Genomic DNA, 85,910 nt, shown 5'->3' on the forward strand with positions numbered 1-85,910 from the left:
AGCAGGGATAACAGGTTGACCATCCACGCTGAATACAGGCTGTTTTTTCTCTGTGAGTGGTGAGGGTGTTCCGCCAAGATGCAGAAATGATCCTTCTTCAACTTCTATTTTTAGTGGTAAGACAAAGATGCCCTGGTTACCCATCTTTTCTAGCTTAGGCATTTGCGTCAAGGATTGGATATATGTTGTCATTTTAAGACCTCCACAAATTCACTTAATGAATTAATTTTGCGAACAAAAAAAGCAATTTCGAGCGGCTCTACCCTCTGGTTATAGAGGTTCCTTACAATTTCAAGTAGTGCCACCAATGCTTGTCGCCTCCGAGCATCCTTTTCCTTCTGTATCTTGGATAAGAAAAAATGTTCCGCTACTGATTGACTATGTCCTTCAATAATCTTACCGAAATCCTCCATGTTTGGAAGATTGCAAATTACTGGGCCAAAACTTTCCAATTGATCTAGAAGGCTTCGAACGAAAGATGAATCTTGCACTATGCGATTTTCAAGGCCGCTTAAGAGCCTTCGGGCATCCTCAAGATGACGTTTCCTATTGGGATCGCGTTCCCTGGCAATTTTTTCTCTAACAACGTCTTGTGATTGGCGCACTAACTGTAGTGCTTGGCTCGTATCATTCTTGGATAAAGCATCCTTCAGTCTGCAAAAATCTGCCTCATCGATCAATTCCTGCGGCATCCAGAATATACGCCGATCATTTAGAGCATCATGTATAGCTTCTTCAATAGGATTAGCGATCATATTGATATTCCTCTCCAATCAAAAAATCTGGTCCCTCCAAAATGGTCCCCGGAAGAATTGCCCTCTCATAGTGTCCACTTATCCTATGCATGTCTGGTCGGAATAGGTAACCATAATTAGGGCTGATTATATCTCTTTTTGGATCGATTCCGAATGCCAAAGCATCATTTTCTCGGAGACGACCTCTTAGGTAGCCAATCTTAGTCATCGGCTGTACCTCTTGCTTCAAGCGCAATCGCAATTGTCCGAAGCCCTTCGACCTCATTGCACCGATCGAAACCAGATAATCGCTATTATCATTAAAGATACAACGTGTTTCATCAGAGGCTGCTACATAGATGTCACCCGTTATTTCCTTAATCCCATCTTTTGGTGCAAGATATTCGATGACCAAGGGAAGCTTTGCAGTCCCAATGGCGGAATCGAATGGAGCATAAGTATGAAGTTTCTTTTGATAGCTATCTTCGTCAAAGAAGCCAATAGCAACAAAATCTCTGAATCCAAAATGCTCAAAGAAGCATCCCATTAGGGTTGATGTCGGAATGGTCTCAACACATGGACGAAAGGTTCCTTTTTTTACTCTTTCACCAATGGCGACTGCTAATGTGGTCAAATGCAATCTTAGAAAGCTTGGCAATCTTGATCTGTTATTTGACATGTGCAGTCATCTCCTTTGATCTGGTACCAACAAGACTATAAAAGTCAAGGATTTGTCGAAGACTTAGCTTGTTTTGCCACATCAATTCAAATATTTCAGGAAAACGTTTTCGCTGATTCAATGCCTGAATCATCGCTGTCAAATCGCCCGCATCTGTCTCAACAACGGCCAATTGATGTAATGCATGGCTGAGCTTATCGCCCCTCAATTTGTTCCTTAGAGCCAGGAATTGACTTGATTTAAGTTCAACAATATGAGTTCCGGGTTGTTGTAGACGAAAAACGGATCCTGATAATTGCGGTTTCTCAAAGAATCGCCAATGCTCTTGATATGGATATTTTATGTTTCCAAGGCTGGCGGCAAGCCTGATGGGACAATCTTCTAAACATTCTGGGAACCATCTCTGCAAAAGAGAGTAGAATGCATCTAGGATTTGTCCAAGTATCTCATTTTTATCAAGGCGGATAACAGTTAACTCATTATAATTTTTTATTGGATACGTAATTGCATCGGTTTGGATATCAATAGTCATTTGTGAGAAATGTTCGTTCTCTTTACATAGTATATCCCTAAATTCTTTTAGAAATGTGCGATACTGATCAATAAATTCCATCTGAGCTGCCAATGGTCTGAAATTTTTCTTAAACTCTTCACGTGCTTCAAGAGGTACTTCTGCCATTCCTGGGCCATTATCGATATATTTATCAAAAAGCAGTTGCAAGTATCGCGCTAATTGCTCCTGATCCAATGACACTTTAAGCCAAAGGACTTGTTTTTCGGCATCCTCCCACTCAGATATTATTTTAGCTGGTTCCCCCATTTTTCTAATCCCATAACAAATAGGACAAAGCCACTCAGTGATTTGATCTTTGATATATCTCTCACCTCGTCTTTGCTGACAAAGATCACATAGTGGTGGTTCAATTATTTCACTTATATTTGGCCATAAATATCCACGACGAAGTTCTAGATAGCGTTTTTTCCTGGCTGCGGATCGATCCCCGTTATTGATGGCAATCAACTGCTCACGCGCTTTTGCTCCATTACTCGTTATCAGATTTAGTTCCGCTTCCAATTCTTCATATTCTATCCAGAATCCCTTTTGTAGAAGTGGATTTACTATATCTGCTATATCTAAAATATTCTCTCTAGGTAGAATCAAGCAAAGAAAATCATCTGTGTTAAAGAGGACTGCGTAAGGCTGACATTCTGGATCACCATTTAGTTTTTGATCATCAACAATCTTTCTTATCATTTCCCCACGCAACTCAAGTACATTCAAATCCTGTAAACGAGCAATAGATTGTGGAAATCGCACATAACACTTTATCAAACGGAATATCCACTTACCTTTATTATTTTCATTGATTCTTCCACCTGCGGCTTGAGGAAAGCTTGTTATTTCTTGATTATCATATTTTAACTTTAACATACCGTTTTCGTTGTTGATTTGAGTCCAATACAAAAGAACCCTGAAAATTTTGCCAGTTAAATCTAAATGAGTTCTTAATGGAATAATATTTCTTGGAACCGATTTATCTTCAGGCGTAAGCGAAAGGCTAATTTTATACTTGGTAAAAAAATCTTCTGGGCTTTCGCAGTCGTCTATGAAATTGAACATTTCTTTTAGCTCATTTGGTGTACGAAATGCCGCCCAATGATTGCCTTTCATCTGTTCCTCTTTATAATAGTTAGGTCGCCAAAGCAGGTTCACTCCCTCAAGAATCCTATCAAAGCCAGGTTTTTCTTCGCCAGCAACGCGAGTACGGCTAATTGTTGAAGCAAGTCTATCCGATATTACTGTTAATAATAGGCATGCTCTTCCTTTGTCATCAATGTTAGCTGGCAAACCTGATTTTTTTTCTAAACTTTTAAATTCATCATGCCATTGTCCCAACCAACTGGGAGATGCTGGTGCTTCAATTCCCAATTGAGATAAGTCAAATTTATGATATGTATGGCCTTTGACTTTATCTAATCCTGATCTTTTTAGAGCGGATACGTCAACGAGTTTTCCAATATCATGGAGTTCAGCAATAAAGGGCTTTGATCTAGGCGTTCTAAAAGCATCATGCATCATAGAAAAAGGCGAACTTAATCTTTATAAAGATTCTGGTTGTTGTGTTTGACTCAGTTGATAATTCATTTATATAATATATATCGATGGTTTTTCTCACTATCTTACATTGACAAAGTTCCTGTCGATTATATCAAAAATCCACAACGGCTCGCTGATGATCATGAAGGGCAAAGCACCCATCTTGTACTTGGAACGGCACTGCACAAATTTCGCTTCCCCTGCGGCAGACATCGCTTTTTACGATCTCCGACTGGGGGTAGTGGCAGTGGCCACCCAAAGCCAGGAGTGACAGGTGGCCAGGTGGTGGATGTGACGCTGCCGGTGGAGAAATAGGGCTAAGGGCTCGAACTGCAGTGAAAGCTCACAGTTCAACCGGGCCCGGCTGGAGAATATTAGCTCAGATATATCAGAAACGATCAACGGATCGCCCCGATTGTATCCAAGCCACCCCGGCGCTGAGGGGGCCAGGGCACTACCGCGGGAGGCCCGAAGGGCCGACTCGCGTTGCCCAAAAAAAACAGCTCGTATCATAAATATAAATCGACTTTCTTGAAATAGCGCCATCCGACAGAGGGGGCAGATGAGAGAACCCTGGCCCAGCGAGAGAATAATATTCATTTTATAGCCCTCTGGGGCCAGGCTGCAATTCCGCTGCTATCTCAACCAGTCAATACTGCTAGATCCAAGCCACCCCGGCGCTGAGGGGGCGCCGGGCATTACCATGCGTTTCACCACGGGCGGCGTCCAAAAAAGCAGCTTGCACGAATAGATCGAACTCTCTTTGAATCAGGCCTGAAAAAATGAACGCACCCACAGTCCACTCCATCACCCCCTCCTCTCCCATCACCCCCGCCGAACCGCTCCCGCCTTTGCCCGCCATCCCCCGCGGCTCGCTCGTCATCGTGGAGGGCCGGGCCCCCATCTGGCGCTACGGTATGGCGCTGCATGAATTGCACGCTTCGCCTGCGGCAGCGATTCCGTCGATCCGCGCCTCGGAGCAGTCATCGTGGCCAGCCACAACCCACAGTGGACAATGGGCCAGGTGGTGGATGTGACGCTGCCGGTGGAGAAATAGGGCTAAGGGCTCGGACTGCAGTGAAAGCTCACAGTTCAACCAGGCCCGGCTGGAGAATATTAGCTCAGATATATCAGAAACGATCAACGGATCGCCTCGATTGTATCCAAGCCACCCCGGCGTTGAGGGGGCTCAGGGAATTATCGCGCGTTTCACCGCGCGCGGCGTCCAAAAAAAAAGCAGCTTGCACGGATAGATCGAACTCCCTCTGAATCAGGCCTGAAAAAATGAACGCACCCACAGTCCACTCCATCACCCCCTCCTCTCCCATCACCCCCTCAGAGCCGCTCCCGCCTTTGCCCGCCATCCCCTGCGGCTCGCTGGTGATCGTGGAAATATAATATAATTGCGTTGATACAAAAGTCCCTGAGTTTTTTCAGATCCTTCAGATGTATTTTAATATTATTTATTATATATATTTATTTTATTAACATTATTTCTCATCGGCGTGCTTGATCCAAAGAATATTAACTGGTCAACTGATTACGATATACAATCATTCTGCACCGGATCGATGGAAGGCCGATGAACCAGAAGATAGCTAAGCCGGAATGGCTGGGATGCAGGGATGACAGGCTGAGGGGCCAGCTGAATCAGCTGCTCTAGACGATGCCAAGTGAACTCCCTTGAATGCAATGACCCCCAGAGGGCTACTTGGTGAGGTTGAACTGAACGTCAATGGCGGCACTATTTTGAGGCCAGCTCAATCCACTCTGACCTTCAAGCCTGTATTATCCACTTTGGTCTCCACAGCGATCTCGAGGCCCAGAGGTTCGATTATCTTCGCCACCTCATCCCGGCTGCGTTCAGTGACAATAGCGATGGAAGGGCCAACAGAACTCATTCCCACGAACTCCAGGCCTGCATCTCGAAGGATGCTCATATAGCGGTAGATCTCAAAGCCGTGGTGCTCCACCTCTGCTCTCTTTGAGCCCCGGAACTCTATCTCCCAGATGATATCGCCGATCTTTTTCAGGTCGTCCTTCTCCAGAGCGGGGATGAGATCCATGAGCAACAGATAAGCTTTCAGCTCCCGGTCCTGATAGTCGAGATTTCTGGCCCGGTTCATGAGCAGATCGAACTCAGAGCGGCCGGCGGAGGAGACGATGGTGGGGGGGATGGTGACAAAGACATTCTTGCCTTCGGCAAATCGTTGCTGGTAGACGAGGGCCAGCTCATCGCCGGTTATGACCATGCCTCCATAGGTGGCTGCTGCCGGGCCCACGCCGGTCTCAAAGCCATTGGCAACCCGGCCATCCTCTGTCTCTTCCACGTAGTTGTGACCGATGAGCAGGCGGATCTGCTCTCTGTTCAGGGGGGAGCCCAAAGCAGTGTTCATGGCATGCCCCAAAGCCAAGAGGACCGATCCAGTGGAGCCGAGGCCGACATGCTTTCTCTGGTGGTCGCGGACTGTTATCTTGAATCCGCCCTCATAGCCGACTGTCTTTTTAAATACCTCTACAAAATGGCGCACTATTGGCTCGCGGGAATAGTCGATCTCCAGGCCAGAGGGGGTGCATTCCACCTGGGCAGAGCAGTAGATCTGCAGGGCAAAGCCCGTTCCTCCACCCCCTGGCCGGTTGGGGGCAAAGCGGTTCATATCCAGTACCGTCAGATGGATGCGGCCTGGAGCGGTAACAGTGACCGTACCTGATACTGGCGTGAGCTTGTAGTCTCTCTCCAATCCCAGGGTCTTTATGTGCTGGCCCGGGAGAAAGGGCTGGAACTCATACTCCACCAGATCCAGATCCCCACCTCTAATCAATATCTTTGCCAAGATCTCACCTTCGCGTCTGCCGCTACAAGCAGATGCTCTTTCCAGAGGCCTTCAGGGAAGTGACACAGACAGCCAGGCAGCCAGGCAGCCTCATATCCAGCCCGGAGATCGGGCCCGTCAAAAAGCAGTTGCTCATCAGGCTGTGGCTCAACTCCATCTAATGAAGCCCTAGCCTATGCCTTTGGGGGGTGGTGCGTCCAGAGGAGGCACAAACTCTGCCGCCGTTTCTACTGTCTTTTTGGGTCATGGAAATGAGGATGATCTGCTCATTTTACATTCACTGTCTCTTTCTATTGCCTTTTTCTATTGCCTTTTTCTATCTGTCCTCGTCGACCACATCAAATTCATCCATGTCAATTACCCGGACCCCCTTCCAGCTCTCTCCTCTGCTGCTTTGATCCCCCAGGCCGCCCTGTCTCTTTTGGAGCATACCCCATAAAAGGGCACCAAGGCCTGAGAATGCAAGCAATTCTGCAATCCAGCGGATCTTTTTATATCTCAATAGGAAGAGGCCGGCTGCTGCCTCGAAGATGGTGAGAAGCGGGCTGGCCCTCGCTCCGGGATTCGCCTTCGCGGCACCGGACATAAAGGTCTCTGCCTTGGCCCTGGTTGAGGGGCGAGTCAACCATCTAATGGCCCCGGCCAGGCTGCTCGTCAGCGCTCCTCGGATCGTCTTGTTTGCCAGAACTGCACCCAATGCCAATTTCATCAATCTGGTCAGCGTTCCCATTGGGCAATATTCTCTTGCTGCCTTGATATATCATTATCTGCAAACTTCTCCGGCCAGAGGGTCCTCTCCCGGCTGCGCTGCTTGATCATCTCCTCTGCCTCAGCAAATGTGATGTCGAAGACCTCAGCCAGGATCTCCTTGGCGGCAATCAGCTCCAGATCTATCATATCTTTGCCTCCCGTTCGCGAGCCATGACTGGCAGGGATGGAATTCTTATCGGCTCTTTCCGAGCTATCAATGGCCAGTGGCATTGCAGGACAGTTGATCACTAAAATTTAAGTAATTTGCTCTTGGACGGGCTTGATGGAAATGGACTTGACGGGATTTGAACCCGTGGCCTCCGCCTTGCGAAGGCGGCGATCTACCACTGATCTACAAGCCCTAGATTCCAGATCCCATATCTCCCAAAACGAGAGAGGTGGTGTGAACCACCGCGTCCTGAAGGGCGCGGCTTCCCACTTAAATGAGACCGACCTCTTCCACTTCCACGGACTCCACGCCGGGAAGGTTTCTCACTGCTTCCTCGATCTCATCCGGACTGCGGCCGCCCTTGTCATCCATGATAGTCACGACGATCAAGGCTTTGAGGCCGAATGCGATGGGCTTTTGTTCTATGGCATGCATTCTGGCAAAGCTGGGCACGGCCTTCTTTATATCCTCGGCCAGCTTCTCCAGGTCGACATCTGTGCTCTCAGGCATTACCCTCATTCTTACTGCTGCATCTCCCATTAACTTCACCTCATGGTCCTGTGAAGCCACAGGCCTTGCAGGTATAAATGTTGCTCTGCTTTTTACATCTATTGCATCTGGCAATCACGGTTCCACAGCTTGGACAGGGAAACCTGGATCCGCCCACGCCGGTCAGCGTTATGCCACATGATATGCATCTCTCTGGCTGTTCGTTCTTCATACTATCTCCTCCCTCGTAGTCCTATTTCACTGTATAAACCTTCCCATTGGTTGATCGGATGGGGAAAGCTTCTGTCCGTTGATAAATGTGCCCCCTTTCCCGCTCCTAAAAGCCTGTGCAAATGCCGCCGGGTCGGAGCCGTTCAGCACCCAGACCCTCATTCCCGAGAGCTCTCCTAAAAGCAGTCTTATGGTGCCTTGATCGATGCAGCTCTCCTTATCCAGGAGCTGGCAGGCAGCAAGCTCCTCCGCCACCTCTCCGCCAATCAATACTCCATCCACATCTGTAACCTTGATCAGGGGTATGCCAAGCCTTGCTGCCACCAGCAGGGCTATGGAGTCAGATGTATAGTCCCAGGAGTGCTCCGGGCAGAGGTCCTCCTCAGTCAGAGCTCGATAAGGGAGCAAGAGGGTCACCTCTCCCTTTTCCGGAAGGCGGAGACTGCAGGTCAGCTGAGCTCCAGTCCCATCAGCCAGGAAATAGGCATACTGCTCCATAGCCAGCACTGCCATCCAGTGGGCGGCCTCCTCGCTCAGCCCCTCTTGGGCCACAATATCCCTGATCAGATCGGCAAACGGGCCCCCCCCGGGCAGCACGAGGAAGCCAGCCTCCTCCTCCTCCGCGAGGGTGATCAGGGCGCACATAAATTCCCGAGCAGTGTCGATGAGGCTCCCACCCAGCTTAAGGACATAAGACGGCATGAGAATAAGTTAGGTTGAGGCTGGTATTTCAGCCTCTTCCCCGGCAAGAGCATCGAAGATGGGGGATAAAGAGGGAGGATAGAGAGGAAGGATAGAGAGAGGATAGAGAGAGGATAGAGAGGAAGGATAGAGAAGGAGGATAGAGAGGAAGGATAAAAGGATAGAGGATAAAAAGATGGACGAAGGTCGACTGGATGTAGGGTAGGGAGGGATCTTTATTATAATCGACCTTTGCCGTAAGCACCTCCGTCCCCAGACGTAGATAAGCCTTTTGGTTGTAATATATCTGATTGATGATAAGAATGATCTGGAGGATATGGTCAGGAATATGATCAGGGATATGCTCGATGGATATGCTCAAATGATATGATCGATGGATATGCTCAAGTGATATGATCGGGAATATAATCAGGAATATGCTCAAGTGATATGATAGGGGAAATGAGATGAAAAGAGATATCAAGACCCCGCTTCTGGCTGTGGATGCCGTCATCCTCTTCCAGGGAGGCATTGTGCTCATAAGAAGGGCCAATCCTCCTCACCAGGGCTGCTATGCTCTTCCTGGGGGTTTTGTGGAGATTGGAGAGACGGTTGAGGAGGCCATGAAGAGGGAAGCCAGGGAGGAGACCGGCCTGGACATCGATCTGCTGGGATTGGTGGGCATCTACTCCGATCCCGCCCGCGATCCGAGGGGGCATGTGGTCTCTGCCGCCTTTCTTGCCCGGGGTAAGGGGCAGCTCCAGTCCGGCTCGGACGCCCGGTCAGCGGAGGTCTTCCCCTGGGAGGAGCTGCCCCGTCTGGCCTTCGACCATGATCAGATCATCAGCGATTCACTCCATCTGGCAGAGAAGCTGGGGTCACTGAAGTGAGGATGGTGGATGGGGGATGGTTGATTTATGCATCAAATTAATGTAGAGAGAAAAAGATCTGCCAATCAATGGAAGAGATAAGAGAGCTCATAGAGAAATATGCACTGCAGAACGCAGTGAAGTACAATGCCGCACCCAATGCCGGGGCGGTTATGGGCAAGCTCATGGGCGAGCGTCCGGAGCTTCGCAGCCGGGCAAAGGAGGTCTCGCCCCTGATATCTGAGGTCTTAGCCAGTGTGGAGAAGACCAGCCCCGAGGAGTGGAAGAGGAGGCTGGAGGAGATAGCCCCCGAGCTACTGCTGCAGCTTTCAGCTAAAAAAGAGCCGGATAAGGGACTGCCCAGCCTTGAGGGTGCAGAGAATGGGGTGGTGATGCGCTTTGCCCCCAATCCCAACGGTCCGCCCACTCTGGGCAGCGCCCGGGGGATCATCGTCAACTCGGAGTATGTGAGAGAGTATGGCGGCAAGTTCATCATTCGTTTTGATGATACCGATCCTGTGAAAAAGAGGCCCATGCCCGAGGCTTATGGCTGGTATTTGGAGGACTGTGAGTGGCTTGGTGCCAAACCGGATCAGGTGATAACCGCCAGTGAGAGAATCAATCAATATTATCCTATTGCTGAGGAGTTGATCCGCCAGGGGGGAGCATACGTCTGCCGCTGCCCCCAGGCGGCCTTCAAGGAGCATAAGGAGAAGGGGATAGAGTGCAGGGATAGGGGCCAGAGCATCGAGGAGAACCTGGAGCTGTGGGAAGGCATGCTGGATGGAAGCCTCAAAGAGGGAGAGGCAGTCCTGCGGCTGAAGACCGACATGGGCCACAGAGATCCAGCAATTCGGGACTGGCCAGCCTTCAGGATCGTCACCACCCCCCATCCGTTGGTGGGCGACAGATACCGGGTCTGGCCTCTGCTCGACTTTGAGTCGGCGGTGGAGGACCATCTGCTCGGCACAACTCACATCATCCGGGGAAAGGATCTGGCGGACAGTGGAAACAGGCAGAGGTATCTGTACTCCTATCTGGGCTGGGAGTATCCCAGGGTGATTCATTGGGGCAGGGTCAAGATTCATCAGTTCGGCTCCTTTTCCACCAGCAAGCTGAGACGGGCGATTGAGGAGGGCATCTACACCGGCTGGGATGATCCTCGCATTCCGACTGTCCGGGCGATGCGCTGCCGGGGCATCCGGCCTGAGGCCCTGCGGAGGTTCATGATCGATCTGGGCGTGGGGGAGACGGACATCAGCCTGAGCATGGACTCGATCTATGCCGAGAACAGGAAGCTGGTCGATCCCGAGGCCAACCGCCGCTTCTTCGTCTGGGATCCAGTGCACCTTGATATCGAGGGCGATGTCCCCCGGCTCGCCCGTGCCCCTCTTCATCCCACAGATGACCGGGGCTTCAGGGAGATTCCCGCCGGAAATAAGCTCTATATCTGCAGGAGTGATCTTGAGAGCTCCCGGGTGGGGGATGTGATCCGGCTGAAGGATCTATGCAATATGGAGATCACAGCCCTTGAGCCGGCGAAGGCCAGGTTCCTGGATAGGGATGTGGGAAAGAGGATCAGGATCATCCACTGGGCACCTTTCAACGGCCTCAAGGTCAGAGTGTTGAGGCCTGATGGGGTGGATGAGGGGCTGGGAGAGGCGGGGATTGCCGAGGAGCTGGGGAAGGTCGTGCAGTTCGAAAGATACGGATTTGTGCAGGTCAACAGAATTGGCGAGCGAATTGACGAGCCTATAGTGGCATATTTTGCCCACAGATAGCCATTGGAATGAAAGAAGCAAGGAGGCTGCGGGCAATGAAGCAAAGGGACGAGGCAGCAAAGGGACGAGAAAGCAAAGAGGCGAGGAAGCTAGGGGAACGAGGGCCCCCCTTGCCCATTGCCGTAATACTTGGCTCATGTGCCGGCAGCAGGATTCAAGCAACCTCTCTTCATGCTCTCCAGAGCCCTTCTCGTATGCTCCTGGAGCAATGCTACAACTCCATCCATCTCGCCCAAAGCCTTCAGGCGGACATCCACCTCAAATCCCTCTCTTTCCAGAGTGCTCTTCCATGAATCCCGGCCAGGGCCTGCGATATCGTTTTTGGCATGCCCTCCGGCCACAAGCAAAAAAGGGCGCAGCCTGATCTTCTCCGCCCCGCAGGCCTTCAGCTCTTCTATCATCTCCTCGATTCCAGGAAACCCCTCTATGGCGCCCAGCAATACCCGGCCATGATCCCTCCTCAGGACTTGAGCCATCTGAGAGTAGAGGGCATCAGCGGGGTGGCCGGTGCCGTGGCCGGCCAGAAGCACTGCATCCTCCTCTTCCCCTCTGGGGGGCTCATTCCACAGAGGGGGCAGGGCCCCGGATAACCTCAGACAGTCCTCCAGGCCGGAGAGGAGGGGAAGACCGATGCTGATCCTCAGCCTCTCTTCTCTATCCGCCTCTTTCAACTCATACCCTCTGGCCTGAGATGCCAGACGGTGAAACTCTCCCCCAGGAACGATATGCAACGATTGGGCCACCGCCTGGATGCATCCCAGGCCTGAGAGCTGCTCCAGGCCCTCCCCGATGCTCAGAACAGCAATCCCCTCCCTCTCCTCCAGCCTCTTTATCATAAGGCCGGAGGTGAAGGCCAGGAGAATGGGCATGCCAGGAAAGCTCCTCCTGTATGAGGCCAGGATCCTCTCATATGTGGCCATGGCTCGGGGAGAGGCGGAGCCATAGGGTGCCAAGAGAATGCCTGCCTCACCTGGAGAGTCCAACCACATCACATCAACAGCATGTTACTCCGGGCTCTGATCGGCCTCGAACTGCCGGAAGGTGCGAAGGGAGGAGGCCAGGATCTTGGTCTGGCCGATGAGAGCGGCGATGAAGACTGCATCCAGGATCTCATCCTCGCTCGCCCCTGCCCGGGCGGCAGCGTTCATGTGCACCTTCAGACACTGGTCTGCACCGGAGGCAGCAGCGGCAGCAACGGCCAGCAGTTCTGCGGTCTTGGGCTCGAGGCTCTTGGGCCGCAGGACATAGAAGTCCTTCAGGCAGGAGAAGATCATGAACTCTGGACGGCGGGCCATCAGCTTCAGGATGAAGGGCACCATGCCCAGCATGGCCTTGCTGTCCAGGAAGATATCCTCCTGAATAGAGTCCTTGTTCTCCAGCAAGGCCCGTATAAGCTCTTTATTCTCCGGTTTCATTGTATCTGATTCAAGGCCTCAGCCCACTATTGTAGCTTTCGCTCTGCCTTCCAGGCATGAGGAGATCTTATCGACCCCCTGATGCCAGGGACGATCTGGCGCTTTCAGTCGTCTGCATTCTACTGCTCTCTCATGAAGGGCAAGGCCCATGCTCCAGAATGCATCAGCTTAGACCCCGATCTCTTCTTATCTGGCCGAACCCTCCCCAGGTCGAAGCTGCGATATCCTGCCCATCTCGGATGGCTGGACATAGAGCGGCCCGACATAGAAATCGCTATAGCCCTATCTAAAATCCTCTGCTCAGGGCAGAGAATCATCCAGCATCATCCAGGCGCTATAAATGATCTGTTAACGGATAGCATTTCTAGGACAGTTCTGCATCCCCCACATGTAGCCCCGGCCGGCCTTTCTCTCCAGCTCAATTGTATAAGTTCCGCTGTGCCTGGAGTCATCGATCATCGCATAGCCGCGGGCAGACTGCAAATCCTCCGCTGAGATGGTCATGGAGATATACCCTACGATCTCATCTTCGGCTTTTGCATTGTACATGCCGCCCGGGCCGGCCAGCTCCGCCCTCAGAGCAGATTCGTTGCCTGAGGATTGCACAGTGATGTTCACCAGCCGGTAGCTATCATTGCCGATCCTCAGGCTCCCCCTCAGAATTGCATCCCTGCTGCCGGCCCTCAACCGGAGCCTTATTTCCTCAAGGCTGAGGTTTGAGGATAGCATATCCCTGGCCACGCCCGGATCCAATGTCAAGATGGCCTCCACACTCAGCCGGGCGGGATATGATTTTTCATCCTTGCTTGCCCTTCCCCGCCAGCTCTGAACATCAACATCCTCCCCGCCAGCCTCATTGGCACTTCTATTATCATCATTATCATCCGGGCTCTGAAGGCTGCTGGGGGCATTCAATAAGGGGCAGCCCACTCCGCCCTGGTGGTCTCCCTGCCTTTCTCCACTCCTGGATTCCGGCGGACTTCTGGGCGGAGATTCTAAGCTGCCGCTGATCTGCGATCCAGAGCTGCTGCCGGCATGAGGCCCAGATCCCTCACCAGCATGAGGCCCGGGAGCAGCGAAGGCCTGGGGCGGAGAATTGCCAGCCAATTGAGCCCCCGGGGCCTCAGCCATCGATGCTGCTGCTCCTGACGCTGCTGCATTTATATGCTGAGCCGCTGAGCACAAACCGCATAATGCCAGCAGCAATACTGCCAGAAAGAAAAAAGTCGAACCCTGGCACGCTCTCAGTCTCATCTCAATCATTCCACGTCATGCCAGGTGATTCATGCCAGGTAATATATGTTATTGTGAGATGTTAGGGATATTCGTCCCTTTGACATCCTCTAGCAGACAGATGCTTATTCGATCCAATCATCTCTGGCAGCTTCCGTCGCGTTTGCGATCACAATCGCCGCCATAGATGCAATTTGCCCTTCCTTTATCCTGCCTTCCATATTGATTGCCCAGGCCATCCTGATTTCCATACGGGCAGCAGGATCTATTGCCGCCCTCGTCCCGGCTTCCATCTTGAGCTTTCAACTCCTTTTGAGCTGCCAGGCCCTTTTGAGCTGCCAGGCCCTTTTGAGCTGCCAGGCCGCTCTGGGCGGCAGGATCCTTCTCGGCTGTCTGGCCGTACTGGTTTTGGTTGCCCAGCCGGTCCTGATTCGCATAAGGACAGTTGATATTATTGCAGTTCTCGCCACAATTTCTATTCTGGCCTGCCAGGGCTGGGGCTGCCAGCAGGCATGCCAGCAGCAGAACTGACAGTACAGCTATGTGCTTCGTCTTCATCTCTAACAAACCTCCACATTGGATGGCTGCATTGCCACCCTCAGATCACTCCTGGGATTGAACGATACAAGAAATCCAGGCCGAACCAGGATTGGGATCCCGCAACTCAAAAAAGGCTTAAGATCGTTCTTTATTGTTCAAGAATCGCTCTGACAATTCGATTATGTTCGTTCTCCCATTTCCTCTTTTGGTTATCAATTTACGCCTCTCCATTGAGGTTAAAATGCCAGAAAGAGACGATCTTGATATATCCATCTCATAGCCGATCTCCCTCTGGGTCATCCTCCCTCCGCGGTGCAGCAGGCCCTTGAGGATGGCCCTCTCTTTATCAGTCAGAGTGGCCATCACCGCGGCAATATCGCTGCTCACCTCTATGCCGCCGGCCATCTCAATGCTGGTCTCAGGTCTGTCCTCCATAGGATGATCAGAACATCCCTGGCTGGATGATGGGCGGCCCGCAGCGACCCCATCCCTGGTGGAGAGGCTCCCCTGCCCATCCGATTCTGACCGGCGGCGGGAATGATGAATCTGAAGCCCCAGGGCGGTGAGAAGCAGAATGAACAGAGCTATTGTCATATATTTCATCGAATCTGCTCCCGGATTCGATCCACCCGCCACATCGCCTGTACCAGCAGCCTTTGATGTATTCTCCCTCGCGACCCTTTTGTCGGCTAACTGGAGCGCATAACCAATGTCAACTGCAGGATCGGTGATATCATGCCCGTGGAGCTCAGCGACCACTGAATTATCGGCAGCATAAACCAGATAATCAAGACCCTGCGATGGCTCAACCCCGCTCAGCTTTGCATCTGCCGGCAGATAAAAGATGGCCCTGTACTCCTCGAAGATGCCCACAGACTCCAATCTCACACTCCAATTATCAGCCGATTTAAAGGTGAGGGCATTGGTGATGGCATACAGTTGCCTGCTCTCATCCTCATAGGAGTACTCTGATGAGTTCAGAAAGGGCAAGGAAAAAAGGTCCTCAATATATCCATTGATCAGGCACCTTCCGCCCTCATCGATATAAATGCTCAGTACGAGCTGGTTTGGCACCGGGCCTTCTGCTGCCTCCTGGCTGGATGCAGCCCCAAGCGGGAGGAGAAAGAGAATGAGCATACAGACAGAACCGATCAAAAGATCAGGCCAGTGCATAGTTCACTGCTAATACCGGCTGCAACTTAAACCTGATGGAGAGCCCTGCCTTAAATACCCAGCCCTAATTCCAGGGGAAAGAAAGATAGCTGTAGCATGTCATCCATCATTTCATGCTGATGGGACGCAAAGCCAAACCCGAGTCTCCAGAGGAGATGGCCATGGTGCATCATGCACTGGAGAACCCCACCCGCCGGAGGATGCTCATCCTCATGAACGAGGGCCTGTTGACAGTAGATGAGATAGCGCAGGCGGTGGGCGATCGAATGCTCGACTACCAGTTGCATCGGATGGAGCTGGCAGGACTGCTGGAGATACATGATGGGCAAATAACCCTCACCGAAGCGGGAGTGGCCTATGGCAGGCTGGTAAAACTGGAGAAGGACAAAGGCGGAGCGGATAAAATAATGCTGGAGGATCTCCAGGCCCACTTATAGTTCAGACTGCTTGGAGGAGGACAGATGCAAAGGGAGATTCTCCCCCATGTCTCTCATATAATTGAGAGAGGGGGAGAGAGAAAGAGAAGGAGATAGAAGGAGATAAAGGGAGATAAAGGGAGATAAAGGGAGAAAGAAGGAGAGATCTTTTATAATTTATATTTATTATATTTTATTTTGCAAAACTCCTCTTCAAGCGTTCCAGAGCCGATCTCGCCCTCGCACCCAGATCGCAGAACCCGTAGGAGGGGGACGGTTTTTCTCCTTCTGAAATCTCTATAAGCTCCTTTTCATCTATTGCTCCCTCCTCCTTTAGCATATGGATTCGGGTCCTGAACGCCGCCAGGAGAAACCCATAAAGAAGGGGTCCTATTATAAATCCAAGAACCCCCACCACAAAGATGGGGGCGGCAAAGGCGAGGAGGGTGATGGAGGGATGAATCTTTGCCCCCTGGCTGGCGAGCTTGGGGCGGATAACGTTCTCAGGGATGGTATTGATGAAGATCAGGCTATAGATGAGCAGGCCAATGCCCGATACGTAGTTGCCGGTCAGTAGGAAATAGATGCATATGGGCAGAAAAATCACCGGCGGCCCGATCATGGGCAGGAGGGCGAATATGGCCGTTGTCAGCCCCCACAGGAAGGGATATGGCACTCCAAACAGGGCGAATCCGATTGCGGCGAGCAGCCCGGTTATCAGGGAGGTCAAAAGATACACATTAAAAAGATTATTATAGATCCGGTTAAGCTCCCGCACAAAATAGTTCATGATATCCCTCTCCGGAAGGATGAGCAAGAAGCCTTTTACTGCACTTGAGCCGCCAATAAGAAGATAATATGTGATCATGATGGCCACAAAGAACTGGGACATGAGCACAGGCAGCTCGCTTATGAAGCTTGTGGCCGCATAGGCGGCGATAGATGCGAATTGGGGGAGCATATTGGAGATCATCCAGTCCCTGGGGGCCTCGATGAAAGGCTTTACCAGCTCCCTCAGCCGCTCTATTGTTCTCTCTGCAGTCGGTTGGGAGACGAAGTTATTCAGCACGACATTCAGGGTTTCCAGAGATTCCTCAGTCTTCTGGGTTATATAGATGCCAGCGGACTGAGCGATATTCTCCTGGGAGGAAAAGAGGCCTGAGGTCTCAGTGGCAATGGCATTGATCGCACTGAGAAGAAAGGTCATAAAAAATAAAACCACCAGCAGCAACGATAAAACGGCCGACAGATTCTTTCGTCCAGTTAAGCAGTGAATGCGGGAGTAGACAGGGAACAGTACAAAGGCGATGAAGAAGCTCAGGAGGAGGGGGGCAACAAATGCTTTTGTGACATATATTGTGGCAGCAAAAGCAATGAGAAGCACTGCGGATGCCAAAAGATTGAATCTCTTTGAGGCTGGCATACAGGCTTTTGTTTGCTTTTCCCTAAATATAAAATCTTTGATCAACCAACTGATCTTCGATCTTTGCTTCTCTAAGTATTTCGATCTATTCTTTTAGCATTATTTCGATCTATACTTTTAGCATTATTTCGATCTATACTTTTAGCATTATTTCGATCTATACTTTTAGCATTATTTCGATCTATACTTTTAGCATTATTTCGATCTATACTTTTAGCATTATTTCGATCTATACTTTTAGCATTATTTCGATCTATACTTTTAGCATTATTTCGATCTATACTTTTAGCATTATTTCGATCTATACTTTTAGCATTGTCTCTATCTATTCAAGCATCACAATTCGACCACTGGGGCACAAAGACAAGGGGAACTGTATCCTTTTGAATCATTCTCAATTGCCACTGCCCTCTGCCTTCTTCTGCCTCCGCCCCACCATCTGGGCAACGAGATGGGCTCCAAAGAGGCAGATCAAACCGCTCAGATAGATCCACAGCATCAGAATGACGACAGTGCCTAAAGAGCCATAGACCAGCATATGATTGGAAAGGCCGCTCTCCAGATACCAGGCGAAGCCCATCTTGGAGAGCTCCCAGCATAAAGCGGCCACGAATGCCCCTAAAGCAGCATCAGCCCATCTGACGCGCACCTTTGGGGCCCACCAGTAAAGGATGGTGAAGACAGCAAATATCACAATATCGGGAAACAATCTATAAAGGAGCTTTGACCCCAACGGTCTATGATAAGCAATGGCATCCCCAAGCAGTATCTCCAGGCTGTAATCCAGCAGTCCGAGAAGGGAGACCATCACCATGGAGAGGATGATGAGGCCGATAAGGAGGCTTCCAACCATTGCCATTCCCACTAAACGCCACTCCAGGGGGTTCCGCCCTTTGGAGCTGCTCCATGCGCGATCGATGTTCTTGGAAAGGATCACAAATACCCCGGTGGCAGACCATAACAGTCCTATCACAGCCGCTATTCCCACTGGGAGCCTGAGGTGGAGGAGCTGGTTGAAGTTCTCCTGCAGTAGCTCCCTTAGGGGCTGATGCATAGCCAGCTTCTCTCCCAGATCCTGGATAACCTGAATGTTCTCTTGCCAGGCTCTCCGCCGGAGGGAGGATCTCCTTGGTAAAGCTGATCAGATGATGGTAGTTCTCCTCGGCCTCAAGAAAGGAAGCCCCCAAGATCACCAGCAGTATCAGCATGGGAAAGAGGGAGAAGAGAGAGTAGTAGGCAATGGCTGCTGCTGCATCCCAGCTCTCCGTCTCTGACATGCGCTTAAATGTAGCGGTCAGGAGCCGCAGGGCTCCGCGGCTCTGCTGATCAGAATGATCAAATCGCCTCAATGCCTCTTCTTTTATTCTCTTAAGCGATCTAGAGGCTCTATCACTCATGCTCATCTCATTCTATTCTGCTCATCCCATTCAGCTATCTCATTCTATTCCGCTCATCCCATTCGATTCCTTCCCCAGGCTTATAGCTTTTAATGGTTGCGGAAAAGAATAAAAAGATTATTTTCCATCTCGCGGCAGAGGCCACCATCTCCCCGCCGCCTCCTCTTCTGAGGATATTATTCGATCTGCCGATGATTGGGGATGAGGGCCATGACCACCTGCATGGGGGGCCCTAGCCTCATTCCTCAGCATGCACTGCATCAGCCCTGATGATCAGGAGAGAAAGGATTTTAAGAATAAAAAGTTGTTTAATGATGCGCGCCATGTGGTGGTGCGTTCGTCCCGCCTTTCACAATCAGGAAGTCCTTATCCAGGTAGGCCTGATGGGCCAGCTCCAGACACTCTTTGCAGATATTGAACATCTCATCCTTGGGGCCGTGAATGGTGGCTAAGTTGAGCTTGACAGGAACCGTCTCCTTGTCAACGAGACAGAGGGCGCACTTCATCTAATTCACCTCTTATTCGCACTGATTCACTCGGTTATAAGCATTTCCTTCATATGCCTTCCCATCTATGATAAAGATCGTTTTCCAGGCCGAGGAGATCCAGCACCCTTCCCACCAGCACATCCACCAGCCCGGCCAGGCTCTGGGGCCGGGAGTAGAAGGCGGGGCAGGCGGGGAGAATGAGAGCTCCCGCCTCGCTGGCTGCAACCATATTGCGAAGCTGAATCAGGCTCAGGGGGGTCTCCCTGGGGACCAAGATCAGCCTCCTCTTCTCCTTCAGACATACATCGGCGCAGCGGGTGATGAGGGTATCCGAGGAGCCGCAGGCAATTCCGGAGAGAGTTCCCATGCTGCAGGGGATGACCACCAGGGCATCGAAGAGGTGCGATCCGCTGGCCACCGGGGCGGAGAAGTCCTTTGGGGCATAAACATGATCAGCCAGCCTTTCCACCTCCCCGGGCAGAGAATCTGTCTCTATCTGCATGATCTTTCGAGCCGAATCGGTGATTATCAGATGGGTGACGCACCCTTTCCCCCTCAGGGCTTCCAGGAGCCGGATTCCGTACCCCACCCCCGATGCTCCGCTTATTCCTACAACGATCTCCATATCGGTTCCTCAATCGCTTTTGATTTCTTCATCCTTATCTTTGTGCCTTTATGCTCTGTGGCCTGGCCCGGGCAGGCCGACTATTTTTTCAGCCTCCCCAGCGCCGCCCCCACCATCAGGGGCAGGGTGATGGTCGCGTCCCCATAGACTGTGACATAGCTTGCACTCTGGGATATCTTGCCCCAGGATACAGCCTCGGAGAGGGTCGCCCCGGAGAGGCCTCCATTCTCAGGGGTATCCGTGGTCAGTTGAATTGCGAGATCAAAGCTATTGGGGGTGACAAGCATGGACTGCAGGGTGAAGTTCTTGGGGACCCCCCCTCCCACGATCACCACTCCCGCCCTCTCGCAGTTGTAACAGAGATCGATGATCTCTCTGATATCGGCGAAAGCGTCCACAGAGAGCTTTTTTGTCTGGCTGAACATCCAGGCCTGCAGGCCGATCATGGAATCGGGAAGAGCAGGACAGAAGACGGGCACCTCCATATCATAGGCGGATCGCAATATGGATCGCCGGTCTGCTATCCGGCTCCCCAGGATATTCAACAACTGCCTTCCGGATATGGCCTGGGAGCTCTCCGGCAGGATGCTCTGCATCAGCTCCTCGAAGGCCTCGAAGTCCTGATCCCTGATGAATACATCATAGATCCGGCTCACCCCCTGAGCCCGGAGGGATGAGTCATCCGATTCAGCACATCCCAGTGAGTGGCAGCCGAAGGACTCTATTATATCGTGCACCAGGTTTGCTCCCGTGCTCACCAGCACATCCACATGGCCACCCCGAATCAGATCTGAGACCACATGCCTCATCCCCGCCGGGACCATCGCTCCAGAGAGAGTGAAAAATTTTGTGAAATTCCCAGAGAGCATCCTCTCATATATCTCCGCTGCCTGAGCCAGCCTTCTGGCCCCAAAGCCGCAGTGGCTCCATCCCCTGACCAGAGCATCTATGCTCATCCCCGGCTGGATCTCAAGCTGGTGTACTGTGTCCATTTGATTCACCTTATTTATTCACCTTAATAATGATAATATCTGTCAAATAGTTCCGGAAAATTGTGATTGGACTTGTGCAACGCGAAATTTTTTCTCATAAACCTTTTATACCAGGCCTTATGTTTAACTTTTACGGAGGATAAACAATGGCCGGCGAACCGATGGCAGTGGTTTACTATATACCACTTATTATATTTTTGATAATAGGAGCTATAGTGCCTATTGCGGCTCTGGCTGCTATAAAAATCATAGCGCCGAATAGACCTAGCCGCCAAAAGCTATCGATATACGAAGGAGGGCTGAAACCAATCCGTGACGCCAAGATCCAGTATAGTGTTCAATATTACCTTTTCGCAATCGTTTTTGTGATATTCGATGTTGAGGTTTTATTCTTATACCCCTGGGTCTACGTCTACGCGAATGAGGCCATGCAAAAGCTCATGGCCTTCGGATCCATGAATATTGCCGTCTTCGAGATGCTTCTATTCATCATTGTATTGCTGGTTGGACTGATTTATGCAATCAAGAAGGAGGCTTTGCGTTGGGTATAAGCGATGTAATACCCGTGCCTGTATGTATCGATGAGGAGATTGAGAAGTGGACCATATTCGGCCAGCCTGTGACTGAGGTCTGGTTCACCACCACTGAGAAGATCCATGAGATCATCCAGATGGGGCCCATCAAGAATATCTTCAACTGGGGCAGAAAGAACTCTATATACTTTCTGATGCAGCCTATGGGCTGTTGTGGCGTGGAGATGTTCGTCTTCGGGGCTGCACCCTATGACAGCGATCGGTTCGGATGCATCCCCAGAAACACCCCCCGCCAGACGGATGTGATGATCATCTCCGGTTACTTGACCCGGAAGTACCTGCCGGTATTCAAGAACCTGTGGGAGAACATGCCTGAGCCCAAATGGTGTATAGCCATAGGCGAGTGTGCCATTTCCGGTGGGCCGTTCTACGATTCCTATAACATCATCCAGAACACGGGCGACTACTTCCCCATTGACGTCTACATCCCCGGCTGCCCACCCCGTCCAGAGCAGTTCATTGAGGGGCTCATCAATCTCCAGGAAAAGATCAAGCAGCGCAAGGACTTAAGAGACTACTGAGGAGGGATCTTTTCTTGACAAATGCAAGCGAGGTCTTAAGCTCTATCCAGTCCGCTTTTCCTGGAGCAGTCTCGGACCCCAGGGTGGAGTCGGATGACAGATTATGGGCTACAATAGAATCTGGGAAGATCCGGGATGTCTGCAAGTACATGACAGAGAAGCTCGACTTCGACCACTATGCTGGTTCAGCCGGGGTGGATTGGATCGCCAGAAATGAGATGGAGGTCGTCGAGATCATGACCAGCTATGGAGCCCATAATGTGGTAGCCATGCTGAAGGTCAAAACGCCACGCGACAATCCATCCGTCCCCTCCCTGGTCGATATGTACTGGAATGCCAACTGGTATGAGAGAGAGACCTGGGAGATGTTCGGCATCAACTTCGAGGGACATCCGGAGCTATATCCTCTGCTCTTGTCCGACGAGCTGGTAGGTGTCTGGCCCTGGAGAAAGGATTTCAAGGGCTATCCAGATCTGACCACTGGAGAGAGGGCAGTGCAGATCACCACCCCCGAGGGCTATACTGAGTATCACTTCCCGCCAACGCCAGCAGAGGTCGAGGCCGGAACGGTGGTGACGGAGAGGCCTAAGTATCCCACATTCCGGGAGAGAGAGGAGGCATGGATCAAATCCGACTCGGAGATGATCATGCACCTGGGGCCGCAGCATGCCATGGTTCCCGGTCCGTTTCTGCTGGACATCCTGGTTGAGGGCGAGAGGGTTAAGAAGGCCTTCCTCGATCTGGGCTACATCCACAAGGGCATTGAGAAGATCATGGAGAACAGGACCTGGCTTCAGGGCATAACCTATACCGACAGGATGTGCTATGTCGCCGCCCTGAGCAATAATGAGTGCTACTGCGGTGCAGTGGAGAGGCTCTTAGGCCTGGAAGTCCCCCTGAGGGCTCAGTACATCCGGGTTATAGTGGAGGAGCTCTCCAGAATCCAAAGCCATCTGATCGGCACAGGCGAGTTCCTGACGCTGATCGCCGGCGTGGGCTTTGCTCCCTGGCAGTACATGATCATAGACAGAGAGCATATCATCTCTCTGATCGAGAGCGTCACCGGAGCCAGGCTGACGCACTCATATGTCCGCTTCGGAGGGGTGAGAAACGACCTTCCTGCGGGATTTGAAGAGCAGTGCCGAAAGGTCCTGCCCTATATGAAATCCAGGACGGAGGAGTTTATAGAGTTCTTCGCACAGGATCCCATCTATCATGCCAGAATGGAGAATATCGGCTGCATATCCCCTGAGACTGCCAAACGCCTGGGATGTGCAGGCAGGGTGCTCAGAGCCGCTGGCGTTCCCTATGATATGAGGGTTGAGGATCCCATACTGGTCTATCCTGAGCTTGACTTCAAGGTCATCACTGGAACCCGGGGAGACTCGGCGGACAGAATCGATTGCACCATGAGGGAGATCCTGGAGAGCATTCACATCATCGAGCAATGCCTGGATAAAATCCCCTCCGGACCGATTAAGACTGAGGCCAAGATTCCCAAGAAGGTCCCCGCTGGCGAGGCCTACTACCGGGTGGAGGATCCACGCGGCGAGATGGGAATGTATGTCATCAGCGACGGAGGCGATAAACCCTACCGGGTGAAGGTAAGAGGGCCTTTCTATGCTACATTCCAGACTTTGACTCCGCTTCTGGAGGGAGTATACGTTGCAGATGCGGTGGCAATCACTGGAAGCATGGACGGCTGCCCATCTGAATCTGACAGGTAGGAGGGAGAGGATTTGGACGGAATAATAGATACAATCACTCAATTTGCCGCCCAGGAGCCGGCGATATTCGCCCTGATCATTGGCATAATAGGCGCAGCAGTGCTTGCTGCAGTGGTCAATGTGGGGGCAATGCTGGTGATCTGGGCAGACAGAAAGGTAATGAGCGATTTCTGCAACCGGTTTGGCCCTAACCGGGTGGGTGGAAGATGGGGTATACTTCAGTTGGGTGCCGATGCAATCAAGCTTTTCACCAAAGAAGATGTCATACCGGCTGGAGTTGACAAGGGGGTCTACGTCTGGGCTCCTATCATCGCCTCTGCCGGCACCATGCTGGTTGCTGCAGCCATACCATTTGGAGCGCTTCACATCGGCGGCAAAAACTACCCCCTAGTAGTCGCCAACATGGATATCAGCGCCTTTTATGTGGAGGCTGCCTTGAGCATCATGTCCATTGCCGTCTTCATGGCCGGCTACAGCTCGAACAATAAGTACTCCATCCTTGGGGCCTTCAGAGGCATTGCCAGGATGATCGCCTATGAGGTTCCCATGGGCGTTTGCATAATATCCGTGGCGGTCATGGCCCATAGCCTCAACCTGGTGGAGATCGTGGAGAGCCAGACAGTATGGTATGCATTTGCCCAGCCACTGGGATTTGTCATCTTCATGATCGCTCTGGTAACCGATCTGGGGAGGGTCCCCTTCGATCAGAGCGAGGCAGAAGAGGAGATCATCTGCGGCTACAGCACTGAATACAGCGGCATCAGATGGGGTTTGTTATACTTCCAGGAATACAATAACTTCCTCTTGGGAGCCGTTCTGGCCTCGCTCCTCTTCCTGGGCGGATGGCACGGACCGATCATACCTCTGCCCCTTCTGGACATGGTATCACCTCTGATCTGGCTGCTCATGAAGGTTATAATCGTTATCTGGTTCATAATATTGATCAGGGCGGCTCTCTTCCGTCTGAGAATAGATCAGGTTACTGATCTGGGCTGGAAGTGGATGCTGCCTTTATCCATAGTGAATCTGGGATGGGCGGTAATAATTGGCTCGTACTTCGCATGAGGTGGCTTTAAGATGTTGAAGAGAAAGATGATAAAGAACTTCACCTGGCCTTTGAAGATCGCCTCGCGGGAGATAGAATTCACCAGGCTCTATCCCGAGTTCATGATGGAGCTGCCCGATGCAGAGAGAGGGATTCATGAGCTGGATGCCACCACATGCATTGGCTGCGGCTCCTGCGCTAGAGTCTGTCCCAATAACTGCATTGAGATGGTGCACTTCAAGTTCGGAAATCCCCTCAAGAACAAGAAGATGCTTTTTCCGCAAATCGATTATGGGAGATGCATGTTCTGCGGTCTTTGTGTGGATGACTGCCCCGTTGAGTGCCTCAAGATGGGTAAGAATGTCATAATGGCTGGCTGGAATCGAGAGGATATTGTGAAAGGGCCTGATTTCCTGGCCACAAAGAGATTCTCAGCCAAAGAGGTAGCAGACCTGGAGGCCGAGGCAAAGAGAATTGCTGCCGAGAAGGCCGCTGCCAAGAAAGCAGCGGCAAAAGAGGGAGCTACTGCCGGGGAGAAGAAACCGGCCAAAGAGGGAAATGCTGCCGGAAAGAAGAAAGCAGAGGCGAAGCCTGAGGAAGGAGGTGCTTCCTGATGGCAGAAAAGCCCAAGACCAATGTAATTAGATCGATATTTGAACTGCTGGTGCTTTTGCTTGGCCTCGGAGTCATCTTCGGCGGACTGGCGGTGATGATATTCCTCTCCCCCTGGTCCAAGACGATACTGGACAAGCTGCTGGACTATGACATCCGGTTTGTGATAGAGCTTCTAGTATTCCTGACCATAGGGGCAATCGCCATCCTTTTGTCTGTACTGATGGTGCTGGTCAAGAATATTGTGCATAGCGCTCTTTACCTGCTGGGAACCTTTGCCAGTGTGGCAGCGCTTTACATATTCATGAATGCTCCATTTGTGGGCGTGGCTCAGGTCCTGGTTTACATTGGCGCAGTGGGAGTTCTGCTCCTCTTCGCTGTGATGCTCACCAGGAAGACGATTATGGAGGAGTCCCATGGCGAAATTTAAGTTGTTCATATTGACCCTGGCCTTCCTTGCTGCTCTGATGGCCTCGCTATCAATAACCGATTGGGGGCCGGTCACAGAGCATCCGCTCGGCTACTCCCCTGCAGAGGGGCTGAGGCTTCCTGAGAGCGGCGTTGGAGATATAGGGTTTGAGATCTTCACCATCTACGTCTTCTCCTTTGAGGTTTTAGCCCTGGTCCTGACTGCAGCCTTGATCGGAGCGATCTGGGTGGCAAGAAAGGAGGACGCCTAGGGAGGGCGACAAAGAATGACAAGGAGGGAAATATACCGATGATACCGTTGGAGCTTTACATATTGCTGGCATCCATCATGTTCACCATCGGCTTGTACGGCCTCGTCACACAGAAGAACGGAGTCAAGCTGATGATGTGCATCGAGCTGCTGCTCAATAGCGCCAACATCAATCTTGTTGCCTTCTCAGCCTACCAGCCTAATATGAATGGACAGGTATTTGCTCTGTTCTCCATCGCATTGGCTGCAGCTGAGGCAGGCGTTGGATTCGCAATATTGATCGCGCTTTACAGGCTATACGGAACAATTGACCTGGATAACATCAGCGCCATGAGGTGGTAGTCTTTGTATTCAGAATTAGCTTATCTGATCGTTGGGCTGCCTGTACTGGCATTTGTGCTATGCCTCTTCTTTGGCTGGAACCTGCCCAGAGGCGGTGGATTCATCACCGTCCTGGCGACGCTAGGCGCCTTCATCATATCCTTAGGAATATTCCAGGAGATCTATCCTGGCGAAATCGTCCATCAGTCGATGCACTGGTTTGGCGAGTTCAATGTGGGAATATTGATAGATCCACTCTCGCTGGTCATGCTGCTTATGGTCTCACTCGTGGTCACCTTAATCCACATCTACGGCAATGGATACATGAATGGTGACCCGGGAGCGGCAAGATACTTCGCCGAGGCGGCACTCTTCTCTGCCGCCATGCTGGGCCTGGTCTATGCTGACAACCTGCTTCAGCTCTTCATATTCTGGGAGCTGGTGGGATTGTGCTCCTATCTTCTGATAGGGTTCTGGTACCGGAAGCCATCTGCAGCAGCCGCTGCCAAAAAAGCATTCCTCACCACCAGGGTGGGCGATGTGATGTTCCTGGCGGCCATTATCATCCTCTACAATAACCTGGTCAATCTGAACATCACCCTCAATCCAGGAGAGTATCTGCTGCAGTTCCCGGTGATCTATGCCCATATCGGCCAGATACCGCCAGATCAGCTCACCCTCATCGCCCTGGGCCTACTGGGCGGTGCAGTGGGCAAGTCAGGTCAGTTCCCCCTGCATGTCTGGCTTCCCGATGCTATGGAGGGCCCGACCACCGTCTCCGCCATGATCCATGCGGCTACGATGGTTACTGCAGGCGTCTTCCTGGTGGCCAGGATGTTCCCCTTATTCTATGCTGCACCTCACGGCCTGACCGCCGTGGCGGCAGTGGGTGCATTCACCGCCCTGTTCGCAGCCACCATGGGCCTGACGGCATTTGATATCAAGAGGGTGCTGGCGTTCTCCACCGTCTCTCAGCTCGGCTTCATGATGGCCGGCCTTGGCGTAGGAGCAGCAGTGGGAGCACTTGCGGTGGGCGTTTCCATGTTCCACCTCATCGGCCACTCATTCTTCAAGGCCCTGCTCTTCCTCTGTGCCGGCTCAGTCATCCACGCTGTCAATACCAACGACCTGCGTGAGATGGGCGGGGTTGGCAGGTACATGAAGTGGACCATGTACACTATGCTCATAGGCTCGCTCTCCCTGGCTGGATTCCCCTTCTTCACGGGATTCTACTCCAAGGATGAGATCATCATGATCGCTTATGAGTATGGTGTGGCGATCAACTTCCTGCCCTACATCTTCTTGATACTGGCAGCAACACTGACTGCTATCTACACCTTCAGAATGTGGTTTTCCGTATTCACAGGCAAAGAGAGATCCAATTATGGAAAGCATGAGTCCCCTGGGTGATGCTCGGGCCGCTGGTGATCCTGGCGGTGTTCGCATTTGCATTCGGCATGGCCTCTCAGCATGCCTTCTACGACTATCTGGACTCCAACTTCGATCATTATGAGGTTGATTTCGGTGAACTGGGCATCATCGGCGGGCATGCACTCGTTGAAGAGCATGGCGCGGCTGCCCAGGCGGGCGAGCATACTGCTGAGGCGGAGGAAAGCCATGCGCTGCCCATCCATATTCAGATACTGCCATATATCGTGGCTATAGGCGGCATTCTCATTGCAGCCCTGTTCTACTGGGATCGGATCAAGAGGTTCGAGCCCGATCAGGTCACAGGCGACAATGATCCCATCAGAAAGATGCTTTTAAAGGGATACTATCAGCACGAGATCATGACCGGCTGGATAAGCGAGGGCATAGTCTACGGAACAGCCATTCTGGCCAATATAATCGACATCAAGATCGTTGACGGCTGGCTCAACTGGCTGAGCGCCTGGGTTATGGGCTTCGCCGGTCACGTGAGAAAGGTTCAGACGGGAGTGGTGCAAAACTACGTTGCAGCTTTGATGCTAGGAATAGTGGTGCTGGTGATTGCAATTGCTGCAATCAGGCTAGCAATGGAGGTGGGCCTGATATGATCTCAAATGCTCTCTCATTGATGATCCTCATTCCCTTATTGGGAGCGGCGGTATCCTTCTTTGCGGGAACGCGGGCCAAATTCGTGGCACTGATCGCCTCGCTTGCACCTCTGCTGTTATCCTTGCAAATGTACATGGAGTTCGATAAGAGCTCAACTATGATGCAGTTCGTGGAGAGTTATGACTGGGTTCCCTCCATCGGAGTCAAGTATACATTGGGCGTCGATGGCATAGGATTCCCTCTGGTTCTTCTCTCCACTATAGTCACCGTACTGGTGATAATATACTCCTGGGGAGAGACAAAGAAGCCCAATCAATACTTCGCCCTGCTTCTCTTGAATGAGGTGGGAGTCTTAGGAGTGTTCACAGCGCTGGACTTCTTCCTGTTCTATATCTTCTGGGAGATAGTGCTCATACCCATGTTCTTCCTGATCGGATCATGGGGCGGACCGAGAAAGGACTATGCAGCCATCAAGTTCTTCATCTACACTCACGTGGCCAGCCTGGTGATGCTCCTGGCGATATTCGCTCTGTACTTCACCTATCAGCTGCCGGATGGATCGAGGACCTTTGATATGCTGACCCTCCTGAAGGCCACCCAGAACCCGGAGATCTTCCCGAAGGCCCTGCTCAACATCATCTTCGTAGGCCTGCTGCTCGGGTTCCTGGTGAAGATGCCCGCCTTCCCCTTCCATACCTGGCTGCCGGATGCCCACGTCGAGGCGCCGACGGCAGGCTCAGTGGTGCTTGCTGCACTCCTCTTGAAGATGGGCGGATATGGTCTGTTCAGGATCATAGTTCCCATGCTCGATTACGTTGACAAGGCCTTTATCACCATAATCGCCGTAATCGCTGTCCTCTCCATCGTCTACGGGGCACTCCTGGCCCTGGCACAGAAGGACATCAAGAAACTGGTGGCCTACTCATCAGTGAGCCACATGGGATTTGTGACATTGGGAGCAGTGGCCCTGGTGCCGTTATCCATCCAGGGAGCCATGTTCCAGCAGTTCTCCCACGGCATCATAACCTGCGTGCTCTTCATGTCCGCCGGCACCATCCAGCATGTCGTCGGCACCAGGATCATTGCAGATCTGGGAGGATTGGCTGACAGAATGCCCAAGTTCGCTGTCATCATGATGGCTGGCTTTATGGCCTCATTGGGCCTGCCGGGCATGAGCGGATTTATTGCTGAGTTCATGACGCTGACAGGGGCTTATGCCACTCTTCCAACCTATGTCATGATAGTGGTCTTCCTGAGCATAGTGATCACTGCGGCCTATCATCTCTGGGCCATGCAGAAGGCCATGTTTGGACCGATTCTGAGGAAGTATATGGATGTGCACGATCCGCATGCCTATGAGCTGCTCAGTATGAGCGTGATAATTCTGCTCACCTTGCTCTTCGGCCTGCAGCCGCATCTGATGACGGATATTATGGGCACAGCAGCAAACCAGCTATTGCAGCCGGTTGCAACCTTATCTGAGATGGGGGTGATCTGAAGTGGACTTTTCTCACTACGCACCCCTCTGGGGAGAGGCGTTACTGACGGCTCTAGCATTGCTTATCCTGCTGCAAGGAGCCCTGAAGAAGAATGGTGGAAAGATTCCAGGCTACCTGAGCCTTGTCGGGCTGGTTGCAGCCCTGGGGCTGGTATCAAGCAACCTGATGATGGCCAAGCCTGCAGCCCTGTTCTTCTTTGATACCATATCAGTAGACGCCCTGTCCCAGTTCTTCAAGGCAGTCTTCCTGATCGTATCTCTGCTGGTAGTGATATCATCCCTATCCAGATACACAGGAAAGGGAGCAGACGAATACTATGCTCTGCTCCTCCTGGCCACTGTGGGCATGATGGTGGTCTCCAGTTCCATAGATCTGGTTACACTGTTCATAGGCTTCGAGCTGGCCAGTCTGGCTACATATGCCATGGCAGCATTTGATAAGACGAAGAAGAACCTGGAGGCGGCAATGAAGTACTTCATCTATGGCTCTGTCTCCTCGGCGTTCATGCTCTTCGGCTTCTCTCTGCTCTATGGCATGACTGGATCGACAAAGCTCGCTGATGTGGCTGCAGCCTCCGTTGAATCCTTCGGAGCGGCGACATTGGTGGCTCTGCTCTTCGTCGTTGCCGGGTTTGCCTTCAAGATGGCGCTGGTTCCCTTCCATATGTGGGCTCCTGATACCTACGAGGGGGCACCGGCCCTGGTCTCAGCGCTGCTTGCTGCCGGCTCCAAGAAGATGGGATTTGCAGCCGCCTTCAGGGTTCTCATGATCGCCCTGGTGGCCATGAGATTGGAGTGGTACCTCGCCTTTGCCATACTGGCTGCAGTTACCATGACCCTGGGGAACCTGGCCGCCTGCTGGCAGAACAATGTCCGGCGCATACTGGCATATTCGTCAATCGCCCAGGCGGGCTATATCGCCATGGGCTTTGCAGTGGTAGGAAAGGCCTGGGGAGATGCTCCAGTTGATGTCTTGAACCTTGGCGTGCAGCAGATGGCCCTGCTGGGCATAGCAGGGGCATTGCTCCTGGTACTGGCACATGCCCTGATGAAGACGGGCGCTTTCATCGCTACAGCTCAGGTTGCACCGATATCACCCAAAGAGAGCGAATCGGATCCGGATGACATATCAAACTATGCAGGGCTCATCAGCAGGGCGCCCATCACTGCTATCTGCATGATGGTGCTCATGTTCGCCCTGGCTGGCATACCACCAACAGCTGGATTTGTGGGCAAGTTAGTGCTCTTCGCCTCAGTCTACTACTCCGGCCTGGTCTGGCTGGTGATTCTGGCCATCCTGAACAGCGCTCTGTCCCTGGTGTACTACCTGAGGATCATCAGTTATATGATCCTGAAGGAGCCAGAAGGGCCCAAGATCTCTGAGGCTAAGGGATATGTCGCCGGTATTGTCCTGGCGACTCTCGCCGTCGTCTATATCGGCGTATTCCCCGATCAGTTCATCAACTGGGCACTGCAGGCAGCAACAGCACTGCTGCCTCAGTAAACCTTTTTTTGCTCTTCGCTGCTCCCCGCCCTAAAGGCTGGGGTATTCTTGACCCTCCGCACCTCTATATGATAAAATACCGAAGGCTAAGAGATGATGTACGAGTTCTCCATTGCCAAGAGACATATCCTGAGAAACCCCAGGATGGCCCTGTTCACAGTTGCTGCTGTGACACTAGCAGTGGCAGTGATTGTGGTCTTCATGGGTATCATGAGCGGCTTTCAGGATGAGATCATAACCACAACTGTGGAGAACAATCCCCACATCTACATTCAGCCGAAGAAGGATGAGAACTATGTCCACCTCTACAGGACAGTCTCAGATATTCTATGGGCATATCCGGAGGTAGAGGCGGTCTCAGCAAGGCTGGCAGGAAAAGGAGCGGCCAAGCACAAAGACGAGGTTCAAGCGATCAGCTTTCTGGGCGTCAATCCAGAGGACGAGGACAGGATGATGGACGTTCAGGGCGATATAATCTCAGGAGACTTCCAGGATCTGGAGCGCAGGAAGTATGCTGCTTTCATTGGAACTGGTCTGGCGGAGAAGCTGAAGCTCGATCCTGAGGAGGGCTTCACCCTGGCGAGGGGGAACAGATCGGTCCGGATAAAGGTGGCCGGCCTCTTTAAGACCGGCACAGCAGCGGACGATTCTTTGATATATATCCCTCTGATCCTGGCCCAGGATCTGATAGGGATGGGTGATGTGGTCTCCGAGGTCGATGCCAAGGTGGCTGACATCTACCGGGCCTCGCTCATCACCGCCGACCTCAATCGGCGGCTTGGGTATGACTCAAAATCCTGGCAGGACTTGAATGCCGACATCCTCACCCTTATTGAGACTCAGAGGGTCTTCGCCTGGATATTCTATTTCCTGATCATTGCCATCGCTGGATTTGGCATTGCCAACACCATGATCATGATAGTCTCCCGTCGGACGCGGGAGATCGGCATTCTCATGGCCATGGGCGCGACCCGCCGGTCAGTGCTCAAGATATTCATCCTGGAGAGCCTGATCCTGGCCCCGCCTTCTGCTCTGCTGGGAGGGATTCTGGCTTATCTGGCCGCTCAGCTCATAATGTCCTATGATATCGAGCTGCCCTCGGAGATCTATATGGTCTCAAAAATGACTGTAGCCATGAGGCCGGAGTTCTTCATCTGGGCGATGGCCATCGCCTTGGGGGTCAACTTCGCAGCCGGGCTGTATCCCGCCTGGAAGGCCTCCCGAATGGATCCTGTGGTAGCGATTGCAGGCGGATGAAGGCTATGAGGGAGAGGGCAGCCTCTTGCAGCTCATCCACCAGCTCAGAGGGGACGTAGGCTCTGGGGGTCTGGGAGCGGGCGATACAGGCCAGCACAGGAGCAGATAGGCATTCCAGCAGTCTCCTGGCCTTCCTCAGCCTCTTCTCAATCTCCTTTTCCGTCCATCCTCTATCATCAATTGCGCACAGGCCATCCAGGTCAATGCCGATGACCACAGGATATCTGCTCTCATCCATATCGCTCTCGAATCTGGCGGCATCGATGCTCTCAGGAGCAGGGATCAGTCTGCCGTTCTGCTTTCTCAGCCTTGTACGCTCCCCATCCCATTCGATAAGATCGACCCTCCTCCCGCCCTCGAATGATGACCTCGTCCTCGTCCTGGGTGCATCCACGAGCTCTCCATTGCATACTCTCCCGTAGGCATCTATCCTCTCTCCTCTGGGGTCAAAATGGTATAGAGTGCCGACGATTCCATAGTGAAAGGCAGGGCAGGTGAAGTTTCCTTCATTCAATCTCCTGCGGGTGTACTCGCAGATCACCGGCATCATCTTATCCAGATAATCGAATATCCCCCGGCCCTCCCTGGCCGGCAGTAGGGGGCAGTCTGAAAACATATCATGATGCTTGTCAATTCGAAGCACGACTAGCGGCAGCTTACGAGCGATGTACTCTCTGATCCAGTGAGGAAGGACCTCCTTATGAGAGTCGACTATCACTATCTTCATAATACATCCTCTGGTCGTCCGGGCCAGCCATGACTATAATGATTAATCATTTCATTGAACTTATATGCATATAAAATTATCTGTGAACTATCGGGATTATATATTCATATCATCTACATATAATATTCCTAAATATCATCTACATATAATATTCCTAAATATCATCTACATATAATATCACTCATATCATCTTCACATATTATCACCTATATCATAAAATTATATTGTAAAATCACATCGAATGCATGAATTGTGTACATGAATACGAGACTTAACATGGGGGAAAAATGGATCTATCAGAAGCTGAAATGAGATTCTATGAGCAATAATGATGAAGATCTATCCACCTTTCTCATGGGCTATGGATTCACAGAGGATGAGCTTTTTGCAGTAACCTATGAGCTCAATTCCTTCCGCTCTATTCCCGAGACGACTGTGAAAAGGTACCTCATCCGGGTCCTTCAGACCATAAACGAGGATGATCGAGCGGCCTTTTTAAAAGGGATCCTGGTCGGCGTGGCGATAAAAAATGCTGTAGATGCTTTGAATGATGCCTTGGATGAGGAAGATATCACCGATGAGGAGATGAGAGTGGCAAGGGAGATTGAGAGATTGCAGGGTTTAGATCGAGAGGGTCAGTAATGCAATTCTGATATCCCAGGCTCGATCATGCAATTGGCCCCGTATCTACATCCTCGCCGCACAGGCCATCCTCTTCTGCTCGCTCGGCGCATCACTGGCCGAAGGGACTGTCTCTTCCTCTATCTTCAGCCTCTCCCTCAGGAATCGGCCGGTATGGCTCCTCTTCACCCGCGCCACCTCCTCCGGGGTGCCGATGGCCACCACCCTGCCCCCGGCATCTCCTCCTTCCGGCCCCATATCGATGATGTAGTCTGCTGACTTGATCACATCCAGGTTGTGCTCGATCACCACCACTGTATTCCCTTTGGCCACCAGATCATCGAGGACCTGGATCAGCCTCTTCACATCATCGAAGTGCAGCCCGGTGGTCGGCTCATCGAGGAGGTAGACCGTCCTGCCCGTCCCCCTCTTGGCCAGCTCACGGGTCAGCTTGATCCTCTGGGCCTCGCCCCCGGAGAGGGTGGTCGAGCTCTGGCCCAGCTTGATGTAGCCCAGCCCCACTCCCAGAAGGGTGTCCAGCTTGCTCCTTATGGCCGGGATATTCTCGAAGTGCTCCCTTGCCTCCTCCACTGTCATATCCAGAACCTGGGCGATTGATTTACCCTTGTACTTGACCTCCAGTGTCTCCTGGTTGTAGCGGCTCCCTTTGCATTCCTCGCACTCGATATAGACATCGGCCAGAAAGTTCATCTCGATCTTGATCAGGCCATCTCCATGGCAGTTCTCACACCGGCCGCCCTGGACATTGAAAGAGAAGCGACCGCCCTTGTAACCCCGGACCCGCGCCTCCTTTGTCTGGGCAAAGGCCTGGCGGATGGGATCGAAGACCTTGGTGTAGGTGGCGGGATTGGAGCGGGGCGTCCTGCCGATGGGGCTCTGATCGATGACGATCACCTTGTCCACCTCAGCGTCGAAGCTGATATGGTCGTATTCTCCCGGGCTCTCACTGGAGTGATAGATCCTCTTCATCAAAGCCCGGTAGAGGGTGTCATAGATCAGGGTGGACTTGCCCGATCCCGAGACGCCAGTGACCACCGTCAGGATGCCGAGGGGAATGTCCACATCGATATTCTTGAGGTTGTTCTCCCGGCAGCCTGAAAGATGGATGAACTTATGGCTCCGCCTCCTCTTTGCCGGCACATCGATCCTCTTTTTGCCGCAGAGGTACTGGCCGGTCAGGGATTTGGGATTGGCCTCAATCTCCACCGGGGTGCCCTCGGCCACCACATAGCCGCCATGGATTCCCGCCCCCGGTCCGATGTCCAGAACATGATCGGCATTGCGGATGGTATCCTCATCATGCTCGACCACAATCAGTGTGTTTCCCAGGTCTCTGAGCTTCTTTAGGGTCTCTATCAGCCGGGAGTTGTCCCGCTGATGCAGGCCGATGGAGGGCTCATCCAGAACGTAAAGGACGCCGGTCAGGTTCGAGCCTATCTGGGTGGCCAGGCGGATGCGTTGTGCCTCCCCCCCAGAGAGGGAGCCGGCGTTTCGAGAGAGGGTCAGATATCCCAGGCCCACGTGCTCTAAGAAGCCCAGACGGGAGCGGATCTCCTTTAAGACCTGGCGGGCGATCTCCCTATCCTTGGCTGAGAGCCTCTCATCGAGATGCAGGAAGAACTGATTGCAGTCGCTCACCGATAGGTCTGATACATCTGCAATGGAACGGTCCAGGATCTTGACTGCCAGGATCTTCTCCTTCAGCCTTTTTCCCTGGCAGGAAGGGCAGGGCAGGACCCGCATGAACCTCTCCAGCTCCTCCCGGCGGTACTCGGAGCTGGTCTGGCTGTAGAGTCGGATGCTCTGCGGTATCAGCCCCTCCCACTGGGAGCGGTGCGACCAATAGACGTCACCGTTCTTCATGCTCATATTCATGCGGATCTTATCATCTGATCCGTACATCAGGGCATCATACTGCTCTGAGGTGAGATCCTTGATCGGCGTGAAGATATCGAAACCGAAGTGCTTGGCCACTGCTGCCAGGTGCTGGCCCCGCCAGCCATCGATGATATTGCGATACAGGGCTACTGCTCCGTCGGCGATACAGCGATCTTTGTCCGGTATGATCAGGTCGGGGTCGAACTCCATTCTGAAGCCCAGGCCGTTGCAGGACTCGCAGGCTCCAAAGGGGCTGTTGAAGGAGAACATGCGCGGCTGCAGCTCCTCGAAGACCAGGCCGCAGACCGGGCAGGCCATGCGGGCGGAGTAGACCCTCTCCCTTCCATTCTCATCCAGGACATAGACCAGCCCTTCAGCCTTCTTCAGGGCCTTCTCGATCGCCTCCACCAGGCGGGACTTATCCTCTCCCGGGTCCAGCCGGTCTATCACCACATCGATATTGTGTTTTCTGTACCGGTCAAGCTCTATCTCCTCGTCAGTTCTGATTATCTGGCCGTTCAGCCTCACCCGGGCGAAGCCCTCGGCGTTCAGATCTTTGAGCAACTGGCCATAGGTTCCCTTCTTCTGGCGGATGACAGGGGCGAGGATGGTGACCATTCTATCCTCTTCACTCCTCCCCTCTTCCTTTTTCCCCTCTTCCTTTTTCTTCATCTCCTCCAGGATGCTGACGGCGATTCTCTCCGGCGACTGGGACTCGATTCGTATTCCGTGCTCCGGACAGTGGGGGACGCCTATTCTGGCGTAGAGCAGGCGGAGGTAGTCGTATATCTCGGTCACCGTTCCCACAGTGCTGCGGGGGTTTTTGGAGGTGGTCTTCTGCTCGATGGATATGGCGGGGGAGAGGCCATCTATGGAGTCCACATCGGGCTTGTCCATCTGGCCCAGGAACTGGCGGGCATAGGCGGAGAGGGATTCCACATATCGGCGCTGGCCCTCAGCGTAGATGGTATCGAAGGCCAGGGTGGATTTGCCCGAGCCTGAGACGCCGGTGATGACGATCAGGCTGTCCCGGGGAAGCTTGACATCGATGTTTTTCAGGTTGTGCTCGCGGGCACCTTTTATTATGATTGATTTCATATTAAATTCTATATAGTATGACCACTCTAGCCAACTCTGCTGATGGTGGCTGTTCCGTATCCAGTAAGGGCACCATAGCGATAAGCAGTGTACTTGGCGGGCACATTCAATTTGCTGAGATCGAAGGATATGGAATAAAGCTCAGCGCCGCTCTCCGGCAGGATGTCAAGGCTCATGGTGTTGCCGGATGCAGTCCCGCTGGCCAGGGCCATCTGGGTGGTCTTGGCGGCAGTGAGGCTCCCCCGGCCAAATAGCCTGGTTCCGCTCTGATGGAGCTCCAAAGCGATGCTCTGGCCCTCAGAGAGCTGGAGGAGCCATCTTCCTGAAAAACCGGTCAGAGCGGTGTTCGTGGCGGGAGGAGCAGTCACAGCCGTCGCAGGGGGGCTGGAGAGGCTCTTTGGGACAGGGGTGTTGTATGCGCTGTATCTTCCCAATGTGGTCTTGCCGGAGGTTGATCCCAGGGGGGAGACGGGTTTGGATGAATAAGCGGCAGGTGCTGATGTTGCGCCGGCGCCGACCTTCATCATGAATATGGGGTCGGTGAAGTATTTGCCAGCGTCGCCTGTATAGCTTCCCACATATCCGCCCTCCAGATAATCGCTGGCGCTGCCGGGCAGGGCCAGGATGGAGAGAAGAGCCAGAATGCCGAGTATCTTTATCATGTCTCTCACTGATCCAGTGGCGTTCGTCAATTAACTTAAAGATAACCGTCGAATATTGAGGAGGGAATTCTGGAGGGAAATTCGGGATGTGGCCCGCGCCGCCCGGTGGCGGGGAGGGCTATCCAGGGGAGGGGTGGGGGGGCGATGGGAGGGATGGGCGGGCTCATTGCACTCTATGGCGAAAGCGGGATGCTCGGGCCTCACCATCTGGGCACAAAAGAGGATTTTCTGCAGTATATTTCCCACACAATTCAGCGAGGGGCTAATATAGGCGGGATATTATAACACGCATCCAGCAAATAGCTTTATCTACAGGCTAACTTATTATCTGGGGAGGGAAAGAAGTTGGCCATTCTGCCTGATTGGTCGAAATGCATTATCGATGTTTCTCAAATGGAGAGGGAGGGATATTTTCATCGACTTGCATGGGCTAGAGTCCAGCACCCAGTAAGCCTTCTGGCCTTGCCGGATGGGGAAGCTTTTTGGGTGGTTGGAGTGGCGCGGCCCAGCTACCGTCTTCCGGGAGCGGAGAGCGGAGGGGTGCTAGTGGAGGATGAAGCAAGGCAGCAGATGATGTTGAGAGGGAATGGGAGAATTTCAGAGTCTTGATCATCAAAGGGCAATTTGGATGAGAGCATGGCAGATGCAGATGGTACATGAGGTGACTTTGGCATCGCATATGAGTTATGAAGGGTGATAATTATGCAAATTAAGATTCAGACTCTGACGCCACTTTGGACCGGCGGTGTGGACGGCAAAATGGACCGCATCCATGAGACGGGCATCATTGGAAGCATGCGCTGGTGGTATGAGGCAATAGTGCGGGGACTGGGGGGGTGGGCATGTGATCCAACGTCTGATAATAAATGTCGTTATAATCCAAGAGATATTCGCTCCCCTAAAGAGCAGTTATGTCCTGCATGCTATGTGTTTGGCGCTACTGGTTGGAGGCGACAGTTTCGGTTGGAGGTTATAGAAAATGCTATCTCAGATGCATCAATTCAGCGTTTAATTAAAGCAAATCGGAGGTATACTTATACTAATAAAAGCGGGAAAAAACACACTCGTACTCCTAAATGGTACTTTGAAACGCCAAAAGCCGGCCAGATATCTATAGAGGCTTATAGCCTGTCTCAGGGCTTCCAACTCGGGATTATTGAGGGATTGCTTCAGTTCATGATCGAATGGACTGCACTGGGAGCAAAAGCACAGATGGGATTTGGAGTGATGCAGCCGATAAGTGATCGGCTTGATGCCAATGTTTTCTTGAATTGCATAAAAGGAATAGATAACAATCACAACTCTAATTATTTACCATCTCTGCAAAATATTTTCTTGGCTAAAATTCAACTACAAAATGCTAATGACCGAGATATATTTGATCTAAAATATGATCTTCGCCAATTGTTTGCGGTAGATGATAATTTACGTCATTTTATTATGGGCACTATCAAAGGCCAGCGGACCGCATCCAAGATTAAGGTCTCTCGTCCCTATGACAATGGCTTAATTCGTGTTTGGGGTTGGATTCCAGAGAAGGCCTCAGTCTATTCAGAGAAGTGGAATAGAGAGAGCATTCTGCAGTGTATATACGGGCATCTGGATAGTTATTACTCTTTAAAAGTATGGCGCGAGATGAGTTCGGTGAGAGATAAAGTCGATAAAAATCAAGAAGATCCGCGTATATTTCTCAAGAGCCTTCTGAAAGTTGCTGTCAGTGAGTGATGCAAATGGATAATCGGATGACTTATCAGGAGTGGCCCACTTGGATTTATGCCCAACAAAAAAAAGAGGTTAGTGACCGGATTCAGGAGGTAGTATGTAAGCCATCAAAACGTGAGATGTGGATGGTCAATCATCTAACGCCATATCTCTTCAAAAGTGATGAACCTCTTTTCAAGGGTATCGAGAGAGCTACAATTTTCTATCGAGCTTATGAATCTCTGAACAAAATCACAACAGATAGAAGTAGGAAGGTATACAAATGGAGCGATGATATAAGGAGCGTTTATCGTGCAAAATTAGTTCCTAAACAGGAAATATCTCTTAATGATCTAGAAAAATTTCAGCCAGGAATACCTCATGATTTTAGCTCAATTTTCCCTCCTAGCTCCTGGTCCCTCCACCTCTCCTTCACCCTGCGCAAGCCCTACATCAGCCGAGATGATACCGACTTCTATATCCTGGACAATCCGGTGAAGAAGGAATGGATCTTCAAGGTCCCCTACATCGCTCCCAGTCAGTGGAAGGGCGCGCTTAGATCAGCGATGATGCAGGAGCTGGTATCCGGGCTAAATTGCGGACAGATCGATGAGGGTGGTTTTAAGGAGGAGCGGCTACGACTCTGGCGGCTCTTTGGCAACGAAAAAGATGGCACATCAGATTTCCTGAACCGCTCCCTTGCCCGCCACCTCATGGGATCGATGCCCGAAGATGAGGAGGGAAAGCACGAATGGAAAAAACGTCTGGAAGCCAAGACGAAAGAAGTTGATGAGAGCTTCGAATCGGAGCTTAGCCACAGAGGCTACCACGTGGGCGACATCGAGGGCTTCCAGGGCTGCCTGCACTTCTATCCCACTTATTTCGACCGGATTGGGCTGGAGGTGATCAACCCCCATGATCGGGAGACAGGCGCAGGAAAGAATCCCATCTATTTCGAGTGCGTGCCCGCCGGCACCAAAGGCACATTCACACTGCTCTACGTGCCCCTATTTGGGCCCGAAGTGACCGAAGAGGAGGCAAAAGCGGATCTGAAGGCGGTGGCAAGAGGCGTCAAGGCGATGATGACCCGCTATGGCTTTGGAGCAAAGACTAGCAGTGGGTTTGGCGTAGTGGATGAGGAGCAGGTGAACGCAATGTTAGAGCCCAAGGGCTATCAAGATATTTGGCAAGAGGCTTGGTCGGAGGCGGCCAGATGAATGATTTGGATCGTTTGAGTCAATGTCGTCAGGGTCTTCTGCTGGCAGAATTGGCAGCATGGTTGCACGATATGGGCAAATGTTCTGATGAGCATATCATAAATCAATCCTCCAATAAACCCGCAGAATATTCCTTTAATAATAAGAGAGACTACTCGTATTTGCTCGATTCAGCGCCAACTCTCTCTATTCTTGGAGAGAGCATTACAATCAAAGAACTCGTTGAAGAAGCTAGGCCACGCGTCGTCGATGATATTAATAAATCATGGCTCTTGCGAGCATTGGGACGTTGTCACGGCGCAGCTCATGTTGAAAAAGAAGAAGCTGAAAAGACAGGAAAACAACTTCAAAATGATACCCGATTGAGCAACGTATTTGGGTTTGAGCAGACTCACTTATCCGATCTGTCCAATCGACTTAAAAGTTTGCCGTTTTCTTATCTGACAGACCGGGCCCTCTTCCTTCCAGCAGCAGAATTCGCCTTCTCCAAAGCTCCTGGAGAGACCCGACGACCCGAAAACGAGATCACTCTGTGGGATTGGTCCAGCATGGTAGCTGCGCTTTACAAGTCAGCAGTATCTGGAGCTTTGATCGGATTTAAGCCTGATCCGGCTGATCTAAATTGGCGCCTGCTCAGCATTCGCTTTGATGGCTTCTCTTTTTTTGTCCAGAACTCCCGTCTTCCTGACCTATTGTCACGTATAAAATTGCTAAGCCAAATCCTAGATGAGATACGCCAATTATTAGAGATAGGATATACTCTTGGAACAGAGGTATATCGTGATGAGAATGGTAGCATCTTTGTTGTACCTGGATGCGATAAAAGCAATTGCACTTTTGACCTGCTTACTTTGCAAGGCAGAGGCAAAAAGCTGATCGACCAGATTTTGGACAAGAGCTTCTCAGTAGTCGAGGGAGAACTAGTTCCCGAAATCAATATTGATTCGAAGCCATGGTGGGGTCAAGATCCCCTTCATATGAAAAAGAAGAGGCAAGGAGTTAGGCCTGACGATGAACTGCCACCCGTATCGAATCACTTGAAGCGGGCAATTTCATGTCCTAAACCAGATTGGGTTCGAAGCCAATGGGCTATCCAAGAAGAAATCTGCACTGTATGCGGCCTGCGACCCCAAGGACCCAGCGAGAAGTCAAAGGAAAGGTATGTCTGTGATGTATGTGAGCAGCGCCGCACGGACCGCTCTAAGGAGTGGGCTACTGAGAAGCTAAACACTACCATATGGATTGACGAGGTGGCAGACATCAATGGACGTCTCGCCCTGATCGTTGGCAACTTCGATCTAAGTAAATGGCTCAGCGGTGATCTGGTCCTCACCCTAACAGTTAGCAATCCGGCCAATGCTCAAAACAAAACCGCTGACCAGGTTTCAAAGAACCCCTCCTTCGCCCGCCTTCGCCGCATCTGGGAGACCACACAAGGATTCTGGCTGGATGTCTATCCTACAGATAAAGCAGAGAATATTCAAGAGTCGCTTGTAAATGAAACAGTCGGAATGGCTGGGGCACGCTTGGAGATAAGGGGCACGATTCGGCAAAGGAATGGAACTTATACACCAGGCCCCTATCATGCCTATGATCTAGTCTTGCCAAAAGGCATTAAATTGAGCGTTTCTTGGGATCCAGAAACAGACAGGAGTACGGAACCCAAAGGACGTTTTATTTCCATCGATAATCTGATCTACTTAGTTTCGCTGGCAGGTGACAAAGCTCCTCCTAGAGATAAGGATGAAAGAGAAGAAGATTACAGCATGCGTCTGCACAGATGGGCTGTCGAAGGGTTAAAAGAGCTGATCCAGGGGACCCTTACTATTGAAGAGGCCACTGGTTATGGTGGAAAAGCCAAGGAGTGGGGCGAGATCGAAGTCGACTGCATAAATATTATCCCTAATAGTCAGTACACTCCTGCTATCCCTATCTTAGCAGAGCCTCGCACCTTTATGGCTTTGGTTCCCGCAGACAAAGCATTAAAAACTGTCGAGGAAATCAAAGCCAAGTACGAGCGAGAGATGGGCAAGGTCCGAAACCGCCTTCCATTGCACTTATGCATTGTCTACGCCCACAGGCGCACACCCTTGCGGGCGATCCTTGACGCCGGACGGAGGATGCTAAAACAGAGCGCCAGGCCCGATGGCTGGAAGGTGGTGTGCGCTGCCCGAAAGCTGGCAGATAGAGGTGATACGCTACCAGAGAGGTTCAGCGCGGACAGAGCAGGACAGTTCAAAGAATGGCTGGAGATCCTTCTGGAGAGGGATGGCCGCAAAGCTAACTGGCTAGTCCCAGCGATGATGGGCGATGGCCAGACTCTTGATCAATGGTATCCTTATGTGTTCATCAACGGCAGCGAGCCGGTGGATAGAGATCGCCGATTCAAGGCGCCCAACCCCTGGACTGGCTCCGATGGCTGGCTGGTCCATGTCGCTGATCTGAAGACAGATGACCTGGTCTATTTCAACCCAGCCACCCTGGACTTTCAGTGGCTGGACAGCGCTGGCCGGCGCTTCGAGATATCTTATGACGGTGGCCAGCGCCGCAACCTGTCCCGCCGCCCATACCTGCTGGAAGAGCTGGAAACGCTGGAGCATATCTGGAAGACCCTGAAGGATCACTTGAGCAAGAACCAGATCTACATCCTGCGAGATCTCATTGAGGCCAAAAGGGAGGATTGGAAGGTTAAGACAGCAAACCCAGTGAGAGAAGATGTCTTCTGGCGTTTCTGCCGTAATGCTCTCGCAAATGCCCAATGGACTAAAGGCAAAAAAGATAGAAGAGAGGATAGGCTGCCCTGGGAATCCGAAGAAAAAGATCGCAAGGATTGGCTTGACCAGTGGGCGGATTATGCCGTTAGAGGCTGGATTACAGATGCTATAGAAATATATTTACAGATCATGAAAGAGGAGGTTTAAGATGAGTTTTAGCACCCACCGTTACCTGCTCATGACCACCGATCCTGTGCATATTGGTACAGGCGGGATGCGTCTGGGGCGGGTGGACAACAGCATCGTCCGGGAGCCGGGCACGCGCTTGCCCAAGATCCCAGGCACATCTCTGAGCGGGGCCATTCGGTCATATGCAGCCTATCGATATGGAAAACGCGAATGTGCCGGCCAAGGCGTTGAAAAGGAAAGAGGAAAAGGACATTGTGGACAGCTGACATGTCCGATATGCTATACCTTTGGCTCAATAAAAGGAGACAATGCAAATTCAGGGGTTGTCTCCATAGGAGATGCTCGATTATTGCTCTTTCCTGTCTATTCAATGGTCGGGCCGGTATGGGTAACAAGCCCATCAGCTCTCCAAGATTTTGGAATCGAAGATGAGAGCGTTGAAGGCAATAAAGCCAAATGGAATGGGGTGACAAATCAGGGACACCTAAATTTGGGCTGGTTGATGGTAGAAAAAAATGATGGAGATTGGGAAATACCCGAAAAACTGCCTGGTTCAGTTCGCAATCGCACCGTTTTAATCTCTGATAAGCTTTTCTCACAAGTGGTAAACAGCAACCTGGAGGTTCGTACATCAGTGTCTATAAATCCAGAAACAGGTGCAGCTGAAGACAAGGCCCTATTTACCTATGAAGCCATCCCACGGGCGGCGTTCCTGTGGATGGATGCTGTGGTAGACGACTATAGCAAGGGAGAACTTTGGAAAAATGGAGGTATAATTTGGAAAGCCCATAAAGAGGAAACGAGAGAATCATCTGACGAAATAAAAATCACTTGGCATGACAATTATATAGATGGTATGCCTTTGTATCCGGACTCAAAGGATAGTAGTAAACCTGAGCAAATCAACGGAGTGTCTAAAGGTTGGAAGTCCCCTGAAGATGTTATCCTCGCAGGTCTAGAATGGACCGAGCATCTGGGCATCGGCGGCATGGGCACGCGTGGATTTGGCCGGATGAGAGTGGTCTATCCATCTCAATCGCATTCTCAATTACAGACTGAAGCACAACGTGAGGAAGGGAGAACAAATGGCAGTTGAGAACCTCAATCTTGACAGGGTGGCTGCCGAGAGAGCACAAGCGATGGTAAGGAAAGCCAAGAATGGTGTTGATAAAGTGGAAAAGCCAGTTGATACTCTTGAGCGCCTGACCACTAAAGCGTTGGGCGTTCTTCAAGAACAGGGGATCTACGCCATGATGCTATTTCTCTTCTCACGCACCAGCGACGAGTATAATATCGCCCCCTTAATCCGTCCTCAACTATATGAAGCCTTGAAAGAACTCCCTGGCTTTGAGACTGCATCAATTGAAGATAAGTCCGATAAGGCCCTCGAATACTTCACAAGAAATATATTGAATAACATCGACACCCTTCTCCTCGTCCGCGACCTCTATGAACAGACGCTGATCTATGCCCGCTATGCGGCCAAGGCTGAGGGAAATAAGGAAACGGGAGGCTAGGGATGGCCTGGACCCATTACAAGCTCAAGTTCCGTCTACTGAGCCCAATTCACATAGGCTATCGAAAGGTAGGTAACCTTATGCAGACCCGCCAGTATGTGCCTGGCAAAAACCTCTGGGCTGCCCTCACCGCCCGATTGACCAGAGACTTTCCAGATATAGAATGGAACAATGGATACAAGGAAGTTGGAAAGAGAGTGGAAACGCAGTTCCGCTTTGGCTACCTATGGCCCAGTCTCGATGGGAATGAACCCTGCTATTCTTGGGATTGCGAAGACTTCGACTATCTCTTCTTAGATAGCTACGCCAGTACAGCACTTGATTATTCCTCCCACTCCGCTGAGGAGGGCAGTCTGCACGAGACGGAATTCATAGTCCCTGTGGCACGAAATGGAAAGCCAGTGTACCTCTTGGGAGATCTCTGGGTAAATGAAGAAGTGGAAGATAAGATCGATGACGAATCCTGGAAAGGGTCAATGGAGAACCTCCAGCTAGGTGGCGAGCGCAGTTATGGCTGGGGGCGTCTTGCCCTCAGCCCAGATTGTACAGGAAATAATAGCGGGAATGGAATAACAGCTGCCGGTCATCGTTGGCAAGAGGAGGGCGGAGAGAATGTCATCACGCTCAACAGAGGCGAAAAGATAACCGCTCATGCTCTAGCCAGTTCTGAGGCTGGCGACAGAGACCCGACCAATGATATAGAGGGACCTGTAGAGCCAATGGTAGGTCGGGAATGGGGTGCCTTTGCTGGCCAAAAAGTCTGCTACAGCGGTGTTTATTTTATGCCGGGAGGCAAAATCAGGAATGCAAATGACCAGGCCCAATTCATAATCGACCCCTTTGGGAGATGGATATCCTACAGAGATTAGATCCTGGACAAACCTCACCTGAGCGCACGAATACAGGGCGATGCTTCATGGGGCCTCCATTCCTTGCCAACTCCCGTGGCTCCCCGGTCATCATCGAGGGTCGAGCCCCCATCCGGGGATACAGCATGGCCTTGCACCTCCCGCCGAGCCCTCCCCCCCCGCCGCCATCGCTTTTTCCAATCCGCCTCTCGGGGCGGTGGTGGTGGCCACGCACAATCAGGAGTGGCCAGGTGGTGGACGTGACTCTGCCGGCGGAGGGATAGGGCGAAGCATATCGATTTGCTGGGCAATCCAGCAGTTCAGCCGGGCCCGTCGGGAGAATATTAGCGCCGATATATCACAAACCCCATAGCGGCATCCCTTGATTGTATCCAGGCCTTCCGGCATTGAGGGAGCCCAAGGCACTGCCGCAGGAGACCTGTAGAGACGACTCGCAGGCGCCCTAAAAAAAGCTCCAACACATCAATTCTAGCCATAATCCCGCCCAGCTTCAGGATGTTGATTGTGGCATATTCGAAGTCCAACCAATCTAATCAAAGTGGAGATCGTTAAGCCCCTCGGCAAAAAGATATTTATGATCATACCTATTCCTATACCTGCACAGATCAGACATAAGATTCAAGCCATGCAGAGACGATGATATGCCACCGGCGAGGAATGAGCTGAACGCCAGCCTGTATGAGCTGGCAAGGCGCTATGCTGAAAAGGCTGCAGAACTCCTAGGAGGCCAGCTCATTTCTATAGCTCTCTATGGATCCGTAGCCCGTGGACAGGCTGATCCTACCTCGGATATCGATCTGTTCGTTATGCTGCAGCAGGCTCCCTCGGGCATGCTGTCCCGCCGCCGCCTTCTCGATCCAGTGCATGAATCCCTGGCGTCTGAACTGGACGGACTCTGGAGACAAGGCACATATGCCGATTTCATAGAGGTGATCCGCACCAGAAGCGAAGCCAGACAGTTCCACCCCCTCTATCTGGACATGTCACAGGAGGCAATCCTGCTCTATGACCGGGACCGATTTCTGGAGAATTTGCTGGAGAGAGTAGGGCAGCATCTGATGAGTAGAGGAGCGAAGCGCAAGGTCATGGAAAGGTTTTGGTACTGGGATATCTCCGTATCAACACGTCTTGCCTCTATATACCGGCTGCTGAGGGCGAAAAGGGAGATCAGCTTCTAGGGGGATGAGCAGAGCGGCGTCCCTCCAGAGAACTTGTGCACCAGAGATGATGCCAGGGAAGCACTATTAAAGACGCATGAGGTCTTAAGAGAATGCCAGCTGCTCATTGAGCAAAAGAAGGAGAATCCTGATTAAAGCGAAGGGAGCCAATGTCAAATCTCGTCATCTACTCCATTGCCGTCTCCTCCCCCATCACCCCAGCCGAGCCGCTCCCGCCACTGCCTGACATCCCCCGTGGCTCTCTGGTCATTGTCGAGGGCCGAGCACCAATATGGCGATACGGCATGGCCTTGCATCTCCTCCACGGCTCTCCCGCCGCAGCCATAGCATTCTACGACCCGCGCCTGGGTGCAGTGGTTGTGGCCACTCACAGCCAGGAGTGGCAGGTAGGGCAGGTGGTGGACGTGACCCTGCCGGCGGAGAAATAAGTCGACGCAGTTCCATTTGCCGGGCAGGCCTGCAGTTCATCCGGGCCCGCCGGGAGAATACCAGCGCCGATGTGGACAATGTCGAATCTAAAATAGACCATATGGATTATATCAGGAGATGATAAATTGAAAATGATTCAAGTTATGCTAGTCGGGGGGCGTCAAACGCCTAATGTAATCGGTGTTATGAAATTTTCTCCAAATCAAATAGTCTTAATTGTATCAAAAGACGAAAGAAAACAAAAAGACATCTTATTAGATAGCTTAAGAAGTATAAAATCATTAAATCCTCCCGATGATGAAGATATAATAGAAGTAGATGCATATGATTTTCCGGCAAATCTTGTGGCTATTAGAGGCGTTTGTAATAAATATCATAATAAACAAATACAATTCAATCTCACTGGCAGTACGAAAATAATGGCCTTGGCGGGCTATGAAATAGCTCGAGAGAAAGAGATTGCATCATTTTACGTTGCGGGAAATCGAATACTTTGGCTTACGGGGCAAGAGCATCAAGCGATTGAAACAATCGATCTAAATATCAAACAATACCTCAAGATCTTTGGAAGAGACATTTCCCACAAATTTAAATTTGATAGCCTAAGCTTTGATAAGCTTTGCGCGATTAATGCGGCTAAATTATTGGCCATTAACACCACCCATTCTGCAAATATGCTTAAAAAGATCAGAAAAAATGCCAACAAAACCAAAGATGGTTTGCAGGTACCTCTTGGCGACTTCAGTGAAGATGAGAAAAGAATAGCAATGAATTTGAAAGATGAAGGAGCATTGGATGTTGACGGTGATCTTATTAGGATAAGATCGAACAATGATCTGGAATTTTTTAAAGGTAATTGGCTTGAAGTTTTTGTCTATAATGAAGCCCTCAATAAAAAAGATGGGGCTGGAGTTCCAATATTTGATTATTGCGACATAAGCCTTGAAATTAAATCAGATCAAGCTGAAAAAGAAATTGATGTAGCCTGCATACATGAAGCCCAGCTAATACATTGTTCTTGCAAGACAGATGGTGATCCATTTAAAACCGCTTACTTGGACGAACTACACTCTATAAGCAATATGATAGGTGGACGCTTCTGCTCGCGCGTGTTCGTGACAAATGCCGTTTTCCCCGATAAAACAAAACAATCTCAATTCCTTGATCAAGCTAAAGAGAGAGAAATTGTAGTTGTAACTGGAAATGAACTCGCAAATATCGGGAAAATACTTTTTAAACAAGCGAAAAAGCCAGAATTTCGGAGAGTATAAATTTTGGGTGGCATGGACGATTATGAATCAGATCGATAAATGGAAGTGACGACTCCATCGCCGTCTCCTCCCCCATCACCTCCCGCCGACCCTTCCCCCTCCCGCCGCCGCCATCGCTTTTTCCAATCCGCCTCTCGGGGCGGTGGTGGTGGCCACGCACAATCAGGAGTGGCCAGGTGGTGGACGTGACCCTGCCGGCGGAGAAATAAGTCGGTGCAGTTCCATTTGCCGGGCAATCCTGCACTTCAGCCGGGAGCTATTGGAGAGCTATTAGAGGGCTATTAGAGGGCCATTGGAAAACCATTGGGGAACAATGGCGCGAAATACATCCCAGGCTTATAAACGATATGCTTCGATTGTATCCAGCATCAATCACCTCACATACTCATAATGCCTGTACCCCTGATGGTCTATCCGGGCTAAAACGAACTCCTCTGAGGGCCGGTTCAGGCTCTCCTTCCCCTCTCCCTCATGAAGAAGCTCATACTCCTGCAGGGAGATCTCCCTTCTCCTCTCCAGCCTCTCAAATAAGCCCCTTGAGGGCACAGAGGAGATCCCCGGCATAGCCCGGGCAGAGAAGACCAGTGCAGAGCAGCCGCTTCCATAGGCCCCAAAGCAGAGCCTCTCTTTAGCCTGAACCTTTCTCAGCTCCAGGAGGCTGGCCAGCCCCAGATAGATCGATCCGGTGTAGATGTTCCCAACCTGGCGGGATAGAGCAGCAGAATCTTTGACCTTGGCATTGTAGGCCTGCTGAAAATACCTGCTGCGGGCGAAGCTGCGAGCATAGCCGGCCAGGTCGATCTGATATTTCTCCAGGTCAGCATAATTCTGAGGCTCGGGCTCCACTCCAATCTCCGCCTCAACATTCTTCCAATGGTGGCTATTCCTCCAATCCTGACGGAGTATGGCGGCTGAGGCATACTCCACCATCCTCGGATAGGGGATATGGAAGAGAAGGTGCTCGATCCAGTCGGTGGTGCACTCCCCCCTCTTCGGAGCGATCAAGCCCTTCTGAGCAGCCTGGGCGGCATAGGAGGCAAAAGCCCCCTGCATGGCGTCCAGATAACACTGATTGCTGTGCTTGCCGTTGACTGTTGCCGTTGCGCAGCCCAGGGGGCGGAAGAAGTCGTTCTCATCGCGGGTGAAGCAGCCATAGATCTGCTCCAGGGCAGCAATCCTCGGATCTCTCTTGACCAGCAAGGAGACGCTTCCCGCTCCCTGAGTGTACTCCCCTGGAGAGTGCAACGGGTATCTGGCCACATCAGTGGCGATGACCACTCCTATCCTCTCATCCTCCCCGGCTGCCACCCAGTAGCTGATGCTCTCCAAAGCCAGGGTGGTGCCGATACAGGCCGACTTGAACTCCACAGTGGAGCAGCCCTGGAAGGAACCGGAGCCATAAACCCTCTCCAGCATGCCGATGACATACGTCCCCATCGCTTTGGCCTCGTCGACTGCAGACTCAGTTCCCAGATAGATCTTGCCGATATCGCCGGGCTGGAGGTCGCAGCGGCGCATCAACTCCAGAAGAGACATGGCAGCCATGGTGGCGGCATCCTCATGGGCATCGGGAACGGCCATCCTCTCAACCCCGATCCCTCGCGTGAGCTTTTCCGGATCAATATCCCGCTGGCGGGAGAACTCTCCAGTTAAAGGCAGATAGAGCGAGGGGATATAGACAGCCATATCGTCGATCCCCACTGCCGCGCTCAATAGAGAATTGTCGGATGATATTTTTTTTGAAGAATTGCCAAGAATGCTGCTCAAAGTCGCCTCTCTCCTCTTGGTCAGAGGTTGAATGGATGCTATTTCAGGTTTTTGCTGCAATTAATCGGTAAATATCAGGAAAATATATCAACTAATAGAACCAATAAAGAGCCATAATTAAGGAGTGAAGGATATGACTGCAAGCGTATATAAAGTAATAGAGTTGGTAGGGACCTCGACCACAAGCTGGGAAGATGCCGTTAAGACAGTGGTGGACAGGGCGAATCAGACTCTCAGAGACCTGCGCATCGCCGAGGTCAAGGAGCTGGACGTCAGACTGGAGAACGGCAAGATCGCCGAGTTCAGGGCAAAGGTCCGCCTCTCATTCAAGTATGAGGGAGAAAGCGACTAGGCTGAGAAGATAGGTATGGTAAGCCACTGAGAGTTCGCCTCTCATGGCTGAGCCTGGCCTCTTCCTTCTGCAGGGCGCGACGGCTGCATCACCTCCCCTAACCCCGGAGGTGATGCAGCCGGCTGCAATCGAGCATCTCATCCTGCTCGTTGACACAGAATCGGTACCGGCATGGTTTTCCGTAGGGATGACAGGGGCCAGGTCATCGTTTTTGCCCGCACTGTCATCTCCTTGAAGGACTCTGAAGGCTCCTTGATGGGAGCATTCCTGGGGATCAGGCACTGGGGATCAGGCACTGGAGATCAGGTACTGGAGATCAGGTACTGGAGATCAGGTACTGGAGATCAGGTACTGGAGATCAGGTACTAGAGATCAGACCTGGAGATCAGGCCCTGCCGAAGACCTTCTTCAGCAATCCTCCGCTGCTCCGGCTCTTCTTGCTCTGTCCCGGCCCCTCCCTCCCAGGAGCCTGCTGGGCCCGGGGCCTTGAACGCTTCTCAGGTGCTCCTGCCGGGGTGGCGGCTTTTGCCCTCTCCTTGGAGATGATCTCTGTGCTCACTCCTCCATGCCTTGATCTCCTCGGCCGGATGTTGACAGTGACCGGCCTTTCTATCTCATTGCTGACCAGCATGGCCACACCAGCAGGCAGCCTCTTGATCTCGTCTTCAAGCTCTGAGGTCATGCCCTCCAGGCCCTTGCTCAACGCCTTGAGGTCATTGGGGTTGGTAACCCTCATGATGATCTGGGTGTTGCATTGAGATATGACGTTCTTGTCCACCCTGGCAGGCCTCTGGCTGATGATCATCAGCCCCAGGCCGAACTTTCGTCCCTCAGCGGCAATGGTGCGCAAAATATTGGTGGATGCTGCACTTCCTGTGCCCCGCTCGGGGATGTAGTTATGCGCCTCCTCCACCACCACCATCCCCGGAGAGATCAGCCTGCGTTTTCTGGCCTCGAAGATATCTGTCAGCAGATGGGCAACGATCATGGCCTGCAGTTCAGGAAGAATCCCGGTCATATCTATGATTGATGCTCTTCCCGGCCTGAGAAGTTCATCACATGGCGTTGCCGTGCCGGAGAATAGCCCCAACTCCATAAGAGATTCCAACTGCCCCACCAGATTCCACTTCACCTTGGAGTTGCTCCTCACCACCTGCTCGATGATGTCCTCCAGGGTGTAGACGTCCGTCTCCGCCCTCAGGGCATTGATGGCCTCATAGAGCAGCCCCAACTGGCCGCTGCTGCTCTCACTGGGAATCATCTTCGCCACCTCCCTGGCTGAGAGGTTCAATGAGTTGAAGCGAAAAGGCCTGTCCGCCCTGGGATTCATGGCCATCTCACCCGGAGTATAAATAGTGATATCAAATCCACGCGGCTTGACCTTATATCTGCTGAAATCGCCCACCTTATTCGGCTCCCTCATGGAGGCATACTCCCCATGGGGATCGATCACCAGCAGTGCTACCTTCTTCTCCAAAAGCTCTTCCAGGATTACTGCGGCTGTATATGATTTCCCTGAACCTGTCTTTGCCAGAACGCTGCAGTGCTTCTGCACCAGGGTGTTGGCATCCAGCTCCACCCGGATATCGTAGCCCTTCAACATACCGATGTACATGTCGCCTCTCGACAGGCCAAGGGTCGCCTTGATCAGCTTCTCATCGGCCACGAACACCGGATCGCCAGGGCGGGCGGGGCTGGTAGGGAGGCGCAGCTTGCCGTTGCTCTCCACTCCGATCACCCTGGACTCGGCGATCATCATCTCTTTGGAGTCGTAATTTCTGCTGGCATCAGTGAGCTGGCTTATGCTGTAGGCAGTATTGGAGCGCTTGATATCTTCTACCTGGGCTAATATCCATTCCCGACCATCTCCTTTGGCCTTTATGTAAGCGCCCCGTCCAACCTCTTTATTTATGAGAAATTTGAATGCAACAGGTGTGGTCTCGCCAACTATTGTGCCCACCGACCCTTTTACTATCGATCTCAAGGAGCATCACCGCAAGGATACGCTTTCATACTCCGTCCATTTTTCAAAAATTTTTCCCTTCCTCCATTGCTGTATTGCTGTATATCAGTTATTGCTGTATATCAGTATTTAATAGAGATCTGGAAGTATAAAAAGATTGGTCCGGGTCGAGGGGCCTTATGTCTTAATTACTATAATTATAAATTTGAAGGGAAAAGAGGGGCTGGGGCCAGATCCCAGCCTCGGCCTCTGTCCATCTCTTGAATGAATGGCTCGCTTGCATCAACCCTCCTCAGGGGGAAGCTATCCCCTCAACCAGGCCGCTGATCAGGGAGAAGCCAATTCCGCTGGCAGAGGACTGCTCGGGAGTGACCACTGCCGTCCAGTATCCCTTGGCCGGATCTCTCAGGAAGTAGTAGTTGTAATTGGAGCCGGTAAGGTGCAGAGCATTCTTATCGCCATCCCTCACAGAGAGGGTGATCCCATTGGGCTGGATCAGAGTGAGAGTGAACGGGATGCCACCCTCAGGCCAGGAGAGTCCCACCATCTCTGCCCGGTCAGAGATACTCTGCCCGCCCGGGAGCTGATAGATCTTGCTTGTGCCCAGCTGTCTGGCGAACCTGATGCCGGATCCGCCTGAAAAGGCAATGCCATTCTCCACCTGCAGAGCATCAAGGGCAGTGACCGTCTCGTTCCAGGGCAGGATTATGACCTTCCCTGATTCAATGGTATAGGATTTTGTTGGAGGGCTGCTGCTGGCGGCGGCAGTGCCTGGAGCTGGGCTGCTCGCAGTTGCCGCGCTGGGTGCGGCTATTACCGGTACAGGCCTATGCGGATAATAGTATTTAACAGGCAGGTAGACATAAGGATATGGATAGGAGTAACCGAATGGAGGGTAATAGCAGTACGGGAAGCAGTGAAAGCGGAATGGGCCGCATATCGGCACATGGACGCAACCCCGGGCCTTATCGCAATAATCTATGGTGCAGGGATCGCCGTCATCGCATATTAGCGGTTTGAAGACCGGCTTTCCATCCTCGCATTCGACTGTGCAGTAATCATTGTCGCGGTTTATCTCCATATTCTGGCACCCAGCAAGCTTATTGCAAGAGTCCTCAGTGCAGGGATTGCCGTCATCGCAGTTCACTGGCCTGTAGACACATGCCGTTCCATTATAGGAATCGATGGTGCATGCATCTCCATCATCACAGTTTATTGGCGAATGAATGCATTCTCCCTCATAGCAATAATCGAAGTTAGTGGGATCATTGTCATTGCATGTCTTAAGAAAATGAATGCACTTTCCATTGACAAGATGATCATCGGTGCACGGGTCGCCATCATCGCATTCTGATACATTCTTGATCAAAGCGCTCATCTCGGCCATTGCGGCGCCGGTCATGTTCTCCAGTGCATCGCCGGTCAGGTTCTCAGATGCGACACCGATCATGCCATCCAGTACGGCGCCGGTCAGATTCTCCTGTATAGTACCGGTCAGGTTCTCCTGTGCAGGACCGGTGAGGTTCTCCTGTGCAGGACCGGTGAGGTTCTCCTGTGCAGGACCGGTGAGGTTCTCCTGTGTAACGGCAGCCAGGCTATCCTCTGTGGCACCGATCAGTTCGTCCTCTGCAGGAGCGGCCTGGTTCTCTGCCATGGGAGTGCTTGAGGCTGTCTCCTGGCCGGCATCATCAACACCAGCACTCTCTGGGCTGAGGAATACGCCAAAAGCGATCCCGGTTTGAGGATCCAGAGGGCGATCCAGAGGGCTAGTATTCTTGTTGGCTCCGGCAGGCGGACAGCCACAATACTCGCGAATCTGCTCGCTGACCTCATCACAATTCACAGGATCATGGATGCATCCGGCCAGCCCGGGATAGTCGTTGGTACAGGGGTTGCCGTCGTCGCAGCTCACAGGAGACTGAAGAACGCTGCGCCCCTCGGATTGGGGCATCACAGATGCATTATATGCACTTGCATTCAGAGGCACACTACCATTAGAGCGTATCCTGGGATTGGCGTAGGTTATAAATGAGCTTCCATAGCAGCTCAGAGGAATATGCTCGCATTTGGTTCCATTGCAGATGTCCTTGGTGCAGGGATTGCCGTCGTCGCAGTCTCCGCATTGGGCTGAGACGCCGATGGGTATCAGCAGCCCGCATAGGATAAGTATTATTATACAGTGATATATCTTACCTTCCATATGATATTTGATCACACTTCACACCCCAAACCATTCTCGGTGTAAATCCTATTTATATCTAATCTTCGCTCCCTCCCGGGTCTATACCTTTCCCAGAGCCTATATAATCGCTCTATCAGCAGATTGATGGCCAAGATATAGCAGATATTTCCACTAATATCTTTAACCATTCCTTTATTGAGATGGGAAATACCGATATAGTCAAAAGAATGAATATAAATATTACATAACAGTGTTCAGAAAAGAAATACTCGAATCCTCTAAAGCAGTCTTGATGAAATCGCATCCTATACCCAAAGAAGAGCTGTTTGTGCCTTATGCAGCGCAGGATGCTTGAGCATTCTCCCCCTGGTGAGTGAATGGGCGGGTGGATGAGTGAGTGAATGAGTTTTATAATTCTTATCGACCCGCTTTAAAATTTAAGCATACAGCTACCCTATTAAGGATCTTCTTACAATATAGATCATTTCTGACAATATACATCATTATCTCTATATTTTTTGTTTATATCGCCTGCGATGAGACCCCATTTGAATCGAGCGTATTTGAATGATTTTTGTGGAGATTGCGGCCATAGCAGAGCCTATCTAAAAATTATAAATAACTGATGGAACTGAGGGATTCTGGAGACAAGAACAGAAAAAACCAGATAGAAACGTAAAAATGTTTTCAATGTTCATTATGGGGGCCATCTAAGTTAAGTGAATCGGAATTATTTAAGAAGATGATAAACAGTGTACTCCTGCAAAGATCTTGCCTGCTATATTCATTTTTTCTCTCACCTATATTATTCTACGCTATATGCCAGCCTAGCTAGGGAAATCCTCCTCCGCCACAAGAATCTTCTCCATAGCCTGGTTTGCATCAGGTACAGCCTCTTCCAATGCTATCATCCATATACTATATGAAGTTCCATCCCATGTTTCTTCGGTTTCAAACTCCAAAGGCCTATCCAACTTGTAGCGTACCTCATCTTCTAGAAACTTTGAATTATCTCGATCCCAGCTGTTTCCAACCCTGAAATATATATTGTACTTTCCATCAGTTATTCCTGATATTTTAAATGTCTCTTTAGATCTAATGAAGACCTCCATAAGCGGCTTTTGATTCAAATCAGTAATTACGATAAGAGCATCCTTCTGACTATTATCGTTTATTATCGTCAGCTCTCCCAGCCCATATCTTTGCGTATCCTTTATGAATTTGCCAGTCAATGGCCGATATCCCTGCTCCTGAGCTGCCGCTGCGCAGACAAGTGCAATTAAAATAAAAATTGATATCACATATCTTTTTGTGCAGTTCATCTTAATCCCAGCTAGAAACCTCTACTCTACCCAATTAAGATCTTTATCCACGGTTAATTTTGAGCCCGCATCAAATATCTTTCCATCTACGGTTACAGGTACGTCCAGAGTAATCTTTGTGCCATAACACTGGATGAGCATTTTACTATCTGAAATCTGAATTGATGTAACGCTTGGCCAAGGATGATGCTCATTCAGGAGCGGTTCACGTTGCATGCTTCTTGAATGACAGCCAGACAACTCTCAAAAGATAGAAATTTCAAATTACTCTTTCATCTATATACAGTAACCCACCTCCAACATTCGCAATTCTCATTTGGCCCATTCCAGCCAGCGGGGCAGACTCCACAGCGCCAGCATTCTCCTAGGGCATTTGGTCCTTTCCATCCATCTGGACAGCTCTTCCCTAAATAGCCACTAACTCTATCTATACCGCCAGATTGAGAAGGGAATATTCCAGTAGTCTCTGGCAAAGAGGCCGATTGCTGGATTGGGCTAGATAGATCAGGGCCGTTATCATTATTATCATCATTTGCTAATTTGGGCAGGGCAGGAAAATCCTCCTCAGATACTGGAACCATCCCTATGGCTTCATTTACGTTAGGTGCAGCATATTTTAAAGCAACTGCCCGCTCGCTGCAGATTTTTTCAGTAGAAATTTGTTTGGTATTGAATTCAAGCGCTCTATTTAATTTATATAATACTTCATTTTCCTGGAACATTAGATCAGTTTGAATCAGCCCCTTTCCAAGCTTGAAATATATGTCGTACTGGCCATCATTTATCTCCGTGATTCTGAATGACTCTCCAGACCTTATGAAGACTTCTATTAGTGGTTCCTTATTTAAATTAGTGAGCACTGCAAGAGCATCTCTGTTGCGGTCGTCATTAGTTATTACCAGCTCTCCACATCCATTCCTTAACATATCTTTTATAAACGTGCCAGTCGATGGTCGATATCCCTGCCCCTGAGCTGATGCTGCGCAGACAAGTGCAATTAGAATAAAAATTGATATCACATATCTTTTTGTGCAGTTCATCTTAATCCCAGCTTGAAACCTCGACCCAATTGAGATCTTTATCCACAGTTAATTTCGAACCAGCATCAAATGTCTTCCCATCTACGGTTACAGGTACGTCCAGAGTAATCTTTGTGCCATAGCCTTGGATAACTGCATCCCCATTCTTAATCTCTATTTGTGTTAGATTTAAATCCCAACCTTCATCTGTTACCTTAGTCACATTTCCTTCTGTCCGCACCCCATAAATCCCCAAGGCTCCTTCAGGATAAGTCGCCAGGATTTGGGAATATGTGGGTAATGCCTTTGCAGATATGTTTTCTTGTGGAAATTGTACTCGTCCTACTGCATTTGTGCTCTTCTCTCGCCATTCCATCCATTTTTGCTGATCCTTGTCTAAATCCACTCCAGTGATCTTCCGCAAAGCTAATGCTGAACTATCTTGGACTTTTATGTCTTCATCTTTTAGTCTATTAATCAAAGGATCAATTGCTTCAACTGATCTAATATCCCCTAATGCCCTGGCTGCCCGGTTTCGAATTTTGCTATTGCTATCGTTCAAGGCAACCAGCAGTGGATCAATTAGAGGCTCTGAACTTGATTGCAGGTTAGAGGGATCGATAGGCATTGATGAAATTGCCGCTAAACCAGTCTCGTTATAAAGGCGATAGATCGCAATATTAACCCCATGGGATGTGTTTATATTTTCTTTAACGCTGGCTGTACCGGTCGTGAATCTACAATCGGCTGTTATTTATATAACCTATTCCTATATGCTACATGGGGTGTAGCAAAATGGGCAAAAGAGGTCCAAAGCCTCGATTCTTGGATGTAGCATGCCCGAATGAGCAGTGCAATCTATTTGGAATTGCTGGGAAAGGAAACGTCACTGTGTACGGAACTTACAAGATAAGCTCCGGCAAGGTCAGGAAATATATTTGCCACACATGTGGTACCAGATTCTGTGATAGAACTAACACTGCATTCTATGACACAAGAACAAACGAAGAAAAGATCAAGCTGGCTCTAAAAATGGCCATGCGTGGAATGAGTGTCTTAGGAATAGCTGAGATCCTTGAGTCAAAACCATCTACTGTAAGCACTTGGATCTCGAAAGCAGCAAAGCATAGTGAAAAAGTCAATGAAGTTGTCTTGAAGGATGTAGAGACCCCAAAGGTAGAGATGGACGAGGCATGGACTTTTGTGGGGAAAAACACTACCCAGAGAAGGTGAATACGAAGATAAAGGAACTTGGATCTGGATAAGCATGGCTGCAAATTGCAGGTTGGTGCTTTCACATGTTATCGGTGAGCGATCTCAGGAAAATGCAGATCAGCTCGTTTCAAATACTGCCAAAAGACTCAGATCAATGCCGCTCTTTGTGACAGATGGATTAAGACTATATGCAGCAGCTCTTCGAAAGCAATATGGAAAACTACAGCCGTTCGCACCAACAGGCAAGCGAGGGCGACCTCGAAGTCCTAAATTAATCGTAGATGAACTATTACAATATGCTCAAGTCATTAAAATGAGGGTCAACGGTAGACTAAAAAAGTGGTCAAGAGAATCATATTTGGCAAAGATATAGACCACAAAATGATATCTACCAGCTACATTGAACGGCAAAACCTGACATGCAGACAAGATAATAACCGCATATCAAGGAAAACCATAGGTTTCTCTAAGGAGACTGCAGAATTGAATAACCAAATGACCCTATATTTCGCGCACTTCAACTACTGCCGAAAGCATCGTGCTCTAAAATATAGAAATGAGATGGGCATAACGAAGTTCAATAGTCCCGCGAAGCAAGCTGGCTTAATCGATCATGTCTGGAGCTTGCAGGAACTCTTGACTTTTCCATATTACAAAACTCAAACCCATTAGAGGCTCACGACCGGCTGTACCACCAGGGCGATAATTGCCATCGGCTTGTACTGCAACTGAAATAAAATCTGTATTTGTTGGGCCGATGATTTCCACATTACCGGATATGACTTCAATTCCCCATAAAGAGGACCCTTGCAATAAAATATCTCCGCCAATACACAGATTACAGCATACAATTCCAAAGAGTATGCCAGTCAAGATTAACCTTATCTTCACAGAAATACCTTCTCATCATCTGTCCCATGCTAATATAGCAGGTCAATAATGATAAATATTTCGGCTCCTCGCTGTTTTGTGTGGGTGGATTTAAGGAATCGCTAATCCTATAGCTTGGTCCTTATAGCGTCATGACGGCCGGGAATTTGGGATTATCATGAGATGTGTCGCTACCTACCGACTCTACGCCGGGATTCATGCCTGATATTATCACGATTGAGTCCGCCTGCCGCTATCCTGAAGTTACCCACATGGAATAGCGAAGAGCCAATGTTTCTGAATGACATATACGTTGGATTGAACCCCTCTCTAAGTAGACAAAAAGTCAAACCCCATGAACAAGTTGTCCCTGTAAGAAGGATGAAAAACCCGATAAATCGGTCTTTTTAAACCAATAGATTGATATGAGCATGAAGGCTGCACATTGCTTGAGACCCTGATCTTGATACTGATCCCGATAGTTAAACCCGCACCTAAGAGATAAGATGGGAGAGAAAAAATAGCAGACTCAACCATCTAATCTTTTCTCCTCCCCTTCATCGCCCCCACAAACGCCAGGAACGGCGGCGAAGGCCGGCCCGGCCGGGACTTCATCTCAGGATGGAACTGCGAAGCGAAGAAGAAGGGATGCTCAGGTATCTCGCAGATCTCCATCAGCTCACCATTCCTGCCGGAGAATATCATCCCCTTCTCCTCTATGGGCTTGATATAGGCGGGATTGACCTCATAGCGGTGCCTGTGCCTCTCCACGATATCTGTTCTGTCATAAATCCTGTGCGCCAGGCTGCCCTCCGGCAAATGAGCAGGATAATTTCCCAGCCTCATGCTCGCCCCCATCTCCCTGATCTTCTCCTGCTCGGGCAGTAGAGCAATCACCGGATGGGGAGTCTCCCCAAACTCTGTGCTCCCCGCCCCATCCAGGCCGCAGACATTGCGGGCGAACTCGATCACCGCAAGTTGCATGCCAAAGCAGATCCCCAGATACGGCACCTTCATCTCCCGCGCATACTGTATAGCCTTGATCTTCCCCTCCGTCCCCCGGGGGCCAAAGCCCCCTGGCACCAGAATGCCATCCGCCTCGCGCAGGATGAGATCGGCAGAGCCGCGCTCCAGATCCTCAGCATCGATCCACACAATCTCCGGCCTGACCCCGGCCTCGATTCCTGCATGCTTCAAGGACTCCCGTATGGAGAGGTAGGCATCCTCCATGGGCTCAGCGCACTGCTCGCCCACAGTGTACTTGCCGACGATCGCCACCTTCACCGATCCGGTGGCTGCCTCCATCTTCGCTACGAACTCATCCCAGTCCTTCCTCTCCTCCAGAGGAAAGAGCCTCATCTCCCTCATGATGTACCTGGCAACCCCCTCCGCCTCCATCTGCAGGGGCAGCTTGTAGATGTCATCGGCATCATGAGCGCTGATCACCGCCTCTGTGGGCACATCGCAGAACTGGGCGATCTTGGCCTTGGTCTCAGCCAGAAGGGGACGCGCACAGCGAACTACGATCATGTCCGGCTGCAGGCCCAGCTCCCTCATCACCTTCACACTATGCTGGGTGGGCTTGGTCTTCTGCTCTCCATCGGTGGTGGAGGGGGCGAGGGTAACATGGACGAAGAAGATGTTTCCCGACTCCTCATACTTCAGCTGACGCATGGCCTCCAGGAAGGGCATGGACTCGATATCGCCCACCGTTCCCCCCACCTCGACCAGGCATATCTCGCAGCCCCCCTCCCGGGAGACCTGGCGGATTCGTTTCTTGATCTCCTCGGTGATGTGGGGGATGATCTGGACGGTCTTGCCCAGATACTCCCCCCGCCGCTCCTTCTCTATCACTGTACTGTAGACCTTGCCGGTGGTGATATTGTGATCACGGGTCAGCTCGACATCCAAGAATCGCTCATAGTTCCCCAGGTCCAAATCCACCTCTCCCCCATCCTTGAGAACGTAGACCTCGCCATGTTGAAATGGGCTCATGAGGCCGGCATCGATATTGATGTAGGGATCGATCTTTATGGCTGTGACCTTATAACCCCGGTTCATGAGCAGCCTGCCGATGGAGGCCGCAGTTATGCCTTTCCCAAGGCCGCTCATAACCCCGCCTGTGACCACGATATATCTCATTTTTCACGCCTTCAGGAGCGTAGCCGCTCCGTATATGATAAGGGTGACGATCAGAATCGATGATACTAAAGCCCCGGGAAACTCAGGAATGCTCTCGGTGATGAATGTCAGAACCAATGTGCTGACCAGGCCCAAGAATATGATTGCAGGGATGATCTGCATCGCTCCAATTGCGCTGCCGAAGTCGTCCTCCTCGATTCCCTCCTCGATTCCCCCCTCGATCCCCCCTCGATCCCCCCCTCGATCCCCCCCTCGATTCCCTCCTCAATCATCTCTCCTGAGCTGATCGAATCGGGGTCGAATTGCTTATTGAGCTCATCATTCCCAAGCTCTGCACCGTGGACCGCCCTCCTGCCCGCCCTATGGCCGAAGAGGCTCTCAGTATTCCTGTCGCCCCTATCGATCCGCTCAGTCCAGTCGCTCTGCAACCCCTGCCCTCTCCGGAGGTGATGGGAGAAATCAGGATCATCATCTCCGCTAATGTTATCATCGGCGGCAAAATAGTCATCCTCTCCAGAGAGATCCTCGACCCGGCGGACACGCCGGGCGGACCGATACCTCTCTAAATCTGCATCCTTTGAGAATGAGATGTATCGGTCCTCTTTCTCCTCCACCTCGCTCTGGCCGCCTCCAACCGGGATGAATTCTGTATCCTGGTCATCTGTTGAGCCGTCGAGATCATGGCTCCTATCCTCCCCCCCTCATCCATTCCATTCGGATCAATTGGATCGATCATATCCAGAGCGATCCCGTTTAGATCTGGATTCTCTTCCCCTTCCCGGCGACCCTCTGCATCCTCCTCTCCTGCTGGGACGATCTCCCGGACCCGGGCTCTGGATGCAGGCCTGCCCAGTCGCCTGGATTGGGCCATGGGGAGAGAGCGACCAGGCCTCTCGAAAGGCACAGAATCCTGCAGAATGGTTATGGGCACCCGGCTCTCACCACTTCTGCTCTGCAGGATGATCTCTCCCTCCAGCCGGTCTGTATCCTCGGGCATTCGGGCAAAGATGGGAATGATCTGTCTCCCCTTCACATGGCTGTCCTGCTTTCGGAAGCGAAGCACATTGATGATGGGATCGCTGGCCAGCAAAGAGATATCCAAAGGCTCTTCATCATTGATGAGCACGAGGTTGAAGATGGTCTCCTCACCGGGAAGAAGATGAAGGACGATGGGCTCTTTGATCTCATCTCCCCCGTCGATGCGAACAACATGGTCCAATCCCAATCCCCCCTCTCAGAACTCTTGCATGATACATCCATATGACACCGTCATATGCTGTCATATGCTGTCATATGCTGTCATATGCTGTCATATGCTGCTACATAATGTTGTATAAATATTTCGCCTGTGAGGCAGGACTCCCACTTCACCTCGCCCCCTCCTCCCGCCCCTTCATCCCTCCTCCTATCCCGTGCCCTCCAGCCTCGAATAGGGGAAGACAGCCATCCCATAGGCATGATCAGTCTCGTAGGTCCGGCGGGAGCATATTGGGGATCCCATCCTCAATGGGATAGGCCTCATTGCAGGCCGGGCAGCAGAGCCTGCCGGTTAGTATCTCCACCTCATTCTCTTCGAATACCTCCAAGGTCAGATCCCCTTTGCATAGCGGGCAGGCCAGGATATCGAGAAGATCGCGTCTCATCGCCGGCTGATCTGTTCTTATAAAGTATAAATCTTTGCTCCAGCGAGAGTCGATGATCACTCAGATGATCCCCATCTCCGCCAACCTCTCAGGCAGATAGGTCTTGGTGACGAAGTCCAGCCCCTTTCCAGCAAAAGCCTGCTGCTCAGCCTTCTTCTTGAGGTCTATCTGCAGACGGATCTGCCGTTCCCAGTAGGGATTGGCAAACCTTGGATCGGAGAGCTCGCTCTTTAGGGCCCGAAGATCCTTGTCCGTGAGCTTGTCAGTGGATAGGTTGTAGTCCACGATATCACTGGGCTGCACCCCCAGGAAGCGGGCCTTGGGGGTCACCAGGTGCTCGGATAGATGGGCGCTCTTGATCGCTCCATAGGCGATGCTGGCAAAGATGCGATAGGACCAGGGGTCCCCATCGGTGAAGACCACCACCGGCAGGTCCAGCTCATTGTTCAGCCTCTTTATGATCCGCCGGGTGGACCTGGCAGGCTGGCCCTTGATGTGAACCAGGATGGCTTTATACTCCTCATCAAAGCCGTTCTCTATCAACCGGGCATACATTCCGCCGGTCTCAACGGCCATGACCATCTGGGCATCATGGCTGATGAACTCGATGTTGTCCACATTGAAGGGTATCTGATAGCCGGCCTCGCCCACATCCTCCTGGCAGTGCATCTGCTTCTCCCCCCGGCGGGTCTGCTCTTTCAGGCGCAGTGGCCCGAAGACTGCTGCCCCATCCTCCTCCGGGCGGACATGAAAGTCCTCTCTATGCAGATTGGTTACGATCTCCATGTCCTCGATCAGCCGATCGCTCTCTGCCTGCTCATTGAACTTGGCTATATCCCAGTTCTCGGAGATGTAGTAGATCTCTCTCAATGTCGAGCCCCGATTGTTCTTGAGATGCTCATCTATCAGCAGCTCTGTCAGGTGGACGGTCTTGAGAAGGGTCTTGGCCCCCCGTACTGTCTTGACGCTGCGCATCGTCTCCTGATCTCCATAGACCCAGACATCATCTCTGCTGGAGAACTCTATATTGCTCTTGGTCCTGGAGGGCAGAGAGATATGAGGCACAACTCCCCGCTGAAACTGGCTGTAGAGCGACTCTGCCAGGCGGAGAAGATTCTCCTCCGCCCTCTTCGAGCGGGGATCCGTCCCTGGCCTCTCCGAGCTCAACTTATCCTTTGATCCCTTCGATCCTGCCATGCCCTCACACCGTTATCCTGAGCCCTTTTATCTCTCAGTCGAGGCCCCCTCATTCATCAGATCACCCTGGCGCCGGTGACGATCTCTGGTTCCAGGCCCTCTACCACCGGCTCAGCCGGCTCTTTGCCATTTGCCCCTATCTGGTAGCTGATAGTGGCCTTCTTGCCCGGACCAATGGAGAGCTTCCAGTGATGATCGTACCCATCCCCCAGAGGAATCACCTTGGCCGGGGGGCTGACCGCCTCTGCCCTCTCCCCCAAGAGCTCATGCAGCTTGAAGGACCTTATCAGGTCGCTGTGGTTCTCGACCACCAGACGTACTGATATCCGGCCATCCTGCTGCTCTGACTCTCTGGAGACGAGAAGGTTGCCCATAATCCTGGCCACCACCGGGCCGATGTTCGGCTCGGGGCGGTCCAGGACATCGGAGAGCTTCTTTGCTATCCGGGGGAGGATCTTTCTGATGATCTCCTCCTTCTCCCGCCTCTCTGCCAGCAGGCTCTCTCTGCCCAGATAGCGGCGCAGCTTTCGTGCCACCTCCTTGAGCCCCAGGTCGACCTCGGCCAGTATCTCAGGCATATCAGCCACAGCATCCTTGCTCTCTGAGGTGAAGGGGATATTGGTGGAGGCGATATGCACCAGCAGAACGACCGGGCCGGTGGGAATACCGCTCCCCCCGGGCTGGCTCAGAGAGTAGTTCCTCCAGGAGACGGATTCCACTGCATGGGTGATGGCACAGGCCCCCTGCTGGTATACCAGGGGGACGCGATTGGCAAAACGGAGGATCTCCACCCGCCCCTCTTTTGTCAGCTCGCCGCCATAGCCCAGGCCCACCTCAATCAGAAAGGGGTTGCCGGAGTAGACGGATACCGGCCTGGTGGTGGTGGCGATGAAGTCCAGCCTGAACTCCTTCTCCAGCCCCGCCCGGATCAGCTCCTCGCTTATAGGGGATAAGCAGTCGACAGGTGGCGACTTGACCCGGATCTGCTTGAAGGCCGAAAGCAGGCGCACTGCCTCCTCATGATCAAGGCCTGCCGGAGACCTTTCCGGGTCAAGGTCTGCTCTCTTGCATAGCTCCTGGGCGGTGATGGTGCCGATGGAGGAGAAGGTCTCCTTCAGAAATATCCTCAGCCTCTTCTTTTCGGTATAGCGCAGGAGCTTGATCAGCTCCCCGAGCTCTATTCCCTCCGGATGGGGCTGGATGGCATAGGCCTTCTTGGGGAGGTTCTCTGTCACCCGTTCGAAGATCTCGGCGTTCCCCTCCGGCTCCACCAGGGTTATGCGGGCATGGGGGTTGACGATGGCAGCGCTCTTCAGGGAGCCATAGACCGACTGCCTGCGGCTGCGGACATAAGAGCCCTCCATCTCCATCTCCACCCTTGTTCCTCGAGGCCTCTCCCAGTCCACCTCCTCTGCTCTGATGATCTCCGGCTCGTTCTTGGAGGTATTGATCATGAGCTCACAGTAGTATGCGGGCCTGTCCGGAGCGATCTTGGAGATGACCCTTGTCGGTTTGCCGCTGGTGAGCTGGGAGTAGAGCACTCCAGCGGAGATGCCTATGCCCTGCTGACCTCTGCTCTGGCGCAGGGAATGAAATCGAGATCCATAAAGCAATTTGGCGAAGATGGGCGGGATCTCCTCCGGCACAATCCCCGGGCCGTTGTCCTCCACTATGACCTGAAAGTACTCGCCGCTCTTCCTGATCCTGAACGAATATGTCCGGCAGGATCCCTGCCTCCTCACAGGCATCTAAAGAGTTATCCACCGCCTCTTTCACACAGGTGATCAGGGCGCGGGGCGCAGAATCGAATCCCAGGATCTGCCTGTTCTTCTCAAAAATTCGGCAACGGAGATGGCTTTTTGCTGTTTGGCCAGCTCCTCAGCGATCTCCATAAAGGGAAAGATGGGGCTTAAAGCTCAGCCCCGACCACTGTCTGGGTGGCATTGACGTTATCTATCTCTCTGATGACATCAACCAGCTTGTTGAGCATGCTCAGGCCCTCAACCTCGATGATCACTACGAAGTCGAACTCGCCGAAGACATGATATACATCCTTGATGCCGTCGATCTCCTGCAGAGCATTGTAGACCGTCTTCTCCTGTCCCGGCACCACCTTGACCATGGTTACACCAATTACCATATTAACTCACCTGCGCTCTTAGAGCCTCTGTGGATTATATAAGACTTTTCAGCTCTTCTTTCCGAGGTTGAAGGTCTCCACCTCATCCTCATCCCCTGCCTCAGGCCAGGAATCCAGCGATCCTCCCTTCTTGGGCCTGCCCCTTTTAGGGGGCTGCCTCCCCTCCTCTCCTTCAGCCTCAGCCGGGCGGGCAAGAGGGTCGGGAGCACTCTTGAGAGCATCCCCGGCTGCCCTTACCGCATCCCTCTCCTCCCCCGGGGCGCTGCTCTTGGACAGATCGGCCTTAAGAGAGGTGAGGGCACGAAGGACCATCCGCCGGTAACGTTCGATATCAGTATGATAGTGCTCCAGTGCCCGAGCAGCATCCTGCTGGTCGGTGGCGGGAAAGGCCCGATCTGCAGTGGAGAAATCGCTTGACAGCGGTGCCGGCTCTGCCTTCTCCAGGATGGAGATCCTCTCTAAAGTGCGCCTGGCGGTATCCATTATCCACTGGTTTCTGGTTGCCTCATCCACCCTCTGGATGGACTCGGCACGCAGAGATATGAGGATGTTGCCGTCCTCTGTCTGATAGAGGTTGGGCTTTCCCACAATGGAGACAAAGGCGGGAGCATCCATGCTGGCCAGTATCTGGGCGGCCTCAGGCTGGTACTGGCCGGCATAGATCAGCAAACTGCCCGTTGGGTCCACCACCCTCCCCCGCCAGTACTCCACATCGGTACCGATGTCATCCTTCTCAGTCAGCACTCCCACGAAGAAGACCCGGTTGCACTTGGCCCCAGTGGGGGTGAGAAGGTATTGAGGAGCATATTGATGCTGATCCTCTCCATCCCGGAAGGAGTAGTTTGAGCTCTTCAGCTCCTCAGCAAATATCCTGCGCGCCACCTCTCTGGAGAATCCGGCCATTCTAGATCGCCTCCGCCTGGCTCATCAACTCATCCACACTCGATTCGGTAACCGGCATGACCTCATTTACCGTCTCCACCAGAAGATAACGATCGACCCTGGGCCCGGTGATGGTGAAGTATCTGCCCACAAGCTTGCTCTCGATCAGGGAGCGCACTACCTCGTGATCGAGGGCCTCCATGGCCATCATCCTGGCCTCCTCCAGTGTCAGCCCCACCAGCCTCTCAGTGGTCTCCCGGTTGATGAGGACATCCTGCACCCGGCGGCCATCGTCCAGCACCGCCTTTATGCGCAGATCATATGTGCCGTCCACCTTTCCATGATCCGCACACACCCCCTTGGCAAGGGAGCGCTTGCAGACCGGACAGCGTTTGATCAGCCCCGAGCCCTTCTGCACATCCACCAGCGCCCCCGAGAACTCCGCCGCCTGGGAGCCGATCTGAACATCAATATCCAGCGGTTCGATCTGGCTGGTGCGGTTCAGCTTCACACTGAATCTCCCCTGGAACTCGTCTGTAACCAGGTTTCGAAGAAGATAGCTCTTCCCCTCCTCCAGGTTGGCAAGGTCAGCTTTTGCCCATTTCACAAACTTTATGGAGCCGGTCTCGTCGCCTATCAGGCCCGATTGGGAGATGGAATCGCTGTTCGTCTCCCAGAGCTGGGCGACCTTGACCTTCAGATCGACCCACACTCCGGGCTCATCGATCTCTATCACCTTCATCTCCTGCGCTCTCTTGCTGATCGATCTTGCCTCCACCTCCTCTTCCAGGGGCTCGATCTGGCTGGTGCGATTCAGTTTTATGCTGAACCGGCCCTGGAACTCATCTGTGACCACATTCTTCAGAGAATAACTCTGCCCCAAGAGCATATCGGGCAGCTCGGACTTCTTCCATTTAACAAACTTCATTACGCCAGAGCTGTCGCCGACCAATCCGGTCTGGGAGATGGCTTCAGTTGCCGGCTCCCATAGATCGACGACCTTGACCTTCAGATCCACCCACCGTCCCGGTTCCTTGATCTCGGAGATCTTGACCCTCTCCGAGGCGGCCCTGGCCAATGGGATGACTCCGTGCTCCTTTTGGAAATAGTTCAGGACCGACCTTCTTGCTTCCCCTTCCGGCACGCGAAAATCGTCGATTAGCTTCTTCAGGCGAACCTCTATCTCCTCATCAGGGACAATGATGCTCTGCTCCCTGAGGCGAGCCGATATCTGGTCTATCAATTCTTTCATTATCTATCTGCCCCCTATTTTTCATTGAGAGGTAAGAGTAAGTAGGCCCTGGAACTATTTAAAGAAGATCAATGCAGTGAGAAAGTAATCCCCCAGGATAGCATAGACCTGGATAGCATAGACCTAGATAGCATAGACCTGGATAGCATAGACCTGGATAGCATAGACCTGGATAGCATAGACCTGGATAGCATAGACCTGGATAGCATAGACCTGGATAGCATAGACCTGGATAGCAATCTGGCCAATAGAAGGCGAAGGGCAATGATGGGGAACAGGATAATATAGGTCAATTCGGTCAATGTAGCTTGAAGAGGAGTCAACGATCAGAAATCGAATGCCTCATAGCCGGGAGGTAGGACAGAATGGAGATCGCAGCCTGGTTTGGAAGGGTTGACCTGGATACGGAGCTGATATCGCTTGCAGAGGATGAGGAGAGCATGATAAATGCCCTTCTCAAGCGGCCTCTTCCCGCCGGCCCATCCCCTCAGCCTGACCTGCGCCGTCTGGCCTTGGCACATGGGTTCGCGGCAGATGATATCGAGTATAATTCCCTTCTCAGAAGGGTGGCTCTGGAGCTGGTCCACCGCCAGCTCTCCCTGCTGGCCACAGCCGAGCAGGACCTCCTCCAGGCGGTGGAGGCACTGGACGATATGACTGAGGCGATAAATCTGCTCGATGAGAGGCTTTATGAGTGGCACCGCCTGCACCGCCAGAGGATTGTGCATGGAAGGGACCTGGCCGAATCGCTCTGCGAGGATGAGACCGTGGGACCCTTTGCCCGCGCCATCCTCGGATTGCGGGAATCGAGGAGAGGCATGGAGATGGAGGTGAGCTCCCGGGCGGAAGGGCTCTTGCCCAACCTCTCTGCCCTGGCCGGACCGGTGCTGGCGGCAAGGCTCATATCCAGAGCGGGAGGCCTGCACAGACTGGCCAAGATGCCCTCCTCGCGCTTGCAGGTCATGGGAGCGGAAAAGTCGCTCTTCAAGCATCTCGAAGGCCGGGCCCCCTCCCCCAAGCATGGCATAATCTTCCGCCATCCAGCGGTCATGGGCGCCCCCAGGAGGCTGAGGGGAAAGCTGGCCCGCGCCCTGGCCGGAAAGCTCGCCCTGGCGGCACGAATGGATTACTATGGTGCCGGCCCCTCTCCAGATCTTGCCGCCTCCCTGGAAAAAAGGCTGAAGGATATCAAACACCGAAAATAGAAACCAGAAACCAGGATCAAATTTATATCCGATGCACCTGTATAGCGCTATCGAGATGGTGTTGTTCATATGAAATGGTGGCTGTCCGGATCTTTGATGATAGGGGCGTTTAGCATCATCGCCTTCTTGGGCCTTCTGCTTCCCCTGGCCCAGGGTGTACCCCAGAACATGACTGAGCACTCCTGGATCTACAATCAGGGCTCCTCTGATGATATGCGCATCTATCAGACGACCGGCGGATTCCACGGCCAGAAGATGGTCACCGGAACCCGGGGCACTGGCACCATATCCCGCACCATTGATGCTCATGTCTATGGCGGATTTGAGGATGGCTTCAATGAGATCTGGGCCAGTGAATGGGGGGTCTACCAGAACAAGCCATCCTTATACACCGAGCCCATCAGCAGAAGCGAGCTGAGAAATGCCCTCTGTGCCAAGAACTATGAGGCGGGATCGGTCTATTCTGAGAGCTACTCTGAGATCAGGGATCTGGTCAAGGACACCACCGTCAGCCAGACCAATGAGAACTCAGTATACGACATCCACACTGAGGTGGATGGAGCGGCAAGGGTGGGGGCAAGGGTGCAGAAGAGCGCAGGCTCAGCTCCGGCTTATATCATGACCGGCAGCTACCGTGGTTATACAAATATGAGGATGCAACTGGAGAGCGGCAATGCCTCCATCATGACCCTGCCCTGCCCTTGAGGCAGGCCACATTTTAGGTTCATCTGTGCCTTTGCATCCTTTGCTCTCGGCTCGTGTGCCCAGATCTAGACCAGTGGCCGGGGCTGTTTCCTCTCCGGCAGGACGGGAAGGGGCATGGTGTTTATCAGCAGCGGCCCGGTGACATCCTTTGCCCTCTCCACCAGCAGCTCCTTTCCCCATTGGGTCAGGCCGAAGAGGGGGATTGCAGTCCCCACCTGCACCAGTGGCGCCACCTCATCTCTGATATGCTTGGAGGCACAGCCGGTGACGATATCCGCCACCTTCAGCAGCCTTCTGGCATCAATCAGGCTGATCCCTGTGAGATGAACCCCGATTATCATTATCCTCACCCCGGCTGACTCCTCCAGCTCCCTCAGCCTCTCAGCACTCTCGGCATCTGCAACCGTCACTGCGAACCGGGAATACCCAGCATTTATGGCATAAGCCGCTCCTTCGATCTGGTCGATCCTGCCGCTCTGGGGAGAGAGAACATGCCCCCCCCTCGATTCTATCCCCTCAATGACCTCGGGGATGGGATCTGTCTCCAGCAGTCCTGAGATATAGCCTCCCATTCCCTGGACTAAAGATCCGTTGGAGGTGATGACCGTCCCTGCGCCATCGCATACTGTTACAGCAGCATCGATTATCCCTCTCAACAGGCCGGTCATCATCGACTCCGATGCCCCAAAGCCGACGAATGTATCCATCTCCAGCTTGCGGCGGGAGGAGAACATGCCATGCTCTTTTATGCGAAACTCCATGTTCTCCGCTGCAGACTCCCTTGTCACCTTTTTTATTCCCCGAACCTTATCAAAAAGTGGGCACCACTCAATCACCGGCTCAGTGGCATCCACTACCTTCTCCTCGCTGACCTTTATGGCCGATCTTCCCAATAGTTCCATCACATGCATCTTGTACACTCCCAGAGGCTGTATAGATGCTACTATCCCTGTCTGCCTGTTCTTGTCCCTTTTCATCGCCATCCTCCAATTACTGCCAAGCCCGGCCAGAGATCTGAAGGCTGGACTGGATTGCAGATCAGGATGGAAAGAAGCCTGGAAAGGGGTGAGCTTAGCGGTTGAGAGGCTCAGATCACCTAGAGCAAATTGATGATAAGTCCTCTCTATGCAAAAATCTATATACTAATAGATTACTAGAATAGACCCGAATAAAGTAGAGGGGGATGGATATGAAGTACGTCATCGACGACGCTATAAGCAGAGCTGAGGCTGAGAGCAGAATCAAGCCTTCCAGCATGATCCAGAGCGATGAGGAATTGGTATCAGTTCTGGAAGAGCTGACCACAGTGATCAGGGTAATTGGCTGTGGCGGGGGAGGCTCGAACACCATAGACCGGCTGGCAGAATGCGGCATTCAGGGGGCGGAGCTCTTTGCGATCAACACCGATGCCCAGCACCTCTTGCATATCAATGCCGATCGCCGTTTCCTGATCGGCAGGCGCACCACCCGCGGCCTGGGGGCGGGAAGCCTGCCTGCCATCGGCGAGGAGGCAGCGCAGGAGGATATCGACGAGATCAAGGCGGCAGTGGATGGGGCAGACATGGTCTTCGTCACCTGCGGCCTGGGCGGCGGCACTGGCACTGGAGCCTCGCCGGTGGTGGCGGAGGCCGCCCGGGAGGCGGGCGCCCTGACCATATCCATTGTCACCATCCCCTTCAGCGCTGAGGGATCAATAAGGATGCAGAATGCAGAAGCGGGCTTGAAGAGGCTGAGAGAGGTCTCGGACACTGTGATTGTGGTGCCCAACGACAGGCTTCTTGATGTCGTTCCCAACCTCCCCCTGCAGGCGGCCTTCAAGGTGGCGGATGAGGTGCTTATGCGCTCGGTCAAGGGGAGCACTGAGCTCATAACCCGCCCCGGCCTGATCAACCTGGACTTCGCCGACGTCAGAACAGTGATGACAAACGGCGGAGTGGCCATGATCGGAATGGGCGAGGCAGAGGGAGAGGAGAAGGCGCGGGACTCAGTGGTGAAGGCCCTGCGGAGCCCTCTCCTGGATGTGGATGTCTCCTGCGCAACATCCGCTCTGGTGAATGTGGTGGGCGGAGCGGACATGACCATCGCCGATGCCGAGACCGTAGTGGATGAGGTCTATCAGAAGATCAATCCCGATGCTCGCATAATCTGGGGGGCACAGATAGACATGAACCTCGACCATACCCTAAGGACTATGCTGGTGGTCACGGGGGTCTCATCCCCCCAGATACTGGGAAAGGATATGAGCAAGAGGGTGACCTCCAGGCACGGCATAGACTTTCTGTCCCGCAGGGCACGATACTGATTGAGCTTTTATGAGCGGGGGAGAGCCACTCATCCAAAGCGCTCTCCATTCCCTTTTGCCCCGCTGCAAAGCCCATCTCCCATCCCCTGAGCCTCCTGCTGTGCTAGCATGCGCCATGTCAATCGATAAAATTATAAATCCGCTCCACCATTCAGTATCAGTTTATCCCTTAGACGGATGTGATATCTATTCTGACTGAGAAAGTGAGCGGGGAGCTTGAGATGCTGCAAAGGCACCTGCTCATACTCAAGCATGTAGTGGAGAACGAGCCCATTGGCATCCTCAAGCTGGCGGAGGAGACAGATATACCCAGCCATAAGGTGCGCTATTCCCTGAGAATACTGGAGCAAGAGGGGCTGATCAAGGCAACAGCTCCCGGCGCGACAACGACACAGCAGACCGGGCAATTTCTAAAGGAGCTGGACTCGATGATCGAGGAGCTCTCCAAGAGGGCGGGGGAACTGAAAGAGATCAAGATCGCGAGGTAAATGCTCTACCGCCAAATAGCATCTGCCATGGATGAGATCTCCTCTCTCCCCCGCAGCCAGAAGGCCGCTTTATGCTCCCGCCTGATTGCAGAGATTGAAGCCCCCCTGCTCTGCCCTCTTGTTCGCCTCCTTTTGGGCCAGCTCTGGCCGCCCTGGGAGGCCAGGGAGATGGGAGTGGGGCCGGAAGGGATCTCTGCTGCCCTGGCGGAGATCTCTGAGGAGGATATCACTGCACTGAGAGGGAACTTTGGGGAGATGGGGCAGGTGGCTGAGGCTGCCCTGGAGGAAAAGGGGCAGAATTCACTCACAATTGAGCCGCTGCAGGATCTCTCAGTATATGAGCAGCTGAGGCGGATCTCCCAGATCAGAGGAAAGGACTCAGAGCAGAGGAAGAACGCCCTCCTCCGCGGGCTCTTCCAGGAGGCAAGCCCCCTGGAGGGAAGGTATATCGCCCGCACTGTTCTGGGAAATAATCTCACTGGAATCGGGCATAAGACCATGCTCTCTGCTTTTGCCCTGGCCTTCGGATGCGAGCGATCTCAGCTCCACCGGGCCTACAGCCTCCTGCCCGATCCGGGCATGATCGCCGTCATGGCTGCCGGCGGCAAGCTGGAAGAAGCCCGCATCCAACCGGGAATTCCCATCAAGCCGATGGTGATCTGCCCCCTGAAGGCAGAGGAACGGGAGGCGGAGGATATAAAGGGGAGAGAGCCTGCAAGAATGAGGGTCCTTCCCCTGTATCATGCCCTTAAGGTGCAGGTCCATAATACTGCAGGTGGGACGTACATCTTCAGCTCCCGGCAGAAGAACATCACCTCATCATTGAACGGCCTGGCCCAGAGGCTGAGCAGAATGGATGAGGAATTCATAATCGATGCCGACCTGATAGGCTTTCGGGACGGGAGGATCTGTCCCCTCTCAGAGATCATCAGGTTCATCAATCGCCGCCGGCTCTCCCGCCGGAGCAGTCTGTCTCCTGCCCTCCTGGCCTATGATCTTCTCTATCACTCAGGCGAGGATATCACCACCAAGCCCTTTCTGGAGAGGAGAAGGAGGCTGCTGGAGGTCTTAGGTAGGCCCAAGCCCATGCCCTTCTCAGTGATATCAGTCGCCAGGGATTGGGATCTCCCGGAGAATTATACAAACAAATATATGAAAGACCGCCTGGGCCAGCTGGCAGAGGAGGGGGGAGAGGGGTTGATGCTGCGAAGCCTGCAAGGGTTTTACCGTCCGGGCGAATGCAGCAAAGCTGATTTCATTGTGGCAAGAGAGGCCCGTATATCGGCGGTCATCGTCCGGGCGGAGTGCAGCCCTAAGAGGAAGGATAATACCCTCTCCCGGTTTCAGGTCGCCCTGCGAGAGGGGGACGAGCTCATTTCTGTGGGCTGGATAGGAGGCCAATTGAGCCGGAAGGATGCCCAGGAGCTGGACCGTCTGCTGAAGGGCCTGGCCAGGGAATGGGATGATAACGGCGCCTCTGTCATCCCTCAGGTGATAGTCAACCTGAGAATTGGAGGGGCTCGCAGGATCGAACAGGGCTATCTCCTCCTCCGCCCGGTGGTCGTGGGGATCGATCCTCAATCCTCCTGGGAGGAGGCCGACGATCTGGAGAGGCTCATTCAGATCTCGGGGCTATGATCCTCAGAGCATTTGACCCCTGGAAGAGCGAGCTGTGCACCTGCCCGGATAAGCTCAGCCTCAATCCCTATACTGGATGCCCGCACGGCTGCCTGTACTGCTATGCCTCCTCCTACATCCCCCGCTTCTCCTCCTGCCGCCCGAAGGCCGATCTGCTGAGAAGGCTGGACCGGGAGGCGGCCAGGATCGGTCCAGGCCCATCTGTCGCCATCTCCAACAGCTCTGACCCCTATCCCCCAATGGAAGAGGATCTGGGACTGACCAGGGGCTGCCTGAGGATATTGATGGAGAGGGATTTTCGAGTACAGTTGGTCACAAAGTCCGATCTGGTCACAAGGGATATCGATATTCTCTCAGGGATGGGAGCGACAGTGGCGATCACAATCACCACAGTGGATGAGGGGCTCAGCAGGAGGCTGGAGCCAGGAGCGCCATCCCCGAAGAGAAGGCTATCGGCCTTAAAGAAGCTATCAGAGGCAGGGATTTATGTGTCATCCAGAATCGATCCCATAATTCCGGGAATCAATGACCGCAAGATCGAGGATCTGGTCATCGCCCTCTCCTCTGCCGGGGTCAGGCATATAACCTCCTCCACCTACAAGGCCCGGCCTGATAGCATGAAAAGGATCATCTCTGCCTTTCCAGAGACAGGAGAGGAGCTGCAAGGGCTCTATTCACAGGGGGAGAAAATCTCAGGCAGCCGCTATCTCCCGCGGAATTTGAGAAGGGGCATTCTTGCTGAGGTAAGGGCCTATGCCCATAAGGCAGGCATCACCTTCTCCACCTGCAGGGAGGGATTCCCCGATACGGAGATCTGCTGTGATGGCTCCCACCTGCTTTTCCGGTAATCTGGCTGATCGCTCAACTCTGCTCGCCGGCCTCTGTGGTGCTCTGCTACAGAGAACAATACAAAAATTTCAGCCATCGACAATAGTCTAAATGATCTCGATCATCAGCCAGATAAAGGGCAGTATTCCAGGATATGAAGAGAATCATAAGTGCAATGCATCAACCCTCTAATGCTGTTCGTCTACGAAAGTTTATTTATATGAAGAATAACTAGAATCCACGACAATTCTTCTCAGAAGGGAGGATGTTCAAGCCATAATCATAAGTACCATATGAGAGTGCGAAAGGAGGTATTCAACATGAAAAAAGTTCTGGCCATCGCCATGGCCATCATGATCGCGGCCATTGTTATAATTCCTGCTCTGGGTTACACGGGAGAGACAGCAGGAGATAGCTCTTTCTCAGTAACCTCGGGAGGAGAGCAGTCCTATTCTGCATCCTCGACAGGGGGTCAATCTTACTCTATGGAAACGGCAGGCGAAGTGCCCAACACTGCTGATGTAGCCGGAAGAGCAGGCTATAGCATATCAACAGGAACTGCCGCCCATAACCTTACCCCAGAAATGGTGACAGAGACAAAATCCTTAACAGCCCCCATCAAGGGCATGAGGGTTCCTTACTCGATCAAATATCAATCTGCATCCAACTACTCAATCCAGAAGGGATTCATCGTTCCCTATACAATCAAGCAGGGATCAATTGTTCCCTATACAATCAAGCAGGGATCTATTAATCCATATACCATAAAGCTGATGGATGCCAATAATACTGTCAGAGACGCCTATCAAAAGGTGAAGATGGAGCCGAAAAAGCTCGGCAGCATTGTGGGCAGGGAGGTAGTTGTCCCAGCACCATCTGTTATCGTGGAGGAGACGCCTGTTGTTGAAGAGGTAGCCCTCAATGAGACCGTTGCCATCAATGAGACCGTTGCCATCAATGAAACCGCTGCAATCAATGAGACCGCTGCCATCAATGAGACCGCTGCCATCAATGAGACCGCTGCCATCAATGAGACTGCTGCCATCAATGAGACTGCTGCCATCAATGAGACTGCTGCCATCAATGAGACTGCTGCCATCAAGAGACTGCTGCATCAATGGACCGCTATCAAGGGCCACCTGCTGCAATCGAAGAGACTGCCGTGACAGAAGAAGCTGCTTTGAATAAGACTGTTGCTCTGAATGAGACGATGGTATACACCATTGAGGGTGTGGTCTTCGAGGATCTTAACGGAGATGGGGTCAGGGATGCCAATGAGGATGGCCTTGCCAACTGGACTGTCAATTTGGAGCAGCCTGAAGGAGTGCTCATCAATAGCGTCAATACAACAGTAGATGGCAAATTCGCATTCCTCGATCTGATTCCCGGCGTGTACACAGTCAAAGAGATCCTTCAGCCAGGCTGGACGCTTGTCGCCCCGCGAAAGTCAATCTAACCGCTGAGATCAAAAACGAGAGCGTGACCAACCTGGAATTCGCCAATAAGAGATCCTGAGCCGCCTGGATTCATCCAGGAGCAGTATCTTCCAAGATCAGATAGCAACAGGAGTTCTGGGATCCTTCCTGGAACCCCTTCCCTTCTTTTTGTTCCGGCCACCTGTGAATGAGAGCCTTCATGCCCTACATCAGGGATTCATTGAATTCAACCAAAAATCTTTCATAGATGAGAGAAAATATAAGCTCACAAACTAGTGGGGGATAATATGAGAATAAGAATTATGCTGATATCTCTGACACTGCTCCTATTGATATGGAATCCAGCGGCTGCCATAGGCATGAGCAGCAGCAGTGGTGGCTGCGTGGCGAGGAATGCCCTGGAGGCCTATTGCATCAATCACGGAGGATGTCCGAAAGATGGAAACTGCTATTTTCCGGATGGCGGATACTGCGACCTGAAATCCTTCTATCAGGGAACCTGCCCGGGGAAAGAGTACTATGAAGATGCCCTTTGGATGATGGAAGCCTATGCCTTCCTCTACGGGAATTACGTACCATATGGCCAGTATTATGTGCCTGGCGTGGGGTACCCGTATTACGCCAACCTCTATGGCTATCAGATCCCCGATTCCCAGGCAAAACCTGAACCGGGCAGCCCATACTACCCATACTTCCTGCCGGTGTACTCCCCAGAATACGGGAGCGGCTATGGCAAAGCATATGGCGCAGGCTCTGGCATAGGATCTGCTAAGTGATACCATGATGATACAGTGTGATACGTGATACTGTGATACGGAATACTTGACAAAGCGATACAATGTGATACGTGCATCTTTGGCTTTGGGCTTGATTCAATTACCTTGCTCCAGGGCCATCCTCATTTTAAAATAGACTCCTGCGTTCCTGCCCCATCCTTGATCGGGGACACTTCCCGTCAGATTGGCAATTGATGACTGATTGAGATTGTACCAGTGAAAAAGGCTGGCATTAATGGAATTATCCCGGTTGAAGGCTGCCAGCTCCTCCTCCAGGAACCTGGCATCGATGGTGGAATTGGGATCGTCTGCAAATAGCCTGCTCACATTCAGCCTCCCAGGAGGGAGCATCTGAGGGGGAAGGCCGCTGCCCGTACCCATCATCTCCATCCGGCTTATGCCAGACGGATCATCCGATCGGCCCAGCACCATCATTCTCAATGAGTATCCCGATTGACTGCAGTCTGACCCGCTCATCCACTGCAAAGATGCATTTCCCAGGAAGGCGGAGTCGACTCGAAGCCATCTCTCAAATCCTTCGATCGATAGGCTCTGATCAAACCCTCTGACATCCCCTCTGCCTGCTGCCCCGCTGCCAAGGGAGGAGAGAGAACGGGGAGAGATGACTGCTGCTTCCTGAAAGCTGGAGTTCAAGAGCCGGAGGCTTCCCGATACCGCAACATTGGAGTTCCGGTATAGAGAGGTGAGATTACCATCAAATACAGATGCCCTGGAGGAGAGAGTGGCTTCTTTGCGATCAATAGCCGCAGTGGCACTGCCACGCCAGGCCAGCAGACCGGAATCTGTGCGGGCAGCAGATTGTATGCGCTCCTCTCCGAGAGCCAGCTCATAAGAATAAAAGCTGCAATTGTTGATCGTCGATCCTCTGCCCTCCAAAGATAAGAGATCATTCTCCAGGATGGCCAGGCCACTGAAGTCCAGGTTCTCACCAGCAATAGATTCTGATACAGAGTCCGCCGTATTGTATATGCTACAGGAGAGGCTGATCTCCGCTGACCCTGACTGGAACGATCCCAGAACAAGGATAACGAAGACCAAAATCCGGATGAAAAGATCCTGCTTTATCATGTAGAGCATCTCCAACAGAGCATATCCGGCTCAACGGCTGTAGTGGCCATATCCCAGCTATCCCCTCACCACAGCATATTCCATCTCAGACTGGCATCTTATGTCATCATTTTCTACTGATCGAGAGAGGCTGTAGCCTGCATGGCTCGATTGATAATCCGAGGAGAGGGCGAAGAACAGATCGATCCTCTGATCGAATACTTCGAGCGGCTCATCAAGCCTCAATTCATCGCCCCGAAAGCCAAACTCATATGCTGGGAGGCTTTGAGCAGAGACGAAGGGCAGATCGCAAAAATCCAGTTCCAGATAGTGCCCGCCCATCAGGAAGAAGGCATATCTTCCCTCGCCCGGATAGGCCATTGCCAGACTGGAGCTCTCACTCCTGATCAGGCGGGGGTCATTCCCTTCATGGAGGCCAGCGGAAGATATGCCCAGCAAGGATACATCCAGCCCGGTCAGATTTCTTGCCCGGATATGAGAGGAGACCATGCCAAGATGCTGGGAGCTGATTGTGCTGAAGTTTGCTGACTGCTCGATGATCATGGATTCCGCATTTCTGGATTTGACAGCAGACTCCGCCCCCCCATAGCCTTTCACATACAGGCCAGGATAATAGAAAAAGGTGCTCTGGGAGATGCTCTTCAAGCTCGCCGCGCTGGTATCATTCAGGGACAGATACGATCTGCTGAAGGCCAAAGCCCCGGAAGAGGCATCGGCCTGGGTAAGAGAGAGCAGCATCATGGCTGCTATCAGCAGGCCTAACGGGGTTGCTACCGGCATGGTCGGCTGGCTGGTCACGGCTGCTGCTGCTGGTCGCGGTGGCACCGGCTGGCATGGTGGGCGGCGGGTGGGGGGGTGGCAATTCTCATATCAACCACATAAATGTGGCAAAGAGGATCTCGACGCTTATCTGGCTGCTCCTCTATCCTCTAATCCCAGCTCGTCATCATGAAGCCCTGAGTTCCCACCTTCGAGAAGTCGACACTGATATCTACATCTTTGAAGCCGATCTCCGATCCATCAGCAGTTGGATCATAAGCGCCGTCAAAGCCCCCCCAGGCCCTGAAGTCGCCGGACATAGTGGTCAATGCCCCAGGAGCCATAAGCTTCTCGAAGCCCACTGTGGCCTCCGTTCCCATATTCGCCCTGGAGAAGCGGGAGTCATCATTCGCCCAGATGCAGATAGAGGGATACGTGGCGGGATTGGCCCAGTCATAATAGGTATACGCACTATCCTTGCCCAGCCCCACCTGGGCGTAATTGCTTCCCCAGAACTGCACATAATTGAACAATCCCGAGAAGGCCATGTTCTGGCCGGATGTGGCCGAGCCGAAGCTCATCACCTCTCCTGGGGTCTGAAGGTCGGACGATCTGGAGCCCAGCTTGGCGCTGCCATACTGGGTGAGAACATCACTGGTATCCACTGATTGACCCTGATAGAAGATCTGATCGGAATAGGCGCCTGATGCATAGTTGCCGACGTCTGCACCGGAATATCCATACGGTCCATACTCATAGAAGTGTGCTGATGACTGAACACCGCTAAGCCACTGCAAGTTCTCCCCGGCCTGGGTGTCAATTGTCTTTTTAAACTGATAGTTCAGATAATTTGTCTCTTCCCAGGCGCCAGAAATTCCGGTGACCGCCAGGGCTACCAATATGATCATCATCCTCATAACCTGCCACCTCTTATCTTTTTTCATCCTTGAAATCCGGCCACTTTTTCCGGGCTCAGGGATGATTTCAAAGCATAGTAATATTACTCCCCAATATATATAAGAATAATCCATGGTACACACCTTCATAAGAATTCATCAGGATCGAATTATATGTAATAGATCATGGATCAGGGCGGCAGCAGTCCAGCCATCCCCGGTCATCATCCGGTCTCATTATCCAGTCACCCATATTCAGCCTCATGGTTATGTTCTGCTGGCCGGTGTAGTCCTCTATAATCCTGCTTTCACCCTCATTCGATCGATCGGCTCTTCCTATATCGAAATGGGTATTTCTTCCGACAGAGCCATGCTTGAGCATAAAGAGGGTTGATCGGTTGCCCTTCTGATCGATATCGACCCCGTGAGCTGTCAGATTGGCAGATATCAGAGTGCGATTAAGAGCCGTCTGGTAGAGGCTCTCTCTGTACAGCTCCCATGATTCCATGGAGTTTTTGACATAATCGCCATTATTCTCATACGACTCCCTCACACTCATCCCCGGGCCGGAGTACAGAATTCTCTTTCGATTGCCAAAGAAGGCCTTCCATTTCTCATCCACTTCAACAGCCCCAAACTCGGAAATGGCCACCTTCTGGGATTCATTGAAATTCGGATCGCTGCCGGAATACAGGACATTGCTCTGCAACTTAGCGGCAATCTGCACCGGCCCCTCGCCCAGGCGCAGAGCCAGTTGATCTGCATAGCCAATTCTGCCTGACCGAGGGGAGGAGGAGACTTCATGGGCCCTGATTCCAGCAAATCCCTCTATGCTGCTGAATCTGGAGAAGTTTCCAAACCCATCGACGAGGCCTGCAGAACTGAATCTCATCTCCTGGATTGAGCGGTGAATCTCCAGGGAGGAGTCATTCACCCGGACAGAGATGTCATAGCCCATGATCCCGTTTGCTGATGGAATGAGCAGGAGAATAATAAAGACATTAATAAACATAATAATAAGCATAATGGGCACAGCCAGCAGTTGCCCTCCCCCCCACAGCCTCATCCGCTCACCCACCCCCTTATCTCAATTCATCTCTATGGAAAATACAGGCGTTCATGCTCACTGATATCAGAGCAGCATACTATTATGGCGCCATAATCGACTGTATATGAAGACATATATATTACTTTTGAATGCTGCCTGTAAAATCCAGGAGAGAACTGCACAAATCCAGGACAGGACCGAAATCTTTTTATGCTAATACATAATAATTAATAATGATAGATTTTGAATGTGTGTCAGACGGAGGATGATGAAGATGCCTGTGCTGGAAGATCTCTGCGCCAAAAGGCTGCTCTGCTTAAACGCAAATCAGTGCTGCTAAAGCAACTGAGCGGTGCATGGCTGAGACTGAGGAGATAGATCGAAAGATATCTGTGATAGAGAGCTGAGCTGGAATATGATCTGCATAAGAGCATAGAACTGAATTGCTGCCGAGCGGCGCATACCCAATGCCCTCCAGGCAGTATGAGGATGGAATATCGGCCATATGGGGCACAGAAAGCAACTTATGAAAACAAATCGATGAGATATCGATGCGATCGTAGCCTGCGATCGCATACCTCCTACCGCAGGTTATATTTCCCTGGCGCCAAATGCTTTTTAAGATTAAGCTCGATGAGGCATGAAGATGGGACCGTCTGCTGGCAAAGTTGTATTGATAAGCCTATTTTTAGTCGTGGGAATGCTGGTGCCAGGGATTATATGGCAGCCGAATGAATCCCTTGCCCCCTGGGGCGTCAAGGAGAGCGATTTTCCTCAAAACGGCAGCTCAGAGGAGAGGATGGCCTTCCTGCTCAATTATGCTATACTGGCCCCATCCATCTACAACACCCAGCCCTCGAGGTTCGATATCTCCTCTGATGAGATCATGATTCTTGCTGATGAGTCCAGGTGGCTTAAGGCTGCTGACAGCAATAAAAGGAGATGTATTCAGCATTGGTGGAGCTATTGAGAATCTGATCATCGCTGCTGACCACTTCGGCTACAGCAGCACTATCAGCTACTTCCCCAAACCAGTCTCATCAGCATCGAATGCTTATCAGTCCAATGATATCGTCGCCAGAGTCTCATTGCAGCCCGGCGCCATGCCATCAGCAGACCCCCGCCTCTTCTCTGCCATCACCCCGGACGGGATGAACGCCAGCCAGAAGAGAACTGGAGAGCCCCATTGAGCAAGAAAGCATCAGTAGACGCACTGAAGAGATTGCAGCTGCCATCAGAGCCCTCAACACCGACCCGGACATCAGCATCATCCTACTGGACGACCCCAAGGCCAAGGAGAGGCTCTTGAGCCTGACTGAGGCTGCCGACAGGGCGCTATACTCCAATATCACCTTCAAGAGCGAGCGGGGCCATTGGCTCTCGCGGGGTGGTATGGGGCCGGCAGGAGTTCAGGCCAAGATTGCGCAGGCAAAGGCGGCCTACTTGGATAGCATTCCTGACCGGACAGAGGCGGACACCGAGACCATAAACAACTCCCTTTCGGGAAATGACCGAGAATCCCGGCTCAGAGCAGGCAGGCCCTGGAACGCATATCTTTACTGGGAGAGCCACTGACGGGCTTGGCCTGGAGCCGATGAGCCAGGCACTGCAATGGACGGAGACGGAATCGAGGGCATCTGGCCTGCTGGCCGGGGAGGCGTGGGAGGGCGAGGAGACCGAGGAGGACAGAGCAGCAGATGGATCGATCCTCTATATCTTCTGCCTGAAGGCTGGCACCAGAGAGCCGACCCCCAGAAGACCGCTGGAAGAGGCCCTGGTTTAGGCGGGCGAAAAGGGAAAAATAAGAGAAATAGTGGAGAGCGAGAACTTCAGGGAGCCCGCCTATTTCAGCCCCGAAACAATCCTCCAGGTGTCCTCTGTCCATTCTCAGATCAGGCTCACCACAACTGTGACAACGCTGCCAGTGGCAGGGCAACCATAACCGGGTCCACCACCGGCCAGGGCATATCCGCCACCAGCAGGTCCCGGCCCAGGGAGCATTTTGCTTATTCCCAGTGGCACTGCCTCTGCTTTGTGGATGAACAGTACCATAAGATGGTTTACAAATGTTCCGTCAACAGGCCGGCGATAGCTCCTGCTTTAGTGGCCCTCTTCCGAGTACAGAGCAGTGGTATACATGGGAAGGAATGCAGATGCGCATAGGCCGAAGAAGATTGCAGTGCCCCGAGCGATTATATTGTCTCGAAGGGATATATCCGAGTATGACAGCGATCACCATGGCCAGAATTATGCCTGCCCTGGTGACCATGATGGAGCTGCCTCTTCTGGCTTATCGTCTCATATACATCCCTGCCAATGGCGCTTCCCTGGGTATGGAACTGCGAGCTGGAGAGTGGACATCGCTGCTGCCAGGAGGGTGAGCATGAAGATATAGACGAACCACTCCGGCATCGCCGCATTGATATAAACGGGTATTATGCTGTCGGCATTTCCCGCCGGCAACCTTAATGGCTATATCGCCCTGGGTCTGGAGGAAGAAGACATTGGAGAGGGCCCCACAGTGAAGGCGACCCTGGTCATAAAGAGGATGAATATCCCCCAATCAGAACCCCCGGTTAAGCTCCCGGCTGGATTTGACAGTCTTGAACCGAACAGCAAGCTGTGGCATGGCCAGGACTCCTATTCCCACCCCCTAAGACTATGGTGGAGACCAGCGTCCACCACCAACTGCTGCCGAGACGGGCATCTCTGTCCAGCCTTATGTCCCATCTAGGGGAGATTGCCGGGAACAAGATGGGCCATGTCTGTGAGAGACTGGTGAGAGATGGTTATTCCTCCCAGATGGGAGTAGGTCATCAACAGGAGGAAGGCCATGCCGATGAACATGATGGTGCCCTGAAGGCATCGGTGTACATGACCCCCGAAGCCCTCCCCAGACAACATAAGCAGCGATTATAACTTAGAGTATATCAGCAATGCCCATCCAAAGTCTATGGCCAAAGTGGTTCCATGAATCTTGCTGCCCCTATCAGGACCACTGAGGCATAAAGGGGCATTCCAAGAAAGATCACCAGGCGCTGAAGTACTGGATGAATTTGCTGTCGAATCTCCTCCCGAGCAGCTCAGGAAAGGCCATGGCATTGAGGTTATGCCCCATCTTTCTGGTTCTTTTGCCATAGAAGACAAAGGCTGTGAATATTCCCACAAAAATATATTGAAGAATGTGCCAGAGCAGACCCAACCGAAAAGCCCTGCATTTCCGCCAAATCCCACTTATCTGGCCGAGGTGCTGATAAATGTCGCACCATAGCTCGCGTCATGATATAGGGATGGCCTTCCTGCCTGCTGTAGCCCTCTGTGTCTTTAGTACCCTTCCATCCACGATAGCCGAGATAAAGAGTGATCAGAAGGTATATCAATATGATGACATTGAATAGAAGTAGATTCATCCCTCCACAACCCCAGCTCTTTCTCCTCCATCTCCTCCTCTTTCGATTCCCAGGCACGCCTCCCTAAGATCTCCTGTGCCTCAAGCTCACTGCCCCGATTCCAGTTGACAATGCCAAATCACGCATAAGAGTGTGCTTAGTATACAGAGGATATAGACGCCCCAGATCCAAGGATCCTCAATGCCGAGCAGCTTAACACCAACCCCATTGCTGCAGCATATCTCTACACGCCGCAGATCAATGCAGGGAATCATATCTCCGTCTGTTTCTTCCTGGTTGCCCAATCAGCCCTTAGAATGGCAAAGGGGCTTTTGTGGCACGTGATAGCATGGCAAGTTCAAGCCTATAAGGATGTCGGTCAGGATTATACATTATGTTTTTTCCATGCATTGCATAGATTATCTAATTGTATATTTATATCAATAATTCCGAACTGTCCCCTGGGTGGAAGATTGAGGATATTCACTGTAATATCCACAAA

91 protein-coding genes, 1 tRNA gene and 4 pseudogenes (1 of these 96 only partly in view) are annotated in these 85,910 nt (G+C 52.0%); 47 read left to right on the plus strand and 49 right to left on the minus strand.

Features of this window, described 5'->3' with window-relative positions; all coding sequences use genetic code 11:
• The 4 genes in view from IPI63_RS12340 to IPI63_RS12355 are tightly spaced (each overlapping or abutting the next) and all read right to left on the minus strand, a layout consistent with a single transcriptional unit that may run on beyond the window.
• Positions 1-192, minus strand: partial view of an RAMP superfamily CRISPR-associated protein gene (locus IPI63_RS12340; RefSeq protein ID WP_292478722.1) — the beginning only. Its footprint begins 666 nt before the window's first position; only the first 192 of its 858 coding nucleotides appear in the window; it begins with the start codon at positions 190-192; its stop codon lies beyond the left edge, outside the window.
• Positions 189-755: a hypothetical protein gene (locus IPI63_RS12345; RefSeq protein ID WP_292478723.1), complete on the minus strand. Its 567-nt coding sequence runs from the start codon at positions 753-755 to the stop codon at positions 189-191. The genes IPI63_RS12340 and IPI63_RS12345 overlap by 4 nt, the downstream gene beginning before the upstream one ends.
• Positions 745-1,413, minus strand: a complete 669-nt coding sequence (locus IPI63_RS12350) for a hypothetical protein (protein WP_292478724.1) — start codon at positions 1,411-1,413, stop codon at positions 745-747. Before IPI63_RS12350 ends, IPI63_RS12345 begins: the two co-directional genes overlap by 11 nt.
• Positions 1,403-3,493, minus strand: a complete 2,091-nt coding sequence (locus IPI63_RS12355) for a hypothetical protein (protein ID WP_292478725.1) — start codon at positions 3,491-3,493, stop codon at positions 1,403-1,405. The genes IPI63_RS12350 and IPI63_RS12355 overlap by 11 nt, the downstream gene beginning before the upstream one ends.
• 106 nt (positions 3,494-3,599) lie before the next feature.
• On the opposite strand from IPI63_RS12355, the gene IPI63_RS13065 reads away from it, so the two are divergent.
• The 3 genes and pseudogenes from IPI63_RS13065 (at position 3,600) to IPI63_RS12365 (ending at position 4,568) form a co-directional block, all read left to right on the plus strand.
• Positions 3,600-3,782, plus strand: a complete 183-nt coding sequence (locus IPI63_RS13065; protein ID WP_366851090.1) for a CRISPR-associated protein Csx3 — start codon at positions 3,600-3,602, stop codon at positions 3,780-3,782.
• A gap of 511 nt (positions 3,783-4,293) precedes the next feature.
• Positions 4,294-4,410: pseudogene (locus IPI63_RS12360) on the plus strand (CRISPR-associated protein Csx3); the annotation flags it as partial.
• Between the two features lie 89 nt (positions 4,411-4,499).
• Positions 4,500-4,568, plus strand: a complete 69-nt coding sequence (locus IPI63_RS12365; RefSeq protein WP_292478814.1) for a hypothetical protein — start codon at positions 4,500-4,502, stop codon at positions 4,566-4,568.
• A 703-nt stretch (positions 4,569-5,271) separates the two neighbouring features.
• Here IPI63_RS12365 and IPI63_RS12370 read toward each other — a convergent pair.
• Positions 5,272-6,345, minus strand: a complete 1,074-nt coding sequence (locus IPI63_RS12370) for a GHMP kinase (protein ID WP_292478726.1) — start codon at positions 6,343-6,345, stop codon at positions 5,272-5,274.
• Between IPI63_RS12370 and IPI63_RS12375 the strand changes: the two genes are divergently transcribed.
• Complete coding sequence (locus IPI63_RS12375; protein ID WP_292478727.1) at positions 6,339-6,506, plus strand: hypothetical protein; 168 nt, start codon at positions 6,339-6,341, stop codon at positions 6,504-6,506. The genes IPI63_RS12370 and IPI63_RS12375 overlap by 7 nt on opposite strands.
• Positions 6,507-6,661: 155 nt before the next feature.
• On the opposite strand, the gene IPI63_RS12380 is transcribed toward IPI63_RS12375, so the two are convergent.
• From IPI63_RS12380 to IPI63_RS12405, 6 genes are all read right to left on the minus strand, one after another.
• Positions 6,662-7,075 carry a hypothetical protein gene (locus tag IPI63_RS12380; protein WP_292478728.1) on the minus strand — a complete coding sequence of 138 codons (414 nt, stop codon included), beginning with the start codon at positions 7,073-7,075 and terminating at the stop codon, positions 6,662-6,664.
• Entirely contained in the window at positions 7,063-7,242 is a 180-nt protein-coding gene (locus tag IPI63_RS12385) for a hypothetical protein (RefSeq protein ID WP_214066264.1), read from the minus strand. The genes IPI63_RS12380 and IPI63_RS12385 overlap by 13 nt, the downstream gene beginning before the upstream one ends.
• Before the next feature lie 143 nt (positions 7,243-7,385).
• Positions 7,386-7,457, minus strand: a tRNA-Ala gene (locus tag IPI63_RS12390).
• A 77-nt stretch (positions 7,458-7,534) separates the two neighbouring features.
• Positions 7,535-7,888, minus strand: coding sequence for an elongation factor 1-beta (locus IPI63_RS12395; protein ID WP_292478730.1), 354 nt, complete (start codon positions 7,886-7,888; stop codon positions 7,535-7,537).
• Positions 7,815-7,985: an HVO_2753 family zinc finger protein gene (locus tag IPI63_RS12400; protein ID WP_214066263.1), complete on the minus strand. Its 171-nt coding sequence runs from the start codon at positions 7,983-7,985 to the stop codon at positions 7,815-7,817. Before IPI63_RS12400 ends, IPI63_RS12395 begins: the two co-directional genes overlap by 74 nt.
• A gap of 26 nt (positions 7,986-8,011) precedes the next feature.
• Positions 8,012-8,686, minus strand: coding sequence for a uridylate kinase (locus IPI63_RS12405; protein WP_292478731.1), 675 nt, complete (start codon positions 8,684-8,686; stop codon positions 8,012-8,014).
• A gap of 446 nt (positions 8,687-9,132) precedes the next feature.
• On the opposite strand from IPI63_RS12405, the gene IPI63_RS12410 reads away from it, so the two are divergent.
• Together IPI63_RS12410 and IPI63_RS12415 are read left to right on the plus strand one after the other, a co-directional pair.
• Positions 9,133-9,555 (plus strand): NUDIX hydrolase, encoded by a 423-nt coding sequence (locus IPI63_RS12410; RefSeq protein WP_214065587.1) that lies wholly within the window; start codon positions 9,133-9,135, stop codon positions 9,553-9,555.
• A gap of 56 nt (positions 9,556-9,611) precedes the next feature.
• A complete protein-coding gene (locus IPI63_RS12415; protein ID WP_366851115.1) occupies positions 9,612-11,315 on the plus strand; it encodes a glutamate--tRNA ligase in 1,704 nt (567 codons plus the stop codon).
• Between the two features lie 134 nt (positions 11,316-11,449).
• On the opposite strand, the gene IPI63_RS12420 is transcribed toward IPI63_RS12415, so the two are convergent.
• The 5 genes from IPI63_RS12420 to IPI63_RS12440 all read right to left on the minus strand — a co-directional run bounded on the left by IPI63_RS12420 (position 11,450) and on the right by IPI63_RS12440 (position 15,658).
• The gene (locus IPI63_RS12420; protein WP_292478733.1) at positions 11,450-12,298 is read right to left on the minus strand and encodes a sirohydrochlorin cobaltochelatase; all 849 of its coding nucleotides are present in this window, start codon (positions 12,296-12,298) and stop codon (positions 11,450-11,452) included.
• Between the two features lie 21 nt (positions 12,299-12,319).
• Entirely contained in the window at positions 12,320-12,730 is a 411-nt protein-coding gene (locus IPI63_RS12425) for a carboxymuconolactone decarboxylase family protein (RefSeq protein WP_292478734.1), read from the minus strand.
• A 348-nt stretch (positions 12,731-13,078) separates the two neighbouring features.
• Positions 13,079-13,861 (minus strand): hypothetical protein, encoded by a 783-nt coding sequence (locus IPI63_RS12430; RefSeq protein WP_292478735.1) that lies wholly within the window; start codon positions 13,859-13,861, stop codon positions 13,079-13,081.
• 240 nt (positions 13,862-14,101) lie between these two features.
• A complete protein-coding gene (locus tag IPI63_RS12435) occupies positions 14,102-14,521 on the minus strand; it encodes a hypothetical protein (RefSeq protein WP_292478736.1) in 420 nt (139 codons plus the stop codon).
• Positions 14,522-14,638: 117 nt separating this feature from the next.
• Positions 14,639-15,658: a MarR family transcriptional regulator gene (locus tag IPI63_RS12440; protein ID WP_292478738.1), complete on the minus strand. Its 1,020-nt coding sequence runs from the start codon at positions 15,656-15,658 to the stop codon at positions 14,639-14,641.
• A gap of 131 nt (positions 15,659-15,789) precedes the next feature.
• On the opposite strand from IPI63_RS12440, the gene IPI63_RS12445 reads away from it, so the two are divergent.
• Positions 15,790-16,113, plus strand: a complete 324-nt coding sequence (locus tag IPI63_RS12445) for a helix-turn-helix domain-containing protein (RefSeq protein ID WP_214065581.1) — start codon at positions 15,790-15,792, stop codon at positions 16,111-16,113.
• A 172-nt stretch (positions 16,114-16,285) separates the two neighbouring features.
• Here the strand turns inward: IPI63_RS12445 and IPI63_RS12450 are convergent, their stop codons facing one another.
• The 5 genes from IPI63_RS12450 to IPI63_RS12470 all read right to left on the minus strand — a co-directional run bounded on the left by IPI63_RS12450 (position 16,286) and on the right by IPI63_RS12470 (position 21,017).
• Positions 16,286-17,488, minus strand: a complete 1,203-nt coding sequence (locus IPI63_RS12450) for an AI-2E family transporter (protein ID WP_292478739.1) — start codon at positions 17,486-17,488, stop codon at positions 16,286-16,288.
• A 421-nt stretch (positions 17,489-17,909) separates the two neighbouring features.
• Positions 17,910-18,605 (minus strand): YihY/virulence factor BrkB family protein, encoded by a 696-nt coding sequence (locus tag IPI63_RS12455; protein WP_366851117.1) that lies wholly within the window; start codon positions 18,603-18,605, stop codon positions 17,910-17,912.
• 615 nt (positions 18,606-19,220) lie between these two features.
• Entirely contained in the window at positions 19,221-19,418 is a 198-nt protein-coding gene (locus IPI63_RS12460; protein WP_292478740.1) for a hypothetical protein, read from the minus strand.
• A 49-nt stretch (positions 19,419-19,467) separates the two neighbouring features.
• Positions 19,468-20,025 carry a UbiX family flavin prenyltransferase gene (locus IPI63_RS12465; RefSeq protein ID WP_292478741.1) on the minus strand — a complete coding sequence of 186 codons (558 nt, stop codon included), beginning with the start codon at positions 20,023-20,025 and terminating at the stop codon, positions 19,468-19,470.
• A gap of 80 nt (positions 20,026-20,105) precedes the next feature.
• On the minus strand, positions 20,106-21,017 hold the full coding sequence (locus IPI63_RS12470) for a deoxyhypusine synthase (protein WP_292478742.1): 912 nt from the start codon (positions 21,015-21,017) through the stop codon (positions 20,106-20,108).
• Between the two features lie 146 nt (positions 21,018-21,163).
• Between IPI63_RS12470 and IPI63_RS12475 the strand changes: the two genes are divergently transcribed.
• From IPI63_RS12475 to IPI63_RS12535, 13 genes are all read left to right on the plus strand, one after another.
• A complete protein-coding gene (locus tag IPI63_RS12475) occupies positions 21,164-21,568 on the plus strand; it encodes an NADH-quinone oxidoreductase subunit A (RefSeq protein ID WP_214064418.1) in 405 nt (134 codons plus the stop codon).
• A complete protein-coding gene (locus IPI63_RS12480; protein WP_214064417.1) occupies positions 21,559-22,131 on the plus strand; it encodes an NADH-quinone oxidoreductase subunit B in 573 nt (190 codons plus the stop codon). Before IPI63_RS12475 ends, IPI63_RS12480 begins: the two co-directional genes overlap by 10 nt.
• Positions 22,132-22,145: 14 nt before the next feature.
• A complete protein-coding gene (fpoD, locus tag IPI63_RS12485; RefSeq protein ID WP_292478743.1) occupies positions 22,146-23,858 on the plus strand; it encodes a F420H2 dehydrogenase subunit FpoD in 1,713 nt (570 codons plus the stop codon).
• 12 nt (positions 23,859-23,870) lie between these two features.
• Positions 23,871-24,923 (plus strand): F420H2 dehydrogenase subunit FpoH, encoded by a 1,053-nt coding sequence (gene fpoH / locus IPI63_RS12490; RefSeq protein WP_214064415.1) that lies wholly within the window; start codon positions 23,871-23,873, stop codon positions 24,921-24,923.
• Between the two features lie 12 nt (positions 24,924-24,935).
• The gene (locus IPI63_RS12495) at positions 24,936-25,517 is read left to right on the plus strand and encodes a 4Fe-4S binding protein (RefSeq protein ID WP_292478745.1); all 582 of its coding nucleotides are present in this window, start codon (positions 24,936-24,938) and stop codon (positions 25,515-25,517) included.
• Complete coding sequence (locus IPI63_RS12500) at positions 25,517-25,945, plus strand: NADH-quinone oxidoreductase subunit J (RefSeq protein ID WP_292478746.1); 429 nt, start codon at positions 25,517-25,519, stop codon at positions 25,943-25,945. Before IPI63_RS12495 ends, IPI63_RS12500 begins: the two co-directional genes overlap by 1 nt.
• On the plus strand, positions 25,932-26,195 hold the full coding sequence (locus IPI63_RS12505) for a dehydrogenase (RefSeq protein ID WP_292478747.1): 264 nt from the start codon (positions 25,932-25,934) through the stop codon (positions 26,193-26,195). The genes IPI63_RS12500 and IPI63_RS12505 overlap by 14 nt, the downstream gene beginning before the upstream one ends.
• A 38-nt stretch (positions 26,196-26,233) precedes the next feature.
• The gene (fpoK, locus tag IPI63_RS12510) at positions 26,234-26,536 is read left to right on the plus strand and encodes a F420H2 dehydrogenase subunit FpoK (RefSeq protein WP_214064412.1); all 303 of its coding nucleotides are present in this window, start codon (positions 26,234-26,236) and stop codon (positions 26,534-26,536) included.
• Positions 26,537-26,539: 3 nt separating this feature from the next.
• On the plus strand, positions 26,540-27,925 hold the full coding sequence (locus IPI63_RS12515) for an NADH-quinone oxidoreductase subunit L (protein ID WP_292478748.1): 1,386 nt from the start codon (positions 26,540-26,542) through the stop codon (positions 27,923-27,925).
• A complete protein-coding gene (locus tag IPI63_RS12520; RefSeq protein ID WP_292478750.1) occupies positions 27,925-28,551 on the plus strand; it encodes a hypothetical protein in 627 nt (208 codons plus the stop codon). The genes IPI63_RS12515 and IPI63_RS12520 overlap by 1 nt, the downstream gene beginning before the upstream one ends.
• On the plus strand, positions 28,548-30,050 hold the full coding sequence (locus tag IPI63_RS12525) for a NuoM family protein (RefSeq protein ID WP_292478751.1): 1,503 nt from the start codon (positions 28,548-28,550) through the stop codon (positions 30,048-30,050). The genes IPI63_RS12520 and IPI63_RS12525 overlap by 4 nt, the downstream gene beginning before the upstream one ends.
• 1 nt (position 30,051) lies before the next feature.
• Positions 30,052-31,554, plus strand: a complete 1,503-nt coding sequence (locus tag IPI63_RS12530; protein WP_292478752.1) for an NADH-quinone oxidoreductase subunit N — start codon at positions 30,052-30,054, stop codon at positions 31,552-31,554.
• 93 nt (positions 31,555-31,647) lie between these two features.
• A complete protein-coding gene (locus IPI63_RS12535; RefSeq protein WP_292478754.1) occupies positions 31,648-32,811 on the plus strand; it encodes an ABC transporter permease in 1,164 nt (387 codons plus the stop codon).
• Here IPI63_RS12535 and IPI63_RS12540 read toward each other — a convergent pair.
• Positions 32,735-33,538: a hypothetical protein gene (locus IPI63_RS12540; RefSeq protein WP_292478755.1), complete on the minus strand. Its 804-nt coding sequence runs from the start codon at positions 33,536-33,538 to the stop codon at positions 32,735-32,737. The genes IPI63_RS12535 and IPI63_RS12540 overlap by 77 nt on opposite strands.
• Positions 33,539-33,856: 318 nt before the next feature.
• On the opposite strand from IPI63_RS12540, the gene IPI63_RS12545 reads away from it, so the two are divergent.
• Positions 33,857-34,180, plus strand: coding sequence for a hypothetical protein (locus tag IPI63_RS12545; protein ID WP_292478757.1), 324 nt, complete (start codon positions 33,857-33,859; stop codon positions 34,178-34,180).
• Positions 34,181-34,225: 45 nt separating this feature from the next.
• Here IPI63_RS12545 and uvrA read toward each other — a convergent pair whose 3' ends face one another.
• Positions 34,226-37,156 carry an excinuclease ABC subunit UvrA gene (uvrA, locus tag IPI63_RS12550; RefSeq protein ID WP_214080012.1) on the minus strand — a complete coding sequence of 977 codons (2,931 nt, stop codon included), beginning with the start codon at positions 37,154-37,156 and terminating at the stop codon, positions 34,226-34,228.
• 26 nt (positions 37,157-37,182) lie between these two features.
• A complete protein-coding gene (locus tag IPI63_RS12555; RefSeq protein ID WP_214064405.1) occupies positions 37,183-37,827 on the minus strand; it encodes a hypothetical protein in 645 nt (214 codons plus the stop codon).
• 693 nt (positions 37,828-38,520) lie between these two features.
• Between IPI63_RS12555 and cmr1 the strand changes: the two genes are divergently transcribed.
• The 9 genes from cmr1 (at position 38,521) to IPI63_RS12600 (ending at position 48,903) form a co-directional block, all read left to right on the plus strand.
• Positions 38,521-39,543, plus strand: a complete 1,023-nt coding sequence (gene cmr1 / locus IPI63_RS12560) for a type III-B CRISPR module RAMP protein Cmr1 (RefSeq protein ID WP_214064570.1) — start codon at positions 38,521-38,523, stop codon at positions 39,541-39,543.
• 5 nt (positions 39,544-39,548) lie between these two features.
• On the plus strand, positions 39,549-40,736 hold the full coding sequence (locus IPI63_RS12565) for an RAMP superfamily CRISPR-associated protein (RefSeq protein ID WP_214080011.1): 1,188 nt from the start codon (positions 39,549-39,551) through the stop codon (positions 40,734-40,736).
• Positions 40,733-43,657 carry a CRISPR-associated protein Csx11 gene (locus IPI63_RS12570; protein ID WP_292478759.1) on the plus strand — a complete coding sequence of 975 codons (2,925 nt, stop codon included), beginning with the start codon at positions 40,733-40,735 and terminating at the stop codon, positions 43,655-43,657. The genes IPI63_RS12565 and IPI63_RS12570 overlap by 4 nt, the downstream gene beginning before the upstream one ends.
• Position 43,658: 1 nt before the next feature.
• Positions 43,659-44,735: a type III-B CRISPR module RAMP protein Cmr4 gene (gene cmr4 / locus IPI63_RS12575; protein ID WP_292478760.1), complete on the plus strand. Its 1,077-nt coding sequence runs from the start codon at positions 43,659-43,661 to the stop codon at positions 44,733-44,735.
• On the plus strand, positions 44,725-45,156 hold the full coding sequence (locus IPI63_RS12580) for a hypothetical protein (RefSeq protein ID WP_214065297.1): 432 nt from the start codon (positions 44,725-44,727) through the stop codon (positions 45,154-45,156). Before cmr4 ends, IPI63_RS12580 begins: the two co-directional genes overlap by 11 nt.
• Positions 45,157-45,158: 2 nt before the next feature.
• Entirely contained in the window at positions 45,159-46,025 is an 867-nt protein-coding gene (locus IPI63_RS12585; RefSeq protein ID WP_214065298.1) for a hypothetical protein, read from the plus strand.
• Between the two features lie 641 nt (positions 46,026-46,666).
• On the plus strand, positions 46,667-47,203 hold the full coding sequence (locus IPI63_RS12590) for a nucleotidyltransferase domain-containing protein (RefSeq protein WP_292478761.1): 537 nt from the start codon (positions 46,667-46,669) through the stop codon (positions 47,201-47,203).
• A 149-nt stretch (positions 47,204-47,352) separates the two neighbouring features.
• Positions 47,353-47,631, plus strand: coding sequence for a CRISPR-associated ring nuclease Crn3/Csx3 (gene crn3, locus IPI63_RS12595; protein WP_214066181.1), 279 nt, complete (start codon positions 47,353-47,355; stop codon positions 47,629-47,631).
• Between the two features lie 132 nt (positions 47,632-47,763).
• Positions 47,764-48,903 (plus strand): Card1-like endonuclease domain-containing protein, encoded by a 1,140-nt coding sequence (locus IPI63_RS12600; RefSeq protein WP_292478816.1) that lies wholly within the window; start codon positions 47,764-47,766, stop codon positions 48,901-48,903.
• A 372-nt stretch (positions 48,904-49,275) separates the two neighbouring features.
• On the opposite strand, the gene IPI63_RS12605 is transcribed toward IPI63_RS12600, so the two are convergent.
• Complete coding sequence (locus tag IPI63_RS12605; protein ID WP_292478762.1) at positions 49,276-50,670, minus strand: hydroxymethylglutaryl-CoA synthase family protein; 1,395 nt, start codon at positions 50,668-50,670, stop codon at positions 49,276-49,278.
• A gap of 133 nt (positions 50,671-50,803) precedes the next feature.
• Here IPI63_RS12605 and IPI63_RS12610 point away from each other — a divergent pair, with 133 nt between their 5' ends.
• Positions 50,804-51,022 carry a dodecin family protein gene (locus IPI63_RS12610; RefSeq protein WP_214065807.1) on the plus strand — a complete coding sequence of 73 codons (219 nt, stop codon included), beginning with the start codon at positions 50,804-50,806 and terminating at the stop codon, positions 51,020-51,022.
• A gap of 171 nt (positions 51,023-51,193) precedes the next feature.
• A complete protein-coding gene (locus tag IPI63_RS12615) occupies positions 51,194-51,391 on the plus strand; it encodes a hypothetical protein (RefSeq protein WP_292478764.1) in 198 nt (65 codons plus the stop codon).
• A gap of 16 nt (positions 51,392-51,407) precedes the next feature.
• Here IPI63_RS12615 and IPI63_RS12620 read toward each other — a convergent pair whose 3' ends face one another.
• From IPI63_RS12620 to IPI63_RS12640, 5 genes are all read right to left on the minus strand, one after another.
• Entirely contained in the window at positions 51,408-53,006 is a 1,599-nt protein-coding gene (locus IPI63_RS12620; RefSeq protein WP_292478765.1) for a helicase HerA domain-containing protein, read from the minus strand.
• A 271-nt stretch (positions 53,007-53,277) separates the two neighbouring features.
• On the minus strand, positions 53,278-55,185 hold the full coding sequence (locus IPI63_RS12625) for a hypothetical protein (protein WP_292478767.1): 1,908 nt from the start codon (positions 55,183-55,185) through the stop codon (positions 53,278-53,280).
• An 809-nt stretch (positions 55,186-55,994) separates the two neighbouring features.
• A complete protein-coding gene (locus IPI63_RS12630; protein WP_292478768.1) occupies positions 55,995-56,489 on the minus strand; it encodes a hypothetical protein in 495 nt (164 codons plus the stop codon).
• Positions 56,490-56,761: 272 nt separating this feature from the next.
• Positions 56,762-57,529, minus strand: coding sequence for a hypothetical protein (locus tag IPI63_RS12635; protein ID WP_292478769.1), 768 nt, complete (start codon positions 57,527-57,529; stop codon positions 56,762-56,764).
• Between the two features lies 1 nt (position 57,530).
• Positions 57,531-58,262 (minus strand): HEAT repeat domain-containing protein, encoded by a 732-nt coding sequence (locus tag IPI63_RS12640; RefSeq protein ID WP_366851119.1) that lies wholly within the window; start codon positions 58,260-58,262, stop codon positions 57,531-57,533.
• 41 nt (positions 58,263-58,303) lie between these two features.
• Between IPI63_RS12640 and IPI63_RS12645 the strand changes: the two are divergent.
• A pseudogene (locus tag IPI63_RS12645) lies at positions 58,304-59,395 on the plus strand (IS1 family transposase).
• Here the strand turns inward: IPI63_RS12645 and IPI63_RS12650 are convergent.
• The 10 genes and pseudogenes from IPI63_RS12650 to IPI63_RS12695 form a co-directional block, all read right to left on the minus strand.
• Positions 59,327-59,614, minus strand: a complete 288-nt coding sequence (locus tag IPI63_RS12650; RefSeq protein ID WP_292478818.1) for a hypothetical protein — start codon at positions 59,612-59,614, stop codon at positions 59,327-59,329. The pseudogene IPI63_RS12645 and the gene IPI63_RS12650 sit on opposite strands and share 69 nt — an antisense overlap.
• Positions 59,615-60,130: 516 nt before the next feature.
• Complete coding sequence (gene pyrG / locus IPI63_RS12655; RefSeq protein WP_292478772.1) at positions 60,131-61,735, minus strand: glutamine hydrolyzing CTP synthase; 1,605 nt, start codon at positions 61,733-61,735, stop codon at positions 60,131-60,133.
• Between the two features lie 107 nt (positions 61,736-61,842).
• Positions 61,843-62,349: a hypothetical protein gene (locus IPI63_RS12660; protein ID WP_292478773.1), complete on the minus strand. Its 507-nt coding sequence runs from the start codon at positions 62,347-62,349 to the stop codon at positions 61,843-61,845.
• On the minus strand, positions 62,298-62,954 hold the full coding sequence (locus IPI63_RS12665; protein ID WP_292478774.1) for a hypothetical protein: 657 nt from the start codon (positions 62,952-62,954) through the stop codon (positions 62,298-62,300). Before IPI63_RS12665 ends, IPI63_RS12660 begins: the two co-directional genes overlap by 52 nt.
• Positions 62,955-63,195: 241 nt before the next feature.
• Positions 63,196-63,378: a methytransferase partner Trm112 gene (locus tag IPI63_RS12670; protein ID WP_214066471.1), complete on the minus strand. Its 183-nt coding sequence runs from the start codon at positions 63,376-63,378 to the stop codon at positions 63,196-63,198.
• A gap of 60 nt (positions 63,379-63,438) precedes the next feature.
• Positions 63,439-64,575: a DNA topoisomerase IV subunit A gene (locus tag IPI63_RS12675; RefSeq protein WP_292478776.1), complete on the minus strand. Its 1,137-nt coding sequence runs from the start codon at positions 64,573-64,575 to the stop codon at positions 63,439-63,441.
• 56 nt (positions 64,576-64,631) lie between these two features.
• Positions 64,632-66,467, minus strand: a pseudogene (locus IPI63_RS12680) (DNA topoisomerase VI subunit B).
• A gap of 17 nt (positions 66,468-66,484) precedes the next feature.
• On the minus strand, positions 66,485-66,715 hold the full coding sequence (locus tag IPI63_RS12685; protein ID WP_013719238.1) for an Lrp/AsnC ligand binding domain-containing protein: 231 nt from the start codon (positions 66,713-66,715) through the stop codon (positions 66,485-66,487).
• A 48-nt stretch (positions 66,716-66,763) separates the two neighbouring features.
• Complete coding sequence (locus IPI63_RS12690; RefSeq protein ID WP_292478779.1) at positions 66,764-67,618, minus strand: RPA family protein; 855 nt, start codon at positions 67,616-67,618, stop codon at positions 66,764-66,766.
• A gap of 1 nt (position 67,619) precedes the next feature.
• Positions 67,620-68,849 carry a replication protein A gene (locus IPI63_RS12695; protein ID WP_292478780.1) on the minus strand — a complete coding sequence of 410 codons (1,230 nt, stop codon included), beginning with the start codon at positions 68,847-68,849 and terminating at the stop codon, positions 67,620-67,622.
• 365 nt (positions 68,850-69,214) lie between these two features.
• Here IPI63_RS12695 and IPI63_RS12700 point away from each other — a divergent pair, with 365 nt between their 5' ends.
• Both IPI63_RS12700 and IPI63_RS12705 read left to right on the plus strand, forming a co-directional pair.
• Positions 69,215-70,054, plus strand: a complete 840-nt coding sequence (locus tag IPI63_RS12700) for an NOP5/NOP56 family protein (protein ID WP_292478781.1) — start codon at positions 69,215-69,217, stop codon at positions 70,052-70,054.
• Positions 70,055-70,150: 96 nt separating this feature from the next.
• Positions 70,151-70,759, plus strand: coding sequence for a hypothetical protein (locus IPI63_RS12705; RefSeq protein WP_214079910.1), 609 nt, complete (start codon positions 70,151-70,153; stop codon positions 70,757-70,759).
• A gap of 65 nt (positions 70,760-70,824) precedes the next feature.
• On the opposite strand, the gene IPI63_RS12710 is transcribed toward IPI63_RS12705, so the two are convergent.
• Positions 70,825-71,670: a methanogenesis marker 8 protein gene (locus tag IPI63_RS12710; protein WP_214065350.1), complete on the minus strand. Its 846-nt coding sequence runs from the start codon at positions 71,668-71,670 to the stop codon at positions 70,825-70,827.
• A gap of 278 nt (positions 71,671-71,948) precedes the next feature.
• Between IPI63_RS12710 and ftsZ the strand changes: the two genes are divergently transcribed.
• The 7 genes from ftsZ (at position 71,949) to IPI63_RS12745 (ending at position 78,227) form a co-directional block, all read left to right on the plus strand.
• Positions 71,949-73,061, plus strand: a complete 1,113-nt coding sequence (gene ftsZ / locus IPI63_RS12715) for a cell division protein FtsZ (RefSeq protein ID WP_292478784.1) — start codon at positions 71,949-71,951, stop codon at positions 73,059-73,061.
• Between the two features lie 203 nt (positions 73,062-73,264).
• Complete coding sequence (locus IPI63_RS12720; protein WP_292478785.1) at positions 73,265-73,549, plus strand: winged helix-turn-helix transcriptional regulator; 285 nt, start codon at positions 73,265-73,267, stop codon at positions 73,547-73,549.
• A complete protein-coding gene (locus IPI63_RS12725; protein ID WP_292478786.1) occupies positions 73,550-75,187 on the plus strand; it encodes a hypothetical protein in 1,638 nt (545 codons plus the stop codon).
• The gene (locus IPI63_RS12730) at positions 75,184-76,035 is read left to right on the plus strand and encodes a radical SAM protein (protein ID WP_292478787.1); all 852 of its coding nucleotides are present in this window, start codon (positions 75,184-75,186) and stop codon (positions 76,033-76,035) included. The genes IPI63_RS12725 and IPI63_RS12730 overlap by 4 nt, the downstream gene beginning before the upstream one ends.
• 300 nt (positions 76,036-76,335) lie before the next feature.
• Entirely contained in the window at positions 76,336-77,181 is an 846-nt protein-coding gene (locus IPI63_RS12735) for a hypothetical protein (RefSeq protein ID WP_292478788.1), read from the plus strand.
• A complete protein-coding gene (locus tag IPI63_RS12740) occupies positions 77,178-77,471 on the plus strand; it encodes an SdrD B-like domain-containing protein (RefSeq protein ID WP_292478789.1) in 294 nt (97 codons plus the stop codon). The genes IPI63_RS12735 and IPI63_RS12740 overlap by 4 nt, the downstream gene beginning before the upstream one ends.
• A gap of 267 nt (positions 77,472-77,738) precedes the next feature.
• Positions 77,739-78,227 carry a hypothetical protein gene (locus IPI63_RS12745; RefSeq protein ID WP_292478790.1) on the plus strand — a complete coding sequence of 163 codons (489 nt, stop codon included), beginning with the start codon at positions 77,739-77,741 and terminating at the stop codon, positions 78,225-78,227.
• A gap of 96 nt (positions 78,228-78,323) precedes the next feature.
• Here IPI63_RS12745 and IPI63_RS12750 read toward each other — a convergent pair whose 3' ends face one another.
• The 4 genes from IPI63_RS12750 to IPI63_RS12765 all read right to left on the minus strand — a co-directional run bounded on the left by IPI63_RS12750 (position 78,324) and on the right by IPI63_RS12765 (position 82,049).
• A complete protein-coding gene (locus tag IPI63_RS12750) occupies positions 78,324-79,316 on the minus strand; it encodes a hypothetical protein (RefSeq protein WP_292478791.1) in 993 nt (330 codons plus the stop codon).
• A 57-nt stretch (positions 79,317-79,373) separates the two neighbouring features.
• Positions 79,374-80,141, minus strand: a complete 768-nt coding sequence (locus IPI63_RS12755) for a hypothetical protein (protein WP_292478792.1) — start codon at positions 80,139-80,141, stop codon at positions 79,374-79,376.
• A 104-nt stretch (positions 80,142-80,245) separates the two neighbouring features.
• A complete protein-coding gene (locus tag IPI63_RS12760) occupies positions 80,246-80,992 on the minus strand; it encodes a hypothetical protein (protein WP_292478794.1) in 747 nt (248 codons plus the stop codon).
• A gap of 163 nt (positions 80,993-81,155) precedes the next feature.
• A complete protein-coding gene (locus tag IPI63_RS12765) occupies positions 81,156-82,049 on the minus strand; it encodes a hypothetical protein (protein ID WP_292478795.1) in 894 nt (297 codons plus the stop codon).
• A gap of 863 nt (positions 82,050-82,912) precedes the next feature.
• Here IPI63_RS12765 and IPI63_RS12770 point away from each other — a divergent pair.
• The 3 genes from IPI63_RS12770 (at position 82,913) to IPI63_RS12780 (ending at position 83,802) form a co-directional block, all read left to right on the plus strand.
• Positions 82,913-83,209, plus strand: coding sequence for a hypothetical protein (locus IPI63_RS12770; RefSeq protein WP_292478796.1), 297 nt, complete (start codon positions 82,913-82,915; stop codon positions 83,207-83,209).
• Between the two features lie 115 nt (positions 83,210-83,324).
• Complete coding sequence (locus tag IPI63_RS12775; RefSeq protein ID WP_292478797.1) at positions 83,325-83,594, plus strand: hypothetical protein; 270 nt, start codon at positions 83,325-83,327, stop codon at positions 83,592-83,594.
• 19 nt (positions 83,595-83,613) lie between these two features.
• Complete coding sequence (locus IPI63_RS12780) at positions 83,614-83,802, plus strand: hypothetical protein (RefSeq protein WP_292478798.1); 189 nt, start codon at positions 83,614-83,616, stop codon at positions 83,800-83,802.
• Between the two features lie 104 nt (positions 83,803-83,906).
• Here the strand turns inward: IPI63_RS12780 and IPI63_RS12785 are convergent, their stop codons facing one another.
• Positions 83,907-84,071: a hypothetical protein gene (locus IPI63_RS12785; RefSeq protein WP_292478799.1), complete on the minus strand. Its 165-nt coding sequence runs from the start codon at positions 84,069-84,071 to the stop codon at positions 83,907-83,909.
• Positions 84,072-84,241: 170 nt separating this feature from the next.
• Between IPI63_RS12785 and IPI63_RS12790 the strand changes: the two genes are divergently transcribed.
• Both IPI63_RS12790 and IPI63_RS12795 read left to right on the plus strand, forming a co-directional pair.
• Entirely contained in the window at positions 84,242-84,400 is a 159-nt protein-coding gene (locus IPI63_RS12790) for a hypothetical protein (RefSeq protein ID WP_292478800.1), read from the plus strand.
• A gap of 56 nt (positions 84,401-84,456) precedes the next feature.
• Positions 84,457-84,753: a hypothetical protein gene (locus IPI63_RS12795; RefSeq protein ID WP_292478801.1), complete on the plus strand. Its 297-nt coding sequence runs from the start codon at positions 84,457-84,459 to the stop codon at positions 84,751-84,753.
• On the opposite strand, the gene IPI63_RS12800 is transcribed toward IPI63_RS12795, so the two are convergent.
• From IPI63_RS12800 to IPI63_RS13070, 3 genes and pseudogenes are all read right to left on the minus strand, one after another.
• Positions 84,750-84,923, minus strand: a complete 174-nt coding sequence (locus IPI63_RS12800) for a hypothetical protein (protein ID WP_292478802.1) — start codon at positions 84,921-84,923, stop codon at positions 84,750-84,752. The genes IPI63_RS12795 and IPI63_RS12800 overlap by 4 nt on opposite strands.
• 124 nt (positions 84,924-85,047) lie before the next feature.
• The gene (locus IPI63_RS12805) at positions 85,048-85,221 is read right to left on the minus strand and encodes a hypothetical protein (RefSeq protein WP_292478804.1); all 174 of its coding nucleotides are present in this window, start codon (positions 85,219-85,221) and stop codon (positions 85,048-85,050) included.
• 302 nt (positions 85,222-85,523) lie between these two features.
• Positions 85,524-85,620 (minus strand): annotated as a pseudogene (locus tag IPI63_RS13070) (symporter small accessory protein); the annotation flags it as partial.
• Positions 85,621-85,910 lie beyond the last annotated feature (290 nt).

The organism is Methanothrix sp., from assembly GCF_016706325.1.
Lineage (GTDB): Archaea > Halobacteriota > Methanosarcinia > Methanotrichales > Methanotrichaceae > Methanothrix.

Coding starts and splice junctions, on each gene's coding strand:
- IPI63_RS12345 (WP_292478723.1), bottom strand. CDS start 755: ATGATCGCTAATCCTATTGAAGAAGCTATACATGATGCTCTAAATGAT.
- IPI63_RS12350 (WP_292478724.1), bottom strand. CDS start 1,413: ATGTCAAATAACAGATCAAGATTGCCAAGCTTTCTAAGATTGCATTTG.
- IPI63_RS12355 (WP_292478725.1), bottom strand. CDS start 3,493: ATGATGCATGATGCTTTTAGAACGCCTAGATCAAAGCCCTTTATTGCT.
- IPI63_RS12380 (WP_292478728.1), bottom strand. CDS start 7,075: ATGGGAACGCTGACCAGATTGATGAAATTGGCATTGGGTGCAGTTCTG.
- IPI63_RS12385 (WP_214066264.1), bottom strand. CDS start 7,242: ATGATAGATCTGGAGCTGATTGCCGCCAAGGAGATCCTGGCTGAGGTC.
- IPI63_RS12400 (WP_214066263.1), bottom strand. CDS start 7,985: ATGAAGAACGAACAGCCAGAGAGATGCATATCATGTGGCATAACGCTG.
- IPI63_RS12405 (WP_292478731.1), bottom strand. CDS start 8,686: ATGCCGTCTTATGTCCTTAAGCTGGGTGGGAGCCTCATCGACACTGCT.
- IPI63_RS12410 (WP_214065587.1), top strand. CDS start 9,133: ATGAAAAGAGATATCAAGACCCCGCTTCTGGCTGTGGATGCCGTCATC.
- IPI63_RS12425 (WP_292478734.1), bottom strand. CDS start 12,730: ATGAAACCGGAGAATAAAGAGCTTATACGGGCCTTGCTGGAGAACAAG.
- IPI63_RS12430 (WP_292478735.1), bottom strand. CDS start 13,861: ATGGCTGAGGCCCCGGGGGCTCAATTGGCTGGCAATTCTCCGCCCCAG.
- IPI63_RS12435 (WP_292478736.1), bottom strand. CDS start 14,521: ATGAAGACGAAGCACATAGCTGTACTGTCAGTTCTGCTGCTGGCATGC.
- IPI63_RS12445 (WP_214065581.1), top strand. CDS start 15,790: ATGCTGATGGGACGCAAAGCCAAACCCGAGTCTCCAGAGGAGATGGCC.
- IPI63_RS12460 (WP_292478740.1), bottom strand. CDS start 19,418: ATGAAGTGCGCCCTCTGTCTCGTTGACAAGGAGACGGTTCCTGTCAAG.
- IPI63_RS12465 (WP_292478741.1), bottom strand. CDS start 20,025: ATGGAGATCGTTGTAGGAATAAGCGGAGCATCGGGGGTGGGGTACGGA.
- IPI63_RS12470 (WP_292478742.1), bottom strand. CDS start 21,017: ATGGACACAGTACACCAGCTTGAGATCCAGCCGGGGATGAGCATAGAT.
- IPI63_RS12475 (WP_214064418.1), top strand. CDS start 21,164: ATGGCCGGCGAACCGATGGCAGTGGTTTACTATATACCACTTATTATA.
- IPI63_RS12495 (WP_292478745.1), top strand. CDS start 24,936: ATGTTGAAGAGAAAGATGATAAAGAACTTCACCTGGCCTTTGAAGATC.
- IPI63_RS12500 (WP_292478746.1), top strand. CDS start 25,517: ATGGCAGAAAAGCCCAAGACCAATGTAATTAGATCGATATTTGAACTG.
- IPI63_RS12505 (WP_292478747.1), top strand. CDS start 25,932: ATGGCGAAATTTAAGTTGTTCATATTGACCCTGGCCTTCCTTGCTGCT.
- fpoK (WP_214064412.1), top strand. CDS start 26,234: ATGATACCGTTGGAGCTTTACATATTGCTGGCATCCATCATGTTCACC.
- IPI63_RS12520 (WP_292478750.1), top strand. CDS start 27,925: ATGCTCGGGCCGCTGGTGATCCTGGCGGTGTTCGCATTTGCATTCGGC.
- IPI63_RS12525 (WP_292478751.1), top strand. CDS start 28,548: ATGATCTCAAATGCTCTCTCATTGATGATCCTCATTCCCTTATTGGGA.
- IPI63_RS12535 (WP_292478754.1), top strand. CDS start 31,648: ATGATGTACGAGTTCTCCATTGCCAAGAGACATATCCTGAGAAACCCC.
- IPI63_RS12540 (WP_292478755.1), bottom strand. CDS start 33,538: ATGAAGATAGTGATAGTCGACTCTCATAAGGAGGTCCTTCCTCACTGG.
- IPI63_RS12545 (WP_292478757.1), top strand. CDS start 33,857: ATGAGCAATAATGATGAAGATCTATCCACCTTTCTCATGGGCTATGGA.
- uvrA (WP_214080012.1), bottom strand. CDS start 37,156: ATGAAATCAATCATAATAAAAGGTGCCCGCGAGCACAACCTGAAAAAC.
- cmr1 (WP_214064570.1), top strand. CDS start 38,521: ATGCAAATTAAGATTCAGACTCTGACGCCACTTTGGACCGGCGGTGTG.
- IPI63_RS12565 (WP_214080011.1), top strand. CDS start 39,549: ATGGATAATCGGATGACTTATCAGGAGTGGCCCACTTGGATTTATGCC.
- IPI63_RS12570 (WP_292478759.1), top strand. CDS start 40,733: ATGAATGATTTGGATCGTTTGAGTCAATGTCGTCAGGGTCTTCTGCTG.
- cmr4 (WP_292478760.1), top strand. CDS start 43,659: ATGAGTTTTAGCACCCACCGTTACCTGCTCATGACCACCGATCCTGTG.
- IPI63_RS12580 (WP_214065297.1), top strand. CDS start 44,725: ATGGCAGTTGAGAACCTCAATCTTGACAGGGTGGCTGCCGAGAGAGCA.
- IPI63_RS12585 (WP_214065298.1), top strand. CDS start 45,159: ATGGCCTGGACCCATTACAAGCTCAAGTTCCGTCTACTGAGCCCAATT.
- IPI63_RS12590 (WP_292478761.1), top strand. CDS start 46,667: ATGCCACCGGCGAGGAATGAGCTGAACGCCAGCCTGTATGAGCTGGCA.
- crn3 (WP_214066181.1), top strand. CDS start 47,353: ATGTCAAATCTCGTCATCTACTCCATTGCCGTCTCCTCCCCCATCACC.
- IPI63_RS12600 (WP_292478816.1), top strand. CDS start 47,764: ATGATTCAAGTTATGCTAGTCGGGGGGCGTCAAACGCCTAATGTAATC.
- IPI63_RS12610 (WP_214065807.1), top strand. CDS start 50,804: ATGACTGCAAGCGTATATAAAGTAATAGAGTTGGTAGGGACCTCGACC.
- IPI63_RS12615 (WP_292478764.1), top strand. CDS start 51,194: ATGGTTTTCCGTAGGGATGACAGGGGCCAGGTCATCGTTTTTGCCCGC.
- IPI63_RS12625 (WP_292478767.1), bottom strand. CDS start 55,185: ATGGAAGGTAAGATATATCACTGTATAATAATACTTATCCTATGCGGG.
- IPI63_RS12630 (WP_292478768.1), bottom strand. CDS start 56,489: ATGAACTGCACAAAAAGATATGTGATATCAATTTTTATTTTAATTGCA.
- IPI63_RS12635 (WP_292478769.1), bottom strand. CDS start 57,529: ATGAACTGCACAAAAAGATATGTGATATCAATTTTTATTCTAATTGCA.
- pyrG (WP_292478772.1), bottom strand. CDS start 61,735: ATGAGATATATCGTGGTCACAGGCGGGGTTATGAGCGGCCTTGGGAAA.
- IPI63_RS12670 (WP_214066471.1), bottom strand. CDS start 63,378: ATGAGACGCGATCTTCTCGATATCCTGGCCTGCCCGCTATGCAAAGGG.
- IPI63_RS12675 (WP_292478776.1), bottom strand. CDS start 64,575: ATGGCAGGATCGAAGGGATCAAAGGATAAGTTGAGCTCGGAGAGGCCA.
- IPI63_RS12685 (WP_013719238.1), bottom strand. CDS start 66,715: ATGGTAATTGGTGTAACCATGGTCAAGGTGGTGCCGGGACAGGAGAAG.
- IPI63_RS12690 (WP_292478779.1), bottom strand. CDS start 67,618: ATGGCCGGATTCTCCAGAGAGGTGGCGCGCAGGATATTTGCTGAGGAG.
- IPI63_RS12695 (WP_292478780.1), bottom strand. CDS start 68,849: ATGAAAGAATTGATAGACCAGATATCGGCTCGCCTCAGGGAGCAGAGC.
- IPI63_RS12700 (WP_292478781.1), top strand. CDS start 69,215: ATGGAGATCGCAGCCTGGTTTGGAAGGGTTGACCTGGATACGGAGCTG.
- IPI63_RS12705 (WP_214079910.1), top strand. CDS start 70,151: ATGATAGGGGCGTTTAGCATCATCGCCTTCTTGGGCCTTCTGCTTCCC.
- IPI63_RS12710 (WP_214065350.1), bottom strand. CDS start 71,670: ATGCATGTGATGGAACTATTGGGAAGATCGGCCATAAAGGTCAGCGAG.
- ftsZ (WP_292478784.1), top strand. CDS start 71,949: ATGAAGTACGTCATCGACGACGCTATAAGCAGAGCTGAGGCTGAGAGC.
- IPI63_RS12725 (WP_292478786.1), top strand. CDS start 73,550: ATGCTCTACCGCCAAATAGCATCTGCCATGGATGAGATCTCCTCTCTC.
- IPI63_RS12730 (WP_292478787.1), top strand. CDS start 75,184: ATGATCCTCAGAGCATTTGACCCCTGGAAGAGCGAGCTGTGCACCTGC.
- IPI63_RS12735 (WP_292478788.1), top strand. CDS start 76,336: ATGAAAAAAGTTCTGGCCATCGCCATGGCCATCATGATCGCGGCCATT.
- IPI63_RS12745 (WP_292478790.1), top strand. CDS start 77,739: ATGAGAATAAGAATTATGCTGATATCTCTGACACTGCTCCTATTGATA.
- IPI63_RS12750 (WP_292478791.1), bottom strand. CDS start 79,316: ATGATAAAGCAGGATCTTTTCATCCGGATTTTGGTCTTCGTTATCCTT.
- IPI63_RS12760 (WP_292478794.1), bottom strand. CDS start 80,992: ATGAGGATGATGATCATATTGGTAGCCCTGGCGGTCACCGGAATTTCT.
- IPI63_RS12780 (WP_292478798.1), top strand. CDS start 83,614: ATGAGCCAGGCACTGCAATGGACGGAGACGGAATCGAGGGCATCTGGC.
- IPI63_RS12785 (WP_292478799.1), bottom strand. CDS start 84,071: ATGGTACTGTTCATCCACAAAGCAGAGGCAGTGCCACTGGGAATAAGC.
- IPI63_RS12790 (WP_292478800.1), top strand. CDS start 84,242: ATGACAGCGATCACCATGGCCAGAATTATGCCTGCCCTGGTGACCATG.
- IPI63_RS12795 (WP_292478801.1), top strand. CDS start 84,457: ATGCTGTCGGCATTTCCCGCCGGCAACCTTAATGGCTATATCGCCCTG.
- IPI63_RS12800 (WP_292478802.1), bottom strand. CDS start 84,923: ATGTTGTCTGGGGAGGGCTTCGGGGGTCATGTACACCGATGCCTTCAG.